This is a genomic window from Sinorhizobium numidicum (assembly GCF_029892045.1).
Lineage (GTDB): Bacteria > Pseudomonadota > Alphaproteobacteria > Rhizobiales > Rhizobiaceae > Sinorhizobium > Sinorhizobium numidicum.
In genome coordinates, this window is sequence record NZ_CP120368.1 from 2,264,814 (window position 1) to 2,375,354 (window position 110,541).

At 61.3% G+C, this 110,541-nt stretch carries 111 protein-coding genes, 1 tRNA gene, 6 pseudogenes and 1 riboswitch (2 of these 119 running past the window's edge); of the genes and pseudogenes, 55 read left to right on the forward strand and 63 right to left on the reverse strand.

The window, feature by feature from the left end; all coding sequences use genetic code 11:
* A protein-coding gene (locus PYH37_RS22055; protein ID WP_425336164.1) for a calcium-binding protein crosses the window boundary here: on the forward strand, nucleotides 1-717 show its end. Its footprint begins 750 nt before the window's first position; only the last 717 of its 1,467 coding nucleotides appear in the window; the start codon falls outside the window, past its left edge; its stop codon occupies nucleotides 715-717.
* Nucleotides 718-809: 92 nt separating this feature from the next.
* Here PYH37_RS22055 and PYH37_RS22060 read toward each other — a convergent pair whose 3' ends face one another.
* A complete protein-coding gene (locus PYH37_RS22060; protein WP_280733539.1) occupies nucleotides 810-1,826 on the reverse strand; it encodes an aldo/keto reductase in 1,017 nt (338 codons plus the stop codon).
* Nucleotides 1,827-2,194: 368 nt separating this feature from the next.
* Between PYH37_RS22060 and PYH37_RS22065 the strand changes: the two genes are divergently transcribed.
* The 4 genes from PYH37_RS22065 (at nucleotide 2,195) to PYH37_RS22080 (ending at nucleotide 5,804) form a co-directional block, all read left to right on the forward strand.
* On the forward strand, nucleotides 2,195-3,067 hold the full coding sequence (locus PYH37_RS22065; RefSeq protein ID WP_280733540.1) for a ferritin-like domain-containing protein: 873 nt from the start codon (nucleotides 2,195-2,197) through the stop codon (nucleotides 3,065-3,067).
* Nucleotides 3,068-3,408: 341 nt separating this feature from the next.
* Nucleotides 3,409-4,818, forward strand: coding sequence for an adenylate/guanylate cyclase domain-containing protein (locus PYH37_RS22070; protein WP_280733542.1), 1,410 nt, complete (start codon nucleotides 3,409-3,411; stop codon nucleotides 4,816-4,818).
* Between the two features lie 210 nt (nucleotides 4,819-5,028).
* Entirely contained in the window at nucleotides 5,029-5,280 is a 252-nt protein-coding gene (locus PYH37_RS22075; protein WP_280733543.1) for a hypothetical protein, read from the forward strand.
* A 116-nt stretch (nucleotides 5,281-5,396) separates the two neighbouring features.
* Nucleotides 5,397-5,804, forward strand: a complete 408-nt coding sequence (locus tag PYH37_RS22080; protein ID WP_280733544.1) for a GFA family protein — start codon at nucleotides 5,397-5,399, stop codon at nucleotides 5,802-5,804.
* A gap of 260 nt (nucleotides 5,805-6,064) precedes the next feature.
* On the opposite strand, the gene PYH37_RS22085 is transcribed toward PYH37_RS22080, so the two are convergent.
* Nucleotides 6,065-7,342, reverse strand: coding sequence for a prolyl oligopeptidase family serine peptidase (locus PYH37_RS22085; protein ID WP_280733545.1), 1,278 nt, complete (start codon nucleotides 7,340-7,342; stop codon nucleotides 6,065-6,067).
* A 226-nt stretch (nucleotides 7,343-7,568) separates the two neighbouring features.
* Between PYH37_RS22085 and PYH37_RS22090 the strand changes: the two genes are divergently transcribed.
* The 7 genes from PYH37_RS22090 (at nucleotide 7,569) to PYH37_RS22120 (ending at nucleotide 14,771) form a co-directional block, all read left to right on the forward strand.
* Complete coding sequence (locus PYH37_RS22090) at nucleotides 7,569-8,228, forward strand: dihydrofolate reductase family protein (protein WP_280733546.1); 660 nt, start codon at nucleotides 7,569-7,571, stop codon at nucleotides 8,226-8,228.
* A 254-nt stretch (nucleotides 8,229-8,482) separates the two neighbouring features.
* Entirely contained in the window at nucleotides 8,483-9,382 is a 900-nt protein-coding gene (locus tag PYH37_RS22095) for an alpha/beta fold hydrolase (protein ID WP_280733547.1), read from the forward strand.
* 154 nt (nucleotides 9,383-9,536) lie between these two features.
* Complete coding sequence (locus PYH37_RS22100) at nucleotides 9,537-10,097, forward strand: putative glycolipid-binding domain-containing protein (protein ID WP_280733549.1); 561 nt, start codon at nucleotides 9,537-9,539, stop codon at nucleotides 10,095-10,097.
* A 90-nt stretch (nucleotides 10,098-10,187) separates the two neighbouring features.
* The gene (locus PYH37_RS22105; protein WP_280736130.1) at nucleotides 10,188-10,718 is read left to right on the forward strand and encodes an ATP-binding protein; all 531 of its coding nucleotides are present in this window, start codon (nucleotides 10,188-10,190) and stop codon (nucleotides 10,716-10,718) included.
* A gap of 160 nt (nucleotides 10,719-10,878) precedes the next feature.
* A complete protein-coding gene (locus tag PYH37_RS22110; protein WP_280733550.1) occupies nucleotides 10,879-11,298 on the forward strand; it encodes a CBS domain-containing protein in 420 nt (139 codons plus the stop codon).
* Between the two features lie 349 nt (nucleotides 11,299-11,647).
* Nucleotides 11,648-14,209, forward strand: a complete 2,562-nt coding sequence (locus PYH37_RS22115; RefSeq protein ID WP_280733551.1) for a GcvT family protein — start codon at nucleotides 11,648-11,650, stop codon at nucleotides 14,207-14,209.
* A 142-nt stretch (nucleotides 14,210-14,351) separates the two neighbouring features.
* On the forward strand, nucleotides 14,352-14,771 hold the full coding sequence (locus PYH37_RS22120; protein WP_280736131.1) for a CBS domain-containing protein: 420 nt from the start codon (nucleotides 14,352-14,354) through the stop codon (nucleotides 14,769-14,771).
* A 163-nt stretch (nucleotides 14,772-14,934) separates the two neighbouring features.
* On the opposite strand, the gene PYH37_RS22125 is transcribed toward PYH37_RS22120, so the two are convergent.
* From PYH37_RS22125 to PYH37_RS22165, 9 genes are all read right to left on the reverse strand, one after another.
* Nucleotides 14,935-15,198: a hypothetical protein gene (locus PYH37_RS22125; RefSeq protein WP_280733552.1), complete on the reverse strand. Its 264-nt coding sequence runs from the start codon at nucleotides 15,196-15,198 to the stop codon at nucleotides 14,935-14,937.
* 317 nt (nucleotides 15,199-15,515) lie between these two features.
* Nucleotides 15,516-18,062 carry a mechanosensitive ion channel family protein gene (locus PYH37_RS22130; RefSeq protein ID WP_280736132.1) on the reverse strand — a complete coding sequence of 849 codons (2,547 nt, stop codon included), beginning with the start codon at nucleotides 18,060-18,062 and terminating at the stop codon, nucleotides 15,516-15,518.
* Between the two features lie 208 nt (nucleotides 18,063-18,270).
* A complete protein-coding gene (locus PYH37_RS22135; RefSeq protein ID WP_280733553.1) occupies nucleotides 18,271-18,726 on the reverse strand; it encodes a GFA family protein in 456 nt (151 codons plus the stop codon).
* 22 nt (nucleotides 18,727-18,748) lie between these two features.
* A complete protein-coding gene (locus PYH37_RS22140; RefSeq protein ID WP_280733554.1) occupies nucleotides 18,749-19,309 on the reverse strand; it encodes a DUF924 family protein in 561 nt (186 codons plus the stop codon).
* A 319-nt stretch (nucleotides 19,310-19,628) separates the two neighbouring features.
* Nucleotides 19,629-20,633, reverse strand: a complete 1,005-nt coding sequence (locus tag PYH37_RS22145) for a FecCD family ABC transporter permease (RefSeq protein ID WP_280733555.1) — start codon at nucleotides 20,631-20,633, stop codon at nucleotides 19,629-19,631.
* Between the two features lie 280 nt (nucleotides 20,634-20,913).
* Nucleotides 20,914-21,861 (reverse strand): ABC transporter substrate-binding protein, encoded by a 948-nt coding sequence (locus PYH37_RS22150; protein WP_280733556.1) that lies wholly within the window; start codon nucleotides 21,859-21,861, stop codon nucleotides 20,914-20,916.
* Nucleotides 21,858-22,703 (reverse strand): ABC transporter ATP-binding protein, encoded by an 846-nt coding sequence (locus tag PYH37_RS22155; protein WP_280733557.1) that lies wholly within the window; start codon nucleotides 22,701-22,703, stop codon nucleotides 21,858-21,860. The genes PYH37_RS22150 and PYH37_RS22155 overlap by 4 nt, the downstream gene beginning before the upstream one ends.
* Nucleotides 22,704-22,721: 18 nt before the next feature.
* Nucleotides 22,722-23,168, reverse strand: coding sequence for a DUF1636 family protein (locus tag PYH37_RS22160; RefSeq protein WP_280733558.1), 447 nt, complete (start codon nucleotides 23,166-23,168; stop codon nucleotides 22,722-22,724).
* A gap of 108 nt (nucleotides 23,169-23,276) precedes the next feature.
* Nucleotides 23,277-23,489, reverse strand: a riboswitch (cobalamin riboswitch).
* Nucleotides 23,490-23,673: 184 nt separating this feature from the next.
* Nucleotides 23,674-25,452: an SLC13 family permease gene (locus PYH37_RS22165; protein ID WP_280733559.1), complete on the reverse strand. Its 1,779-nt coding sequence runs from the start codon at nucleotides 25,450-25,452 to the stop codon at nucleotides 23,674-23,676.
* Between the two features lie 334 nt (nucleotides 25,453-25,786).
* On the opposite strand from PYH37_RS22165, the gene PYH37_RS22170 reads away from it, so the two are divergent.
* Together PYH37_RS22170 and PYH37_RS22175 are read left to right on the forward strand one after the other, a co-directional pair.
* On the forward strand, nucleotides 25,787-26,062 hold the full coding sequence (locus PYH37_RS22170; protein WP_280733560.1) for a hypothetical protein: 276 nt from the start codon (nucleotides 25,787-25,789) through the stop codon (nucleotides 26,060-26,062).
* Between the two features lie 155 nt (nucleotides 26,063-26,217).
* Entirely contained in the window at nucleotides 26,218-26,514 is a 297-nt protein-coding gene (locus tag PYH37_RS22175) for a hypothetical protein (RefSeq protein WP_280733561.1), read from the forward strand.
* 240 nt (nucleotides 26,515-26,754) lie between these two features.
* Here PYH37_RS22175 and PYH37_RS22180 read toward each other — a convergent pair.
* Nucleotides 26,755-27,525: pseudogene (locus PYH37_RS22180) on the reverse strand (siderophore-interacting protein).
* A gap of 417 nt (nucleotides 27,526-27,942) precedes the next feature.
* Here PYH37_RS22180 and PYH37_RS22185 point away from each other — a divergent pair.
* The gene (locus PYH37_RS22185; RefSeq protein WP_280733562.1) at nucleotides 27,943-28,311 is read left to right on the forward strand and encodes a hypothetical protein; all 369 of its coding nucleotides are present in this window, start codon (nucleotides 27,943-27,945) and stop codon (nucleotides 28,309-28,311) included.
* Nucleotides 28,312-28,544: 233 nt separating this feature from the next.
* Here the strand turns inward: PYH37_RS22185 and PYH37_RS22190 are convergent, their stop codons facing one another.
* From PYH37_RS22190 to PYH37_RS22200, 3 genes are all read right to left on the reverse strand, one after another.
* Entirely contained in the window at nucleotides 28,545-28,901 is a 357-nt protein-coding gene (locus PYH37_RS22190; RefSeq protein ID WP_280733563.1) for a response regulator, read from the reverse strand.
* 9 nt (nucleotides 28,902-28,910) lie between these two features.
* Nucleotides 28,911-31,997, reverse strand: coding sequence for a CheR family methyltransferase (locus tag PYH37_RS22195; protein ID WP_280733564.1), 3,087 nt, complete (start codon nucleotides 31,995-31,997; stop codon nucleotides 28,911-28,913).
* Between the two features lie 508 nt (nucleotides 31,998-32,505).
* Nucleotides 32,506-33,084: a LabA-like NYN domain-containing protein gene (locus PYH37_RS22200; RefSeq protein WP_280733565.1), complete on the reverse strand. Its 579-nt coding sequence runs from the start codon at nucleotides 33,082-33,084 to the stop codon at nucleotides 32,506-32,508.
* 402 nt (nucleotides 33,085-33,486) lie between these two features.
* Here PYH37_RS22200 and PYH37_RS22205 point away from each other — a divergent pair, with 402 nt between their 5' ends.
* A complete protein-coding gene (locus PYH37_RS22205; RefSeq protein WP_280733566.1) occupies nucleotides 33,487-33,696 on the forward strand; it encodes a hypothetical protein in 210 nt (69 codons plus the stop codon).
* Between the two features lie 344 nt (nucleotides 33,697-34,040).
* Here PYH37_RS22205 and PYH37_RS22210 read toward each other — a convergent pair whose 3' ends face one another.
* From PYH37_RS22210 to PYH37_RS22220, 3 genes are all read right to left on the reverse strand, one after another.
* Complete coding sequence (locus PYH37_RS22210; RefSeq protein ID WP_280733571.1) at nucleotides 34,041-34,547, reverse strand: ferritin-like domain-containing protein; 507 nt, start codon at nucleotides 34,545-34,547, stop codon at nucleotides 34,041-34,043.
* 141 nt (nucleotides 34,548-34,688) lie between these two features.
* A complete protein-coding gene (gene arsK / locus PYH37_RS22215; RefSeq protein WP_280733572.1) occupies nucleotides 34,689-35,891 on the reverse strand; it encodes an arsenite efflux MFS transporter ArsK in 1,203 nt (400 codons plus the stop codon).
* A gap of 260 nt (nucleotides 35,892-36,151) precedes the next feature.
* Complete coding sequence (locus tag PYH37_RS22220; RefSeq protein ID WP_280733573.1) at nucleotides 36,152-36,508, reverse strand: ArsR/SmtB family transcription factor; 357 nt, start codon at nucleotides 36,506-36,508, stop codon at nucleotides 36,152-36,154.
* Nucleotides 36,509-36,549: 41 nt separating this feature from the next.
* On the opposite strand from PYH37_RS22220, the gene PYH37_RS22225 reads away from it, so the two are divergent.
* Together PYH37_RS22225 and PYH37_RS22230 are read left to right on the forward strand one after the other, a co-directional pair.
* Nucleotides 36,550-37,077, forward strand: a complete 528-nt coding sequence (locus PYH37_RS22225; RefSeq protein ID WP_280736133.1) for a DUF6428 family protein — start codon at nucleotides 36,550-36,552, stop codon at nucleotides 37,075-37,077.
* A 59-nt stretch (nucleotides 37,078-37,136) separates the two neighbouring features.
* Nucleotides 37,137-38,105, forward strand: a complete 969-nt coding sequence (locus PYH37_RS22230) for a hypothetical protein (protein WP_280733574.1) — start codon at nucleotides 37,137-37,139, stop codon at nucleotides 38,103-38,105.
* Nucleotides 38,106-38,283: 178 nt separating this feature from the next.
* Here PYH37_RS22230 and PYH37_RS22235 read toward each other — a convergent pair whose 3' ends face one another.
* From PYH37_RS22235 to PYH37_RS22255, 5 genes are all read right to left on the reverse strand, one after another.
* The gene (locus PYH37_RS22235) at nucleotides 38,284-38,901 is read right to left on the reverse strand and encodes a hypothetical protein (RefSeq protein WP_280733575.1); all 618 of its coding nucleotides are present in this window, start codon (nucleotides 38,899-38,901) and stop codon (nucleotides 38,284-38,286) included.
* Between the two features lie 140 nt (nucleotides 38,902-39,041).
* Nucleotides 39,042-39,839 (reverse strand): hypothetical protein, encoded by a 798-nt coding sequence (locus PYH37_RS22240; protein WP_280733576.1) that lies wholly within the window; start codon nucleotides 39,837-39,839, stop codon nucleotides 39,042-39,044.
* A gap of 3 nt (nucleotides 39,840-39,842) precedes the next feature.
* A complete protein-coding gene (locus PYH37_RS22245) occupies nucleotides 39,843-40,181 on the reverse strand; it encodes a DUF1515 family protein (RefSeq protein ID WP_280733577.1) in 339 nt (112 codons plus the stop codon).
* Nucleotides 40,174-40,425 (reverse strand): hypothetical protein, encoded by a 252-nt coding sequence (locus tag PYH37_RS22250; protein ID WP_280733579.1) that lies wholly within the window; start codon nucleotides 40,423-40,425, stop codon nucleotides 40,174-40,176. Before PYH37_RS22250 ends, PYH37_RS22245 begins: the two co-directional genes overlap by 8 nt.
* A gap of 120 nt (nucleotides 40,426-40,545) precedes the next feature.
* Nucleotides 40,546-41,934, reverse strand: coding sequence for a terminase large subunit domain-containing protein (locus PYH37_RS22255; RefSeq protein WP_280733581.1), 1,389 nt, complete (start codon nucleotides 41,932-41,934; stop codon nucleotides 40,546-40,548).
* 287 nt (nucleotides 41,935-42,221) lie between these two features.
* Here PYH37_RS22255 and PYH37_RS22260 point away from each other — a divergent pair, with 287 nt between their 5' ends.
* Nucleotides 42,222-42,563 carry a GFA family protein gene (locus PYH37_RS22260; RefSeq protein WP_280733582.1) on the forward strand — a complete coding sequence of 114 codons (342 nt, stop codon included), beginning with the start codon at nucleotides 42,222-42,224 and terminating at the stop codon, nucleotides 42,561-42,563.
* A gap of 173 nt (nucleotides 42,564-42,736) precedes the next feature.
* Here PYH37_RS22260 and PYH37_RS22265 read toward each other — a convergent pair whose 3' ends face one another.
* Entirely contained in the window at nucleotides 42,737-42,892 is a 156-nt protein-coding gene (locus tag PYH37_RS22265) for a DUF3309 family protein (RefSeq protein ID WP_280733583.1), read from the reverse strand.
* Between the two features lie 344 nt (nucleotides 42,893-43,236).
* On the opposite strand from PYH37_RS22265, the gene PYH37_RS22270 reads away from it, so the two are divergent.
* The gene (locus tag PYH37_RS22270; protein WP_280733584.1) at nucleotides 43,237-43,641 is read left to right on the forward strand and encodes a hypothetical protein; all 405 of its coding nucleotides are present in this window, start codon (nucleotides 43,237-43,239) and stop codon (nucleotides 43,639-43,641) included.
* A gap of 6 nt (nucleotides 43,642-43,647) precedes the next feature.
* Here PYH37_RS22270 and PYH37_RS22275 read toward each other — a convergent pair whose 3' ends face one another.
* Nucleotides 43,648-44,025 carry a hypothetical protein gene (locus tag PYH37_RS22275; RefSeq protein ID WP_280733585.1) on the reverse strand — a complete coding sequence of 126 codons (378 nt, stop codon included), beginning with the start codon at nucleotides 44,023-44,025 and terminating at the stop codon, nucleotides 43,648-43,650.
* A gap of 529 nt (nucleotides 44,026-44,554) precedes the next feature.
* Between PYH37_RS22275 and PYH37_RS32260 the strand changes: the two genes are divergently transcribed.
* The 3 genes from PYH37_RS32260 to PYH37_RS22290 all read left to right on the forward strand — a co-directional run bounded on the left by PYH37_RS32260 (nucleotide 44,555) and on the right by PYH37_RS22290 (nucleotide 46,339).
* Complete coding sequence (locus PYH37_RS32260) at nucleotides 44,555-44,755, forward strand: hypothetical protein (RefSeq protein ID WP_342394660.1); 201 nt, start codon at nucleotides 44,555-44,557, stop codon at nucleotides 44,753-44,755.
* Nucleotides 44,756-45,745: 990 nt separating this feature from the next.
* Entirely contained in the window at nucleotides 45,746-45,940 is a 195-nt protein-coding gene (locus PYH37_RS22285) for a hypothetical protein (RefSeq protein WP_280733586.1), read from the forward strand.
* Nucleotides 45,941-46,159: 219 nt separating this feature from the next.
* Nucleotides 46,160-46,339 (forward strand): hypothetical protein, encoded by a 180-nt coding sequence (locus PYH37_RS22290; protein ID WP_280736134.1) that lies wholly within the window; start codon nucleotides 46,160-46,162, stop codon nucleotides 46,337-46,339.
* Nucleotides 46,340-46,437: 98 nt separating this feature from the next.
* Here PYH37_RS22290 and PYH37_RS22295 read toward each other — a convergent pair whose 3' ends face one another.
* Nucleotides 46,438-46,839 (reverse strand): BA14K family protein, encoded by a 402-nt coding sequence (locus PYH37_RS22295; protein WP_280733587.1) that lies wholly within the window; start codon nucleotides 46,837-46,839, stop codon nucleotides 46,438-46,440.
* A 317-nt stretch (nucleotides 46,840-47,156) separates the two neighbouring features.
* Nucleotides 47,157-47,678, reverse strand: coding sequence for a BA14K family protein (locus PYH37_RS22300; protein WP_280733588.1), 522 nt, complete (start codon nucleotides 47,676-47,678; stop codon nucleotides 47,157-47,159).
* A gap of 432 nt (nucleotides 47,679-48,110) precedes the next feature.
* On the opposite strand from PYH37_RS22300, the pseudogene PYH37_RS22305 reads away from it, so the two are divergent.
* Nucleotides 48,111-48,530 (forward strand): annotated as a pseudogene (locus PYH37_RS22305) (IS1595 family transposase); the annotation flags it as partial.
* A gap of 578 nt (nucleotides 48,531-49,108) precedes the next feature.
* On the opposite strand, the gene PYH37_RS22310 reads toward PYH37_RS22305, so the two are convergent.
* Nucleotides 49,109-49,255, reverse strand: coding sequence for a hypothetical protein (locus PYH37_RS22310; protein ID WP_280733589.1), 147 nt, complete (start codon nucleotides 49,253-49,255; stop codon nucleotides 49,109-49,111).
* Here PYH37_RS22310 and PYH37_RS22315 point away from each other — a divergent pair.
* Entirely contained in the window at nucleotides 49,254-49,988 is a 735-nt protein-coding gene (locus PYH37_RS22315; protein WP_280733590.1) for a DUF3800 domain-containing protein, read from the forward strand. The two genes, PYH37_RS22310 and PYH37_RS22315, sit on opposite strands and share 2 nt — an antisense overlap.
* Nucleotides 49,989-50,141: 153 nt before the next feature.
* On the opposite strand, the gene PYH37_RS22320 is transcribed toward PYH37_RS22315, so the two are convergent.
* The 5 genes and pseudogenes from PYH37_RS22320 to PYH37_RS22340 all read right to left on the reverse strand — a co-directional run bounded on the left by PYH37_RS22320 (nucleotide 50,142) and on the right by PYH37_RS22340 (nucleotide 52,895).
* Nucleotides 50,142-50,762 (reverse strand): hypothetical protein, encoded by a 621-nt coding sequence (locus PYH37_RS22320; RefSeq protein WP_280733591.1) that lies wholly within the window; start codon nucleotides 50,760-50,762, stop codon nucleotides 50,142-50,144.
* A 181-nt stretch (nucleotides 50,763-50,943) separates the two neighbouring features.
* A pseudogene (locus tag PYH37_RS22325) lies at nucleotides 50,944-51,481 on the reverse strand (helix-turn-helix domain-containing protein).
* Nucleotides 51,482-51,501: 20 nt separating this feature from the next.
* Complete coding sequence (locus tag PYH37_RS22330) at nucleotides 51,502-52,185, reverse strand: hypothetical protein (RefSeq protein ID WP_280733593.1); 684 nt, start codon at nucleotides 52,183-52,185, stop codon at nucleotides 51,502-51,504.
* 46 nt (nucleotides 52,186-52,231) lie between these two features.
* Entirely contained in the window at nucleotides 52,232-52,513 is a 282-nt protein-coding gene (locus tag PYH37_RS22335; protein ID WP_280736175.1) for a hypothetical protein, read from the reverse strand.
* 181 nt (nucleotides 52,514-52,694) lie between these two features.
* Nucleotides 52,695-52,895: a hypothetical protein gene (locus PYH37_RS22340; RefSeq protein WP_280733594.1), complete on the reverse strand. Its 201-nt coding sequence runs from the start codon at nucleotides 52,893-52,895 to the stop codon at nucleotides 52,695-52,697.
* A 656-nt stretch (nucleotides 52,896-53,551) separates the two neighbouring features.
* On the opposite strand from PYH37_RS22340, the gene PYH37_RS22345 reads away from it, so the two are divergent.
* The 5 genes from PYH37_RS22345 (at nucleotide 53,552) to PYH37_RS22365 (ending at nucleotide 56,341) form a co-directional block, all read left to right on the forward strand.
* The gene (locus tag PYH37_RS22345; RefSeq protein WP_280733595.1) at nucleotides 53,552-54,253 is read left to right on the forward strand and encodes a LexA family transcriptional regulator; all 702 of its coding nucleotides are present in this window, start codon (nucleotides 53,552-53,554) and stop codon (nucleotides 54,251-54,253) included.
* A 396-nt stretch (nucleotides 54,254-54,649) separates the two neighbouring features.
* Nucleotides 54,650-54,991, forward strand: a complete 342-nt coding sequence (locus PYH37_RS22350) for a hypothetical protein (protein WP_280733596.1) — start codon at nucleotides 54,650-54,652, stop codon at nucleotides 54,989-54,991.
* Nucleotides 54,991-55,260 (forward strand): hypothetical protein, encoded by a 270-nt coding sequence (locus PYH37_RS22355; RefSeq protein ID WP_425336114.1) that lies wholly within the window; start codon nucleotides 54,991-54,993, stop codon nucleotides 55,258-55,260. The genes PYH37_RS22350 and PYH37_RS22355 overlap by 1 nt, the downstream gene beginning before the upstream one ends.
* 223 nt (nucleotides 55,261-55,483) lie before the next feature.
* Nucleotides 55,484-55,972, forward strand: coding sequence for a hypothetical protein (locus PYH37_RS22360; protein WP_280733597.1), 489 nt, complete (start codon nucleotides 55,484-55,486; stop codon nucleotides 55,970-55,972).
* Nucleotides 55,973-56,113: 141 nt separating this feature from the next.
* Nucleotides 56,114-56,341, forward strand: coding sequence for a hypothetical protein (locus PYH37_RS22365; RefSeq protein WP_280733598.1), 228 nt, complete (start codon nucleotides 56,114-56,116; stop codon nucleotides 56,339-56,341).
* Nucleotides 56,342-56,559: 218 nt separating this feature from the next.
* Here the strand turns inward: PYH37_RS22365 and PYH37_RS22370 are convergent, their stop codons facing one another.
* Entirely contained in the window at nucleotides 56,560-57,306 is a 747-nt protein-coding gene (locus tag PYH37_RS22370; RefSeq protein ID WP_425336115.1) for a pentapeptide repeat-containing protein, read from the reverse strand.
* Nucleotides 57,307-57,788: 482 nt separating this feature from the next.
* On the reverse strand, nucleotides 57,789-58,829 hold the full coding sequence (locus PYH37_RS22375; protein WP_280733600.1) for a Tim44 domain-containing protein: 1,041 nt from the start codon (nucleotides 58,827-58,829) through the stop codon (nucleotides 57,789-57,791).
* Nucleotides 58,830-59,107: 278 nt separating this feature from the next.
* Here PYH37_RS22375 and PYH37_RS22380 point away from each other — a divergent pair, with 278 nt between their 5' ends.
* Nucleotides 59,108-60,169 carry a glycosyltransferase family protein gene (locus PYH37_RS22380; protein ID WP_280733601.1) on the forward strand — a complete coding sequence of 354 codons (1,062 nt, stop codon included), beginning with the start codon at nucleotides 59,108-59,110 and terminating at the stop codon, nucleotides 60,167-60,169.
* 370 nt (nucleotides 60,170-60,539) lie between these two features.
* The gene (locus PYH37_RS22385) at nucleotides 60,540-60,788 is read left to right on the forward strand and encodes a hypothetical protein (protein ID WP_280733602.1); all 249 of its coding nucleotides are present in this window, start codon (nucleotides 60,540-60,542) and stop codon (nucleotides 60,786-60,788) included.
* Between the two features lie 78 nt (nucleotides 60,789-60,866).
* Here the strand turns inward: PYH37_RS22385 and PYH37_RS22390 are convergent, their stop codons facing one another.
* From PYH37_RS22390 to PYH37_RS22405, 5 genes and pseudogenes are all read right to left on the reverse strand, one after another.
* A complete protein-coding gene (locus tag PYH37_RS22390) occupies nucleotides 60,867-61,076 on the reverse strand; it encodes a hypothetical protein (RefSeq protein WP_342394681.1) in 210 nt (69 codons plus the stop codon).
* A pseudogene (locus PYH37_RS32265) lies at nucleotides 61,077-61,178 on the reverse strand (NINE protein); the annotation flags it as partial.
* 166 nt (nucleotides 61,179-61,344) lie between these two features.
* The gene (locus PYH37_RS22395) at nucleotides 61,345-61,551 is read right to left on the reverse strand and encodes a hypothetical protein (protein ID WP_280733603.1); all 207 of its coding nucleotides are present in this window, start codon (nucleotides 61,549-61,551) and stop codon (nucleotides 61,345-61,347) included.
* Between the two features lie 98 nt (nucleotides 61,552-61,649).
* Nucleotides 61,650-61,725 (reverse strand) — tRNA-Lys (locus tag PYH37_RS22400).
* A gap of 110 nt (nucleotides 61,726-61,835) precedes the next feature.
* On the reverse strand, nucleotides 61,836-62,753 hold the full coding sequence (locus PYH37_RS22405) for a PhzF family phenazine biosynthesis protein (protein WP_280736137.1): 918 nt from the start codon (nucleotides 62,751-62,753) through the stop codon (nucleotides 61,836-61,838).
* Between the two features lie 416 nt (nucleotides 62,754-63,169).
* On the opposite strand from PYH37_RS22405, the gene PYH37_RS22410 reads away from it, so the two are divergent.
* The 5 genes from PYH37_RS22410 (at nucleotide 63,170) to PYH37_RS22430 (ending at nucleotide 66,889) form a co-directional block, all read left to right on the forward strand.
* On the forward strand, nucleotides 63,170-63,580 hold the full coding sequence (locus PYH37_RS22410) for a lysozyme inhibitor LprI family protein (RefSeq protein ID WP_280733604.1): 411 nt from the start codon (nucleotides 63,170-63,172) through the stop codon (nucleotides 63,578-63,580).
* 300 nt (nucleotides 63,581-63,880) lie between these two features.
* Nucleotides 63,881-65,092, forward strand: a complete 1,212-nt coding sequence (locus PYH37_RS22415; protein ID WP_280733605.1) for an MFS transporter — start codon at nucleotides 63,881-63,883, stop codon at nucleotides 65,090-65,092.
* 283 nt (nucleotides 65,093-65,375) lie between these two features.
* Nucleotides 65,376-66,062 carry a glutathione S-transferase family protein gene (locus PYH37_RS22420; protein ID WP_280733607.1) on the forward strand — a complete coding sequence of 229 codons (687 nt, stop codon included), beginning with the start codon at nucleotides 65,376-65,378 and terminating at the stop codon, nucleotides 66,060-66,062.
* Nucleotides 66,063-66,074: 12 nt separating this feature from the next.
* Nucleotides 66,075-66,410, forward strand: coding sequence for an ArsR/SmtB family transcription factor (locus PYH37_RS22425; protein WP_280733608.1), 336 nt, complete (start codon nucleotides 66,075-66,077; stop codon nucleotides 66,408-66,410).
* Nucleotides 66,407-66,889, forward strand: coding sequence for an SRPBCC family protein (locus tag PYH37_RS22430; RefSeq protein WP_280733609.1), 483 nt, complete (start codon nucleotides 66,407-66,409; stop codon nucleotides 66,887-66,889). The genes PYH37_RS22425 and PYH37_RS22430 overlap by 4 nt, the downstream gene beginning before the upstream one ends.
* Nucleotides 66,890-67,173: 284 nt before the next feature.
* Here PYH37_RS22430 and PYH37_RS22435 read toward each other — a convergent pair whose 3' ends face one another.
* The 3 genes and pseudogenes from PYH37_RS22435 to PYH37_RS22445 all read right to left on the reverse strand — a co-directional run bounded on the left by PYH37_RS22435 (nucleotide 67,174) and on the right by PYH37_RS22445 (nucleotide 71,697).
* Complete coding sequence (locus tag PYH37_RS22435) at nucleotides 67,174-69,642, reverse strand: adenylate/guanylate cyclase domain-containing protein (protein WP_280733611.1); 2,469 nt, start codon at nucleotides 69,640-69,642, stop codon at nucleotides 67,174-67,176.
* Between the two features lie 83 nt (nucleotides 69,643-69,725).
* Nucleotides 69,726-70,825 (reverse strand): annotated as a pseudogene (locus PYH37_RS22440) (branched-chain amino acid ABC transporter substrate-binding protein).
* Between the two features lie 467 nt (nucleotides 70,826-71,292).
* Nucleotides 71,293-71,697 (reverse strand): GFA family protein, encoded by a 405-nt coding sequence (locus tag PYH37_RS22445; RefSeq protein ID WP_342394661.1) that lies wholly within the window; start codon nucleotides 71,695-71,697, stop codon nucleotides 71,293-71,295.
* Nucleotides 71,698-72,265: 568 nt separating this feature from the next.
* Between PYH37_RS22445 and PYH37_RS22450 the strand changes: the two genes are divergently transcribed.
* A complete protein-coding gene (locus PYH37_RS22450) occupies nucleotides 72,266-74,035 on the forward strand; it encodes an adenylate/guanylate cyclase domain-containing protein (RefSeq protein WP_280733612.1) in 1,770 nt (589 codons plus the stop codon).
* A gap of 122 nt (nucleotides 74,036-74,157) precedes the next feature.
* Here the strand turns inward: PYH37_RS22450 and ftsZ are convergent, their stop codons facing one another.
* Nucleotides 74,158-75,198 carry a cell division protein FtsZ gene (gene ftsZ / locus PYH37_RS22455; RefSeq protein WP_280733613.1) on the reverse strand — a complete coding sequence of 347 codons (1,041 nt, stop codon included), beginning with the start codon at nucleotides 75,196-75,198 and terminating at the stop codon, nucleotides 74,158-74,160.
* Nucleotides 75,199-75,471: 273 nt separating this feature from the next.
* On the opposite strand from ftsZ, the gene PYH37_RS22460 reads away from it, so the two are divergent.
* Nucleotides 75,472-75,666 carry a hypothetical protein gene (locus PYH37_RS22460; RefSeq protein ID WP_280733615.1) on the forward strand — a complete coding sequence of 65 codons (195 nt, stop codon included), beginning with the start codon at nucleotides 75,472-75,474 and terminating at the stop codon, nucleotides 75,664-75,666.
* Nucleotides 75,667-75,776: 110 nt separating this feature from the next.
* Here the strand turns inward: PYH37_RS22460 and PYH37_RS22465 are convergent, their stop codons facing one another.
* From PYH37_RS22465 to PYH37_RS22490, 6 genes are all read right to left on the reverse strand, one after another.
* Nucleotides 75,777-77,489 carry an HAD family hydrolase gene (locus tag PYH37_RS22465; protein ID WP_280733616.1) on the reverse strand — a complete coding sequence of 571 codons (1,713 nt, stop codon included), beginning with the start codon at nucleotides 77,487-77,489 and terminating at the stop codon, nucleotides 75,777-75,779.
* A 403-nt stretch (nucleotides 77,490-77,892) separates the two neighbouring features.
* Nucleotides 77,893-78,501 (reverse strand): glutathione S-transferase family protein, encoded by a 609-nt coding sequence (locus PYH37_RS22470; protein ID WP_280733617.1) that lies wholly within the window; start codon nucleotides 78,499-78,501, stop codon nucleotides 77,893-77,895.
* 132 nt (nucleotides 78,502-78,633) lie between these two features.
* On the reverse strand, nucleotides 78,634-79,680 hold the full coding sequence (locus tag PYH37_RS22475) for an ABC transporter ATP-binding protein (RefSeq protein ID WP_280733618.1): 1,047 nt from the start codon (nucleotides 79,678-79,680) through the stop codon (nucleotides 78,634-78,636).
* Complete coding sequence (locus PYH37_RS22480) at nucleotides 79,668-81,314, reverse strand: ABC transporter permease (RefSeq protein ID WP_280736139.1); 1,647 nt, start codon at nucleotides 81,312-81,314, stop codon at nucleotides 79,668-79,670. Before PYH37_RS22480 ends, PYH37_RS22475 begins: the two co-directional genes overlap by 13 nt.
* A 277-nt stretch (nucleotides 81,315-81,591) precedes the next feature.
* Nucleotides 81,592-82,572: an ABC transporter substrate-binding protein gene (locus PYH37_RS22485; RefSeq protein ID WP_280733619.1), complete on the reverse strand. Its 981-nt coding sequence runs from the start codon at nucleotides 82,570-82,572 to the stop codon at nucleotides 81,592-81,594.
* 126 nt (nucleotides 82,573-82,698) lie between these two features.
* Nucleotides 82,699-82,842, reverse strand: a complete 144-nt coding sequence (locus PYH37_RS22490; RefSeq protein WP_280733620.1) for a hypothetical protein — start codon at nucleotides 82,840-82,842, stop codon at nucleotides 82,699-82,701.
* 328 nt (nucleotides 82,843-83,170) lie between these two features.
* On the opposite strand from PYH37_RS22490, the gene PYH37_RS22495 reads away from it, so the two are divergent.
* The 4 genes and pseudogenes from PYH37_RS22495 (at nucleotide 83,171) to PYH37_RS22510 (ending at nucleotide 84,609) form a co-directional block, all read left to right on the forward strand.
* Nucleotides 83,171-83,380, forward strand: coding sequence for a cold-shock protein (locus PYH37_RS22495; protein ID WP_011970048.1), 210 nt, complete (start codon nucleotides 83,171-83,173; stop codon nucleotides 83,378-83,380).
* A gap of 179 nt (nucleotides 83,381-83,559) precedes the next feature.
* On the forward strand, nucleotides 83,560-83,940 hold the full coding sequence (locus tag PYH37_RS22500) for a DUF6481 family protein (RefSeq protein ID WP_280733621.1): 381 nt from the start codon (nucleotides 83,560-83,562) through the stop codon (nucleotides 83,938-83,940).
* 59 nt (nucleotides 83,941-83,999) lie between these two features.
* Nucleotides 84,000-84,325: pseudogene (locus tag PYH37_RS22505) on the forward strand (fatty acid desaturase); the annotation flags it as partial.
* Nucleotides 84,322-84,609, forward strand: a complete 288-nt coding sequence (locus tag PYH37_RS22510; protein ID WP_280733622.1) for a hypothetical protein — start codon at nucleotides 84,322-84,324, stop codon at nucleotides 84,607-84,609. The pseudogene PYH37_RS22505 and the gene PYH37_RS22510, both read left to right, overlap by 4 nt.
* 476 nt (nucleotides 84,610-85,085) lie before the next feature.
* Here the strand turns inward: PYH37_RS22510 and PYH37_RS22515 are convergent, their stop codons facing one another.
* The gene (locus PYH37_RS22515) at nucleotides 85,086-85,748 is read right to left on the reverse strand and encodes a DUF924 family protein (RefSeq protein WP_280733623.1); all 663 of its coding nucleotides are present in this window, start codon (nucleotides 85,746-85,748) and stop codon (nucleotides 85,086-85,088) included.
* Nucleotides 85,749-85,850: 102 nt separating this feature from the next.
* Between PYH37_RS22515 and PYH37_RS22520 the strand changes: the two genes are divergently transcribed.
* Entirely contained in the window at nucleotides 85,851-86,783 is a 933-nt protein-coding gene (locus PYH37_RS22520) for a LysR family transcriptional regulator (protein WP_280733624.1), read from the forward strand.
* A gap of 90 nt (nucleotides 86,784-86,873) precedes the next feature.
* Here the strand turns inward: PYH37_RS22520 and PYH37_RS22525 are convergent, their stop codons facing one another.
* Nucleotides 86,874-87,686 carry a class I SAM-dependent methyltransferase gene (locus tag PYH37_RS22525; protein ID WP_280733625.1) on the reverse strand — a complete coding sequence of 271 codons (813 nt, stop codon included), beginning with the start codon at nucleotides 87,684-87,686 and terminating at the stop codon, nucleotides 86,874-86,876.
* Nucleotides 87,687-87,998: 312 nt separating this feature from the next.
* Here PYH37_RS22525 and PYH37_RS22530 point away from each other — a divergent pair, with 312 nt between their 5' ends.
* Nucleotides 87,999-89,075, forward strand: coding sequence for a diguanylate cyclase domain-containing protein (locus PYH37_RS22530; protein ID WP_280733626.1), 1,077 nt, complete (start codon nucleotides 87,999-88,001; stop codon nucleotides 89,073-89,075).
* A gap of 145 nt (nucleotides 89,076-89,220) precedes the next feature.
* Here the strand turns inward: PYH37_RS22530 and PYH37_RS22535 are convergent, their stop codons facing one another.
* Nucleotides 89,221-90,129: an SDR family oxidoreductase gene (locus PYH37_RS22535; protein WP_280733628.1), complete on the reverse strand. Its 909-nt coding sequence runs from the start codon at nucleotides 90,127-90,129 to the stop codon at nucleotides 89,221-89,223.
* Between the two features lie 83 nt (nucleotides 90,130-90,212).
* On the opposite strand from PYH37_RS22535, the gene PYH37_RS22540 reads away from it, so the two are divergent.
* The 3 genes from PYH37_RS22540 to PYH37_RS22550 all read left to right on the forward strand — a co-directional run bounded on the left by PYH37_RS22540 (nucleotide 90,213) and on the right by PYH37_RS22550 (nucleotide 92,763).
* Nucleotides 90,213-90,794, forward strand: coding sequence for a TetR family transcriptional regulator (locus PYH37_RS22540; protein ID WP_280733629.1), 582 nt, complete (start codon nucleotides 90,213-90,215; stop codon nucleotides 90,792-90,794).
* Between the two features lie 160 nt (nucleotides 90,795-90,954).
* On the forward strand, nucleotides 90,955-91,629 hold the full coding sequence (locus PYH37_RS22545) for a glutathione S-transferase family protein (protein WP_280733630.1): 675 nt from the start codon (nucleotides 90,955-90,957) through the stop codon (nucleotides 91,627-91,629).
* 84 nt (nucleotides 91,630-91,713) lie between these two features.
* A complete protein-coding gene (locus PYH37_RS22550) occupies nucleotides 91,714-92,763 on the forward strand; it encodes an aldo/keto reductase (protein WP_280733631.1) in 1,050 nt (349 codons plus the stop codon).
* A gap of 398 nt (nucleotides 92,764-93,161) precedes the next feature.
* On the opposite strand, the gene PYH37_RS22555 is transcribed toward PYH37_RS22550, so the two are convergent.
* The 4 genes from PYH37_RS22555 to PYH37_RS22570 form a co-directional block, all read right to left on the reverse strand.
* The gene (locus PYH37_RS22555; protein ID WP_280733632.1) at nucleotides 93,162-95,153 is read right to left on the reverse strand and encodes an acyltransferase family protein; all 1,992 of its coding nucleotides are present in this window, start codon (nucleotides 95,151-95,153) and stop codon (nucleotides 93,162-93,164) included.
* Nucleotides 95,154-95,564: 411 nt separating this feature from the next.
* The gene (locus PYH37_RS22560; RefSeq protein WP_280733633.1) at nucleotides 95,565-96,791 is read right to left on the reverse strand and encodes an aminotransferase-like domain-containing protein; all 1,227 of its coding nucleotides are present in this window, start codon (nucleotides 96,789-96,791) and stop codon (nucleotides 95,565-95,567) included.
* Nucleotides 96,792-97,003: 212 nt separating this feature from the next.
* Nucleotides 97,004-97,645 (reverse strand): TerC family protein, encoded by a 642-nt coding sequence (locus PYH37_RS22565; protein WP_280733634.1) that lies wholly within the window; start codon nucleotides 97,643-97,645, stop codon nucleotides 97,004-97,006.
* A 136-nt stretch (nucleotides 97,646-97,781) separates the two neighbouring features.
* Nucleotides 97,782-98,405: a DUF930 domain-containing protein gene (locus tag PYH37_RS22570; RefSeq protein WP_280733635.1), complete on the reverse strand. Its 624-nt coding sequence runs from the start codon at nucleotides 98,403-98,405 to the stop codon at nucleotides 97,782-97,784.
* 394 nt (nucleotides 98,406-98,799) lie between these two features.
* On the opposite strand from PYH37_RS22570, the gene PYH37_RS22575 reads away from it, so the two are divergent.
* Entirely contained in the window at nucleotides 98,800-99,408 is a 609-nt protein-coding gene (locus tag PYH37_RS22575) for a class I SAM-dependent methyltransferase (RefSeq protein ID WP_280733636.1), read from the forward strand.
* A gap of 363 nt (nucleotides 99,409-99,771) precedes the next feature.
* Here PYH37_RS22575 and PYH37_RS22580 read toward each other — a convergent pair whose 3' ends face one another.
* The gene (locus tag PYH37_RS22580; protein WP_280733637.1) at nucleotides 99,772-100,719 is read right to left on the reverse strand and encodes an adenylate/guanylate cyclase domain-containing protein; all 948 of its coding nucleotides are present in this window, start codon (nucleotides 100,717-100,719) and stop codon (nucleotides 99,772-99,774) included.
* Nucleotides 100,720-101,091: 372 nt separating this feature from the next.
* On the opposite strand from PYH37_RS22580, the gene PYH37_RS22585 reads away from it, so the two are divergent.
* Nucleotides 101,092-102,063, forward strand: a complete 972-nt coding sequence (locus tag PYH37_RS22585) for an aldo/keto reductase (protein WP_280733638.1) — start codon at nucleotides 101,092-101,094, stop codon at nucleotides 102,061-102,063.
* A 23-nt stretch (nucleotides 102,064-102,086) separates the two neighbouring features.
* Here PYH37_RS22585 and PYH37_RS22590 read toward each other — a convergent pair whose 3' ends face one another.
* Nucleotides 102,087-102,323, reverse strand: a complete 237-nt coding sequence (locus PYH37_RS22590; protein WP_280733639.1) for a hypothetical protein — start codon at nucleotides 102,321-102,323, stop codon at nucleotides 102,087-102,089.
* A gap of 83 nt (nucleotides 102,324-102,406) precedes the next feature.
* Between PYH37_RS22590 and PYH37_RS22595 the strand changes: the two genes are divergently transcribed.
* Both PYH37_RS22595 and PYH37_RS22600 read left to right on the forward strand, forming a co-directional pair.
* Nucleotides 102,407-103,063 carry a DUF1062 domain-containing protein gene (locus tag PYH37_RS22595; RefSeq protein ID WP_280733641.1) on the forward strand — a complete coding sequence of 219 codons (657 nt, stop codon included), beginning with the start codon at nucleotides 102,407-102,409 and terminating at the stop codon, nucleotides 103,061-103,063.
* Nucleotides 103,064-103,244: 181 nt separating this feature from the next.
* Entirely contained in the window at nucleotides 103,245-103,499 is a 255-nt protein-coding gene (locus PYH37_RS22600; RefSeq protein ID WP_280733642.1) for a hypothetical protein, read from the forward strand.
* A gap of 394 nt (nucleotides 103,500-103,893) precedes the next feature.
* Here PYH37_RS22600 and ilvC read toward each other — a convergent pair whose 3' ends face one another.
* The 4 genes from ilvC to PYH37_RS22620 form a co-directional block, all read right to left on the reverse strand.
* Nucleotides 103,894-104,913 (reverse strand): ketol-acid reductoisomerase, encoded by a 1,020-nt coding sequence (ilvC, locus tag PYH37_RS22605; protein ID WP_280733643.1) that lies wholly within the window; start codon nucleotides 104,911-104,913, stop codon nucleotides 103,894-103,896.
* Nucleotides 104,914-105,006: 93 nt separating this feature from the next.
* On the reverse strand, nucleotides 105,007-105,696 hold the full coding sequence (locus tag PYH37_RS22610) for a TetR/AcrR family transcriptional regulator C-terminal domain-containing protein (protein WP_425336116.1): 690 nt from the start codon (nucleotides 105,694-105,696) through the stop codon (nucleotides 105,007-105,009).
* 68 nt (nucleotides 105,697-105,764) lie between these two features.
* Entirely contained in the window at nucleotides 105,765-106,775 is a 1,011-nt protein-coding gene (locus tag PYH37_RS22615; RefSeq protein WP_280733646.1) for an alpha/beta hydrolase family protein, read from the reverse strand.
* A 23-nt stretch (nucleotides 106,776-106,798) separates the two neighbouring features.
* A complete protein-coding gene (locus PYH37_RS22620; RefSeq protein ID WP_280733647.1) occupies nucleotides 106,799-107,647 on the reverse strand; it encodes a LysR family transcriptional regulator in 849 nt (282 codons plus the stop codon).
* Between the two features lie 83 nt (nucleotides 107,648-107,730).
* On the opposite strand from PYH37_RS22620, the gene PYH37_RS22625 reads away from it, so the two are divergent.
* The 3 genes from PYH37_RS22625 to PYH37_RS22635 form a co-directional block, all read left to right on the forward strand.
* The gene (locus PYH37_RS22625; RefSeq protein ID WP_280733648.1) at nucleotides 107,731-108,378 is read left to right on the forward strand and encodes an isochorismatase family protein; all 648 of its coding nucleotides are present in this window, start codon (nucleotides 107,731-107,733) and stop codon (nucleotides 108,376-108,378) included.
* Nucleotides 108,379-108,583: 205 nt separating this feature from the next.
* Entirely contained in the window at nucleotides 108,584-109,861 is a 1,278-nt protein-coding gene (locus PYH37_RS22630; RefSeq protein WP_280733649.1) for an efflux RND transporter periplasmic adaptor subunit, read from the forward strand.
* A gap of 8 nt (nucleotides 109,862-109,869) precedes the next feature.
* Nucleotides 109,870-110,541, forward strand: partial view of a MacB family efflux pump subunit gene (locus PYH37_RS22635; RefSeq protein WP_280733650.1) — the 5' portion only. It continues 1,272 nt past the right edge of the window; the window shows 672 of its 1,944 coding nt (coding positions 1-672); its start codon is at nucleotides 109,870-109,872; its stop codon lies beyond the right edge, outside the window.

Sequence of the window (110,541 nt, forward strand, 5' to 3'; positions counted from 1 at the left end):
GGCAATGGTGGCGACGACACGCTCATCGGCCGCGGCGGCGTCGATTTCATTGACGGTGGTGACGGCAATGATCTGATCCGGCTCTTCCGCCCCGAAGGCATAATCGAGGGCGGCGCCGGCGACGACACGCTGCATATCGCGGCAGACCATGTCATGGGCGCCATCGATTTTGACGCGTTGGCCGGCATGATGGGCCCGAGCCTGGTGTTCCGCGGGATCGAGAGCTTCCGGGTGGTCACGAATTTGTACGATCAAAACGACGACACGCTGCGCGGCGGCGGCGGCAACGACGTCCTCGCCAGCAATAACGGCGACGATCTCATCGACGGTCGGGCGGGCGACGACGAAATCTCGGGGGGCGGCGGCGCCGACCGCCTGATCGGCGGCGCGGGTGACGACCAAATCTGGGGTGGGGGCGGCGCCGACCAGTTAATTGGCGGAGCAGGTGCCGATACCTTCATCTGGAGCCGCGGCGCCTTGACCGGCAACGGCATCGACCGCGTCGTCGACTTCGACCCGGCGAGCGGCGATGTGCTGCGGTTCGACCGGAGTGCCCTGCGCGCGATGGGCATCCGCGACTTCGACGGCTTTCTCTCGCTGGCCTCGGACACGGAGGACGGCGTCTTTGTCTCCTACGGCTTCGGGAGCCGCGACGGTATCCTGCTTGAGGGGGTGGCTCTCTCCAGTCTCCGCTCCGACGACGTACTTTTCTTCTGACCCGCCGGGCAGCGGGGTATCTGGTCACGTCCCTTAGCGGGAGCACGATGAGGCGTGGCCAGCTTATCGTGCTGAACTGCCCAGCAGAGCGATCAGCTCTGATTGACCTTGTTACCGAGAAGCTCATCGATTTCCGCCATCGTAGCTCTCGGTAACGGCCCTATTTCCAGCGTGGCTAGATTTTCTCGCACCTGCGCCTCCGTTTTGAAGCCGGGTATAGGAAGGGTGTTGGGTGAACGGGCAAGAATCCATCCCAGTGCGCCTTGAGCCAAAGTCCTGCCGCCGGTCTGGAGCAGTTCCCGCACCTGCGCGAGGCGATCGAGACAATCAGCACGCGGCCGCCCGTCCTCAAAGAATCGCACCCAGCTATGACCAGCCGCGCGCACGTCGTTTGGAGGCAGTCGCGCTTCAGCACTGAACTTGCCGGTCAGGAATCCCATTGCCAATGGAGATCGATTGATGCTCGCGAGATTGTTGCCCTCGCACATCGTCAGCATCTCCGGCCCATCTGTGAAGACGTTCAGCTCCTGCTGGACCGCGACGAAATGTGGAAATTTCACCATGCGCTTCGCCGCGGCGGCGTTGTCCGTGCTCCAGCCCCAGAAACGGATGGCACCTTTCTCCGTCAGCTCTTCGAGCGTCTCGCCAGCCGCATCCGCCTGATCGTCTGAAAGCTCCCCGACGTGGATTTGATAGAGGTCGATATGGTCGGTGCCTAAACGCTGAAGCGATGCCGCGCAGGCCTGTTCGATGTAGGCGGGGCTGACATCCTTGCTGACCAGGGCGCGGGCGGCGCGATCGTAGGTATATCCGAACTTGGTTGCGACGATTGCGTCCCCTCTTCGCCCGCTTAGTGCGCGGCCAATCACCTCTTCGCTGTGGCCGGTTCCATACGCGTCGGCCGTGTCGATCAGCGAAGCACCCATCTCAAGCCCGAGATGAATGGCGCGGATCGACTGTTCGTCGTTGACCTCTCCCCAGCCGTCCGGCTTTCCGTTGAGCGTGAAGTAGCCTCCAATCGCCCAACAGCCTAAGCCGATGGATCCGGCTGACAGGCCGGAGCGCCCCAATGGTCTGCGCCTGATCGCGGAGATGTCGTTGGCAAGCATGGCATTCCCTTTCCTTGTGGCGCGATGCTGACGACGAACTATGTCACCAGGCGAGCGGCGATCAGAAGCTTCGATTCCGCAAGGTGTTTTTCGTTAGTGAAAAACTGATCCTCATAGCGGCTGCGTGAGGCTTGGCATACGCCGTGAGGGGGCGGGTGCAAATTTGCTGGATCCGCGCGGTGGACGTCGGAGGCGCTCTCCGCTGATCTCAGAGGGGGAATACTGCCGCGTCGACTCAAGGCCGACCGTTTAAAGCTTCCCTTGGAACGTTGGGGACCGGAACATTTCGCCTTTGATGATGTTTGGCCTGATTGGCCCGCGTTACCGAGGTGCCAAAACTGCGCCGGGCGGGCTTTAAGGAGGAAGCCATGATCCGTGCAATGCCTTCACTTTTTCTCCCCCGCCGCCGCCTTTTGCAGTTTGGCCTCGGAGCGACGCTCGCGTCGACTGCGGGTTTCACTTCGGTCTCGCACGCGGACGAGCCGGATGACCTGATGGACGAGGACATATTCCAGTTTGCGCTCAACCTGGAGTACATGGAAGCCGAGTACTACCTGCGCGGCACGACCGGGAAAGGGATCGATGATTCTGATGCGGGTGCGGAAGCTGGACCGGTGACCGGAGGCAAGCAGGTTTCCTTCGATACGCCCGCTATCGGTGAGTTCATGCGCGAGGTGGCGGAAAACGAACTTGCCCACGTCAGGTTCTATCGCAAAACGCTTGGAGACGCAGCCGTGCCTCGGCCGGCCATCGATTTTGATGCGGGCTTTGCCGCAGTTGCACAAGCGGCAGGGCTAGGGGAGAACTTTGATCCCTTCGGCAACGAAATGAACTTCGTGCTCGGCGGCATGTTGTTCGAAGACGTGGGCGTCACTGCCTATGCCGGCGCCGCGACAGTTTTGAGGAACGAGGATTTTCTCGCCGCCGCCGCTGGAATTCTGGCGGTCGAGGCCTACCACATGGGAATGGCCCGATCTACGCTCTATAGAATGGGCGAGCAAGCCTGGAAGGCGGCAAACGCGATTTCCGATGCTCGCGACAAGATCGATGGTTCGGAAGACAAGGACCAAGGCATCCAGATGGAGGGCAAGGCCAACATCGTTCCTTCGACGCCGGATGCGATAGCCTTCACCCGGACTCCGCAAGAGGTGTTGCGCATCGTGTATCTCACCGATCAGGAAGGCGCGAGCAAAGGTGGCTTCTACCCCAACGGGATGAACGGCACGATCAAAAGCACCTGAACCGCTCGCGTCGCCTGTAAGGCAAATCCTGCGGCGGCGTAGAGAAAGCAAGGCTGGTTTCCGCTTCGGCACCTCCTGCGCTGGTGGCTTGGCCCCGGCCCTCATGAGTCTACTTCGCGCCTGATCCGATGGTCGGATCATGGGCGGCACCTCAATTAGCGAGAATTGCCGGACGTTCCACCTTCCGCGCAATACGAGCATCCTGAATTACCTCGGTGTGCGGCGGCGTTGGGCCAAATTCCGCGCCCGCCTCCATCGACCCGCCGAAACTGCGCCCGCCCTCGATCAACCACCTCATCAAATCCCCTGACCGCGCCGCAAATTCCGTATAGAATACCCCCATGAGTGAAGCTCAGACTTTATTCGAGGTGCTGCGCCAATCGGTGAAGCCGGAGGTCGTCGATGCCTTCGAGCGGCTCGTTCGGGAGGCGCCGGATCAAAAGCTCTGCCGCGTCAATGCGCTCGCCTTCGCCGCCAGCGAAGGGCTCGACGAGGAGGAGACGATTGCCGGCTTCCTGCATGCGTCGCGTCTTGGTCTCTTCGAACTATCGTGGAACGTGCTCTGTCCCGGCTGCGGCGGGGTGCTCGATGCCAATACGTCGCTAAAAACGGTGCAGAACGAGGAATATACCTGCGCGCTCTGCGCCGCCGGCTATGAGCCGACGCTCGACGAGATGGTCGAGGTGACCTTCACGGTGAGCCCGCGCGTGCGGCATATCGAGGCGCACAATCCGCATGAATTGCCGCCGACGGAATATTTCCGCCAGATCTATTGGGGCTCGGGCGTCGACCTGCCCGATGAGGGCTACGAGGAAAAGGTCGACGAGTTCATGATCGAGACGCTGGAGTTGCCGCCAGGCGACAAGGCAGTGATCTCGCTGCAGCTTCCGGCGGAGTTCGTCATCATCTTCGAGCCGGTGACGCATGCGGCGCAGTTCCTGAACGTCAGCGGCGAGCCGACGAGAGAGCGGAGAAACCTGTCGCTCGTCTTCGACCGCTCGCACCGACATGCCGAGACGCTGAACCTGCAGCCCGGGCCGCTTCGGATTCAGGTGGAGAACCATGCCGAGGTCCGCACCCTGCCCTCCGTGTGCATCGCCAACGATGCGCTGCACGGACTGCTCGGCCAGCGCCGGCCGTTTCTCACCGCCAAGCGCCTCCTGTCCAACCAGACCTTCCGTGACATCTATCGCACCGATACGCTCGACGTGGATCAGCGGCTGAAGATCACCAGCCTCACCTTCCTCTTCACCGACCTGCGCGGCTCGACCGAACTCTACGAGCGCGTCGGCGACCTTGCTGCATTCGATCTGGTGAAGACGCATTTCAGCGTGCTCAACGAGATCGTCGCGGCCGAGGCGGGCGCCGTCGTCAAGACAATCGGCGATGCGGTGATGGCCACCTTCCCGACGCCGGACCGGGCGATCGCCGCGGCGATGCGGATGCGCGACGCGATGCGCGAGCTCAATGAAGAGCGCGGCAGCGACGACCTGCTCTTAAAGATCGGCATCCACGAAGGGCCGTGCATCGCCGTCAACTTGAACGAGCGGCAGGACTATTTCGGCCAGACAGTCAATATTGCCTCGCGCGTGCAGCACCTCGCCACCGCGCGCGAGATCTTCGCGACCGGCTCGGTACTCGAAGACCCGCGCGCCTCGAGCCTGCTTTCGGACCGCGGCCTCAGCCCACTGTCGCACAACGTCACGCTGCGCGGCATCACCAGCGAAATCAGCATCTTTGCGATTCCGTGAGGGACGGGTGGCACGTCCCGGCCCCGCCGTTCATTGCCAGTTCAGGCTACGGCATGTTTCCTTAAATCGGATCCTTAAATCGGACCCGATTTAAGGAATTATGCAGTACAGATAAAAACATGCAGCATTCAAAATGCTACAGCGATCTTGGTGTGCCTGAGAAGGCGCCCGCGCTGCAGATCGCTGAATGTGATGCAGAAGGAGGAAGCCATGCGTATCCTGCTTGTCCTGTTTGCAGCCCTGGCGATGACGACCAGCATGGCCGAGGCTGGGAGCCAATCGTCGAATACGAGCTCGAACAGCTCGTCCAATAACGGCGTCGTGCGCGAGCGGATTGTCGATACATATTGCGAAGACGGTTATTGCGAGCGCCACGTTCTGCGTCGTGTATTTCGCGACGGCTGGCGCAGCCGCTACGAAAGCGACCGATATTATCGTGACCGCTCCTATGACGATGACTGAGGTGGCCTGATCGAAGGCATCCGGCAACCCTATAGCGCCGCGCGTCTAATCGGACGCGCGGCGCTATAGCTCTCTGAATCGCTGCGGATCATCAACAACGTTTCACGAGGTACTCAATGCACTCTCGAACAGCCACTTGTTCCTGCGGCCAGTTGGGCATCGAAGTTCAAGGAGAACCGCTCGGAGTCGGCCTTTGCCACTGCCTTGCCTGCCAGCGCCGGACAGGCAGCGTCTTCGCCGCGCTCGCCGCCTTTGCCGCCCCATACAAGGTCTCGGGCACGGCAACCGAGTACGTCCGCGTCGGCGACCAGGGTGCCCGTTTCAGGTTTCGCTTCTGCCCCGTTTGCGGGACGAACCTGTTCCACACAGAAGAAGGTTACGAACAATCATCCGTGGCTGTCGCCGTCGGCGCGTTTGCCGACCCGGGTTTTCCGCCGCCGCAGGATTCGGTTTATGACTGCCGGCGACATCCCTGGGTTCAATTGCCACCGGGAACGAAGACCTACGAAAAGGATCCGAGCTGATTTACGGCCCGGCGGGGTGACGGACGGGACGGAAAAGTCGCTTAAGGACATGAAACAGGTCCGTGGCGGGGCTCCCACCGAGGGCTCTCCAGTGCCGCAATGTCTGTCAACGGGCTGGTCTCAGCCGTCTGCTCGTCGAAATGGTCGCGGGGCGGTGAGTAGATGTTGCCCTGGTCGAGAGAAAGGATCGTCAAGGTTGGGGGGCGACGCGGGCGGATTGTGTTCTGCGAGGAACGCGTTTTGCCCATCCATCATCCACATCACTTGCGCTGCTTGAAGATCCAGTCGCGGATGCCTTCGATCGTGTAGGCGATCCGCCAGGTGTTGACGTGGTTGCTGCCGCCGTCGTCAGGCTGGCCGGGCGGCACCACCGTTCCCTTCCGAAGTGCCACGTAGTTGACGGGGCTGCCCTCGGCCTCCATCTTTTCGACCGCGGCCTCGAATTCCTCGGGCGTCGAGCGGCCGTTCCAGACGGCGCGGCTGACCTTGGCCCCTTCTTCCTCGAGCACGGCGGTGATCGCGTTCTGGCCGCGATAGGCTTTCAGGTCGCCCTCCGAGACCATGATCCAAAGCTTGTCTTCCGCCAGCGGCTTCACCTTCGCCGGGTCCCACTGGCCGGCAACGAGGAAAGATGCGGCAAACAGATCGGGATATTTGATGTTCATGGCGATCGACATCATGGCGCCGCCCGACTGGCCCGTCGCGTACAGCCGATTCCTGTCGATGCTGTATTCACTCATCAGCTTGTTGATGAGGTTAACGGTGGTGTCGAGATAGCTCGAAGCCTCCGACTTGTCGTTGACGACCGGGGTGGGATATTGGGGCGCGAGCACGAAGGCTTCGCGCTTGGCCTGATCCGCCGGGCTCGCCCAGACCACGGCTCCCAGTCCCTGCACCAGCGTAGTGTCCGTGATCGCGCTGGTCGCGCCGGCATCATGCATGAACAGAACCAGAGGGTAGGACTTGGCCTTATCGTAGTTTTTGGGAACGAACAGATTGTAGTTCAGGATGTCCCTGGTCTCGGGGTCCTTGTATTCGAGCTGCCGAAAGTCGTCGACGACCAGATTCGCGATGCTGTTGGTGGCGATCGCATCGGCGCTTGCAGCGTAAGTATCGCCGCCGGTCGTAGATACGGGTCCGGTCTGTGTGACCGACGCCTTCGCTTCCTTCCGCGCCACGGTTCGCTTGTCCAAAACATAGAGTGCGGCGTCCGGATCATCGGGCGAAAGCTCGATGATGGCGTATTTTCCGTTCGCACCCTCGCCGGCCGGTGCCGCAACCCTGTTTGCATAGACATTGGTGATCGTTCGCCCCTGCACGCTGAAGGTCGAGGTGGAAAGCTTGGAGCTGTCGATGTCCTGGTCATATTCCAAGGCCACAGCCGTGAACTTCTGGCCGTCGCCGAACACCTCGGTGATCGCGATGGCGCTTTGCACGTGCTCGGGCCCGCCTGCCGCATAGGCCGCCAAGATCGACGCGCACAATGCCGCCGCCCCTGCTCCGAGGCCGTTTGCCAAAAAATCTCTCCGGGAGTGCATTCCTCGTTCTCCTCGGCGCATTTCGTTTTCGCAGGCGTGAGCCCTCGTGGCCGCGGTTCAAGCTAAATTCCCCGACTTGGGCTATGTCAACTCGGCTCGACCCTTGCTTGCGCCGGCAGCACGCGTCCCCATTGGCAAACTTCGCAATTTTTCTCCTAGCTGCTGTCGGTATCCGCTGCCGTCGGGCGTCTTAACACAGTAACATGGCGACCAAAGGAGAGCAGAAATGAGGAAGATCATCGTTGGTGCATTTGTAAGCCTCGACGGCGTCATGCAAGCACCAGGCGGGCCGCAGGAGGATCCAACCGGCGGGTTCGAGTACGGTGGCTGGGTGGCACCCTATTTCGACGAAACCATGGGAGAAGCGGTGGGTGAAATGTTTGCCAAGCCGTTTGATCTGCTGCTTGGCCGGAAGACCTATGATATTTTCGCGGCGCACTGGCCCTATGTCGGCGCCGATGATCCGATCGGGCCCTTGTTCGACCGCATCACCAAGTATGTTGCTACGCGCAATCCGGAGTTGAAGCTCGACTGGCAGAACAGCCAGACCCTAGGCTCCGATGTGCTCGCCACGCTTAGGGAGTTGAAAAGCGAGGACGGACCGGACTTGCTGACGCAAGGCTCGACCGACTTCCTGCAGACCCTCCTCAGCAATGACCTAGTTGACGAGATGAATATTTCGCTCTTTCCGCTCGTGCTCGGAAAAGGCAAGAAGCTGTTCGGCAGCGGCACTGTGCCGACAGCGCTGAAACTCGTCAGTTCCAAGGTCTCGACGAGCGGCGTGACGGTCAATAAATACGTCCGGGGCGGTCCAGTCGTCACGGGTAGCTTCGAGTTCGAACAACCGACCGAAGCAGAACTGGAGCGTCGCAGGAAGCTGACCTAACGCCTGTGCATGCACTCCTCTGCTTTGTATCAATTCCAATGGACTTCAAGCACGAAGGGCGGCCCGATAGCTGCCCTTCGCAGACATTGTCGGGAATGGCCTGGAAATCCGTTCCGGGTCCAGCAGCAAAGTTTGGGTGACCGCTCTGTCCGTATCGGCTTCCGACCTCAAGGCGGACAGCCTGATCAAACGATGGAACCATCGCGCCCTGTGCGATGTTCAGCCTCGATCAGTTAACACGAGGTGCGGCAACCATGATCTCAGCAGATTGCGTGAAACACCGGCTCGTCGACTTGGACGGTACCGGCATCTTCTATCGGGAAGCTGGGCCACGGGACGCGCCGGTCGTCCTGCTTCCGCACGGATATCCATGCTCATCTTACGAGTTCCGCAACTTCATGCCCTTGATGGCCGATCGCTGGCGGCTTATTGCGCCGGATTTTCCCGGATCCGGCTACAGCGACACGCCAGACGATTTCGCCTACGGCTTCGATGGCTTTGCAGATTTTCTCGACCGATTCACTCGACGCCTGGGCGTCGACCGTTTCGCGCTCTACCTGCACGACTTCGGATCCCAGATCGGTCTTAGGCTAGCGATCAAGCGGCCGGACCGAATTGTCGCGCTGATCATTCAAAACGGCGACATCTACGAGGATGAGCTGGGTCCAAAATACGCACCGCTGCAAGACTATTTCCGCAATCCCACGCCGGAGGGCCGGGCCAAGCTCGGCGAAGCGGTGAGCGAAGAGGGATACCGGGATGAATTTCTGAATGATGTCCGGCCCGAACTTGCCGAACGGATTTCTCCCGATCTCTGGAAACTCCATTGGGCGTTGACGACGGCGAAACGACGGGAGATTGCCATAGACGTGATTGCTGGTCTCCGAGAGAATCTCGCCTGGTTCCCGCGATATCAGGCCTACTTGCATGAACATCAACCCCCGGCGCTGATCGTCTGGGGCCCGCAAGACGGCTACATGCCCGAAGCGTCGGCGAGAGCTTACCTCCGCGACCTGCCGAAAGCCGAATTGCATCTGCTTGATGGCGGCCATTGGTTGCTGGAGACGAATCTCTCCGAGGTCGTCGCACTCACGCGGGATTTTCTCTCGCGAGTGGGCCGACGGCGAGATGACGCCGGCGGTACTCGGCGCTGATGAGCGACGCCCGAAACGCCGCGGTATTTCCACCAGCGCGGAAAGGATGTTATCCATCACTCGCGCAGGCGTCTTGGGGGTGATGTTCGCTCCCGACTCCTAACCGGAGGATTCCGGGCGGCCCCGATCAGCCGAAGCGGAGGAGCCGAAAGGCATGAGCACATCCGTCCTTTTCTGGCGCCGGATCGATGTGGAAGGTCTCGAGCGCCTGGAGCTTGTGGTCGAGCCCGAGGGCGTCACGGCGACGGCCACGGTCATCTGCCTCGAAGCCGGCGGTTCCCGCGTGGACCATCGCTGGCGGGTTGATTCCAATTGGCGCGCCCAATCCGTCATCGTCGAACGCTGGAACGCGCAAGGCCACGGGGTCCTGCGGCTGGAGCGCGCCGGGACAGGCTGGCGCGTGAACGGCGTGTTGCGGCCGGACCTTGAGGGCGCCGAGGAGCCTGATCTCTCGGTCACGCCCTTCTGCAACACCTTCCCCGTCCGCAGGACACCGGAGCGCGCCGGAGAAAGCCTGCCGCTCGACACCGCCTTCATCGACGGGCCGGCGCTGACCGTCGCGCGCTCAAGCCAGCGCTATGACCGCGAGGGACCGCGGCGGCTGCGCTATGTCGACCTCGGCCTTGCCCGCGGATTCGAAGCGGATCTCGAGGTCGACGATGTTGGGCTGGTGCTCCGTTACGAACACCTGTTCGAGCGGGTGACACCCGCCTGACATGCAGCGGCGAATGAGGTTGGCCATGGTAGCGGTTTCCCGACCCCGGCCGTGGCGCAGATAAGTTTCGTGCGGGATAGGAAAATCATGATCGACTTCGCCGGCGAAGTTCTCATCCTGACCGGCCCGCCAGGTTCGGGGAAAACGACAACGGCACGGGCTCTGGCGCGTAAGCCAGGCGCACCCAAGGTGCACCTGCATACGGACGATTTCTGGCACTTCATCAAACACGGCGGGGTCGCGCCCTACCTGCCGGAATCGCACAGGCAGAACGAAGTCGTCATGGATGTCATCGCCGGGGCAACCGAACGATATGCCCGCGGCGGCTATTTCGTCATTGTCGACGGCATTGTCGGCCCCTGGTTCCTTCAACCCTTCAAAGACCTGGCCTTGCCGCTCCACTACATCGTCCTCCGGCCACCGCTTGAACTCGCGATTGAGCGTTGCCGCAACCGCGCCGGCAATACGCTGACGGATCCTCAACCGATCACGGAGCTCCATCAGCAGTTCTGCTCGCTGGGAGAACTTGAACTCCACGTTCTGCGTACGGCAGGCCATGATCCCGAGGAAATGTTAAATGAGGTTACCCGGTGCATGCATAGCGGAGCGTTTCGGCTGTAGCACACAGATTTCGCACAGGGACCGCGCAATCGCAGTCCGTCGAGCTTCAGGATGCGCTTGAGGTGCGCGCATGCGGATTCGTCACCCGGACGGCAGAAACCGACGATTGGCCACGATTTTTCGCGTATAATGAAGGCGTAGCCAATCATGGGAGGATACCATGAGAACCGAAGAAGCCATGCATCCCGGCGTTCGTTGGATCGGACCGGAAACGGATTTGCGCACGATTGCCCGTATCATGAAAGACGAGGACATCGGCGCACTGCCCGTTGGGGAAAACGATCGTCTGATCGGGATGGTGACGGACCGCGATATCGCCTTGCGGGCCTTTGCTAACGGCAACAATGTCTCTTCGCTCACCGCGCGTGACGTGATGACGAACGAGATCGTCTATTGCCGCACCAGCGAATCCGTCGAGGACGCCATTCACCTGATGGAATCGAAAATGATCCGGCGGCTGCCGGTGATCAACGACGACAAGCGGATGGTCGGCATGCTGTCGCTGGGCGATATTTCCCACTGCACGAGCCAAGAGTTGACAGGCGAATTGTGCAAGGCCGTCACCGCCCATCACGCTTGAGCGGCACGGTCGCAGATATGGCGAAGCGGTAACGGACAGGCGGCGCCGCCGCCGTCTGCCCGCCATGCGGGATTCCGGTGATTGTCGCTGCGACCGAGCGGCCCAGGCGTCGCGTTTGATGGCGCATCCAAGGCCGCTGGACTTCCTGTGTGATATGGAAATTGTCAGGTCGCTCTGCGGCGTTTCCCTAACGATTTTAGTGGTATGCTCATCCGGTGCCGCCCGGGCGATTCATCCACACATCGTGCGGCTCTGGTCGTGCAGTTTGATGATTATGTCGTAGACAGGCTCTAGTCTTGGCGCTGCAAACTTTAGTATCCGGCTTCCAAACTAACTAGGGTCGCAATCAATGGCAGAGTTTCCGCAAAAGGCGAATGTCGTAATCATCGGACTGGGTGGCATCGTTGGAGCATCGATCGCTCATCATCTGATCGAGCGTGGGTGGGACGATATCGTCGGCATCGACAAGTCCGGCATCCCGACCGACATCGGATCGACGGCGCACGCCTCCGACTTTTGCTACACCACCAGCCACGATTTCCTCTCCTGCTGGACGACCCTCTACTCGATCGAATTCTATGAAAAGATGGGCCATTATGCTCGCGTCGGCGGCCTTGAAGTGGCCCGCGTCGGCGACGACGGCCGCATGGACGAGATCAGGCGCAAGGTGGCGTCGGGCAAGGCGTTCGGCACGCGCGTCCGCCTGATCGAACCCGGCGAGATCAAGGAGAAATTCCCGCTGATCGAGGAAAGCATCGTGCAGGGCGGCCTCTGGGATCCGGACGCCGGCCTTGTCATCCCGCGCTCGCAGACCGTCGCAGGCAAGCTCGTCGACCAGGGCGTCGCTGCCGGCAAACTCCAGGCTTTCGCCAATACGCCGGCCCAGTCCCTCGTCATCAAGGACGGCCGCATTAAGGGTGTGGTGACCCACCGCGGCACCATCGAAGCCGATTACGTCATCGTCTGCGCCGGCCTCTGGGGCCGCCTGATTGCGGAAATGGTGGGCGAGGATCTGCCGGTCATGCCCGTCGACCACCCGCTCACCTTCTTCGGCCCGTATAACGAATTCGAGGGCACCGGCAAGGAAATCGGCTGGCCGCTTCTGCGCGACCAGGGCAACTCCGCCTATATGCGCGACACCGGCGATCCCAAGACCGCCGAGGGCGGCCAGATCGAATGGGGCTATTACGAGGAGACGAACCCGCGCCTCTGCCATCCGCGCGACCTTCTCGAAAAGCATGAGGCCCGTCTTTCGCCCTCGCAGCGCGACCTGGACATGGAACAGATTCTGGAGCCGCTGGAGCGGGCGATGGAGCTCACGCCGATTCTCGGCGAACTCGGCTACAATGAAAGCCATTCCTTCAACGGCCTGCTGCAGGTGACGACCGATGGCGGGCCTTCCGTCGGCGAGAGCCAGAAAGTCCGGGGGCTGTGGTACTGCGTCGCCATCTGGGTCAAGGACGGCCCCGGCTTCGGCAAGCTCGTCGCCGACTGGATGACGGATGGGCGCACATCGATCGACCACAACAAGATCGATTATTCCCGCTTCTACCCCCATATGCTTCAGGAGAAGTTCATCGAGGGGCGCTGCGGCGAGGCGGCCCAGAAGATCTACAATCCGGCGGTCCATCCGCGCGAACCCTATGTGACTGGCCGCAGCGTACGCCGCTCTCCGTTCTGGGAGCGCGAGAAGGAACTTGGCGGCTATTTCATGGAGTTGGGCGGCTGGGAACGCGCCCACGGCTATGCCGCAAACGAACACCTGCTGGAGAAATACGGCAACCGCGTGCCGGTGCGTGAGAACGAATGGGACAATCGCCATTTCTGGCGCGTCTCCAATGCCGAGCATCTCGCCATGAGCGAAGATTGCGCCATCGTCAACCTCTCGCATTTCGCCATGTTCGACGTCGAAGGCCCAGATCATGTCGAGCTGATGGAATGGATCTGCGCGGCGAAGATCGGCGGCGATGCCAATGTCGGCAAGGGCATCTATACCCACTTCCTCGACGACGAGGGCATGGTGCGAGCGGACCTGACCGTAATCCGCATGGCCGACCGTTGCCGCGTCGTCGACGGAGCCGACGCAGGGCCGCGCGACTTCCACTACGTGCGCCGTGTTGCTGAGGACAAGGGTTTCGACGTTACCATCACTGATGTGACCGAAAAATATGTGACGATCGGCATCTGGGGACCGAATGCACGCGTAACCCTGCAGAAGGTTGTCGAGGATCCCGAGGGGCTTACGCCAGAAAACTTCCCCTTCGCGGCGATCAAGCCGATCGGGATCGCCGGCAAGGACGTCACCGCCTTCCGCATCTCCTATGTCGGTGAACAGGGTTGGGAACTGCACATGGCCTATGGCGATGCACTCGCAGTCTGGGACGCGCTGCGATCCACGGGCGTGATGGCCATGGGTGTCGAGACCTATGCCAATAGTCGCCGCATGGAAAAGAGCCTGCGCCTGCAGAACGCGGATCTGCTCACCGAATACAATCTCTTGGAAGCCGACCTCGCCCGTCCGAAGGTCAAGGACGCCGAGTTCCGCGGCAAGGCCAAACATCTCGAATATCGAGCCCGCGAGCACCAGCCGGCGATGCTCTGCACGCTCGTCATGACGGACAATGTCGATTCGACGGGCGTTGCCCGCTATCCGGTCGGCACGCTTCCGGTCATGGATCCCGAGACCGGGGAGACGCTTGTCGATGAACTTGGCCGCCGGTCGTTCACGACATCGATCGCCTATGGCCCAACGATCGGCAAGAACATTGCGCTCGCCTATTTGCCTTGGGCCTATGCCCAGGAGGGTCGAAAGCTGAAGGTCGAGTACTTCGGCGAAACTTATCCCGTCGAAGTCGCGGGCGTAGGCTACAAACCGCTATACGACCCGGAAAATCGCAAGCCCAGGACCTGATCTTTGCGCCACGACAGCGCCGCGCGTCTGAAAAGATGCGCGGCGCTGTCGTGTTCGGAAATATTCTCCGAGTGCGCAGATATCCATGATTAGCCATGATTTTCGCGTATGATAACGGCTTAACTGAACATGGGAGGGTATGATGAGAACCGAAGAAGCCATGCATCCCGGCGTTCGTTGGATCGGGCCGGAAACGGATTTGCGCACGATTGCCCGTATCATGAAAGACGAGGACATCGGCGCACTGCCTGTCGGTGAAAATGACCGACTGATCGGCATGGTAACGGACCGCGATATCGCCTTGCGGGCGCTTGCCAATGGCCATGACGTCTCTTCGCTTACGGCGCGTGACGTGATGACGCACGAAATCGTCTATTGCCGCACCAGCGAATCCGTCGAAGACGCCATTCACCTGATGGAATCGAAAATGATCCGGCGGCTGCCGGTGATCAACGATGACAAGCGGATGGTCGGCATGCTGTCGCTGGGCGATATTTCCCATTGCACCAGCCGGGAACTGACCGGTGAGCTGGTCCAGGCCGTCACTGCTCACCACGCTTGAGGCTATTGGCGTGCCGAGGCGGTGAGCGGCGGCAGGAGGCATACGCAGCGCGGGCGGGACCGGTTCGCGCTGTCTCCAAGGCCTCGGCCCGAAGGCCAGCGCTCATTTCTGTGCACAGCATTCAGCACCGCGGGATCGGCGCGGACGCGCCGAGATGGCTGCCTTACTTGACGACGACGGAGCCGTTGACGATCTCGATCGTTTCGTCGCCCTGAAGGCCCATGCGATCGCCGCTCGGCGCAGTGATGAAGCAGCCGCTCGGGCAGATCATTTCCGTTGCGCCGGAATCGATCGCCAGTTCCATCCGGCTTTCGCCCTCAACGATCACCAGCACGGCGGTCTCGCCGTCCCTGTTGGTGACGGTCGCAGCATTGGCCGCCCCGGTCACGAGAATGCCGGAAAGCAAAGCAGCAACAACTCTCTTCATCGCCCATCGGCGCGGCGCGCCGTCCCCTTCGGCCGGTCACCCTTTCGCCCGTGGCGAAAGCACCCGGCCGCCCCTTCAGCCAGCGCCAGCCTACTGCATGGTTCCTTAAATCGGAACCGATTTAAGGATAGAACCATGCAGCAATTTAAAGTGCCACAGCGGCCTTTGTGCGTCTGAAAAGACGCCCGGCGCTGTAAACCGGAGCAGCATGAATTGCATGCTTTTTATCGCCGGACCGCTGAATAGGCGCTGAACGACATGTTGGGCGACCGTTCATCAGGGATAGACCGAGAATTGCAGGAGAAGGCCGCCGTCGCTTACCCGCGGCTGCGGCTGCTGCGTTTGCCTGCCGGGCGGGCGCCGGCATCGCCTTCCTCCGCTTCGTCCGAGGACTTCGTCTCTTCGACGGGCGGCGAAGGTTCCGCCTCCGCGGGCGCCGCTTCCTCGGGCGCCACATCCTCGATCTTCATCGGGAACGGCGCGCCGATCCCCTCGTCGCGGAAGCGCTCGTAGATGGCCACGCGGATATCGTTGCGCACGTTGCCGGCCGTCAGCACGTCGGCGACATAGATACGCAGCTCGAAGGTCATGCGCTCGTCGCCGAAGGCGGTGAAGCCTACGTTAGGCGAAGGATTCTTCAGCACCATGGGATGGGCGGTAGCGATTTCGTGCAGCAAATCGATCACCCGCCGCGGATCGCTGGCATAGGTTAGGGTAACGGCGATTTCCGAACGGCCGAGCTTGTTGCGATGCGTCCAGTTGCCGACGGAAGCATTGATGAGCAGCGAGTTCGGCATCATGATCGACTGGTGCTGGAACGTCTCGATCTCGGTGGCGCGAACCGAAATGCGCCGGACGAAACCTTCCGTCGTGCCGCTGACGATCCAGTCGCCCACCTTGAAGGGCCTCTCGACCAGGAGGATCAGGCCCGAAACGAAGTTTGAAACGATATTCTGCAGGCCGAAACCGACGCCGAGGGAGAGAGCACCGGCGACCAGAGCAAGGCTCGACAGATCGATACCTGCCGCCGAAACAGCGATAAGCCCGGCAATCCCGACACCGGTATAGCCGATGCCGGTGCGGATGGAATTGCGCACGCCCGCGTCGACGCGGCTGCGCGCCATGATATTACCGTCGATCCAGCGCTGCACCCAGCGCGTGACGACATAGCCGAGCGCGAAGAAGAGGACGCCGGCGAGAATGCCGACCAGCGAGATGGTGATGGTGCCGATCCTGATCTCGGTCACCACGCGATAGACCCAGGACTCGATGTCGGCGACCTTGAAGCCCCACTGCAGAAGGACCAGAGGGATGAAGAACAGCACGACCAGCGCGTAGATGCCGAGCCCCGCTATCAGCCCTATCTGGTCGAGCGCGACCTGCTCCAAGCCGCGGCGCTCGAGGTATCGTCCTGCCGCCGTGTCCGCAAAGGCACCCTGCTTGGACACCGATCTGCCGGTGAGGATACCGATATACATCATCACCAGGATCGCGCCGGTCATGATGATCTGCGTAGCAACGAAGCGCGCTAGACCCACATAGCCTGAAAGCGCGATGGCGATTAGCGCCGCGCCGGTCAGAAGGAACGTGAGCCCGATCACCCGCGGCCAGGGGCGGCCCGGGGCATCGAACGGCTCGTCCGGCCTCAGCACTGGCCGGATCCAGGCCATCGACATCAGGATCAGGCCGATGATGACCGCCGCGAGGAAGCTCTTGGCGACGGTCAGGATGACCGGAGAGCCCAAGGATACGCTGATGCCGCCGAGCAGATAGTCAAGACCGTTGACGAGCGTCATGGCGGAGATCGGCACCATCAGCGTTCTTGCGCCGCGATTCGAAACCCGGACGAGGCGCCAGCTCGAGCGCCTCGGCGACAGCACGGAATTGGCGAGCCTGGTGACGAAGAACAGGGCGACGCCCACGCCGAGCGTGAGCGCTAGAATCGGGGCGATATCCGGCCGCAATACATTGAAGCTGCTGAGGAAGAAGTAGCTCGACGCGGCGAAGGCAGTGAGCGCCATGGTCGGGATCAGAGTCGACCAGAATGCCACCGAGAGCTGTCGGAAATAGGTGGGGTCGTCCTCACCGTCGTGACGCAGGATGAACGGCGAGAAGAGCCTGTATCCGCCGACCAGAAAGAGCAGCGCGGCGCAGAGCGATAGAAAGATCGCACTGAGGAAAGGCACGCGCTTGTAGTTCCAGGCAAATGTCACCCAACTGCTGACGCTTCGCCACAGCGCCTGGGCTTCGTCGATCGTTGCCGTCACCGCCTCGCTCAGCATCGCCGCGGAGACGTCCGTGTGCCTCAGAAGCGTGTTGGAGAAGAGCTCACGCCGGGTCGTGGTGATATCGTTGGCGAGCTTCCTTGCCTCTACCGAGAGGCTTTCCGCGCTTCCCGTGAGCGCGTTTATCGCTCCGCGTTCGGCAAGTAGCCGTTCCCTTTCCTCCGTCACGATATTCGCTTCCGGTGGCTGGCCCTCGGCCGGCGGATCGCCGAGTTCAGTCAGCCGGGCCTTGATTTCGTCAAGCCGCGGCCGCGTCGCTACCGATGCGGCGATGATCTGCCTGGAAAGCGCATCGACCTGCACCTTCAACTCGGCAAGCAGGGCATCGTCGTCCTTGGCGGTTTGGACGCGATCGGCCAGCCGCTTCAGTTCCTGCTTGGCGTGGTCAAGCTGCTCTTGTGCCTGTTGCAGGACGGGAGAAGCCGCTGCTGCCCCATCGTCTGGCTCGGCCTGCGGCGCGGGCTGAGCAGGTTGCGCCGATTGGGCTTGCTGCGGCGGCTGCGCCTGTGGTGCCTGTTGACTTTGTTGGACGGGCTGCGCCGCTTCCTGAGCCATCGCCGGTCCGCCGCCGGCAAGCATCAGCGCACCGAACGAGCCAGCAATCAAAAGAGCGGTCAACTTTCCGACGAGTTGCAATTCTCTATCCTTCGAGATCCTTCGAGATCCAGGGGGCGCGACAAACGGAATCGCTCCAAGCGTCGCCACCATCCGATCTGCATACGCAAGACGGCAAAAAGATGCAAAGCGGTTGAGGACTGCAGTTTTTTGCTATGTCATATCGACGCGATCAGGTGGAAAGCGTCGCATATTCCTGCAGCAAGCCTTCATAGGCCTCCAGCGGCGGCAGCGTCTCGTAGCTGTGAACGGCCGGCGTGGTCGCCCAGGGCAGTCCCTCGCTCGTCCAGGTTTCGATGAACGGCGTGAACCAGCGCGGATCATCGAGCATCGTCGCGCGGACGTTGACGAACCAGTCCATGCCTTCCACGCGCGTAAACATCCAGCTCATGCAATACGGGCAGAAATAATGCCGCGTCGCGCCATGCAGCCCGCCGATGACCGGCTCTCCCGTGGTGACGGCGAAGCCCTCGCTCGGGATTGCCACGCTGAGCGAGAAGGCGCTTGCGGTCATTCGCTGACAGCCCGTGCAATGACAGGCCATGGTCAGGAGCGGCGGCGCGCTGACCTTGATCCGCACCTGTCCGCAACGGCATCCTCCTTCCCAGGGCAGGCTTCGTGCGCTCATGGTTTCCTCCCGTTTGTCTTTTCTAAAAGCCCGCGCCCGGCTCGGCGAGATAGGCGTCCTCGGCCGGCGTCGACGTCCGCCCGACAATCGCGTTCCGATGGGGAAAGCGGCCGAAGCGTTCGATCACCTCACGGTGGCGGATCGCGTAGTCGAGATAGTCGGCGTCGCCGAGCGCGGTGAAGAGCTTCACCGCCATCGTCTGATCCGCGAGGTTCTCGGAATGTTCGAAGGGCATGTAGAAGAAGGCGCGCCATTCCTGCGGCACCGCCATATCGGCACTGGCCCCGATGGCAAGTTTCGCCTCGCGCAGCGCCAGTCCGTCGGTCGCGAAAGCCAGCGGCGAGCCGCGGTACATGTTGCGCGGCAACTGGTCGAACAGGATGATGGTGGCGAGCCAGTTCTGAGGAGTCTGGCGCCAGACATCGTCAAGCCTTCTGGAAAGGGCGAGATGCGACGCCTGAAATCGCTGCATGCATTGTTTGTCGAGTTCGGGATTCACTGTGAACCAATGGTCGTAGGAAAGCTCCGCGAACCAGAACTTCAGCACCTCTTCCGGCGTGCAGATCTCGATTTGATCAACCATTCGATGCCTCTTCTCCTCGATTGTCGATGGATGGGCTTGCCGCCCATCAGATAGGAGCCGATCATGCGGTTTCCACCGGTGATCTGCAACGTCGTCATCAGTCGGGAATCTCTCCCAAGCTGTTGAAGCAGCCCGCACCCTCTTCCTGTGCTTCGCCTTACAAGCATCCTTGCGACGGCGCGGCCGCCATTCCACCCTCATCCCTGTGCTCGTCACAGGATTCAGCCACGGTGCGTCCGCGCCGTGCATGACGCTTTAATGAGAATGGAGCGGAAGGAGAGGAACGCAGACGCGAGCCCTGCGCATTCAAGGCCCAGCCTCACCCCCGCCGCCTGAGGATCGCAACGAAGGCAATGCCGCCGGCAAGCCCGGTGATAACGCCGATCGGCATGTCTTCGGGCGCCATAACGACGCGGGCGACGAGATCGGCGAGGATGAGCACCAACGCTCCGGCAAAGGCGGAGAGCGGAATGACGCGCACATTGTCGCTGCCTGCGAAGAGGCGCACGAAATGCGGGATCATCAGGCCAACGAAGCCGATCGCGCCGGAAAAGGCCACCATGACGCCGGTCAAAAGCGCAGTGACGACGAAGAGCGTCAGGCGGAAGCGGCGGACCGGGATACCGAGCGTCATCGCCGTTTCGTCGCCCATGGCGAGCGCGTTGATCTCGCGCGCCCGGACGATAAGCCAGCCGAGGCATGAGGCAAGCGCGAGCGCCGGATAGAGGAGATGCGGCCATTGCGCGAGCCCGAGACCGCCGAGCATCCAGAAGATCACGGTGTGGACGGCGCGCGGATCGCCGAGAAAGATGAGCAGGTTGCCGCCGGCCGTGAGCGTGAAGGCGACGGCGATGCCGGCAAGCACGAGGCGGTCGGCGCCGGTGCCGAGCACGCGGGTGACGAGCGCGACCAGCGTGGTGGCGGCGAGCGCACCGGCAAAGGCAAAGAGCGGCACCGTCGCGAGCCCCAGAACGAGGCCGGTATGGAGCAGCGCGACGATCGCTCCGAGCGCGCCGCCCGCCGAAACGCCGAGGAGATGCGGATCGGCAAGCGGGTTTCGGGTGACCGACTGCAGCACCGCGCCGGTGACCGCAAGCCCTGCACCGACCAACCCCGCCAGCACCACGCGCGGCAGGCGCACATCCCAAACGATGCTTTCCCGGCCAGCCGACCAGAAGGCCTCGACACTGCCCGGCGCGAGCTTGGACGCGATGATCGACCACACCGTCGCGACCGGGATCGGCGCCGATCCGAGCGATACGCCGGCAGTCACGGTCAGGCACAGCAAAAGCAGCGCCGCGAGGAAGAAAAGCGCGGGTCTCACGTTGGTTTCATACTTTCCGCTTCAGACCTACAGCGCCGCGCGTCTTATCAGACGCGCAAAGGACGCTGTAGCGCCTTGAATTGCTGCATGTTTTTATCCTTAAATCGGCTACGATTTAAGGAAACATGCAGTAGAGCAAGCGCCGCACCAGTGATGTGACGACTTGTGATGAAAAATTAGAACTTTATGCCGCCTTCCTAATCTATTGTGTGAGAAGTGGCGTGATGGAAAGTCGGCATGTGGATGTTCGGCGGCGTTGTTCCGCTTGCCGCTGCCGCACTCACATCACTTCTGCATGAAAACTCTTCGCCAGCCGCTCGATGGCGTCGACGTTGCGCGGACCCGGCGTCGCCTCGACGTAGTCGAGTACGACGAAGCGATCGTTCTTCACCGCCTCGATGGTCTTGAAAGCCGGATTGTTCTTCATGAAGGCGATCTTCTGCTCGGCCGTCACTTCGCCGTAGTTGACGATGACGACGACCTCCGGATCGCGGTCGATCACCGGCTCCCAGGAAATCTCCGTCCAGCTCTTCTCGACGTCGTCCATGATATTGTTGCCGCCGGCCGCCTCGATCATCGCTGTTGGAATGCCGTAGCGACCCGAAGTGAACGGCTTTTCCTCACCCGAGTCGTAGACGAAGACCCGGGTCGGGCGCCGAGCGTCCTTGATCTTTCCGGTAATCTCGGCGAGTTGCCGGCGATAGCCCTCGACCAAGTCCTCCGCCCTCTCCTCCACGCCGAAGATGCGGCCGAGGTTCAGCAGATCGACGAACATGTCCTCCATCGTCGGCTTGCCCTTCGACATTATGTGGATGCAGCTCTCCGTAAGCTCATAGACCTTGATGCCGAAAGGCGACAGCGTCTCCGGCGTCACCTCCCCACCGACCTTCATGCCGTAGTTCCAGCCGGCAAAGAGGAAGTCGGCATCGGCGTTCAGGAGCACCTCCTTGGTCGGATATTTTTCCGCAAGCTCCGGCAGTTCCTTGACGCCCTCGCGCAGACGCTCGTCGAGCGTCTTCCAGCCGGAAACGCCGGTATAGCCGACCATGCGGTCCTCGAGCTTGAGCGCCAGCATCATTTCCGTGAGATTGACGTCGTTGGAAACCGCCCGCTGAGGTGCGGCGTCGAAGGTAACGTCGCGGTTGCAGCTCTTGACGGTGACGGGGTAGGCAAACGCCGGCGCGGCGCCAAGGAGAATGGCGCAGCCCGCGAGAAAAATTCTGTTCATCGGATGTCTCCTGTGGAGCGAAAGAGGGAAATTCGAGAGCTGGATGCCTCGGCGGGCGGAAGCGAGAAGGAAAAGCGGGAAGCATAGCCTTCGGCGGCCGCATGTGCCGTCGCGTGAACGCCGAAGGCGGTGGAAAGGGCCGATGGCCGCAGCACCTCTTCGGGGCTCCCGAATGCAGCGAGCCGACCTTCCGTGATGATCGCGACATCGGTCGCGAACTCGGCCGCGAGATTGATGTCGTGGAGCGTCGTGACAATGGTGAGCTTCAGCCTCTTCAGGAGCTCGATAATTTCGAGCTGATGGCGGATGTCGAGATGGTTGGTCGGTTCGTCCAGAACGATGATGCGCGGCTCCTGCGCCAACGCTCGGGCGATCAGCACCCGCTGCTTTTCGCCGCCCGAAAGAGTGGCGAATTGGCGCCTGGCGAGATGCGCGAGATCGAGATGATCGAGCGCGTGCGCCACCTGGTTCCGATCCCGTTCCGTCCAGCCGCGCATGCCCTCGCGCCGTGGGATGCGGCCCATCATCACCACATCGCGTACGCTGAAGGGAAAATCGCCGGGCATCTCCTGCAGGACGACGGCGATGGTCTTTGCCGCCTCGCGCGCCGTCATCGCCCAGAGATCGACGCCATCCACCTCGATCCGACCGGCAATCGGCTGCACCGCGCGATAGAGGCAGCGGAGCAAGGAGGTCTTGCCGGCGCCGTTCGGGCCGATAATCGCAAGCCGGCTGCCCGGCCCGATGGAAAAGCCGATATTGCGGACCAGCCGCAGGCCCGGACGCGGCCCCCATTCCAGTCCCTCGACGCTGAGTGCCGCGCCTTGCTCAACGCAGCTCATGAGACACCCTCCCCGCCGTCACTGGAACCATCCCACGCTCTCCTCGGAAACGAGGAGCGCCGCAGGAGTGCGGGCGAGCGTGTTGCCGGTGAGACCGGCGCAAAAAAACGGGTTAGCAGCCGCATCCCGCTCCAATGTAGAAGGATCTGCTGCATGCATTATGCCGCCGCCGCCTTCGGCGTGGGCGGCGGCAAAGCTGACGAGATCGTCGACATCCTCTTCCGGCGCGATGTCACCGAAGAGGTAGGTCGCCTTGGCGGTTGCCTGGAAGGCGATCGTGCAAGGCCGCGTGCAGCCGGCCATGCACACCGTGCCGGCGATGGAAAAATCCTCGCCGAGCGGCTGGCCGAGTGCCGAAACGCTGCGGTTCAACAGCGCCAGCAGTTCGGCGCCGAGCCGGCAAGGCCCGCCGGTGAAGCGGCAATCGGTCGATACGGTTATCTTGTGCTGTCGGAAATTCGCCATGTCTGTTCTCCGCCGGATTGGGCCGGAGAGAAAATGGCGAAGATGCAGTGAAGCGGTCGCCCGCTGTGCCTGAGCCAGTTCTTTTCCATCGGAACACCCCGTCCGTTGTGGTTGATCGGTTCGATGGCAGGTCTCCTGGCTCGCGGGTCGCTGCGCATCCACGTCTTCCCGGCTTTTCGCCAGTGACATGGTGTGAATGCGCTTTCCGCTCACAGTTGCGGGGGCAGCCACGGTTTCGGCCCCTTCTGGGTCGTCCTCACCGTGTTCCCTTTTCAGCCACTGCCGAGTCACGGCAGCAGCACCATCGCACTCTTGGTGGCACGAATCGCCGCACGAGGCAACGGGTGGAAGGGAGGCGGATGCGGATATCAACACGGTTGGCCCCGGCAACAATTTGCGATGCGTGATCGTTGTTATAAAATAACATTACGTGCGGCAAGAAAAATTTGGCTGGAAGCTCCCGTATTCGCGGTGGGGATGCCTCGCCGCGATACTGCCGCCCGACTCAGCGCACCAATGGCCATACCCACATCAGCATCGGCACGGCGACGAGCACGATCACGATCGAGAGCGGCAGGCCGAGACGTGGATAGTCGCTGAAGCGATAGCCGCCGGGGCCCATTACCAGCGTGTTGCACTGGTGGCCGATCGGGGTGAGGAAATCGGAGCCGGCGCCGATTGCCACCGCCATCAGGAAGGCGTCCGGGCTATAGTTGAGGGCCGTCGCGAAGCTTGCGGCGATCGGCGCCATGACGAGCACCGTGGCCGCATTGTTGAGGAAGGGTGTGACGGCCATGGCGGCAATGAGGATAAGGGCGAGTGCGCCGGCCGGCGGCAGGCCCGAGGCCACACCGCTGAGCCAGCCGGCGATGAGATCCGATCCACCGGTTGTGCGCAGCGTATCGCTGACCGGGATCAGCGCCGCCAGCATCACGAGGATCGGCCCATCGACAGCGCGGTAGACGTCGCGCAGTGGAATGACGCGGAAGACCACCATGGCGAGCGCGGCCGCAAAAAAGGCGACCGGCACCGGCACGACGCCGACGGCCGTCGCGCCCATGGCCGCCGCTAGAACGAGGATCGGCACGGTCGCATAGCGGATGGTGCCTAGCAGGATTTCCCGTTGGGCCAACGGCAGACAGCCGAAATCCTGGAGGAACGACGGCAATTCCCGGCGCGTTCCCTGCAGCACGACGATATCGCCGGCCCGCAGCCTTATGCTGCCGAGGCGCTGCTTCAGCCGCTCGCCCTGGCGGCTGACGGCAAGCAGGTTGACGTTGTGCCTGTTGAAGAGCGCGAGACGCTGCGCCGACATGCCGATGAGCGGCGAGCCGCTGGCGATCACCGCCTCGATCGCCTCGATCTCGACACGCGCCTTGTCGTTCGGCGTTGGCGAACGATCGCCGGAGATCTTCAGCTTCGCCTGGGAAACGATGCGGTCGAGCGCCGCCGGCCCACCTTCGAGCAGCAGGATATCGTCGGCTTCGATCGCTATGTCGGGCAGCGGCGCCAGATGCGTGCCGCGGCGGAATATGGCAATGACGACCGCGCCCCCGTCGCCGAGCTTGACCAGGCTGCCCAGCGGCTTGCCGATTGCCGGAGAACCGGCCGGGACCACCGCCTCGGAGGTGTAGTCGGTGATCTCGATCGCGTCATGCACTGCGGCCTGCTGGCTCTTGCGCTCCGGCACAAGCCGGTAGGCGAAAAGCAGAAACACCGCGCCGACCAGCGCCAGCGACGCGCCGACCGGCGTGAAGTCGAACATGGTGAAGCTCTCGCCGGTCAGATCCGCGCGCATCCGCGACACGACGACGTTCGGCGAGGTGCCGACCTGCGTCATCAGCCCGCCGATGAGCGCGCCGAAGGCCATAGGCATCAGAAACACCGAAGGCTGCACATTCGAGCGCCGGGCGAACTGAAAGGCAACCGGAATCATGATCGCGAGCGCCCCAATATTCTTGATGAACGCGGAAAGCACGGTGACGGTGACGACGAGAAGCGCGAGTTGCGCCCGCACCGATTGCAGGTTCGGCAGGAAACGCTGGATCGCCGCATCGACGACGCCCGAACGCGCAACGCCGGCGCTAACGATGAGCGCGCTGCCAACGATGATGACGATATCGTCGCTGAACCCGTCGAAAGCGCGATCGAAGGGTACGATACCGACGGCCACCGAAAGCATCAGCGCCGAACAGGCGACAACGTCATAGCGGAAGCGGTCCCATATGAAGAAGACCATCATCGTGCCGAGAACAAGAAATGAAAGGGACTGTTCGGCGGTCATAGGCGGTACCCAAAGCACTGACTGGTCGGAACCTTTTACAAACGAACCCGCGCAGCCGCCACCGAACCAAACGCGCACGCAGTCGGACGGTTCGCGCGCCGTTCATAGAGATCGGCGAGCCCAGCTACTACATCCTTCAAAGCACCCCGGGGAATCAACCAAAATATCAGTAAATCGCCGGCCAGCCGGCATGCATCACCAAGAAATTGCACCGGAGCTGGTCGTTCCTATGATCGTTGCCGGATAAAGAATAAGATGATGCGGCAGTTGATGTGCAACGACCGGTCCAGCGCAACGAGATGGGGCGCTGTGCCGATGCTCAGGAACATTCGCCATGAAGATCGCCCTGCTCGCCATTTGTGCAGCCCTTTTAAGCGCCTGCAGCTCGACAGTGGTCGGCTATGGCAGCCAACTGGAACCGATTCCAGGCAGCATCACTTACGGCGGCCAGCCGCGCACGAGACTGACCAAGGCGCCGGTCGGCAGCATTGTGCCCCACCAGTTCTTCGATAATTTCGGCCATCGCGTCTATGAAACCTACATTATCGAGCCGGACCGCTCGCTGCGGCTGACGAGCCGTCGCATCGATTACGAAGTCTTCAACGACTGATCGATTTCGAGTGACGCTCGAAGAAAATCGTAGAGGAGCATTATTGCTCTCCCCCTTTGCGGGGTTCTCAGCGCGGCTGACGAGCCGCCGGATAGACTGTGACGTTTTCAGCGATAGATAGAAGGGAGACGGATCCTGAAATTGCGAGGATTGCCATGAAACATCTTCTTGCCGCCCTCTGCACCGCCGTTCTGCTGAGCGGCTGCGAGGCCACCGCCGTTGGCTACTCGGCAGGCTACTCGCCCTACCTTGAGCCCATTCCCGGCAGCATCACCTATCGTGGCCAACCGCGCACGCGGCTCACCAAGGCGCCGGTCGGCAGCATCGTGCCGCACCAGTTCAACGATCGGTTCGGCCGCCGGGTCTATGAGACCTACGTGATCGAACCGGACCGCTCGCTGCGGCTTGTAAGCCGACGCTATCGCTTCGATTTCTTCGGCGACGACGACTGATCTGTCCGTCACGCGGTTGGCGACCGGCGGACGAAGGCCACTGTTGCCAAAGGTATTCACGGACCGGGCGCGCCGTAGAGTGCGCGGTGCCCGGCCGGGCGGCAATGGCCTATCCTCCTCCTCCTCACGCTCGCTCGAAGCGTCGTCCAGGTCACGGTCGAGCAATAACCGCGAGGCTCGCCGCACGCTCGGTGGCGCCCGGCGATAGAAACGTACCAGACGATCGGCCCGTCGGCCCTCTCAGTCGAACTTCTCGTGCGCGTCCGCCTTTCCCATCACCCAGTAGCCGGATGCTTTCGTCCAGGTGAGCGGATGCCCTCGTTGTTCCACGAGATAGGAGCGGATTGCCCGCGTCACGGCGGCTTCGGCGGCAACCCAGACGAAGGTTTCCGGTTTCAGGTCCGCCTGCTTCACCAAAGAAAGGAGAGCCGAGGGGTTGGCGGCGTCGGAAAGGGGGCGGCAGGCCCAGAGCATGTTCAATTCGGCCCGCGTTTCGAACGCCTGACGCTCCTGCGGGTCCGCTACCGCGACGACACTGGTGATCTCGGTACCCGCGCTCGCTTCTTCGATCCTGCGGCCGATGGCCGGAAGCGCGGTCTCGTCGCCGACGAGAAGCCAGCGTTTGACGTCTGCCGAGACGATCTGAGAACCGCGCGGACCTCCGATTTCGAGCCTGTCGCCGGGCCGGGCATCAAGCGCCCATTGGGTAGCGGGACCGGCGTCGTGAACGGCAAAGTCGATCACGAGCTTCGCGAGTGCGCGTCGTATCGGCGCGGCGTGTAGTCGCGGCGTGCCTCTTCGCTCGAAGACGTGGGAACGATGACCTTCACATGGTCGTCCGGCCCGAGGCTGACGAAATCCGCAAGGTCCTCACCGGTGAGTGTGATCCGCAACATAGCGGGGTCAACCGCTCGACATAGCGACCGTGAGCGACCGCCGCCTCAACTCATGACGCACGCGTTCGATGCGAGGGGCGGCCGTTAGGAGACCTGAATGATCTGAAATATTCATTTGTGTCCTTTCGAGACTTTCAGCCTCGGTTCTGCAGGACACAGTCGCGCAGACCGAAACGGGAAAGGCGTTCGATCATACGCGTTGAGTGACGTTAACGCTTACGTGCATGAGCGTGGCGCTCATGCAGATGACGAGGCTTTGTACGATGTCGCCCCACTAGCGGCAAGCCGGGTTGAGGCTTCGCCGTTCACAATATGTTGAGCGGCGTTGTCAACATTATGCATTCCCGCCAGCCAGTCGGGCAAAAGGCGCGCCGCCGGGATATTAACTTAGTAACCTATCGAAATACTGCTGGACGAGACCCCGTTTCTTCTAGATGCTTTGCGGCGTCGACACGGCTCCAATGCGAGCTTGGACCGATAGGACTGGAGGATAGGCCCCTCATGTCCCGCTCCGAGGAGCGGAGCGCATGTAATGTCTAGCCGGTTTGTCATCGCCATCGTCGCTCTTGCCTGCACCCTGGCCGGAATCGTCATTTCGCCGGTCGTGGCGAGACTGCCGGCATTTGCGCCGTTAAACACCCATGCCGATGCGATCGTTGATCGGTCCGGCGGGAACAACGATGCCTCAGGCAAAGCGCCCCATCGCGGAAATTCCCCAGGTGCCGCAACGGCGGTCGAGATTGCCGAAACGAGGAAGGAAGACTACCCGTCGTCATCAGCACTTTCGCCAACGTGCAAGCGCCGTCCAGCGGTCGTCGATCACGCCTGCGAGAGCAATTCCGTTGATCGAGCCCAGCATCTCGATGTCGGTAAAACCGCGAAAATATCCGCGCGTGCCTGAAGCATCTGAAGAGCCTCGTCGGCATTGGCGGCTTGGAAGACCTTGAATCCGGCTTCCATGAGGAAATCGGCCGCCGTCAAACGCACGAGCGCTCGTCCTCGACGAGAAGCACGACCGGGTTTGCTGACGGGAGCTTATCGATTTCGCGCAGGCGAAGTCTCCAACAATTGCGCGAAACGCCGAACGTGGGTCTTTGTCCCGCTGGAGGATCCGCGTACAGCGCCGTGTCAGATTCAGTCCTTGCAAAGACGGGCGACGGCCGCAGCAAGAAAGGCCGCGTCAACAGGCTTCGGGATGACTTCCCGATCCTTTAGATCCGGAGGTAGCTTTTCGTCGGAATAGCCGGTCAGAAATGCGAATGGCACTCCCTTGGCATTCAGGCGTTCCGCCACCGGAAGACTTGTTTCGTTCCGCAGTTGAATGTCGAGCAGTGCAAGATCGATTTCCTGCTTCTCTATGGCCTGGAGCGCCGTTTTCACCGAAGGGACAGGGCCAACCACCTGGTATCCTGCTTCGCGGAGGCTAGCTGCGTGATCTTCCGCAATGAGCCATTCGTCTTCGACAATCAGGACGCGAGCGCGCCCGCGCATGGAGCTCACCTACCTTTCATACGGAAATGAAATCCGCACCAACAGGCCTTCCGGACGGAACAAAGTCTCCACTTCGCCGTCGAGCCGGTAGCCGATCTCTCCCTTGAGCAGAGAAAGGCCGAAGCCCTCCTTCTCCGGTTTCGTCACAGGCGGGCCATCATTTTCCTGCCAGGCGAGCCGGAAGCGGTCATTCGCCAATTCCCACTCAACGAGAACCTTCCCTTCTGATTTGCTCAGGGCACCATATTTCGACGCGTTGGTCGCGAGTTCATGGATCGCCATGCCTACCGACAGACCCTGCTGCGGGTTGAGGCGGAGGTCTGGCCCACGCAACTCGAAGCGACTGGAGCCGAACGCTTCGAGTTCCTGCCGGACAAGGTCTTCGACAGGAGCCTCGGTCCAGTGCGACTGGGTCAAGAGACCATATGCTCGGGCCATTGCCTGCAAACGACCGTTCAGCGCCGCGTGGAATTCCCTGGGTGACCGCGAGCCCTCCAACGTGTGGTTGGCGATGCTGATCACCACGGCAAGCATGTTCTTGACCCGATGATTGAGCTCCGAGACCAGCGTCTGCTGGTGCGCCTCGGCTTCAGCCATTCTTGTCACGTCGACCACAGTGACGACGACACCTTCGATGCGCGCCGCCTCGTCGCGATAAGGTATCAAGCGTACCAGGTAGTGTTTTCCGTCTCCGTCGCGAGCAACGCGATGTTCCATGACGTCTCCCGTTTTGAAGACCGAGGCGATCTGTTCCTTAAGCTCGGGATAGTCGAGCTTGCTCGAAAGCTCTGTGAGAGGCCGGCCTATGTCGGATAGCCGAATGTTGAAGAACGAGGATGCCGCCGGCGTAAAATTACGGATGACGAGGTTGCGGTCCAGGAAGACCGTCGCGATCTGGGTGCTCTCGAACAGGTTTTTAAGATCGCTGTTCGCGTGATCGAGCTCCTCGATTTTTCCGCTTAATTCCGCGTTAATCGTGCTCAGCTCTTCATTGAGGGACTGCATTTCCTCTTTCGAGGCTTCGAGTTCCTCATTTGTCGATTGCGCCTCCTCGTTGACCGAAACGAGCTCCTCGTTAGAGGCTTTCAGTTCTTCAAGGGCCGTCTCGTATTCCTCGATTGTCGATTGCAGCCGCTCCCGCGTCTCGCGCAACTCACGCTCCAGATCGGTGGTGACATTCGGACCGCGCCCGCGCTGTTGGGCCTCCACACGGCTTTGCGCCGGCCCGGCGGGATCGAACACGATCAGGTAGAGAGGCTCGCCGGCTCCCCTATTCGCCAATGGCTCAACGGTCAAAGTGATCGATTGAACCCGATCATCGTCGTCATCGATGACGACATTTTCGCGCACCACGATATTTTGCGTGGAGACGGCCTCACGCAATGCCGCCCGCAAATCGAGTCGCAGGCCCCGCCTCGCCGTTGTCAGGATTTGGCGGCTCGGGGCGCCTTGCGGAAGCTCGAGATATTTGCCTGTTCGAGCGGAGTAGTAGAACGCCTCTCCATCGCCGTTGACGACCACGTGCGCCGGCGCAAACCGCTCAAGAACGTGCGCCTCGACCGCCTGTCGCAATGGATAGGACGCGACCCTCCCTCCATCGCCATGACGTGCGGCGGTGGTAACCGTCCGCGGCTCTCCTGCGAGGGCCGGAAGCCTGGGCACCACCGAGGCATGTTCCCGCGCCTGAAAAATGCGGTTCTTCTTATCGAGCGTTGAGAAGAGGTCCCCGTGCTGACTGATGCTTTCAGAGGTTCCGAGGAAGAGATAGCCACCTGGCTTAAGCGAATAGTGGAAGGTGGGAATGACCCGGTTCTGCATCTCTTGACTTAAATAGATCAGCAGATTGCGGCAGGACACCATATCCATGCGCGAGAAAGGAGGATCGCGAGTGACGCTATGTGGTGAGAACACGCAGAGTTCACGCACGTCGTTGCTGATGACAAAGCTCGAACCGTCGTTATTGAAGTAGCGTTGTTTGCGCTCGGGCGTAAGCCCTTGCAGCAGCGCTGCTGGATAGCGGCCGGCTCGCGCGACGCTAAGTGCTGGTTCATCAATGTCCGTGGCGAAAATCTGGACGCGTGGCACCTCCGACAGTTTCTCCATATGCTCGCGCATGAGGATCCCCAGCGAATACACTTCTTCGCCCGTCGCACAGCCCGGAACCCACACCCGTACGGTGTCACTTGCCCCTCGCCCCTCGAACAGACGAGGGATCACCAGTTGATCGAGTACGTTGAACGCATCGGGGTCGCGGAAGAAGTTCGTGACATTGATCAAGAGGTCGCGAAAGAGATTCGTCACCTCGGCGGAATCGCTCCTGAGCAAGTTGATGTAATCGGGCAAGGTTTGGAGCTGCAGGATCTGCATGCGTCGCTTCACACGCCGCAGGAATGTTTTCGGTTTATAGCCGGAAAAATCGTGTCCCGAGTGGCTGCGAAGAAGCGCATAGATCTCGGCCCGAGCTTGCTGAAGATCAGCCGCCTCCTGGCCCGCCAGATCTTGAAGGGTGTTGAAGCTATGCGCGAAGGCGACGAGTTTCTCGCCCATTTGATCGGCCGGCACTGCAATATCGATCACGCCGCTGGAAATCGCACTTTGCGGCATGTCCGGGTTGCGCGGGCCCGTACTGTCGCTTGCCTGCGCGATCGTCAGGCCGCCGCGCTCCTTGATAGCCTTCGCTCCCAGCGTTCCGTCACCATCCGCGCCGGAAAGGATGATACCGACAGCATGTTCTCCTTTATCTTCGGCCAGCGTGCTCAGAAAGATATCGATCGGCTTGCGCTCCCGATTTGTGGCGTTGGGCCGGCGCACCCGCAATCGCCCGTCGTCGATGGAAAGGATCGTGTTCTGCGGCATGACGTAGACATGGCCGGGTTCCGTCGTCATCCCGTCCTCGGCCACGAACACCGGCATATCGGTGTAGCGGCCCACCACCTCGTGAAGTAAGCTTACCCGTTCGGGGCTCAAATGTGTGACTATGACGAAGGCCATGTTCGTGCCGGCCGGAAGGCCTCGGAAGAAGCCTTCCATCGCAGGAATGCCACCGGCTGACGCGCCGATGCCAACAATCGGAAATTTGTTGTATGCGGATGTCATGCGACGACCTCGATTGTCACAATATCAACGAATGACATTGAAGATTGATCCCCGACAGTAAGCCCAAGCGCAATCTGCCGCCAGCAAGCTCCACCCGAAATTGCGCCTGGCATTACCCGACGAGGTGAATCGATGGACAGGTAGCCAAGGGCAAGGTTGCTGCCGCGATCGTCTCTTTTTCTTGCGAAGCACAAGTTGCGAAATGGCATACCGAACTGTTCGTGGCATCATTATTTACTGCCGCAAGTTCGAGGCGCAAACCAGAATCCGTCGCGGGCGGGTCCTTTCGGATGGGCGGCGGCGAGTGCTGCTTATTGGCTACTGCATGTTTCCATAAATCGGAGCCGATTTAAGGATAAAACATGCAGCAATTCAAAGTGCTACAGCGACCTTTGTGCGTCTGAAAAGACGCACGGCGCTGTAGCAGGGAAGGCTTCTGGCGGCCGAGACGAAGCTCGGCTACCAAGCGCGCGTTTGAATGGCGGGTGGCGGCGCTGTAGGGCCCGTATTACCCTTCGACATCCTGGGGCGCGGTTTCGACCCCGTGTGGCGCCCGTTCGGGATGCTCTCGGCTTATCTCGCCGCGGAGTGCGACGAGATCAATGAAGTGATCGGCCTGGCGGCGCAGGTCGTCGGCAATCATCGGCGGCTGCGTCGACATGGTCGAGACCACCGAGACCTTGCGGCCCTTGCGCTGCAGCGCCTCGACCAGCGTCGTGAAATCGCCGTCACCTGAGAAGATCACCAGATGATCGACGGTGTTGGACATCTCGAGGGCGTCGATTGCCAGCTCTACGTCCATGCTGCCCTTGATCTTGCGCCGCCCGAGGGCGTCGGTGAATTCCCTCGCTGGCTTGGTGACGACCTGATAGCCGTTATAGTCGAGCCAATCAATCAGCGGGCGGATTGAGGAAAATTCCAGCCCCTCGATGAGCGTCGTGTAGTAGTAGGCCCGCAGCAGATACCCGCGTTTCTGAAACGCCTTGAGCAGCTTGCGGTAATCGATATCGAAACCGAGGCTCTTCGATGCGGCGTAGAGATTGGCGCCGTCGATGAAAAGAACGATTTTCTCGCGAGGATCGAACATTGTGGCTTCTCTTTCTTCCCCACGCACTGACCAGGTTCCGAACTTAAGCTCATCCGCTACTTGGCGGAATAGAACTCTCGTTGAATATCCTACGCCAAAACGGAATAGCCGGGAGCCCCATTATACCAAACCTGCAACTGTGGTTAATCGCATTGGGCATGGACCGACCCACGCTGAGCGGCGAAACCCTCCCAAAAGAGGAGTGCTCGCGATCATCGGCACTGTTCTGCGTGGCAAGTAAGTTTCGTGGCTCAGCCGCTGCTTGTATGCCGGCCATGGGCCACTACTTTTTGGGACTCGTAAACCCCTTAGCTAGAGGTACAATCCTAAACGTACGGCAGATTTACCCGGGCGCTCGCGGGAAACGTTCCCGCCTTTCGCCCCTAGAGAGGAGATCGAGCCATGCGTTCTCTGAGTGGTTTGCGCGACTATCCTATTCTGATGCCTGACGATATCGAGTTGCTGCAGAGCGTCTTCGATCGCGAGTTGCGGGTACGGAACCTCAAATGCAACAGTGAAGAGGCCGAACTTCTCGCCATGAGACTTATCGAGCTCTACCAAGCTGGAGTTAAGCAGCCGGAGGCCCTGCGCAATAGAATTGACGGGAGTTGAAACAAAAAAGCCCGTAATTCGACCAACGGGCTGCAACGAGGCGATGTGCATGTTTGTGCGCCTATTCTGACCGAAGGGGCGCCGCGCATCATCTACAGTGCCGCGCGTCTTTTAAGACGCACAAAGGTCGCTGTAGCACTTTGAATTACTGCATGTTTCCTAAAATCGGCTCCGATTTAAGGAAACATGCAGTAGTCCGCGGCCCTCATTTCCGCGGCAATCCCGGTTGGGTCCACCGCGGCCCAATCAGCAGCAGCAACAAAGCCGCTGCCAGCGGCAATGACAGAACTACGACGAACAGTGCGGCTTCCATGGCGCTTCTTCCTGGAGCCGGCTTAGCTCCGTCAATGTTTGGCGGTCAGGTCCTGCTGATCGCGTTCGAGAAACTTGCGGGTGATGGCAGCGGCGTGTTCATCGAGCCATTGCGCCATTGCCAACTCCTGCTGCAGGATGGTTTCGCAGACACGCTTGGTCTCCTGATCGCCGGCATAGTCAGCGGCGGCAATGAGGATCTTATAGCTGGCGATCTCCATCTGTTCGAAGGTGTAGCTGGCAAGCGAGCCTTTGACGACCTCGTCATCGACGAACAGACCGCTCAAGCCTTGGCCGAAGGCGACAATCTTGCCGGTAATGTCCTTGAGGGTGGAGGTTCCACCGCCGACCCGTTCCAGGCATCGTTCCAGCATGGCGGCCTGATCGCGGGTTTCCTGCAGATGCTTGTCGATCCGGGCTTTGAGCTCCGGGTAGTTTTCCAGTCGCGATGACTGGCTGGTCAGCATGGTTATCGCCTGCTCTTCCATTGCGTGCGCATCCCTCAGCCACGCATGCAGGTGATCTCTCGGATTAGCCATTAACGTGTTCCTTTCCTGCCTCTTGGCTTCACAACCGAAGATCTCCTTGAAAGTTCCACAGATTGCTTTCACGCGCCGCCTCCGTTGAGCAGATGTGCCAACATGGCGGGGCAAAGCACGAGCTCGAAACGAGTGCCGCCGTCACGATCGATGTATATCCGATTGGACGAGGCGGCCGATGACGACGAAAATCACAACGGCGACGCCCCCCGTACCTGCAGTGATCGCCAAAGACGACGTCACTCCGATCCCCGCCATCGCCAATGCCAGCACGAACGGGGCCGTAGCCGAAATGATCAGACGTGCGGCCATCATTTTCCCCTGAAGCTTGCCATAGCCTTCGCTGCCGAACAGCATCAGCGGCAGCGTCCCCGTTACGATGCTGAGAAGCCCGTTTCCAAGGCCGAAAACGACGGCAAAGGCCATCGCGCCCGAAATTGACGGCGCTGTGAGGATCAGAATAACCACGCCACCCGGCATCAGAGCGGCAGCAATCATCGCCAGAATGGTCGGCGGGAGATTGCGGCCGAGCAGCATGTTCGTCAGTCGGCTGAGGACTTGGGACGGACCGAACAAAGTTCCGACCAGGGACGCCAAGGCACCAAGTCCGAGGCCCGAGAGCAGCGGCACCATGTGAACCAGCACTGCCGAACTTACCAGGGATTGCAGGGAAAAACCTGTGATCATCAGTAGCAGGCCAAGCGGGCGCGCGGCGGGGGCAAGCACGCCATTGATGGGCGGCGGGAGAGCGGTCGATGACACCGCTTGTCGATCCTTGCCGACGCCGCGTGCAAGCCACGCGTGCAGCGGCAGGCAAACGAAGAGGTTTAGCGCAGCGAACACGAGGTAGACATTCTGCCACGAGAGCTCGGCGTGAAGAGCCGTGGTGATCGGCCAGAAAATGGTCGACGCAAAACCGGCAATCAGCGTTAGATAGGTAATGCTGCGTTGGGCCGCCTCCGGCCGGATCTGCACCAGCAGCGCAAAGGCGGCACCATATTGAACCAGGTTCGCGGCGGTCTCGATCGCGATCAACGCAGCGATAAAGGCCGCCTTCCCGGGCGCCATGGCACAACCAGTCAGCGCGGCGGCCGCCAGAGCCGAACCGATCGTCATCACTCGTCCCGCACCGATCCGATCGAGCAGCGCTCCCATCCAAGGCGCCGTCAAGCCACCGATCAGGAGCGCAGCCGAAAGAACGCCGAAAATCCACTCGCTTGGCCAGCCAAGATCTGCGGCCATATCCGGCGCCAGAATGCTGAAGCTGTAGTAAAGCGTTCCGTAACCGATGATCTGCGTCACGCCGAGGGCGAGAATTGCGGCAATCGGCGGACGTTTGCTCATTTGGATTTCAGGCTCGCACGCTGTTTCAGGTTCCCTGTCTTTGCTCGCTACAGCGATCGGTCAGGTGGGGCGAAGAGGATCAGGGGTAAATCCCGGTTCCTAATGGAGAACGCATGCGCCGGCGTTCAGGCGCGTCAAGCATCCCCCGCGCCCACGGATGCATTTTGCTTTTCGGACTGCTCCCGTCAGGGAGGCGCGGAACCGGCCCTCTCCTGCGCCTCGATTGCCGGTGCAAAGCACGTCGTAGGCCTGATCGGCGCTCATTGCCGTTTCTCCTCCAGTTCCGGTCCGCAGCAGGCGTCGCCAGCCGCCTCACGTGCGCGGATCAGCGGATGGTCCGCGCAGCAATCTTCCATCAGGAAACGGATAAGGCCGCCCAATGCATCGTAATTCGCCGAGTAGATTATCGATCTGGATTCGCGCTGCTGGGCGACGAGCCCGGCCCGCTCCAGCTCCTTCAGGTGAAAAGAGACATTGGAAGGGGAAACCTCCGCCTTCTCGGCAATAGCCCCTGCCGACATGCCGCTCTGGCCCGCGATCACCAACATACGGACGATCCGGAGGCGGGTCTCCTGCGAGAGGCCGCCAAAGGCTGCCAGGGCTTGACGCTCATTCATATTTCAATAATCCTTGAACATTGAAATTAGGAGTAACGCAAATAAGTGCGACCGACAAGCCCCTGCTTCAGGACACTGACATCAGCCTCGGCCAACTGCTGGATTCGCTCACGGAAAACAAGCACTTGCCGCTGGTGTTTCACTACAACGGCAAGCCGGTGAAGCCAGGCTATCACATCACAGAGGTGAAGGCCGGCCAATTTTCCGCGCTCGATTGCGGCGCCAACCCCGAGACCTGGTCCGAAATCTTCGTGCAACTCTGGGATATCGACGAAGACGATCGCGCTCACATGTTCGCCGGGAAATTTTCCGCGATTATCCGCAAGGTCTCGGAGCATGTGCAGCTTGACAGCGCAGCGAGACTGACGTTCGAGGTAAGTGACGGCGTGCAGCCGATGCAAATTTATTGCGCGGCGCCGCCCATGCTCCACAACGGAGCCCTGCATGTGACGTTGGTGCCGCGTCCCGCAAGCTGCAAGCCGCGTGACCGCTGGCTCGCCGATGAGAAACGGGAGGCAGCCGTCTGCTGCGGCACGTCATCGGTCACCGAGAACGCCTGTTGTTCTTGAAGGCGCATGGCGCTGTGGCTCGACCAGTGCGACACCAACAAGATCAGAATGACAGGCAAATGCGCAACCGGACGAGCAAGCGAGAATTTGGCCCTTACCGAGACACAACTATAGTTAGCATTTCTTTCGCGCGTTCCCGGTGCCAGGCGATAGACCGCGCTGAAACACAACGTGATTGGACGGAGTGTGATCGCCGGCTATTTCTGCGTCTGACGATCTTAATGAGGAGGTGCTTTGTCGTGCAAAAAATGACCCAACTGGCCTGCCTGGCCTGTCTTTCGGTGGCTTTTGCCTCCGCGCCGATCGGCCTCGGGTTTCAGGATCAATCGGGAGGATGGTCGCCTGCCGCTTACGCAAAGAACGGAAATGGCGGCGGCAACGGCGGTGGCAACGGCGGTGGCAATGGCGGCGGAAACGGCCATGGCGGCAAAAGCACCGGAAAGTCTTCGGCGAACAACGGCAAATCGGCAACCACATCTAAACGCTACGCCAACCCCGCAAAGGACCCTGTCGCCAAGGCGCTGGACAGCCTTTTTGGCAAAAAGAAAAGCAGTGCTGTGAAAACCGCAGCCCGACCGGTGCAGAAGCCGGCCAGGAAAACATCTGTCGCGGTGCCGGAAACGGCTGTCGTGAAGCCGGAAAAACCCAATCTCTCGGCGAAGCTTGCGGGACTCAAGTCACTGAAGCGCAATTATCATGCCTACATGAACTCGAACGACCCACGTATGGCTGCGATTTCCGCCTATGCGATGGCCTATGCGCAATATGAGCTAACGAACGGCAGCGACGTGCCGCCGACAGATCCTGCGCTCGGTGACGAGGCTCTGCGTGAGGCGCTGCTGGCGGCCGCAAACAAGAACCGCGTGGAGCAATATGGCGACGCCTACGTGGACGAAGACGTCATGGCCTGGGCGAAGGATGTGCTCGGCGTCGGCCCGTCAGTCGGAAAGATCGACGAGATCCGCGACGCCCTGGCCGCGGAACAGACGCAGGATCGCGAAGCGGAACAGGCGGCGGTCGCCCAATAAACCTTGCAAGCCTCAGAACCACAACGATGCGCCGCCTGGAAAACGCCAGCGCGGCGCTCGCCCTCCGCAGCAGCAATCACAGTGCTACAGCGACCTTTGTGCGTCTGAAAAGACGCACGGCCCTGATGATCGCGCGCCGGGACCGGCGACGCGCGAATTCCAGTCGAAGAGCGAGGTACTACAGACTGAAGGGGTCCTTCGACGATCCCCGGCCGCCGGTCGCGGTGAACGGATCCGTTTCCTCCGCCTTGCCGCCAAAGGGATCTCGCTTCTCGTCCTCTTCGGCGATCAGCTTGTCCACCGCCTTCTGGCAGTTCAGCATTTCCTCCGCCGCGCGGCCCGAATCGCGCAGGCTCAGATTGGCGACGACACGATCTTCGAACGTGATTTTCAGGCCGCGCTTCCGCACGAAGCCCGAGAGAAAGTCCGGTTCCGCCAGGTTGATGAAGAGAAACTTGCCACTCTCGTCGCCAGCGACTCTGGCGGATGCCGTCCAAGGCTCGCTTCGATCAAACTGGAAGGACAAATCGTAGTCCTTTCCTATTTCGATGGATTTCCAGTCATCGTTGCCGAACATCATGTAAAAGGGAAACTCGGAGCCCTTGGGGTGAAAGCCGAGCCGGAGGGTGACGCCGCCCTCGTATTCGGAGATGATGAAGCAAGAGCCCTCCATGGTGACATCAGAGGCTACCGTCCAGCCGTTGACGTCCTTCCATTTGATGATCTCGGACGGCTCCGCCGAAACCGTGCAGACGGATATGAGAAGGCTGGCTATCCCCAATGACAATCTACGCATGTAATGCCCCTGTTGTGCGCGCATCCTGTTGGTTTTTCACATCTCGGCGAGAGCGCTAATCGATTCACCCACGAGCTGCGAACCATGTGGATCGCCGCTCACTGTCGAGGAAGGCGGCATCCTTCCTCCTTCCGTAAAGATCACATGGCAAAGGGGTCCTTCGATGTTTCCTTTGCCCCACCCGCTGCAAACGGATCCTTGTCCGCAGCATTGCCGTCTGCTCCGGCAAAGGGATCGTTTTCCGCTTTCGCTGCCTCGCCAAAGGAATCGCGATCGGGCACGGGCAACAGGGCGTTCACCGCCTCTTGGCATTTGAACATCTCGCTTGCGGCCCTTCGCGAATCTTTCAGGCTGAGATTGGCAATCGCCCGGCCTCCGAACGAGACCTTTAGAAAATTCCTGCGGACGAAGTCGTCGATGAAATCGACATTGGAGAAATTGACGACAAGGTGTTTCAGGCCATCCGTCTGAAATCCGATCGCGGCGGCCGGCCAACGACGGCCCTGATCCAGTTGCATGGTGATATCATAGGATTTGTCGGCCTCGATCGATCGCCAGTCCGGGCTGCCAAAGGACACGAAAGCCATGTTCTCCGAGCCCCTCGGATAGAAGCCCATGCGCAGGATGATGTCGCCGTCATAACTGGTCGCGATGTAGCAGGAATCACCCATGGAAGGATCGGAAGCCACAAGCCAATTATTGACCTGCTTCCATGTCTTCGTGTTGGTTTCGACAGCTCCGGCAGTGTTTGCCGCGATCAGAAAACCTGCCAGCATCAATGACAGTTTATGCATGTAGAGCCCCCGTTTCCACCAGCCATACTGGTATGATTTGGGGCGGCTGTCGAGCCGTCGGCAGTGCATTCCAAACAACAATTCGGGCTTGCTGTTTTCCCCCGGAAGCGCCGGCTCTTGGACCGCTGCAACGATCGGAATCATCGCTCACCCTCCCCGCAATAACACCAGCAGTCGCTTCGCGGCGTCGGCGAAGGTTACGCCCAGCGCCGCTCCGCCGATGCCGATGACGCCGAGGGCGCCCATTCCCATCAGCTTCCATTTGCGAACGTCATCCGTCACCGGTTTCATCTCCGCCAGGTCCTCCTTGACCAGCGTCATCGCCCCCTCGAGCGTGCCCACCCGCTCGACAAGCTCATCCATGCGCCGGTGCATCGAGGTGCGGCTCGTATCGGACCGGTCTTCTGAGCGGCGGAAGTCCTCGCGCAGGTTCTTCACTTCGGCAATCAACGTCCCGAGCTGCTGGTGAACGCTCGCGTCAATCATTCTCGGTGCTCCCATGCCGGCCGCACTCGGCCCGCGTCCAGACAGCCGCGGCACAGAGACCGACAACTGTCCGGTCGATCTTGCGTTGGTCCGCGGGCGTGGCGCCGCGCGCACCCGCGAGATCAAGGCCGACGACGTTGCGAAGGCCCGTCACACTCGCCGGCTGCGAAATTCCACAGCCCGCCAGCACCAAGACAAGCATCGTAATCAATGCGCTTCCCGTGAGCGCGGTCCGCCGCTTCATTATTTTGCCTTTCGATTGATTGTCTCGCCGCTTCTGCGCCTTCCTTGCGAATTTCGAGGGCAGCCCACGCGATGGCGGCGAGCGCGAGCGCGCCGGCGAGGATCTTGATCCAGGGGACCATCAGCGCCTAAGCCCCAGCGCGTCGCGCACGGTTGGCATGGAGGAGATGGCGTAAACCGCAAAGCCGATGATCGCGGCCAAGATCGCGAGCTGTACCCGCCAGTCGAGCGCCACGAGATTGAGCTCCTTCAGAGCCGTGATGATCGTGCCTCCGGCGGTGAGCAACCACGTCCAAAACCGGGCGGATCGAGCGACCGCTTTGCGCCGCGGCACAGGCCGCGCCGCCGAAGCCTCGGCCGGCTGGTCTCTTCCTGTATCCCGGGAGCGAGCAGCGGTGAGCACCGCGCGAAGGACCGCCTCCACCTTTTCCGGCTCCACCAGTGCCTTGTTGAGGCCATCACCGGCGTAATAAGACTGTCCGCGCTTGACCGGCCGCCGCTCGCCGTCCGCGTCGGCGAGAACAGGCAGCGACGCCCATTCCATCGCCAGCCGCTTGCCAAACTCGGCGAGCCCAATCTCGCCGGTGATGAAAGCGGCGAAGCCGCGACGCTTCAGGAGGTGAAAGGCGAGCGGGTCCTGGAGATCGGGAGCGAAGAGATCCCTGCCGCTGATCGACGGGATTTCGTTGGCGAGACCGATCAGCGTTGCCCGCATAAACTGATAGCTGTCGATGATCCGCTGCCGCTCCTCCGGCGTATAGTGCTCCGCATCCTCGATCGTCATGGTGATGACCTCGCGATCCGGCGATTTTTCCATGAGGTACCGCGCCACCACCGCGCTTAGGCCTTTGAGCGGCGTGAAGGTGACGGCGACGGAGCCCCGCGTCGCATTGGTGCGGGTAATCCCCTCGAAATAGACGTCCTCGGGCGGCTCCTCGTCGAACCAGACATAGTCGACCGTGTTCGCCTGCCACTTGCCGCGCCCCTGCTCATAGGCCTTGAAGAGCAGCGTCGAAGCCCCGCCCGAGAGGTGCCGTACTGTCACGCTATCGAGCGCGCCGGAGGCACCGGAGCGCCGGGTTGTCGCGATGATCGCAGCTTTGGGAATGAAGCCCGTGCCCCAATCCTCTTCATTGAGCGGCGGACCTACGAGCAGCCGCTGCACGCCGTCGCGCGTCAGCTCGTAGGATTCCGAGCCCGCCAGCATTACGACCGGCTTTCCAAACCGCTTGCCCTGCCACCAGTCGGGATAGCGCCCCGTCAGATGCATCGCCGCTTCCGCCGCCCCCGCCAGCGTTTTGCCCAACTGATTGCCAGCCATGAACAGGCGCTCGCGAAAGGCCGCGCCCGCCAAATGAAACTCTCGCTGTTTGGCATAGGGCCGGTAGCGGTCGAGGATATTGGTCCGCTGCCGGCGGTCCAGTTCCTCCAGGAGCACCGCCTGTTCCCTCAGCAAAGCGGAAAGGCCGGGCGCAGGAGAGCGGCCGGATGAGCTGGGTAAACTGGTCATCCCGCGATCCGTCTTCCCATTTTCTGGAACCTTGGCGTAGCTGAAAGGGAGTGCGCCGCTTGTCCGTCTCCCCGCTCGCGGGGAGACGGTGGCCGGCAGGCCGGATGAGGGGCCGACCCTGGCGCCGATGCATTATCGCGGCCTTCGCGCGCCTGAAGAGACGCAGCACTTTAGGATAGCAATCGTCTTTACTGGACTGTGATCGGATAAGATCAATAATAGTCTCGCGATTTACCGCCGCGAACAGCTCACCGTCGCGGCGGCGCACCAGCGGGAGGCGCAAAACCATGATCGAAGGTCATTGCCACTGCAGGGCGGTACACATCACCGTCCCCGTCCGCCCCGAAACGCTCGGCGATTGCAACTGCTCGCTCTGCAGCCGGCTCGGCGCGCTCTGGGCCTACTATCCTTCCGACGAGGTCGCTGTCAGCGATCCGGAAAAAAAGCTGGTCGGCTATGTCCAAGGCGGCAAGACCCTGACCATGCATCACTGCGGCGTATGCGGCTGCACGACCCACTGGTCGCCGATTGGACGAAACTCTACGCGGATGGGCGTGAACATGCGCGTCTTCGACCGGGCTGTCTGGGAGGACATTCCGCACCGTCTGATCGATGGGGCGAGCTGGTGATTTCTACAGCGCCGTGCGTCTTTTCAGACGCACAAAGGTCGCTGTAGCACTTTGAATTGCTGCATGTTTTTATCCTTAAATCGGCTCCGATTTAAGGAAACATGCAGTAGGCCCGCCCGGAGCAGCGAAGAATTGCTCGTCGCCGCACACCACGCGTGCTCAGATGCAATGCGCTAGATTCTGCCCATCAGCAGCAGGACTAGCAGCACGATGACTAAGACGCCCAGAATGCCCGAGGGGCCGTAGCCCCAACTGGCTGAATACGGCCAGGCCGGAACGGCGCCGATCAGGAGCAGGATCAGAATAATCAGAAGAACGGTACCAAGCATATTACGATCCTCCACTGCACAATTCCTGCTTAAAGACAAAATCATGCAGCAATTCAAATTACTGCAGCGATTTTTGCGCGTCCTGAAAGAGGTGCTACGCTGCAGCGGATGTGGTTCATCCTCTACCGAATGCGAAAAGTCCGGATTGGTTCCGTTCCCATGCAACCCGCGCGTTCACGGCTCGACGGCGCTCGACCGTGAGGCACGCCTGAATCACGGGTCGGCGGCCGTCTTTCAAATTGTAACGTCGGGAACAGCCCGAAAGGGCAAGAGGCTGTTGTATGAGCATGTTCTCAGGCGTTTGAGAACATGCTAAATCTCTTGTTTTCAAAGGGGGAAAACCGATGCCGCGCATTGCAAATCTTTATTTCAAGACAGCCATTGTCTTTCTCATATTGGGCATATCCATCGGACTTCACATGTCGATCTCAGGGGATCACGGCGCCACCGGCGCCCACGCCCACGCCAACCTGCTCGGCTGGGTGACGATGGCAATCTTCGGCGGCTATCATGCGCTTAATCCGCGCAAGGCCGAGAGACGCTTGGCGATGATCCAATATGCCGTCTACACCTTCGGTGTCGCGGTGCTCATTCCGTCGCTCTATCTGATGCTGACGGGCAACGCGGCGATGGAGCCGATCGTCGCCCTCTCGTCGCTCATCGCCTTCGCCGGCGTTCTTCTGTTCGCCGTCATCATCTTCTCGAGCGGCGAGCGCGTCGTCTCAGCCAGCGTGGCACCGAGCCGCTGACGGCGACTACCGTTTCGCGCGCGGCGCTCGTTCTCGCCGCGCGCCTTTGCCTACGTTTTTCGCGTTGAGCAGCGGCCGTATCGCCGCGTCCAGCGTTCGGATCCGCTCGAGCAGCTGCTCGTCCGACAGTTCGTCCATGCCGCCGGCATTGACGTTGATGTCCTTTGGCAGGATCGAAGCAACAAGCTTCAGGTAGGTTTCCGGCTTCTCCTCGCGAATGCGGGCGACCACGCCCACCCCATGCGCCTCGAAATCCGCCTGCACCGCTTGGAGGAACGCGCGACCCAACCGGCTCCGCCCGCCCTTGCGTCCGCCGACGTCGTCGGATGGTGCGGCTTGCTCGGTCAACGCGGGTGATTGCGCCGGGCTTTCATCGTCCAGCATCAAGCCCTCCTCTCCGTCGCTATCGCCTGCTGCTGCACGGTTTCTTAAATCGGAACCGACTTAAAAATCATGCAGCAATTCAAGGCGTTGCAGCGAGCTTTATGCGTCTGAAACGCGGCACGGCGCTGTAGCGAAAACTTGCGCTGCTCGCGTGCACATAGGCATTATCGCCACCCATAATTGCGCCAGAATCCCGACTCAGATTGAATCGCAAACCGCAGTATCGAAGCCACAACGGCCGGATGCCTCATGAGGGAACGCGAACATGCTCAATCTTATCGCCGCGGCCTGCTTGATCGCCGCGTCGGCGCTTCCTGCCCTCGCTCAGGGGCAAAGCGGTGAGCCACGCTTTTCGTCAAGGCGTGGCTCCAAAAAGCCGACAACAGCTTTGAGCACACAACTGGCTGGTGCGATACCAGCTTCTCTGCTTACTTCCGATCGCCGAGCATATGATCGAACTGCGCGAGGTATCGAGGAGCAGCTATCGACTTTCCTTCAAAACCGCTCCTCCCGAGCCTGAACCCTGCTGGTGTTTGCCGACGCTTCCTTCGAAGTATGGCTCAGAACCGGAGGCCCTCGCGCTGCCACGCTCTACCACACACCCGCCGAACTGGGTGAAGTAGGCGTCACCGAATTCGGCACGCTCATCATTGTCGTCGAGGACCTGAACAAGCCAAAGCCGGAGACGTGGGGCTTTGTGCCGGTTAGCGCTTCGGGAGGCGAGCGATAACGTGCTCCGGCCGTAGGCGTCACAAGCGAGCAGTGCTATCTCACAGTACATGGCGGTGCAGTCAGTCATAGATCTGCTCCTGATTTACCTTCGCTTTGTCGGAGCCGCACAACCTATCGTACCGTTGCTTTGCGTCGCGTCGCGCTGCTCATCGAAGGCTTGAGATACGGGGCGGCCGGCGATGCTGCCATGGCTCGCGCGCAGCGCTAACTGGAGGCGCACACATCGCGGAGGCGTTCGACGCAAAGGCGCATCGCCGGCCGCATACGGCGCTGCGCATCCTTGGACGCGCACGGTCGCCGTAAGCTCGAATGAGAAAAAAAGAGGAAGAATGCCGCTGTCACTGAAGCCTGCAGCGCCACGGCTGAGAGGTAGCCTCCACCGATGATGAGGAAGACCGAAGCAGCCGCCGTATGAGGATAAAATTCCTATCCTTGATTTATGGAATAACGCAACCACCCCGATGGCGCAAGTGCCGCGCAAGGGTTAGAGGTTCGATTTCCGCTTTAGCCACAGAATTGTACCTCCATCCTGCTTTCCCTCCGATCGCGCCTCAGAGCGCGATTGGCGAACGTGTCGCCTGGCATGCCGTGGCGTCCCGTTTTGCAGCGGAACGCGCGGCTGGAGCAGCCGTCTTTGCGCCCTCCAGTCCTGTTGTACAAGCGTATATTATTAATCGCTTGCATAAGACATTGGCCTCTGCTTCAATCCGACAAGGTTGATGCTCAAAGGGCTGGGCGTAATTCGATTAAAAGATATCCCATGCAAAAAAGGCAATGGGCTGTTCTGGCATCACAGGGCCTACCGATGCCGGACCGCAGGCCGTGTCATGAGGGGAAAGAAGTTATTTTGAACAGCGGTAAAGGCCGCCATGCAAGGCGCGGCCCGCACTATTTTAGAACTGAAAACATAAGCTCATAGTCCGGCCCGAGCGCCGGGAACCCGAGAAGCCCTCGATGCATTGCCTTCGCGTGAGAAGGAGTTTTTGTCATGCGCAATCATTGGATTTATATCATCATCGGATTCATTGCCGGCGCCGGATTGTTCCTGACCACTGCTTGGCAGCGCACGCCGCCGGCCGAGCAGGTATCCGTAAAGCTCGAAAAGACCGATCGCCTGCCGGCCCCTGCCGTTCAGACGTCCTTCGCAATGGAGCGTTTCGGCCCAGCGCGCACGGTTGAATAGATCGCCGCACCGAAAGTTGCCGTAGGGCTCCTTGAATCGGAAAGGGGCCATACGGCCGTCCAAAGCAGTCACTGGGCCGTGCGTCTCAAAACCCACGGCCCGCAGCCTCCAGATCGTTAAAGAGTGAACCACGGCCGCTTGCGTCTTGCCTTTCGCCAGCGGATGCGCAAGTTACAGGCGCCGGCTCTCAACGCCGGCGCGACGATCGAGGAAGCTGCTTTGAACTCCGACAACAAGCCCGCCGCCACCATCACCGTCGAGAAGCGACTGAATGGACGCTGGGGCTTCGTGCTCACCAACCGCGGCGTGACGTATCCGGCGCAGGGTCAGTTCAGCACCCAGCTTGAGGCCCAAGCCGCCGCCCACGCCGCCATGAAGCTCTTGCAAAAGCGCTCCTGAAGCGGGGCAAGGAAAAGTGTAAAGCAGTTTTTCTCCAACGTATCCTCTCACTTATGCCCTATTCCGCGGTCGAATAACCGCGGTCCAAAGTGCAGGGCTCAGTCGTAGGGCGAATTGCACGCGCGCCGCGGGCCGTCAAAGGGCTGGAAGGTGTCATCGCTGGAGCGATACGATCTATAGCGATCGCGGCACCAGCGCGCATGCGCATTTCCGCCGGATAGGACCGTTTGCCGCTGACGCACGCGCACTCCGTCGATCGTGCCGGGCGCCGGCCCAAAAGTTGGGCCTGCGTCTATGCTGATGTCGGGGTTCAAGAAACGCGAGCCGTAGTTCGAGTTCCGCTGCAAGAACTGTTGATACTGTCGCTCGACAAAAAGCTCGTGCCTGTAGGTGCTTCCGCATTGACCGATGTTGCAGTTCTGGGCTTGAGCATGCGATGCGCTCGTAACCGCAGCCACAACGGCCAGGACGATGGTAGTTGGAATCTTCACTGACTTCACTTCCTTCTTTCAACGAAAGAATGACCCGTGCTCCACTATACACCATGCCATGCCCCATGCGGTGTCGCGCACGTTTTTGTGAGCGCGCGGATTGACCGGTGCACCAGAAAAACCTGACGCCGGCCTGAAGACGATTCATTGAGCGGCTGGGTGGCTTTAGGAAGCTCATGCACTGGAGCGCTACAGCGCCGTGCATCTTTCAGACGCACAAAGATCGCCATAGCGCTTTGAATTGCTGCATGTTTTTATCCTTAAATCGGTTCCGGCTTAAGGAAACATGCAGTGGTCAGAGCGCTCCAGCGTTCCTGTGCCCGTAATCACAGATATGGCGAGATGCACGGACGCCGCGGACCGTAATAGGGCTGGAACGTGTTGTCGTAAGCCCGATACGACCGGTAGCGGGAATAGCACCAGCTCGTATGCGAATTGCCGCCGTAACGGACCCTCGGCGGACCGTAGTAGGCCGGCGGGCCGTAGTACCTCGGCTGGCTCAGCAAGCCGCCGATGATCGCGCCGGCCGCAAATCCGCCGAGCGCTGCACCAAAGTCGTCATCGTCATCATCGCGGTGATATCTGTATCGGTTGTACCTATGGCGATTGTATGCGCGCCGGTTATAGCCCCGGTTAAATTCCCGGTTGTACCGATGACGACGGTTGAACCAGATCCACCGATCCCGCTCGCTGTCACCACTCCAACTGCGCGGATTGCCTCTGTATTGGACCTCCAAAACATCGGAAACCTGCGCTGTCGGAGCCGGAACAATCGGAAACGCCTGAGCCGGGGGAACGCCTGTCAGCGCCGTCGCCAGCGACAGGGCCATGATTGCTAGCCTCTTCATTTGGCTTCACCTTTTCCTTTCAAAAGGAACTCCTTCCCTTCAAAAACAGAATGGCTGAATCAGGCTTTTGTGCCAAGGCTTAAGCAGCAATCACGATTTGTTGATCGCTCTGCTGCGCCTTCCTTCCTGCCGCGAACTTCGTGCTTTACAGAGGATCCGAGCATCGCCGAGGCGCGGTACGCATTCCGCAGATATCACGAACAACTCGGCTGGAATCCGGCAGACACTCCATCGCTCCGATCTGGTCCTGACGACCGAGCACATCAAGCCAGACCCGGAAGATCGGAAAAAGTGCCTAACCGGCGCAAGGGGAGTTTCTTTTCCTCCTTCGGCTAGTTCGGCTCCAGTGCCCATTCATAAATCTGGCCCCAATGGCCAGATTTTCCATGAAGCACTCAAGAGCTGGCGGTCGAGGCGCCTGCCGAAGCGTACCGCATGTCCCACCTGAACGATGCCACCAAGGAAACTGCGCGCGAAGTCGTCGTTCGCAACGTTTCCCGAGATAGCAGCCTCTATACCGATGAAAGCCGCCTCTATGCGGTGGTCGGCAAGGAATATGCCGCCCGCAAGATGACGAAGCAATCCGCGAAAGAATACGCTCGTCGCGAGGGCGATGTTGTCATTCACTCCAATACGATCGAAAGCGTCTTCTCTGTCTTCAAGCGCGGGATGGTCGGCATCTATCAGCATTGCGGCGAGGCCCACCTTCACCGCTACCTCGCTGAATTTGATTTCAGGTATAACCGCCGCGCGGCTCTGAAAGTCTCAGACACAGAACGTGCCGAGGACCTGCTTCGCGGCGCTCGCGACAAGCGCCTTACCTATCGGCGGTTTAGCGAAGGCTCTTACGCCTCAGCAAAAGGCGCTGAAAATCCTGCGCAAAAGAAAGAAAAACCCCCGCCAGTAATATACTGCTCGGGGGTTTCAGGTCGCTTTTAACGGATGATTAATACATCTGGACCCGCCAGAACGAATCAGACACGCTCAGCCATTCTTTCTTGTGTTACCAGCACTTGAAGACTTGTATTAACCGCCGCTTGGGCGACCACAGTGACTCGGTTTGATAAGGGTAATAATGCACTATCAGGCGAATGGTTCAAGTCCCAATCGGCACAGCATAAAGGAGCCCTTAGATGGGAAACTTTCTCGTGTCGGTATGATCTCAACGGGCCTCGCCCCACTCACAACCAGATGGACCTTCATCTGAAGGCTTTGGGTCAAGCTTTCGTGCGTGGGAGGATTCTTGAAACTGTTTGGTATGTTGCGGGTCCAACAACGTCAGTTCAACTGCGCGCATACGTCCAACGAATCCTGAGTGACAATGATCTTCTGATCGTTGCCGAGGTATCAAACGCAGCATGGACGCAGCTCCTTGTTGATCAAGGCCAATTCAAAGCGAGCTTTGAGGCCAACCAGCGACGAGCCGTTGCTTAACTCTTAGGCGTTGTGCGGGGCTTGCCGCCGTCCTTCCCAGGCTTCGGCTTGGGAGGGGTTTTCGGTTCGGGCGGCGTCTTGAGCATCCGCTTCAAGACCTCGTCGCCCTTCTTCCCGTCTACCTTCTTATCGGTGTCTGACATGGCAGTTCTTTATGTTGATGAAGCCGGGGAAGAGGGCTTCAAGGATAGCAGTTCCGAATGGTTCATTTTAGGCGGGGCGCTACACTCCAACAACCAACTTAAGGAGTGCGTGGACTGCTACGACGCCTTTAAAGGCAAACGAAGGCAGGCCGAATGGCATTTCCACTTTCAAACCCGGTCACACGACGAGAGGCTAGGCTTCATTGAGGCTATTACAAAAGCCCCATACCAAGCGATGGCCGTTATGTTCCATAAGCCCTCAATAACGAAGCCAGAGAACTTCAAGAAGAAATACTACCTCTATTTCTATGCACTAAAATTCCTGCTCGAACGAGCTACGAAGTGGGCAGACCAGACGGCGAAGGAACCAATCCACCTGATGCTTTCATCGCGGAAGGGCCTGGACGAGGACAATCTGAAAAGCTACTTCAATCGAATCCGCACGAGCCCTTTTGTCCCAAAAGACGACATACTTTGGGATATCCTGCGTCATGAAGAAATCCACATAAAGCCAAACAAGGAATATCGAGGGCTTCAGGTGGCGGACTTAGTAGCCAGTTCCATCTTTAAAGCCGTTGAGAAATCCGAGTACGGAACACTGGAACCTCGTTACATTAAAGAGCTTAGACCCCTGTTTGAACGGGACCCGTACAAGGGCTTTCAAGCCACAACATTTTGGCCCGCGATTCCCTTTTTCCTCTCGACCGAGAGGATGCAGTGGCGGGAGATATGAGAAGGGCCGGAGTAAGACGCTCAGTGAAATCACTCTGCGTGACCCTCGCGGCCAGTCCCGCCCTTCTCCAAGATTCACAACAATGCCGGCCTGTCGCGAATCATTCTGCATTTCCCGCCTTGGTACATCAAGTATATAATTAGGATAAAATTCCTATGGTGGGTTAAAGGAATAATCCCCCTCCCCGTATTCGCGCAAGCCCTTGTCGAAAAGTAGGGCATTCAGTCCCCGTTTTAGCCACAGCAATTGTGCATCGGGCATCATTCGCAATCCCTCATAGTCCATGAAGCAGACGTTGAAGATCGTGGTCTTGACCTGCCGCCCCTCCTCGCATCCGAGCAGGACGCCTTCGAGCCGCATCATTGTGTTGGCGGCTTTCTTCGCCAGTCGGGCGCGCTCCTCGCTCGTCTCGCCGGCGTGCCCATTCACCCGGTCGAGCGTCTGGGCGCGCACGCTTGGGAAAGGAATGCCGGTCAGATGGTAGTAGCGCGCCATCGCCGCGGCGTAATCGTCGCCGGCTTCGCGCTGCTGCTCGGTGATCCGCCCATCGAGAAACAGGCGCCCAAGCGTATAGCCGGCAAAGGCGCTTTTGCTCTCCAGCCCGTGCATGCGCTTGCGCGCCGCAAGCGCAACTTCCATGGCCTCCTTCTCGCTTTCCTGCTTCGACCATTCCGGCTTGATTTTGCCGCAGGCGAAGCGCTCGGCGTTGACCTTGCGCGGGCGTCCAAGCTGCGCCTTGCGCTTGGCGCGCAATTTCTGGGCTTTGCTCATCATTTGGGAGATCCTTTTCAAGCGGGATGGGGAAAAGTGTGAAGCGGTTTTCCGTTCCCATCCCGCGTCAATCAAAGATCGGGATGAGGAAAAGTATGAAGCGGGTTTCGATGTGCGGCAGGACGACTGCACCAGATGAAATCAATCTCTCCGGCAAGCTCGCCAACCGATCGAAACGATTGGACTATCCGGCGACACGTCCGCCGTCGTCAGCCTCTCGGATGCCGCCGCTCTTTACTACCGCCAGCACCGTCGTGTGGTCGCGGCGAAAAGATGCGGCCGATGCGCGGCAGGGAGAGATCCCGGCGGCTTTCGTAGACCGCGCGCATGCAGGCGTGCCGGGGTTCTACCAGCCGGCGCTCGCGGCGCACGCTGATGATGTCCTCCCAACTCACCCCCGGAAAGTCCGCGAGCACGGTGGCAATGATCTCTTCGATCGGCGGTCTGTCGCCCTCCTGCTCGTCTTCGGCTTCATCGGCCCCACGCCCCGAAAGCAGCGCCTGTGCCTGCGCGAGCAGCCGCGCCTCAGCATCGGCAAGATCGATTTCCAGCGCCACGATCCGCCGCGTCTTCGCCGCATTGTCCGAAGCAAGCCCAGCCACCTGGCTCTCAAGTTCGGCGATTGCGGCCGATCGGCTTGCCGCAGCAGCGGCATGAACCAGCCGCTCGCGTACGGCCAGGTAGTGCCGGTGCTGTCTGTTCAGTTGCGAATGCTCCGTCATGATTGTCTCCCGCCTTCTCTTTAGCCCCGATCATCGTCGTGTGCGTTCCGCCTCGGCTCGCGATCTGCGTCGTTAGCCTGTTCGCCTTGTCGCCGGCCCGCTTTGTCGCCGTCTTCTCCCGGTGCGGCCGTCCGCCCGCGAACCGCTATCCGCTCGGCCGCCGGCCCATCGCTGACGACCGACTCCGTGAGTGGGACTGCATGCTTCGGCGACGGCTTCGCAGCGGCGACGTCCGCCCTCGCGGCGTCCGTCTGCCTGCGAAAACGAGCGAGAAGCGCTAGTACGCGAGCTTTGGCTTCCGGCGACACCGGCGCCCGCGTCATGGCAAGCAAGGTGCTCGCCTTCGCCCTCTCCCGCACCAGGTCTTCGCTCGCGCTCCTCGCTTCCAGCCGGGCGAGCGCTGCAAGTTCGGCGGGCACCGGCATCAAGCCGGGTTTCACGCCGGGTCTCACGCCGGCATATTCGCCACGCTTCAGCTTGACGATCGCCGCCGTCAGGCCGCAGGGCGGCACGTTCGAAAGCGCCAGCATGTACTCGCGCAGGAAATCGGCGGGTGCGATGCCGGCCGGCGCTGCCATGCCTCCGCGCTTCAGCGCCTCCAGGCATTCGGCCACGCGCTCCGCCCCTACCGGCGCCAGCCGTTCGGTAAGGCGCGCAATCTCGGCCGCATGAGCGGGAACCGCTTTTTCCTCCGCGTCCCTCATATCGGGCCTCGCCGAATCTCTGCCCGCTTGCCGCGCCGGTTCATGGTCAAAACTCAAGGGTCGTGCCGGTAAATTCGTCATCTCGTGATCGTCCCAATGCTCTATCCAGTTGCCGCTGCACGTCGTCCTGATGCTCCCTGAACCCGCCTCTCGGCACCGGCGGCGCGCGCCCGGCGTTGCGGATCCAGTTGCGCCAGGTCGCAGGCCAATCGAGCTTGACCGCATCGCGGCCCGCCTTCGCCGTCCAGTAATCGCGGAACTTCTCGAATTCCGCCTGCGCCTGGGCTCGATTGAAGCCCCTGTCGGCAGCGAAGCCCCAATCGGGCACGAAACCGTCCGGCAGCCGCGTCGCCCGCCGCTTACCCTCCCCTGGCCTATCCTCCCGTGATCGGGCCCCCAAATCGTTCGACCCGACCCCAGCGCCTTCGCCGCCCCTAGAGTCGTTTGGAGGGGTGGGATTAATTTCTTTAGGGGGTGCGGGGGACCTTTCCTTATACGGGAGGGGAGCGTCACAGTCTGTCACGACCTCCTCGCGCGCTGTCCCGTGACGGCGGCTGCTGGCGCACACGGTCGGAGGCCCGCCGCCGCTCGAGCGCGTCGATCGCCTGCTCCTCCGCCGCACGAACGGCGGAAAGAATCATCTCCGGCGTGGCACCTGCCGTCACCAGCGCTTCGACGATCGCCGAGATCCTCATGCCGCTGTTTCGCATTCTCTTCCTGCCTTCCTATAGGGCGTGACGCTTCGTCGCCGCGGCGCCGAAGCCGGCGGGCGATAATCACGTCGAATGTTCGAAAATTCGGAGCGGGTGACGGAGAACCGATGCGGCTCTCTAGCCGTACCCCCGCGTCTCAACTCTCTGAAACCGATCGCTTACGATTTGCAGCGATCGGGTCGGAAATCAGTCATCTGCCCCGCGCCAACGCGCGCCCGGGGCGCCAAGCCCTGCCGGCAGAGAGCGGCCAGCAGGGCTTCGCGCTGACCGCCGGGGAGGAGAACGGCGGTCAGTCTCATCCGGGTGGCGAAGGTGCAAAGCGTTTCCGCATCCCAAAGTTTGCGAACGAAGCGCCCTTCTCGCCTGCATCCGCGTCGGACGTCGATCGATTGATCTACCGGCCGCCGCCCTTTCCCTCCCGCACGCCAGGCAAGCCCTGGCGCACAGTTCCGCAATGCGAAGCAGAGCCCTTTGGCACGCGCTGTCGCCATAACCACAGGCAGGCGCCCGCGCGTCAACTCGCAACGCCCGCGCGGCGGCGCCGCCAAAAACATTGACAATGTCATCAACAGTCTTCATGTTATTATCCATGACACCATGAGTGTCGTGTTGTCAACATGATTTGTGTTGGATCCGCTGCTATGTTGCATGTCATGAGCGAGAAAGCTGAGAGATTGCGCCAGGCGCGCGTCAGGGCGGGTTACCGCTTTGCTTCCGATGCGGCGAACGCCCTTGGCGTTGTCGCCTCGACCTATCGTGCCCATGAGAACGGACAGAACGACTTTGAGCTTGACGAGGCCGAACTCTACGGTCGTAAGTTCGATGTCGACTCGGTATGGCTGATGAAGGGTACGGAACGCCACCCGGAGTCCCGCGTCAACGGCAGCGCGGCGCCCGGCTCCGGAACGAAGGAAATCATCCCGCCAAACGCCGAGGTTCGCGCCAACATTATCGGGGAAGGCGAGAAGATCCCCGTCTTCGGCCAGGCCGTCGGCGGGGTTGACGGTGAATTCCTTATGAATGGCAATGTGTTGTACGAAGTCATGGCGCCGCCGATCCTGTCGGATAAATCAGGTGCCTATGCGGTCTCTGTCTCCGGCGATTCCATGTACCCGCGCTACGAAGACGGCGAAGTCTGCTTCGTCGACCCAAGCCGCCGCGTCAAAAAGGGCGACTACGTAATCGCCCAGATCCGCCTCGAAGAAGGCGGGGCACCGCTGGCCTATGTGAAAAAATTCGTCCGCCACAACAGCGCCGAGCTGGTTCTCGAACAGTTCAATCCGCCGAAGGAGTTGCGCTTCGAAGCCCAGACGGTAGACAGCGTTCATTACATCGCCCTCGCCGGCAACGCCTGAGAGAGAAGCACGCGGCGTCCTGGAAGTCCCAAGATCTGGCTAGCGACTCGTCGCCCACCCTCATGGATCCAGCCGCGGTGCATCCGCACCGCGACCAACGCTTCGATGAGAATGAAGCCGAGAGCGAGGCGTCTCCCCCCGCGCCGCCGCACGGCGCTGGATTCCTGTGACAAACACCCAGGAATGACGGCGTTATAAGAAGACGCTGAGCTCAGCACCGACTCACGTGATGCTCTCTTAAAAAAACACGATGAGTGTCATCTCAACATTTAACATAGATCATGTTGACATCATTGCTGTTGAATGCGATGTTGCTTCCAACACAGACAACACGGAAGCACGTAACGCGGGCAAGCAGAACGCGCGGCTCAAAGGCAAAAGAAAGAACAGCGGCAGATGTCCATATCCCGCATCCAAATCAACCTCCACAGTCATGTCGACGAGCTTTTCTCCGCCAACTTCCTGCAATCGCGCGACCGGGAAAATCAGGAAGCGCTCAAGAGCTTTCTCTCCTCCACCTACTCCAGCCTCGCTTCGCTCGCCTGGCATCTTGGCGCCGACGGCGACGTCTTCCAGCGCGAAGCGGTGCCGGCGTCCGAACTGACCGACGACGCTTTTTTCGAGCTCAACCGCGAGCGTGAATTTTCCGGCCGAGGCGGCACCGATCGAAATCAGCGCCTGCTCGGCACTCTCGATCATCGCCAGCAGTTCGGTCAACAATCCGGAGAGGCGATCTGATGCGCGCCGAAACCTACGCCGTCGTCAACCTCGCTGCCTTGAATCTTATCGAGGCCGCCAGCGCCGCCTATTACGTGACCGAGAAGGAGGCGGCGGCTCGCCATGAGTTTCGCGCCCGCGAAATGCTGAAGAAGATTGCCTCGGCATTAGGCTATGAGGTCGCCGAAGTGGGGTGGCGGAATGGAGAGACCGGCGAACTGCCCGCAGCCGCACACGGGCAGGCGCCCTCCTCCGGGCTGAGACTCGTGTTCGGCCGATCCGTCGAATAGACGCTGCAACGAAACGTCGGCACGGGAACTGCACCGGCGCAGGGCGAAACGATGTTGCGCCACGTGCGCGGTGCTGTCAGGTTTACGCCACTACAGCGCCGTGCGTCTTTTCAGACGCACAAAGGTCGCTTTGAATTGCTGCATGGTTTTATCCTTAGATCGAAGGAACCATGCAAAAGCGCGACACAAGAGCAAACTGCCGCCCGGAACGGGATGCACGACGATGGAAGTCGCCGCCAGATCATACGAGAGGCTCACGCCGGCGGACCTCGAACGGATCGCATCTGTCGCGCTCGCGACGCTCGACGGGATCTTCGACCGCGCGCCCATCGCCGGTCTTTACCGCGACCGCCTGCTGCTGCTGACGCTCGCTCAAGGAAGTGCGCTCCATTATCTCGACGGCACGAACGGCCTCAAGGACATCGACGTCTGGGCATTCTTCGAAGGCGGTCTCACAAAACCGTTTCCGCACAGGAAGCGCTGGTGCGTCGACTTCGGCCCGTCCCGCTTCGGTCGACATCCGGACGATCCCGGCTATTCCGGCCGCCGGCTGGACCTGATGGGCCGTTCGATCGCCGTTGTGGGCGGCGAGACTTCTCAGGATGCGGTGCGCCGGTGGCTCGCCTCCCGCGCCACATCGGCAATCGAACTGCGAAAGAAGCCGATGTTCTGCCTGTTCCCGGCGGGAATTTTCGGCGAGCGGCTTAATTAGTCAACCAACTTCGCCTCCCCTGCCAAGCCGATTGACTCCCGCACAAAAGAGAACATAATAAGAACATTCATCGGTGACGTGCCGCCCATCGGACAATCGAACTGCAGTTTGGCTGTGGTAGAAAACACAGGAGAATTCGCCATGCGCTTGCCATGCGCGCTTCCGGAACCCCTTTCCCCGGAAGATCAGACCCTGGAAGAAGGGGACGAATTCGCTGCTGTCATGGCCTATCACAACGGCGACGCCGAGGCCGCCGTGCGCACGCTGCTCAAGGACTGCAAGCATCTGCGTGAGCAATTGGCGCTCGCCCAGATCTCCATGAGCCTCGGCTTCACCCGAGGCTGGTTACCGAGCTTTAATCGGCGATGACACGACCGCAATGGTTCCTCACTGCATGTTTCCTTAAATCGGAACCGGTTTAAGGACAAAAACCTGCAGCAATTCAAAGTGCTACAGCGACCTTTGTGCGTCTGAAAAGACGCACGGCGCTGTAGATCGGCACCAAATCAAAGTGCTGTAGCTTGTGTGTCTGAAAAGGCGCACTGCCCGCGGCGCAGTTACTCTTATGCAGCGGGCACGTTTCGCCTTCAGTCGTCGTCCGGCGGGCACGGCCATTTGGCGGGTGCCGATAGGCCTGCCGGCAGCTTCGTCGCGGCGTCGCCGCAGGCGAGATCGATCTGCTCCTGCTGAAGGCCCTTCGCGGCCGAGAGGTCCAGGCTCTCTATCCTCGTCAGGAACATGAAGGCACGGCTGAAGTCGATCGATCCCTCGAAGACCGCACCGCTCAGGTCGGCGCGCGCAAGATTTGCCATGGGAAACTGGGTTCCAGTCAGCACTGCCTTGTCGAAATTGGCGCGGCCGAGTTCCGCCTTCTCGAAATCGGCACCCATCAGGCGTGCGCCGGCGAACTCTGTGCGCTGCAATTCGGCACTGACGAAGGAGGCGTTTTCGGCGGAGATGCCGGAAAAATTGCCGCGATAGGCCTCGACCCTGGTGAAATTCGCCTTGTCCGCCTTGGCGCCGGCGAGCGAGGCACGGACCAGAGTCGCCTTTTCGAGATTGGCAGAAGCGAGGTTGGCGCCGCGCAGATCGGTGAGAGTGAAATCGGTATTGACCAGATTGGCCCCCTCGAGATCGCTGCCACCGAGCATGAGCTGCCGCTTGTTGCAATCATGCCAGTCGGTGCCAGCGGCAGACGAACTCTTGCAGTCGGCCGACTCGGCGGCGCTGCTGGTGAAGACCGAAGTCGCGAATACCAGGAGAAATGCCGCGGCACTGAGCGCAAGAGAATCCATTCCGCTCGAATCATTCCGCGTCTTGGAAGGCATCGTCATCTCGTCGCTGCCGGCACCTGAGCCGGCCCTCCCCATCTATGATCCTTCAGGCCGAACCGATGCGAAGAACTGTTCGGAATTCAACGCGTTATGGCGGCTCTGCTCATCTGAAAAGACGCGCAAAGATCGTCGCCGTCAATAGCCGATTTTTGAAATCCGGTCGTTAAAATCGCGGCACCGAGCAGGAGGAGAAAGGCTTCGCGGTTTGGGTTCCGCGTCCCGCCCTTCGACCTGCCAGAATCGATCGCGTTCGGAATTTGCACCGCTTCAGCGCAAGCCTTCCTGCATGGTTCCTTAAATCGAAACTACAGCGCCGTGCGTCTTTTCAGACGGACGAAGGTCGCCGTAGCACTTTGAATTGCTGCATGTTTTTATCCTTAAATCGGTTCCGATTTAAGAAACATGCAGCAGGGGAACCATGCAGGGATTCAAACCATTACAGCGACCTTTGTACGTCTGAAAGACGCACGCCGCTATAGTGACTAAGCCTCGACACCTTGAATGGCCGAAACCTGCCAATCGGCGCCGGGCCGGCGAAGGAAGGTCCAGAGCTCGACCGCTTCGGTCTGGCGGTCGGGATCGCCGCTAACGACGCGGCTGGTGGCGCGGTCGCGCATGACGTCGATGCTCTCGTAGCGCATGGCGACGGTCGCATAGTCGGTGCCGTCCTCGCGCCAAGCCTCGGCGACGTCGCCCTGGACGAGGTGCACGTCCCGGACATCGTTCTTAAGGCCCTTCGTCGCGTTTTCGCTGAGTTCCTCGGCGAGATAGGACATGGCTTCCGGCGTCGTCAGCCGGCGCAAGGTCGCGTAGTCCTCGGCGCCGTAGGCCGCCTGCACCTCCTTCAGCATCGCTTCGAAACGGTCGAGGTCGTGCTGGCCAATGCCGATTTCGTCGGTCTTGCCCGAGGCCGGGCCCGAGGCAGGGGCGGATGCGGACGAACGCGCGGAGGCCGAAGCCGCGGCGGCGGCACGGTCACCCTGCCCGCTCATTCCTTCGCCGATGCGTGGAATACGGAAGGAGGGCGAATCCGCAGCCATGGCGGAAGAGCGCGCCGATGCGGACGGCGCCGAATAGGCCGGGCGCTGACCGCGCCCGAAGAACCGCATCGCCAGCGAGATGACGAGGACGATTAGACCGAGTTGCAGCAGGAGACCGAGAAAGCCGATGCCGCCGCCGAGACCATGGCCGAGAAGCATGCCGATCAGGCCACCCATCATGAGACCGCCCAGCATCGAGCCCCCGAACCCGTTGAAGAAGCCCGGACGCGGATTCGTCGTCCGGTTCTGCGCCGCCGGGTTGGTCGCCGTCGAAGGCTCGGCATTCTGCCGCGGCGTCATCGTCCGGTCGATCGGCGCGGCATTCGTCGGCGCCGTGCGCGTCACCGGCGGCGCGAAAAACGTCCGGCTGCCGCGCGAGCCGAACCCACCGCCCGCCCGCCGCGCCTCGGCGACGTCCACCACAGTCAACATGACCATGAGGCCGACCGCCACCATTGCCAGAACTCGTCCAAAACGCTGCATTTTATCGGATCCCGTTGTCACTCCCGGCCGCGTAGGCCACCGAAGCCCATATAGAGCCTGACGCCGGGAAGTTTAAGAGCGCGGCGGTGGATTTTCGGCATAGACGACCGGCGAGGTCGACGGCGGCAAAAGCGTACAGCACGCATGCCGCCTTGACTCTCGCGCAAAATAACCTCGCTTACAGCCTGCGGAGAATGAAATAACCGACCGGTCGGCGAGCAAGATTTGGCATTTTCGGAAGAGATTCTCGACCGCAGCCGTCTTTCGGTTCCGCCCTCGTGTCTGAAGAGATAAAAAGCACTCGGCCGAAGCGCCCAGGATCAGAAGCCTTCAGCCCTGCAGAACAATACCAGAAGCTAAGCCCCTGTGAAATTACGGTTTTCTTCGCGAAATGCCACTTGCGAGCGGTTGTGAAACCGAATAACCAGCAGGCGCATTTCTTTGGGGCAATCATGCAAAATCAAAAAATTCGCCGGAAGCACTCCGGCTTTTCTCGCTTGCGCATTTGGTTGAGCACGGCGCGAGCAGTCATTGACAGCAGCTATGGTGAGGAGCGTCTGACCAACTTTCAGGCTCGCCTCGGTGGCAGGATGCCAACTGGAGAGGAAGCTAAGGATCTCATCCTTGCCGCTTGCGACAACAACTACTTTGAAAAGTTCGCGGTGAGCCTGCTTTCTTCAATAAGTGCTGTGCCGGGAACCCACGCTATACATCTCCACCTGCTGGATCCCTCGGAAGAAACGATCACGAGAGCAGAAGCGCTGCGCAAGAGCTACGCAAATGTGCGGCTCAGCTATACGATTGATTCATGCACAGACATCCACAGTTCAAACCCGACCGGTATCTACTACACCGCCGCGCGCTTCATTCTTGCGCCGCTGCTCCTTGAGAGAGGCGTAAAGCGGCTTTTCATCATTGATGTGGATTCGGTCATGAATAAATCGCCATGGCCGATCATCGACAACATGCCAGAGGACACCTCGGCGGGTTTCGTTTTTCGCCCAGAGAAGAGGCGACTCTGGCAAAAAATATTGGCGAACGCCGTGCTATTCGAAGCCGACGCCGTCTCTCAGCTCTTCACGAAGCGCCTCGCCAGAGCATTGCTGATGAATGTGTCTCGCCCGCAGGAATACTATGTAGATCAGATCATTCCGCATTATTTGATTGAACGTAGCGGTGCAGATACGCAATCGCGCATCAAGAGCCTGCCGACATCGTTGATGTCTCTTGAGTATGCCGAAGATGCTGCCTTTTGGACAGCGAAGGGAGCAGACAAGCACTCAGAGCAGTTCGCAATTGTTCAACGTGCTCAGTTGGTGGTTGCTCAAGCCGTCGCATGATCGATCAGCGCCGCAGTTGATTGCCGTCGCGCTGGCTTGCGTCAATGCGCTGCAGGATTTCTCTTGTCACCCGCATTTCGGCGGCATCGCTTGCCGCGTTTTTATGACGGAGCGGCCGTGCGCGTCCAATATCGTTTCCGATCCAGGTTTGATGACTGGTTGCCACGCATCGCCGACACCAATTCCATGGTGACACCGGAGACGCCAGGGCTCGGCAGGCGATGGCAGACGAATTCCGCCGTGCGGTTCAACAGGCAGTGAGGAATTGACCATGCCCAAAGCGCTCCATCTGTGCGGAGTTTAATGTCGCGTCGAGATCATCCGCGCGAATGAGTTTCCGAAGCCGGGGCAAACTCGGGCTGTGGCGACGATGTGCCGAATCCTCGAGAAGCATGGCGAGGGCCATTTGAGGCTCGTCGTCTCCACGCTGGCGGAGACCAAGGGCAATCAGGGCTTCATCAACGAGTACACTGCCTGGGCAACGTCGGATCTCCTCCTGGCTTGCTCAGAGTGGATCGAGGAAGACGCCTCCGATTGGTACCGAGCATGGGACAGCATCCCGCTCGGTGGGCTAATGTGGACCTGTCAGGAGCCTTACGGGATCGTCAAGCAGCGGTAGGCGCTTGCCGGCGCCATGTACGTTTTTGCTCGTGCATTACAGCAATGGCAGGCAGGCGAGTAAGGACAAAGCGCCCCGTCATCGTTCCGATCGCTCCGGAGCGAGAACGCGTTCGGTATACATCTGCTTGCTGAAGCTGTTCCGCACCTCCTCCTTCTGCTGCCGAATCATGCCAGGGATGAGAAACAGGTCGACCAGCAGCCATATAGCCGACGCGACAATGACTAGGCTCCCGATCCCGACGCCAGCCGTGGCGACACCAATCACGAGCAGGGCAAGGATGGCCACGCCGCTTCCGGTGCGCCCGATATAGAACCTGTGCGCTCCTAGACCGCCCAAGAATAACCATAGCAGGTAAGCAACGACGGTTGACTTCGCCTCGTTCGTCACCCACTGCTCGACGAGGATCTGTTCAGCAGTAGAAAGATTCGTGCTTGCCCCCAACGCACTATAACCGAGAGGCGGTAGCGTCGCACAGCGTTAGGTTGCGGTCAAGGTTAGGGGCCCCACCCAAACGGGTTACTGTGGGCCGATGGCTCCGGAGCGGGTCGCCGCCTCAGTAATAATGGCAGCTCCAGCGGCCGCACCAGTAGCGCGGATAGCGCGGCGCGGTTGCAACTGCCGCCGCCGCCAGCCCCACGGCCGCCGCGCCGACCAGCACCGCCGCCGCTGCCTGATTGTTGGCGGCCGTCCGCCGCTCGCGCTCGCCGTAAGTATAGAACATGCACCGCCGATGGTCATCGGAGCCTGCTTTGCCGAACATCTGGCACTTCTGATCGTCCGCGGTCACCCCAACGTTACCCGAACGCAAAAAGCATCAATGTTTTAGGTGAAGGTATCGCGGTAAGTCTTTGAAAAGATTGGTGGGTGATCACGGGCTCGAACCGTGGACCCGCTGATTAAGAGTCAGCTGCTCTACCAACTGAGCTAATCACCCGTCCAAAACCGCGTTGCTGCGGTCTGGAGGGGCGTATAATGGCGTTCGCTCGGCTTGTCCAGCACCCTTTTCAAAATTCTCGGGAAAAAATCAGACCGTCCTGCCGGCAGTCAGACGGCCAATTCCCCCTCGGCAATCTTCACCGCATGGCCGCCTATGCGGGCGGTGGCGATCTTGCTGCCGGCGATGTCGAGATGCAGGTGGATGAAGGAAGGGCGGCCCATCTCCACCCCTTGCTCGATCAGGATCGGGTGATGTCCGTCGACCAGTTCGTCGAAAAGGTTGATCGCACCGGAAAGTGCCGCTGCCGCCGCGCCGGTCGCGGGGTCTTCGGCAAGGCCCATCTCGGAAGAAAACATGCGGGCGTGGAAGCGGGCCATATGGTTGATGCCGCCGCGGCAATAGAGATAGGCGGCGGCGAGCCGGCCTTCCGCCAGCGGCGCCAGTTGCTCCCAGCGCTGCGGATCGAATTCCACGGCAGCCGCTGCGCCGACGTCGTGCAGCGGCACCATCACGAAGGGAACGCCCGCGCTCCAGAACGAGATCACATGGTTCTCGAAGCCGATCTGCGTCGTCTTGAGGCTCAGCGCGTCGGCGATCGCCTGCTTGTCGAAGCGCGCCTCCAGCCGGCTCGGCTTGCGTGGCAGGTCGAATTCGGCAAAGGTCGCCTCCCCCGGCTTCAGCCGCACCGCCGAGCGCACCGGGCCCACTTTCTCTTCCAGCACCTGCATCAGATCGAGCGCCTTGCCGGAATCACCGTAGAGCGCCTCGGCAATGGCCACGGCCGCCCCAACCGTCGGATGCCCGGCGAACGGCAGTTCAAATACCGGCGTGAAGATCCTGAGGCGGGCGGAATGCGCGGCACTCCCCGGCCGCTGCACGAAGACCGTCTCGGACAGGTTGAATTCCTGGGCGATCGCCTGCATGGCCCTGTCGCTTAAGCCCTCGCCGTCGAAAATCACCGCGAGAGGATTCCCCTCCAGACGCTTCTCGGTGAAGACGTCGTAGATCGCGTAGCGTCGTGGCATGCATGTCCCCTTGCCGGTCCAGCCCACCCTCGAAAGCGGAATAGAATTCCGAGAGATCAGGCGCATTTCAATGTCGGAGTCCCTCGCAATGGCGATGCGACACTCCGTTAGAAACCTTGCAATGCCATCGTGCGGGCGGCAAGGCAAAAAGCACAAAGCAGATTGAAGACAGCATTTCCGACTTCCCTCCCCCGCGCGTCCGGCAATCCCGAATGACCGATCCAATCCGTTGCAATCGCTTGAGATTAAATGCAATCTCCTGTTGCGATCAGAGCACTGCATGGTTCCTTAGATCCTAATCGATTTAAGGAAGACCACGCGGCGAGTGAAAAGCGCCGCAGCGATCTTGTGCGTCGGCAAAGACCCACGGCGCTGGAGTTCTGGTGCAACAAAGGGCATGAGGTTGGAGCTGGCTAATGAAGAAAACTGAGCGATTTTCGGTCATGCTGGCCATTTTTCTGGCTTCGGTCGCGGCAATGATGGTTCCCGCATTCTCCGACGACCTCTACGATAAATGCATCGCCAAAGTCTCTGACAACGCGAGCTTCGCGCAATGCGGAAGCCAGTGGGTGAAGCGCGAGGACGACAAGCTGAACGCCACCTGGAAGACCGTGTTTGCGGAGACGAGCGGCCAGACCAGAACCGACATGCTCGCCGAGCAGCGCCTCTGGAATGCCTACAAGGAAAGCGCCTGCGCCTTCTATGCAAACGGTGACTGGGGCCGCGAGGGACAGGTGCTGGATTTCCTCGCCTGCCGCGCCGGCGTGATCGCCGCGCGGACGAAGAACCTCGATGACTACGGCGCGTTCTTCAAGGGCGACAATTAGCACCGGATGGCAAGCCCGGAGGCCGTGCGCGGCCCATGCAATCTCCCGCTCATCCAGCCTGCTGCCCCGCCGATTGCAGACAGCAACAGCAGATGCGCCCACTGCATGTTTCCTTAAATCGGAGCCGATTCAAGGATAAAAACATGCAGCAATTCAAAGTGCTACAGCGACCTTTGTGCGTCTGAAAAGACGCACGGCGCTGTAGCATATTCTTGCGACTCATCGCAGAAGCCACGTCGCAACCCGTCGGCAGCTGCGGAAGAATGGGAAGCAGAGGATGGCGAGACAACGCAGGGTGACATGACGATCGAGACGATTTCGCGCCGTGGCATTCCCGCCGGGGTCTGGGCCCTCGGCTTCGTTTCGATGCTGATGGATATCTCCTCCGAGATGATCCACGCGCTGTTGCCCGTCTATATGGTCGCGGTGCTCGGCACCTCCACATTCGCCGTCGGCCTCATCGAGGGGATCGCCGAGGCGACCGCCTCGATCACCAAGGTCTTTTCCGGCGCGCTCAGCGACTGGCTCGGCAAGCGCAAATTGCTCGCCGCCCTCGGCTATGGTCTTGCGGCCCTCACCAAGCCGATCTTTCCGCTCGCCTCCTCCATCGAATGGCTGGTGGCGGCCCGTTTCGTCGACCGCGTCGGAAAGGGCATACGCGGCGCGCCGCGCGACGCGCTCGTCGCCGATCTCGCTCCGCCGCACCTGCGCGGGGCGAGCTTCGGCCTGCGCCAGTCGCTCGATACGATCGGCGCCTTCCTCGGTCCGCTCCTCGCCATCGGGCTGATGTGGCTGACTGCGGATCACTTTCAGACCGTGTTCTGGTTCGCCGTCATTCCGGCATTCCTCTCGGTCGGCGTGATCCTCCTTGCCGTTCGGGAGCCGGAGCGGCCGAAGGAGCTTCGCCGCGTCCGAATGCCGCTCCATCGCGATGAACTGCGGCGGCTCGGACCGGCCTATTGGTGGGTCGTCGCCGTCGCCGCCATCTTCACGCTCGCGCGCTTCAGCGAAGCCTTCCTTATCCTTCGCGCGCAATCGATCGGTCTCGCTCCGTCGCTCGTCCCGATCGTCCTGGTGGTCATGAGCCTCGCCTATTCGCTGTCCGCCTATCCGGCCGGCGTCCTCTCCGACCGCGTCGACCGCCTGACCCTGCTCGTGCTCGGCCTCGCCCTCCTGCTCCTCGCCGATATCGTTCTCGCGCTTGCGAGCGGCATCGCCGCCCTCGGCACAGGCGTCGTACTTTGGGGGCTCCACATGGGCTTCACGCAGGGCCTGCTCGCAACCTTGATCGCCGAGACCGCGCCGGCGGAACTGCGCGGAACCGCCTTCGGCATGTTCAACCTAGTCGGCGGCGTCGCACTGCTGCTTGCGAGCGTCCTCGCCGGCGCGCTCTGGGACATCGCCGGCCCTGAGGCAACCTTCCTCGCCGGCGCCACCTTTACAGCGCTGACCATCGCCGGGCTCTTTGCCATCCGGTCCCGATTGACGGGCGCGGGACGAGGAAAAGTGTAAAGCGGTTTTCCGCCCGCGTTCTGCGCCGTCAAAAATACTGTATCAGCGGCAAATGCCACACGGGGCAGTTCATGGGCGCGAAGCAGACTTCGAAGGCCCTTTCGGGCAACATCTCCGAAGGGTGGAGAGAGCGGAAGTCCAACGCAAACGCGCGGAATAGCCGCCTATGCAGCGGTCATCAGTGCCCAATCAGGCTCAGTTTCCATGTAAGGAAACTAATGTTGACTCCGTCGCCTCGCCCAAATAGTTTCCGTCGTGAGAAACTTTCATGAAAGGCTCTGCGATGGCTTTGACCCTTTATCTCCACCCGCTGGCGTCGTTCTGTCACAAGGTGCTGATCGCCCTTTACGAGAACGAAATCGATTTTCGCGCCGAGACCGTCGATCTGGGCGATCCTGGCTCCGCTGCGATGCTTTTGGAGAAATGGCCGATTGGCAAAATCCCTGTGCTGCACGACCATACCCGCGATCAAACGGTCCCGGAGACGAGCATCATCATCGAGTATTTGCAGCAACACTATCCCGGTCCTGTGGCGCTGCTTCCAGAAGGCGAGAATGCGAGGCTTGAGGCGCGGCTGTGGGACCGCTTCTTCGATCTTTATGTCAGTGCACCCGTGCAGAAGATCGTGACGGACCGGATACGCCCTGAGGACGGCAGAGACCCGATCGGAGTCGCAGACGCCCGTAAGACGCTGGATACCGCTTACGCGATGACCGACGCCCAAGTCGCGGCCACTCACTGGGCCACTGGCGACCAATTCACCATTGCCGATTGCGCCGCCGCGCCGGGCCTGTTTTTTGCCTCCATCGTTCATCCGTTCGGCAAGGGTCAGGTGCATCTAAGCCGCTATGTCGAGCGTCTTCTGGAGCGCCCGTCGGTGCGGCGGACGCTAACGGAGGCGCGACCCTACTTTTCGATATTCCCCTACCGCGACGCCATGCCGGAGCGGTTCCTTGAGCTTCAATCGTAAGGGAGACCTGCTTTGGAAGCCGCACCGCTTGATCGCATATTCACCGCTCTCGCCGACCCCGGCCGCCGGGCAATGGTGGAGCGCCTGTGCGCTCGCCCGGCATCGGTCAAGGAGCTGGCCGAACCCGTCGGAATGCGGCTGCCCTCTGCTCTGAAACATCTCAGGGTGCTCGAAGATGGGGGGATCGTCGTGTCGCGCAAGGCCGGCCGGGTACGAACATACGAGATCAGCCCAACCGCCTTCAGTATTATCAATGAATGGCTTGCTGAACGGCGGGCGGCCATCAATGCGGCCTTCGACCGTCTCGAGCGGGCCATTGCCGAATTTCCCGAGGAGAATGAAGAATGACAACGAGCCAACGCATCGAACATACCAGCTTTGTCGTTGAACGGGAGCTTTCGGCGAGCCCGAGGCATGCATTTCGTTTCTGGTCAGAGGCAGAACTGAAGGCCCGCTGGAGTGGCTGTCATCCCGATTGGCTCGTGCTGGAAGACAGGTTCGATTTTTCGGTGGGCGGTACGGAGGTGAAGCGGTGGCGCACGCCCGCGGGCGACGAGCAGACCTTCCACGCTCACTATCTCGACATCGTGCCTGAGCAGCGGATCATATACGCCTATGAAATGAGCTTCGCCGGCGCGCGGCTCTCCGCCTCGCTTGTGACGATCACTTTCAAGACGGTCGGACGCAAGACCAAAATGACCTTTACCGAGCAGGTCGCAATCCTCGCAGGAGGCAGGGCCGCAAGAGACCAACGGCTTGTGGGGACGGAGGAAGGCTTGGACCGGCTGGTCGAAGCGGTGGAAAGCGAGAGGGCAATCGTAAACTGACTGGGCCGTATCAGAGCGACAAGGATCAAGACCAGCAACATCTGCTTTGGGGCTCAATCGACTCGTTCACCACGATCGTTTCTGGCGGCTGCGATGGGTGGTTTTCTGCCCTACCTTGCCTCGCGAGCAACGCGAAAGAAGCGCCAATTCCGGACCTTGTCAGCGCCGTCGGGAAGGCCGAGTCTCGATCCCAAAGGCGACGCTGGCCGAGGCGCATGCCTAGCTGTGATTGATCGACGAGGTGAGCTGTAGAAGGCGACCATCCGCGCCCCGGGCGAGCCCTCCTACCCAGGCTTGTGACAAAGTCGATCGAGCACGTCTCGAAGCGCAGTGGCGGCTTGGTCACGCTCGTCAGCAGACATCAACTCGGGCTCAGCTTCTAGTCTGAGATGCGGCAGTTCGGTTCGAACGGGGCGCCGGGCAGCGACAAGATTGCCCTTCAGATCGATGACGCGATAGGTGGCGACCGGATAGGCGATCCCCTTGACGTGGATGTGCCCCAGTACGTCGCAGTCGATCATGTCCTTCACTTGCGCAAACGTCTCATAGGAAATGAGCACGGTCCCTGGCTGCGCCTCCTGCTCAAGACGTGAGGCGAGATTCACAGCGCCGCCGATTATCGTGTAGTCCATCCGGTCCTCGCTGCCGAAGTTGCCGACAGTGCAGTAGTCGGTGTGAATGCCGATGCGGCATTGCAGCGGTGTTTCAATTCCAATGTCGCGCCAGATTTCGGCAAGTTCGCTCATCCGCTTCTGCATGGTGAGAGCCATCCGAACACAGGCGAGCGCGTCCTCCTTGACGCCGCGAGTCTCCGGATCGCCGAAAAACATCACGATCGCATCGCCGACATACTTATCGATCGTCGCGCCGTGATCGGAAGCAATTTTCGACATTTCCGTCAGATAGTGGTTGAGGAGCTGGGTGAGAACCTCGGACTCCATTTTGTCACTGGCCTCGGTAAACCCGGCGATATCCGAGAAGCATATTGTCAGCTTCTTCCGCTGGCTGGCGATCCTGACGTCCTGACGTCCAGTGAATATCGAGTTGTACACCTGGGGCGCCAGGTATTTCGCCAGCTTGCTGGAAAGCGCCTCGAGAGCCGCGGATTTCTCGGCGAGGTTCTCCTCCCGTTGCTTCAGCTCGGTAATATCCGAGTAGACTGCGACGGTGCCGCCGCCGGTGATCCGCCGCTCGCTTATCATGATCCATCGCCCGTCGCCTCGCCGCTGCACCCAGGGTTCGCCAGGGTTGCGGTGCCGGGCGAGCCGCTCGGCGACCCATTCCTCGAACCGCCCCTCAGCATCCCTGATGTAGCCGCGCTCAGCGGATCGGCGAATGATGTGCTCGAATATCGTGCCGGGCGTCAGTTCGATCGCAAGGTCGCTGTAGAGCAGTTCGCGGTAGCGGCTATTGCTAAGGACAAGCCGGTCCTCCGCGTCGTAGAGAGCGAATCCCTCGGAGATGCTCTCGATGGCATCTATGAGGCGCTGGCGCGCTTCGGCGACCTCGCGCAGGTTCTTTTCCTCGATCTCGACTGCGGTGTCCCGAAAGAGCCTGAGCGCCTCGGCCATGCGGCCGATTTCGTCATGGCCCGCGGCAGGCAATGGCACATGAAGATTGCCGCCGGCGATCGCAAGCATGCTTTGGCTCACCCCTCCCAGACGGGCGAGGAGGCTACGGTCGACATAGAGCCAAACAACAAGAACGGAACTCAAGAGGCTGAGAAAGGCGGAGCCAAGGACAACTCCGGTCCCGTAGCGCTGGACGACCGCGGCTTCGAGACCGGACGCGGTGATCTCGCGGTCTGCCGCGGCGACCAGGCGATCGACGGCGGCGGTAAGACTACGCGACAGCTGATTGTTTTCAGCCAGAAGCTCCTCGCCCTGCGCCACGACGGCGAACTCGTCCTGTCGCGCCTTCGGAATGCTGTTTCCACCGTCGATCAGTGCCTTGAACTCGTTGACCCGCTGCTGGAAACGGCTTTGCAGCCTTTCGTCGATCTCGTTGGAGATCGTGTCGAGAACGGCGAGTGACCGGCGCAGCGGAAACAGAGTCAAGGCCAGATCGCCGGGCGTTGGCGCTTCCGCCGTGTTGACCAGCGCGTCGTCGACGGCCGAGATCTCCTGCTGCGCCTTCTGCTGCGGGATATAGGCCGCTATCGACTGGACCAGGTCGGCCGTCGCCTCCGCGCCTCGATCCGACGCGAGCGACGTGTCGGCTGTGACCGCCCGCCATTGCTGGAGTTTGGAATTCATCACGAGCATACCGGGCGCCAGAAGGCGCTGGCTTGCATTTGTCGTAGCCGACAGGCGGCGTAACAGTTCCTCTTTGCGCGCCACCACGGTGAGGCGGGCGGCGACAACATCGTTTAGGGCGTCGAGATTGCGCCGCAGACCAAGCACCGCAGCCTCGATCTCAGCCACCACCGCCGTGTTAGTCTTGGCGCCTTTGAGAGCGGCAAGCAGTTCCTCGAGGCGCGTCATCTCGGCCGCGATCGCAGCCGAGACCTCGTTGTGCTGAGCCTTGCTGGTCGAAGCAAGTACGGCGGGCGCACTGGCGGCGACCCGCTCGGCCTGGCGCGACAGCTGGAGAGACGCGAGCGCCGACGGCACACGCTCCTTGGTGATGCGCTCGACGACCTCCCCCACCTCGAGGAAGGCATAGAGAGCGGCGGCTGTCGCGAGCACCGCGAAGGTGCTGATACCAAAAAAAGCGAGCAACAGGCGGCCGCGTATGCCGAGACGCTTAACCATCGCGGCGACGCATTGATTCAGCTGGCGCGGCCAATAGGGTCTGCACAGATTGGCTCAAAGCGAACCGCCGGATCGGTGGTCCGTTACTCCAACGGCACGTATTCGCCACCCTTCCAGACATACCATACCCAACTCTGAACAGTGAGGTCGCCCTTGTTATCAAAGTCCACACGGCCCAACACAGTATCAAATTGATTGCCGCGCAGCGACGCAATCACGGCTTGGAGGTCTAGTGAGCCTGCCTTCTCGACCGCCTGCGACCAAGTCTGGGCGGCGCCGTAACTGTGCAGCGTCCAGGAATCGGGTTCGAAGTTCTCGGCTCGGAATCGTTCGACGACTTTGGCCGCTTCGGCGTTTCGACGCGGGTCGGGGACAAAGGTGAAGAGCGTGCCCTCGGCGGCCGGGCCGGCAATCAGGCCAAATGCCTCGGTCGCCTATCGTCACCCGAGATCAGTTGAACCGAGTAGCCCCGATCGCGCGCCGCGCGGACCATAAGCGCAGCCTCGGTATGATACCCGCCCATGTACAGCACGGCGATATCCGCCCCCTGTAACGTGCTGATCTCGGCCGAGTAGTCGTCTTTCCCGGGAGTGTAGCCTTCATAGATCGATTCGGTCACGCCCCGCTTGTTCAGCTGCTTTCTTGTCTCATCGGCGAGACCCTTCCCATACGTCGTGTTGTCGTGAAGGATCGCGATCTTCTTGTCGCTCCAATGATCGGCCAAGTAGTTGCCGGCCTCGAAGCCCTGCGCATCGTCGCGACTGCAGACGCGGAAAACGTTGGCGCGGCCTTGCTCGGTCAACATCGGATTGGTCGAGGATGGCGAAATCTGCAGAACTCCTGCTGCCTCGTACACCTTCGATGCCGGGATCGAGGCTCCAGAGCAGTAGTGCCCGACGACGAACACTACACCGTCAGCCACCAGTTTTTGGGCAGCAGCCACCGCTTGCTCGGGATCGCAGAAGTCGTCGACCGTGATGAGCCGCACCTGCTGGCCGAGGACGCCGCCCGCCGAATTGATGTCGGCCACAGCCACCTCTGCGCCGCGCTTCAATTGCGTGCCAGTCCATTCGAGCTTTCCGGTCATCGGGCCTGCGACCCCGATCAGCACCTCCGCCCGTGCAGGACAGCTAAGCGCGGCGGCCGCGAGCGCGACAACAGCAATCGTGACAATACGGTGCATGGATGCAACCCCAAGGGCCGTAGCTTACGCCAATCCCGTCAGCGCCGACAGTCCTTTTCCGCCAGCCTGGATATCTTGGCTGTTCCTACAGCGCACACGGTTCGTCGTTGATTAGCGTTCTACCTGGGTTTGGCATTTTCCTGCACGGGCTAGTTGGGAATCAGGATTCGCGATCTGGCCCTTTGCGGAGCGAAACTCTCGATGACGGGCTAAAGCCCTCGCTTGCTGAGTTTCTCAGCAAATCGGATTCTAAGCGGTTGTTCCCACCGCATGCTACGGGATGGATCGTCCCCTTTGCAGACGTCCCGGTCCCGACCAATGAAGGTCGCTTTCGGGTGCAAAGTTCGCGTTGGCGCACTTGTATCTGAACCGGCACGAAGCGCCATGAGCGGTCTTTCACCGGAGGCATTGAACGACCGGAGGCGGCCGATTTCGGCCATCACCCACTCAGAAAAAGCGCGCGGTCACTAGCTGTCGCTCTGCGGTAGACCGTCTGTGATTTCGTAGTAGTCGCCCTTGTCCCCGACGAATGTGTGTTTGGAGAGACGCAATCCGGTCGGGCCATCGAATAGACCCATCGAGACAGCCGTGAGCTGATAGCCATCAATCATGGGCTTCCAGAACAACGTCGAGCCGCACTCAGAACAGAATCCACGTTCGACCTTGTCGGACGATCGGTACCAACGGACGTGTTGCTCACCGCCGACTGAGAGCGCGTCGCGCCGAACATTCACAGCAGCGAGGACGTGGCCAGACTGTTTCCGACACATCCTGCAATGGCAAGCTTCAGGCTGATGTTCAATTGGGCCGGTGACCTCGACGCTCACACTGCCGCACAGGCACGTGCCCCTCAACATGGCATCTCTCCACATTTGACATCGCCGTCCTCGCTATTCGGCGGTACTCGTGATGGCAGTCAAATGTACGACTGGAATTGGCCAACCACGTGACGTTCGTGCTGTGTTTGGCGAAGGGCGAGCAACCCCGAACCGGACATTGGTGCCTTTCGTGACGAAGGTCCGCACGGGGTCGATTCCGGTCGTCGGCAAGGCGGTGAGAGGGAAAGAAAGGCCTTTGCCCCTCTCACGCCGACAGCGGCTTTATGCACCTGAAAAGACGCGCGGCGGCGTAATGGACACGGGCACTTGCCGTTGCTACTCTTCTCGGGCGGGATCAGGAAACATGGGAAGCGGTTTTCGGCGGTATCCCGCGGTTCACTTCTTGGATCGGGACGAGGAAAGTGCGAGCGGTTTCCGCCCGCATCCCGCGCCAACTGGACTTGGCGGCGCGGCGAGCGGATGGCGGCATCCAGTTCATCGCGCCCACAGCAGCGTGGGTCTTTCAAGACGCGCAAAGGTGGCTGCAACACTTTGGATAGGCGCATGGCTTTGAATCGGCTGCGATTTGAGGAGCCATGCAGCAGGATCGGGAGATTGGCGCATGAGGCGGCTGGCAGCGATCCTCGACGCGGATGTCGTCGGTTATAGCCGGCTGATGGGGCTTGACGAGGCCGGCACGTTCCGGGCGTGGAAGGCATGCCGGGGCGCTTTGATCACGCCTGCCGTCGCCAACCACGGCGGACGTATCGTCAAGCAGACTGGTGACGGCCTGCTTGCGGAATTCGCGAGCGTTACCGATGCGGTCGCCTGCGCAATGGCGATCCAGCATATGATGTCGCAACACAATGAGGGCGCGGAAACCGGGCGCATCGAGCTTCGCATCGGCATCCACCTCGGCGACATCATCGTCGATGAGGGCGACCTCCACGGAGACGGCGTCACGCTTGCTGCGCGCCTCCAGGAGATCGCGCCGCCGGGCGGTATCTGCGTTTCCCAGCAGGTCTACGACCTGATCGGGTCGAAACTCGATTTTCCCGCGCTCGACGTCGGCCGCCGCACGCTTGATGGTATTCACGGGCCGGTCCGCGTCTGGCGATGGCAGCCGGGCGAGACCGGTGAGCAGGTGGCCGCGGCCGCCCCCGATGATCGGCCTTTGCCGGATCACAAGCGTCCCTCGATCGCCGTGCTGCCCTTCATCAACATGTCGAGCGTCGACGAGCAGGAACATTTTTCCGACGGCTTCACGGAGGAGCTGATCGCCACGCTCGCCCGCTGCCGATGGCTGCGCGTTGTCGCCCGCAACTCATCCTTCACCTACAAGGGCAAGCCCGTGGACGTCCGCAAGGTCGCGGAGGACCTTGGCGTAAAATACGTGATCGAAGGCAGCATTCGCCGGGCGGGAAACCGCATCCGCATCACGGCGCAATTATTGAGCGGCGAGACCGGCATGCTCCTCTGGGCAGAACGATATGATCGGACGCTCGACGACGTCTTCGTGCTTCAGGACGAGATTGCCGGCCAGATCACCGGCACCGTCGGACCGGAGCTCGGCATCATCGAGTTTGCCGCCCTTCGCGGCCATACCGCCGCAGATATGGACGCCTGGAATATCTATCTGCAGGGGCTCTGGCACCTCTACAAGTTCAATCTCGACGACCTGAAGATCGCGAAGGGGCTCTTCGAGCGGGCAATCGGCCTCGAGCCGTCTTTCGCCCAGGCCCATGCGCGCCTTGCCTATGTCCACATCCAGCTCGGCTGGTATGGCCCGCTGGACGAGCGCGCCGAGCGCATCCGCGACGCCATCGACCTCGCCGGGCGGGCGATCGCCCTCGACGACCGCGAGCCCGCCGCGCATGTGGCGCTCGGCCGGGCCTTAGCGCTGAGCGGTGCGCCGGAGCGCGGCATCGAGCATCTGCGCAATGCGCTCAGGCTCGATCCGAGCTTTGCGCAGGGCCATTTCGCCCTCGGGCAGGCGCTCTGCTACGTCGAGCGTCCGGAAGAAGGCATTGCCGAAATCAACGAAGCGTTCCGGCTGAGCCCGCGCGATCCGCATCGCTGGACCTTCCACAACATGCTCGCGCTCGCCCATTACCAGTCGGGCCGGGTCGCGGAAGCCGCCGAAGCAGCGCGCACGTCGCTGCGCCAGGAAAACGTCACCTTCTGGCCGGCAATGGTGCTGGCGGCCGCACTTGGCGCCGAAGGCCGCACCGCCGAAGCGCGCGAAGCGGTCGAGGCCCTTCGCCGTTGGCGCCCCGATATGACCGCCGCGAAAGCACGGGCCGAATTCTATTTCGGCAGCGTGCCGGCCATGTCAGAAGATTTCGTCGACCGGTTCGTGGCCGATTTGCGCCGCGCCGGTCTCCCGGAATAGGCGCCGTTTCTAAGGCCGCACGGGAGCACCCCCTCCCCGCCTGCGGGGACAGGGCTGGGGCGAGGGGCGGACTACAATCCGGAACTACCGTTCGCGGCCCACACCACGTCCCCACCCTTCGATTATTGCAGCGTACGGCTCGACGCCGGCGCCGGCTGGCCGTTCATGACCTCGGGCTTTGTCGCGTCGCTGCTTGCACGCGCGCCATCGAGGCCCGTCGCCACGACGGACACGCGGAAGGTGCCGTCGAGATTGCGGTCGAAGATTGCGCCGACGACGATGTCGGCCTCGTCGTAGACTTCCTCGCGGATGCGGGTTGCCGCCTCGTCCACCTCGAACAGCGTCATGTCCATGCCGCCCGAGATCGAGACCAGCACGCCCTTGGCGCCGCGCATCGAGACCTCGTCGAGCAGCGGGTTGGCGATCGCCGCTTCCGCCGCCATCATCGCGCGGCTGTCGCCGGTCGCCTCGCCCGTCCCCATCATCGCCCGGCCCATGCCCTTCATCACCGTCTTCACGTCGGCGAAGTCGAGGTTCATCAGGCCTTCCTTGACGATAAGGTCGGTGATGCAGCTTACGCCGGAATAAAGCACCCGGTCGGCGATCATGAAGGCGTCGGCAAAGGTGGTCTTGGCATCGGCGATGCGGAAGAGGTTCTGGTTGGGGATGACGATCACCGTATCGGCACTTTCGCGCAGCCGCTCGATGCCCTGCTCCGCCGTCTGCATCCGCCGCTTGCCTTCGAAGCTGAAGGGCTTGGTGACGACAGCGACGGTCAGAATGCCGGCGCGCCGCGCGGCTTCCGCAATCACCGGTGCTGCCCCCGTGCCGGTGCCGCCGCCCATACCGGCGGTGACGAAGCACATATGCGTGCCGCCAAGGTGATCCATGATCTCGTCGATCGACTCTTGTGCGGCAGCGTGACCGATGTCCGGCAGCGAGCCCGCGCCGAGGCCTTCGGTGACGGCGGTGCCCAACTGTATCCGCCGCGCCGCGTTCGACATCGCAAGCGCCTGCGCATCCGTATTGGCTGCGATGAAATCCACCCCCTGCAGATTTTCGGCGATCATGTTGTTGATCGCGTTGCCGCCGCCGCCACCGACGCCGATGACAGTGATTTTCGGGCGCATCTCCGTGATGATCGGCTTCTTGTATTCTGTCATGGCTCTTCTCCTTGGGCAGTTCCCGTCAAAGCTTGTCCGTCCCCCGGAAACTGCGCTCGAAAGCGGGCGGGCGCGAATCAGGCACTCTCATTTTAGGAATTCAAAAAAGCCAGAGAGAAGGCAAGAGGGGCAAAAACAAGGCAAGTCCACAGCTACGTGCGTGAGCCGAAGAACGCTGCAGCATGGTAGGTACCGAAGACCGCCCCCTGTAAAGGAACAAGGATCATCGCTGTACGTTCAAGCCGCATATTCATCAGCGGAGGAGTAACTGCAATGGGTGTCGAACAAGCCCCGACGCCAAAGGGCAAGCGAGCCGCGCGCGACCTGCACAAGAGCGCCGCGAAAGAAGAGAAAAAGGTGGAAGCGCAGAAGGGATCTGATCTCGCCAAAGGCGCCAAACGCTTTGAAGAGCGTTCTAAAAGCTCGGACGGCAGGAGTGCAGGAGCGAAGCAGAAGCCAAAGCGGTAGCGTCCTGTTTCACCGCTCATCGGCCGTAGAGCAGAAATCGCTGCCATGCGGGCGATCTTCATGCGTCTGAAAAGACGCACGGCGCTGATGCAGCGGCAACGCCCTCGCTATCAGTCCTTCTCGGATGCGGGTGCGGTGTAGCGCCGGCGCACGGCTTCGGCCAGCCTTTGGCGGCTCTCGGCGGGCGAGAGCGAACGATCCTCTTCGATCCCTGCGGCTTCCTGCGCCAGGTCCGGGTCACCGATGCGCTCTTCGAACCACTTCGAGTAGTCGCCGGCCCGCAGATGGTACTCCCAGGTCTCGTCATCGATCCCTTCGGCGATCTGCAGGAAGATGATCAAATTGTGGGCGCGCAACTTCATTTTGTTCTCCGGACCGCGGAAATAGAAGCTGGCCTCCTCACCGAGATGCCCTTCGGCATATTTCCGCGTGTGCCGCTTGTGAACCTGCCGGGGTTTTTCGACCCGGATGCGCCGCACGCGCGCATCGCTCGAGCGCCGCCACAAAAGAACCTCGTCGTCTTCCAGCGGCTCATCCAGGCCGTCTGGTGTCACTTCGCCGACCGCCCCGCAAACCGTCTCGATCACTTCGCGCGCCCTGGGCCCGAGCGCTGCAACTGCGGTCACGGCCGCGAGCGCATTGGGCGAGACGGAATCCGGATGAACGGTGATCATGATCGTTCCCGAGATATCGTTCGAAAGCGCCAGCGAGGCACTGTCGCGCGATGCGGGCATGAGGTGGTGGGCCTCATCGATAATCAGCCAGTGCGGTCTGCCCTTTCTGGCGCGAAGTGCCGACAGGCCCGACATCAGTTCGGCAAAAAACGCGGGCCGCTCCTTGAGTTCGAAGCCGAGCGCACTGACCACGACGTTGTCGTCCGGATTGGCGAGGAGTTCCAGCACCTCTCTGTCCGTCGGCGTAACCGAGCTGCTGCCCACGGTTACGGCGCCTTCGAGACCTTCATAGTCGCCTTCCGGATCGAAGACGCAGAACTGGCAACGCCGCTCGCGAAATCGCTCCGAAAGGGCGGTTGCGAGCGTCGATTTGCCGATGCCGGAGCTTCCGGCGATCAACAGCACATCGGAAGGTCCGATTTCGACGGGCCCTTCGTCATCCTCGCCGATCGGCACCAGGTGACGTGCATTGGCGCAGAACGCATAGTCGCGCTCGATAACCTGCGAGATCAGTTCCTCGACGCCAGCGCCCCGCGCGCCTTCAAGCACGAAGTCGGCCGTATCTTTCAGCGCCGGCAAAGCGTTCGCGACCGCAGCGCCGCAACCACACATCCTCAAGAGCGCGTGGTCGTTCTCCGCGTCGCCGACAGCGACCACGTTCAGAAAGGAAAGCTGCATCTCCTTGAGCGCTGATTTCAGACCGGTTGCCTTGTTGACGCCGCTTGGAAGCACCATGACCGCGCCCTTGTTGAAAATGATCTCGAGTTCGAGGCCGAGTTCGTTGATCGCCTCGAGGGCCGCCGTTTGATGAGGCTCCCAGGTGGCCACGATGGAGCGGCCGACCGATATCCTGTCGACGCCCTTCTGCCTGAGGCGCTCGACGAAAGCCGGCGGCGGCGACGGCGCGAGCGGCCGCTCCTCCTCGCTATCGGGCGAATAGAGCAAGGCGCCATTCTCGGCGACAACCTTGTCGAACAGGGCAGTGTGGGGAAAGACGCGCTTGAGATCGGGCAACTCGCGTCCGGTAACGAGCAGCAGCTTGCGGCCGGTCTCCTTCAGTCTTTTCAACGCTTCCAGACTTTCCGGGCTGACGGCGCCGTGATCGGCCAGAGTGCCATCATAGTCTGTCGCAAGGGCCATGAAATACATGAGCTGCCGCCTCCGGTGCAGGCTGTTCCCGTCCTGGACAGGGGAACGTGCGAGCCTAAGGCTGGTTCCCGCAGGACGCGCGGGACATCACATTTGATCGGGTATCGGGAGCCGAAGCGGTGGAGGTCTTGCACTACTGCATGTTTCCTTAAATCGGAGCCGATTTAAGGATAAAAACATGCAGCAGGTCAAAGTGCTACAGCGACCTTTGCGCGTCTGATAAGACGCGCGGCGCTGTAGATCACGATGATTTTAGGTCGAATCGACCTAAAATCATAAAGCGTGATCGATTCTAACGAGTTAGCGCGGGATGCGGGCGGAAAACCGCGCACACTTTTCCTCATCCCGCGCTAAACTCGCGGTGCGGACCGACCCACATGGCCGGCCCGGTGGCCTCCCGCACTCACGCATTCCAGCTCGGCCGGCTCCTGACCCGCTCGTTCCAGCGGTGGACATTTTCAAGCGATGCCGGGATCTCCATGCCGAAGACTTCGCCGAGCCAGCCGCAGACCGCGGCGGTGATGTCGGCGACCGAGAAGTCGTCGCCCGCGAGATAGGGCCGGCCGTCGGCAAGTTCGCGGTCGAGCCAGGCCCATTTCTTCGGTACGGCCTGACGCTCGGTCTCGGCAAAGGCCGGGAACTGCACGAGCCGGTCCTTGAAGAAGGCATCGGAATGCAGGGCGACATTGCCGATCGTGCCGAGGAGTTCGAACTCGGCGCGGCGGTTCCACATCTCGACCTTGGCGCGGCCGACGGCATCGGCTCCGAAGAGCGGCGGCTCGGGATGCGTCTCCTCGAGGTAGCGGCAGATCGCGACGCTTTCGGTGATGATCGTGCCGTCGTCGAGCTCCAGCACCGGAATCTGCCCGAGCGAGTTGAGCTTCAGAAATTCCGGCGTCTTGTGCTCGCCTTTGGCGAAATCGATCTCCACCATCGGCAGTTCGACCCCCTTCTCCGCCATGAAGATGCGCACCCGATAGGAACTGGGACCCATGCCCTGATAGAGTTTCATGATCTCCTCCTTGTTTTGCATGACAGTGTCTCGGCACGCATAGTGGCAGGAGTGATTGCGATAAACAACCGGTTTCTTTTCGGGTGCATTTTCGGATGAACGTGTCCCGCCGCCACCCGGTCTTCACTCCCCTCAAAGCCGCCAGCCACCGCTGATGATGAAGGGCACCTCTGCCCCGGCGCCGATCGCCACGCTGCTATAGGCCTTCAGCCGCTGCCCACCCGGAAACGAGAGGTCCAGTGCGAAGCGCTCACCCTCGAAGACGCAAGAAGAGACCCGCATCGTGATGCCGTCGGCGCCGCGGTGCACCTGTTCCGGGCGGATGAGCACGTCTGCAAGCACCCGTCCTTCGATCGACGCGCCCTTCCTGCGGGCGAGGTCGAGCGCCTGGCGCAAGGCCGGCCAGCCGAGCTGGCGTTCCGCGCCCTCCGGCAGCGGCAGCCCCAGGATGCTGCCGCGGCCGATCAAGCCGCCGACCACGCAGCCCGCCGGCCGTGCATAGATCTCCGCCGGCGACGCCACTTGCAGCAGTCGTCCTTCCGACATCACCGCCACGTCCGTTGCGAGCGCCATCGCCTCCGCCTGGTCATGCGTCACATAGATCATCGTCGCGCCAGAGCGCTCGTGAAAGGCGCGGAAGGTCTCCTCCATCGCCTTGCGCAAATGCTGGTCGAGATTGGCGAGCGGCTCGTCGAGCAGCACAACGTCCGGCGACGTCACAAGGCAGCGCGCCAGCGCCACGCGCTGCCGCTGCCCGCCGGAAAGTGCGGCCGGCCGCCGCTCGGCAAAGTCAGTGAGCTTGACCAGCGCCAGCGCCTCGCCGACGCGGGTCCGCCAGGCTTCGCCGGAAATGCCGCGCACCTTCAAGGGATAGCCGACATTTTCCGCGACCGTCATATGCGGCCAGAGCGCATAGGACTGGAACACCATCGCCATGTTGCGTTTTTCCGGCGGCAGCGCCCGGCCGGCATCCGCAAGCCGCCGCTCGCCGAAATGGATCGAGCCATCCGTCGGCTGCTCGAAGCCGGCGATCATCCGGAGCACCGTCGTCTTGCCGCAGCCGGAGGGGCCGAGGAGCGCCAGGAAACCCTGCTTGCGCACGGCGAGCGAGACGTCGGAAACGGCCGCCCGCCCGCTGCCGAAATCCTTGGTCAAATGATTGAGGATCAGTTGCGCCACGGCAGCACGCCCTCCGGCAGGTATTTGGCGAAATATTCGAGCGCCGCCATCAGCGCGATCACCAGGATGACGACGAGCACGGAGAGTGCCGAGGCGAGATCGGACGAACCGCTGTCGTCGAGATTGAAGATCGCGACGCCGAGCGTCTGCGTGCCCGCCGACCAGAGCAGCGCCGAGACCGTCAGTTCGTTCGCCGCAATCAGGAACACGAGGATGACGGAAGCTCCCGCGGCGGGCGCGACAAGCGGCAGCAGCACGTCGCGCATGCGGTGGAAAAAGCCCGCGCCTGCAAGCCTTGCTGCCTCTTCGAGCGAGGGGTCCATCTGCAGAAAGGCGCTCATCACCGGCTTCAGGCTGACGGCGAGGAAAGACGAGAAATAAGCGACGAGAATGATCCAGATCGTGCCGTAGAGCGAAAGGCCGATCAGCGGCAGCGGCGCGGCGAAGGTGAGAATGAAAGCGACGGCAAGCACGATGCCGGGCAGCGCATAGGGGATCTCGATCAGGATCGCGAGGAAATTGGCGAGCGCGCCGCGCCGACGGGTGAGCAGATAGCCCGCCGGCACCGTGATAGCGAGCAGCCCGATCGCCGCGGCCGAGGCGAGGAAGAGCGAATTGCCGAGCGCGGTCAGCGTCACCGACTGGCGGAAGAGGATTTCGCCATAGGCCTTGAGCGAGATGGTCTCAAAATTCAGCGGCACGCCATAGGCCGGCACCAGCGAGCTCGCGACGAGCGCCAGAAGCGGCGCCGCAAGCACCAGCGCAAGGATCACCCAGAGCAGCGCCTCGGCGACGATCCGCAAGCGCCCGAGCGAGAAGGCGGCACTCGCGCCGGAAAGGATGAGGCGATAATCCCGCCCGGCAAGCGCCCGCTGCTGCAGGAGAAGGCCGGAGGCGGAGATCAGCGCGATCAGCGTCGAGAGCATGGCGATCTCGCCGAAGGTGGCGGCGCCGAAGCTCGCGAGCCGGCTGAAGATCAAGGTCGGCAGCGTCTCGATCGAGGCGGGAATGCCGAGGATTGCCGGAATGCCGAAATTGCCGATGCCGGAGACGAAAGCGATCGCAGCACCCGCGACGAGTCCGGGCACCCCAAGCGGCAGCACGATATCGCGAAAGACGCGGAAAGGTGACGCGCCCGAAAGCCGCGCCGCCTCGACGCCATCGCGCGGTATCGCCGCCAGTCCGGCTTTCACCGCCAGGAAGACGAGCGGCGCATGCTGCACTCCAAGGAGAAGCGCAATGCCGGAAAGCGAATAGAGCGGCTGCGGGCTACCGAGCGGCGGCGCCAGCCCGAGCGTCTTCAAGAGCGGGCTCGCCGGGCCGGACATCTCCACCCAGGCAAGCGCCGTCACCTGCGGCGGGATCATCATCGGCAGCATGAAGGCGAAGCTCAGGATGAGCTTGCCGCGAATATCGGTGAGCGCGACGGCGAAGGCGAAGAGCGCGCCGAGGACCAGCGACACCCCCGTCCCGCCCGCCGCCGTCAGCAATGTGTTGCGGAGCGCCGCGAAGGTGGCGGGCTCGAAGAGCACTTGAGCCCCCTCGCCCTCGGTAAGCCCACTAAAACCGGCCCAGCCAAGGCGGATGAGTGGCAGCACCGAGAGCAGGAAGACGGCGCCGAGCACGAACGGCATGAGCCAGCCGGGCTCGCCGCCGGTCGGCGAAGACCGCCTTCCCCCGCGCTTGAACTTCCACCAGCGGGACTTGCCTTCCCTTGCGGAAGCCTGCGCCGGCGGCTCCAGGCCGCGCAATGTCCGTGTCAGTGCCGCCGGCAGCCTGTCGTCTTCGGACGAATGCGGCTGAAGCGGCCGGGCCTCCCGCCCCGCGCCGCCTGCTCCATTGCCACCGCGATGCCCCGGCCGGTCAGAATGCCGGCTGCGGGCGATCTCATCCGCGCGTGTCATGCGGCGGTCAATTGGTGCCGAAGATGCCGGAGAATGTCTTCAGATCCGCCTCGGAATTCTTCACCGCCGCGGCCGCATCGACCGGCAGCACCTTGATCGTCTCGCGGGCGGGATAGCCTTCCGGCAGCGCCACGCCTTCGCGGGCCGGGATATAGCCCATCTTCACCGCCAGCTTCTGGCCTTCCTCGGACAGGAGAAAATCGACGAATTGCTTCGCCGCTTCGGCGTTCTTCGCGGTCTTCAGAATGCCGACCGGCTCGGTGACGGCGGAAACGCCCTCGGCCGGGAAGACGAATTCCACCGGCGCACCCCTCGCCTTCTCGCGGATCGCCATGAAATCGACCACCATGCCATAGGCCTTCTCGCCGGTCGCGACCGCCTTCAACACGCCGCCATTGCCGCCGGCGGCCGTCGCGCCGTTTTCGGCAAGCGCCTTGTAAAAGTCCCAGCCGAGGCCGGAAATGCCGGCAAGCGTCTGCGCATGGATCAGCGCCGCCCCGGAGGTGAGCGGGCTCGGCATGGTCACGAGCCCCTTCGCTTGCGGTTTCGCGAGATCCTGCCAGCCGGTGGCCTTCATCGGAGCCGACGTGTTGTAGATGATGCCGGTGGTGATCATCTTGGTCGAATAATAGGCGCCGTCGGCATCATGAAGCGCGGCGTCGTAAGCGGCCGCCTCTGGCGACTTATAGGCGAGAAGCTCCCCCGCCTCCTTCAGCCGCTGCATCGTCACCGTATCGGCAATCAGCAGCACATCCGCCACCGGATTGCCCGCCTCGATCTCGGCCATTAACTTGGCCATGATCTTCGTCGTCCCCTCCCGCACCCACTCGACCTCGACCCCCGGATGCGCCGCCTCAAACCCATCCACCGTCGCCTGCGCATCCTCATTCGGCTGGCTGGTGTAAAGGATGAGGTTTTCGGCGTAAGCGGCGGTGGAGAGGAGACCGGCAACGAGCGCGGCGGTGATGGCGGAGAGAAGCGGTTTCATGGGGTGGCCCTCGGTGGGAGAAAGATGGCGCCGAGGGATAGAGGGGGTGTTTTACAGGGGTGTGACAGGGGGAGGCGCGGAGTCAGCTTTGCGGCAGTTGCGGTCATTGCTAACGGCTCTTATCGCTTAGCCGAACCGAACTGAGCAGATCGTCGACACCATTTTCTCAGCATTTGCCAACACCAGGTTATCCGCGATATTGGCTATCGCGACCAGTGCCTCTTCTTCTGTCCATCCGTAAGCGACGGCGGCCGCAACGAAATGCTGCACGGCAAGCTCCCATGCATGCTCGCAGAACAAGAACTGGCCCTCATCATCGCATTCAGACGGTGGTGGTGCTGATTAGCGCTGGACGGTTTCCAGTGGAGGGGAGGCGACGTTTATGTTCCGCAATTATAGATTGCATTCGACCCCTCTCGGGAAACAAGAAGTTGACGTGGCCGCCGCTCTGGTCTATGAGAGAGCATCGATACTTTGTTTGCCGATATTTGTTTTTGCTGCGCCTTGCGCGTCTCTTGACGAACTTCCTTCTCTCAAAAGTCGAAACCCCGCTGCGCGTCGCCCAGCGGTGATCAATGTTGCTAAGAAAGGGTTCGTTATGACCACTGGCACAGTTAAATGGTTCAATTCCACCAAGGGCTTCGGCTTCATTCAGCCTGACGACGGCAGCGCCGATGTGTTCGTTCACATCTCTGCTGTTGAACGCGCAGGCATGAATTCGATTGTCGAAGGTCAGAAACTCGGCTTCGAGCTCGAGCGCGACAACAAGTCGGGCAAGATGTCCGCAGGCCAGCTCCGCGCTGCCTGACGCTTTTCGCCGCTGATGACCACGGATGTACTGGCATGGCGGCAAGACGTTCGAAAGGGTCAGGCGCATGTCTGGCCTTTTTCGGTTCAAGGCGTCGAGAGCTGGCGTGAGGTAAACCTCTCGCTGCTTGGAAGGCGAGCACGACCTTCCCGACCAAACCATATCAAAGGGAACAACGATTGAGACACCCGAGCGACAACGGCTTTGCCGAACGACGCAATGCCGCGGCAGATGCAAAGCGCCAGCTTCTGGCAAAATTTGCATCCGCTCCGAAGGCGACCGACCCTGAAATCCAGGAAAAACGGGCTGCTCGTGAAGCGGTTAGCCGTGCCAGGGATGCCCGTCGCGCCGAGCGCGAAGCGCTGAAGGTAGCCGAGAATGAGCGGGTCTTGGCAGAAGCCGCTGCGTTGGCGGCGGCTGCCGACGCCGAGGAAAGGGCGGAAGCGGAAGCCCGCCAGGTAGAAATTGCCAATCGGGTCTCGCGCGTCGTGGCGGACGAGGCGGCCCGCAAGGCCGAACGCGACCGCCGCTATGCGGCCCGCAAGGCCCGTCAGGCGTAATACTTCAACACCTGCGCCCAATCCCACGGGCGCAGGTGTTGCCCTAGCAGATGATCGTGGGCGGGGGCCATTACGATCTTCTGCCGGTGCTGCGGTGGCTCACCGGCAACACCGGCATCCATCACGTGCATCATCTGTTCAGCACGGATTCCTTACTACCGCCTACGGGAAGTGCTGCGCGACCACCCGCAACTCGCCGGCATCGGCCGTATCACCCTCTGGGACAGCCTCAAGTGCGTCAGGCTCGTGCTTTGGGACGACCGGCGCCGGAGCCTGGTTTCATTCCACGACGCCGCTGGCGGGGGCGCTTGCTCCTGAACGGCGTTCCTTTCCGGGATCGCTGTGCCGCTCCCGTACTGAAGATCGACGAAAGACGAAGACATGATTGAATTGACGCCAACCCAGATCCGGGGTCTGAAGCTCGCCAAGGACGGTGATGTCTATCCCCAGGACGGGAAGAGGTGGACGCACCTGAATGCCCAGGTCACCTATGCAAAACACGACCGGTTCAAGGAGCGGCCGCAGAAGATCAAGTTCCTGAGTGCCGCAACTCTCAACGACCTGCGCGAGCACAGCCTTGTGAAAGCGCTGAATACGAATGTTCCGCCCGAGGCGTCGGCTCACGGCATCACCATGGCCGGCAAGATCCTACTTCTGAAGATCAAGTAATCCGGCCAGCCTTTCGCTGGACAGAGCTCCACGCCGGGACCGCTTCTACCGTTTCGGCCTAGCATCTGGGACGTTCGACTATCCTGCGAGGCTTCCGACTTCATCGCCTATACTCCTCTCGGGCATCGCTAGCTGAATTGAGACCTAACGGCAGTTGGCATGCCAAGGAACTACTCGACCCGGGCGCTGACATTGGGAGCATTCCAGCGTCACCGCCTGCTTCCAAATAGTACCTGGATTTGGAGTTGCTCGGAAATTTGGCCTCGCCGAAGGCGACGGCCCTCGTTGCGTAATGTGCGAGGCGGAGAAGTGGGATTCGTCCCAGCCGAGAAATTGACCGAGCCAAGCGCTGCACTCAACGGACGCTGCGGGTAGACCGTCAGGTCGTCGGCAGTGACAATCGCAGTCGCAGCGCTATCGGCAGCTTTGGGCCAGCAGCGGACTAGCTTGCCCTCAACCTCTCTTGCCGCCCCCATTCACCCCGCAAACCCGCCCCCATCCAAAAACCGCTGCTCCTCCTCCGTCATCGTCCGCCCCAAAATTCCGTTCCGGTGCGGGAAGCGGCCGAAGCGGTGGATGATGGCGTGATGGCCTTTGGCGTGGGAAAGGCTCGGCTCGCCGAGGCGTCGGGCGAGTTCGACCGATCGCTCCTGGTCTGCGAGGTTTTCCGAATGGCCGAAGGGGAGATAGAAGAAGAGCTGCAGGTCGGCCGGTCCTTTGAGATCGTAGCCGGCATCGATCGCGGCGCGCGCGATGCCGAGCGCCAGGGCGTCGGTCTCGTACATGCGCGGCGTGCCGCGAAAGGCGTTGCGCGGAAATTGATCGAGGAGAAGAAGCAGCGCCAGCATCTTTTCCGGCGAAGCGGTCCAATTCAAAAGCTCGCCGCGCGCCGCCGCCTCGTGGGCAGCGAGGAAGCGCTCGCGAAAGGCACAGTCGAATTCGGGCTCCTTGGCAAACCAGCGCATAGGTCCCGCCTCGCGCCAGAAGCCGACGACGGCCGCCGCTTCGTCCGGCGCGGCAAGCGCTTCGCGGAGCCGCATGTTGAAGGCCGGATCGGCCGGCGCCGGCGCGTGGCTTTGCTCGGCTGCTTGCAGGCTGCGGATCGCCAGGGATTCGATGTACCAGGTGAGATCGCTCATGTGTTCCTCCACTTGGTTGCGGGGAGACCGCGCGGCCTCGCCCGTCGCAGAGAGAACCTACGTTTTTGCTGATGCTGAATGAAGTGATATGATTTCAGCATTATGCTGAATGAAATCGATCTCTCCCGCGCCGATCTCAACCTGCTGGTGCTGTTCGAAACGGTGCTGGACGAGAGGAATGTCGGCCGCGCCGCCGAAAGGCTGAACCTCTCCGCTTCCGCCGTCAGCCACGGTCTCGGCCGCTTGCGGCGGCTGCTCAACGATCCGCTTTTCCTGAAGACGCCGAAGGGCGTGGTGCCGACCGAGCGCGCCAAGGAGCTGGCGGCGCCGATCGGCGATATTCTGGCGCGGGTGAGAAGCGCCATCTCCACCGCCGAGCCCTTCGATCCGGCGCGTTCCCGCCGCCGCTTCACCATCGGCACGGCCGACGGTTTCTCGGTGTTCCTGCCGCCGCTGCTCGACGAAATCGCCCGCAACGCGCCAGGCATCGATCTCGTCGTGCGGCACATGCAGATGGAGACGTCGCTTTCCGATCTCGACGAGCGGCTGATCGATGTGGCGATCGCCCCGTTCTACGAGCTGCCGGCCCGCTTCGCCGCGCAAACGCTTTACGACGAGGAATTCGTGGCGGCGGCGCGGATCGGCCACGCTTTCCTGAAAAATCCGACGCTCGAGAATTATTGCCGCATGCAGCACCTGCTCGTCGCGCCCAGAGGCGATCCCTCGGGCATCGTCGATCAACTGCTCGAAAGCCGCGGCCTTTCCCGTCGGGTGGCCTTGGCCGTGCCGAATTTCATGCTGGCGCTCGATCTCGTCGCCAAGACGGAGCTCGTCTGCGTGCTGCCAAAACGCTTCGTCGAGATGCATGCCGAGCGCTACGCCGTCGCCACGGTAAGGCTGCCGGTCGGCCTCGGCGTCAGCACCATCCAGCTGGTGGCGCCGAAGGCGGCGCTGATGGACGCCGGCCTCGTCTGGCTCTTCGAGGTGCTCGGGCGGACTGCATGTTTCCTTAAATCGGGACCGATCCAAGGGTAAAGACATGCAGCAATTCAAAGTGCTACAGCGACCTTTGTGCGTCTGAAAAGATGAACGGCGCTGTAGGAAACAGGTCCTTGCCAAAGCCAGTCAGCGCACCGCGCTCACCACATGCGCCCGGATCCGCTCCTCGATCATCCCGCTCCCGAACCGCCGCGTGAGCGCCTCGGCCGCGGCCTCCGTCACCGCTGCCAGTGCTGAGGCATCGCGCTCCTCGATCTCGTTTCGGATCGGCGTTCCCTGGCAAAAGGCGGTGGCCGCATCGGAAGCGCTGGCGGGGCCGGTTTTCTTCTCCAGCGTTTCGAGTGTGATGTCGCTAAAGCCGGCGGCCTCGAGGTCGGCACGGATCGTCTCCGGGTCGGCATAGCCGTGCGGCACGCGACGGATGAAACGCGGCGGGTTTTCCGGAAAGCGCGCCTCCAGCACCTCGGCCACCGTCTCGGGCACCTCGTTCGCCTCGATCCGGTCCCAGACGTTGATGAGGAAATGCCCGCCCGGCTTCAAGACACGGTGGGCCTCGCGGTAGCCCTTCACCCGGTCGGGGAAAAACATCACGCCGAACTGGCAGAGGACGACATCGAAGCTTTCATCGTCGAAGGGCAGTGCCAGCGCATCGGCCTGCTGCCAAACGATCCGCTCCTCGCCGCCCTGCTTTGCGGCGGCGATGTCCAGCATCGGCTGATTGAGGTCGGTGACGACGAACTGCGCCTCAGGATCGAGCAGCGGTGCCAGCGCGCGGGTGACGACGCCCGTGCCGGCGGCGATTTCGAGCACGTCGAGGGGGTTGAGCCGAGCCACCCGCTCGGCAAGATCACGGGCAAAACCCTCGAAGATCAGCGGCACCAGCAGCCGCTCGTAGATCTCCGGTATCGCACCGGCAAAGAGCTTGTCCTTTTCCGCCATGGCGTTCCCCTCCCGTTAAAACAACTGCCCGCAGCGTCAGCCAACAAGCTACGCTGGAGACGAGCTTCACCATACACCCATTTTTGGTTGCACGCGCACGATACCGCATTCACCGGTCTTTAATGAGATTTCTCTTACTCTGGGGCGTTCGAACAGATGCAGTTGGCATCACTTCAGCCGCATGAGCGCGGGTCGAACGAAACAAACCTCTGCCGTCCGCTATCTTGATCTGAGCTCCCTACTGACGCGTTCCTGTCCGATTACCGTCTTGGCCGCAATGGCTGTGACGCTTCCTGTGAAAGGCGCTGCACCATGGCAATAGCAAGCCCATCCCCGAAACAAGTTGCGCAGCAGATCCGCAGGGATCTCTATTACAATGCGTTTGCCACGCTGGAGCGAATGCAGATTGATGCTTCTCCGATCAACTATGAGTTGATGTGCGAAATCATCAGCGGCAACAATCCGGAGCTTCGGGAGAAATTTGCCCGCCTTGGCAAGGACATCACGGAGGAGGACCTCGACGTCCTCGCGCGCATCTATCTGCCGCATCACTTCGGCAAGTCGATCCACGACGAGTCGGCAGACCGCATCCAGAGCGAATTGACGACATTGAAGGCGTCGCTGCAATCGGGTCAAACTTCGCTCTCCAGCTATACCAGCATGCTGGGTCAGGCGACCGGCAGTTTCTCGTCGATTGATCCAACAGACATGAAGAAGATCCAATCCCAGCTCCAGGCCATCCGGCAGGCGACCGAGATCCAGCAGTCGAAGAGCACCGAGATATTGGAAAGCGTTTCGACGCAAATGTCGGCATTCGCCGCCATTGCGAGCGACCTCGATGAATTCGAGCGGATGAAGTTCACGCATATTGCCACGAAGCTCGCCAATCGGCGGGGCTTCAACAAGAAGCTCGCCGACCTTTATGGCGGAGAGCGTTATCCCGACGGCGCATCGCTCATCCTGTGCAATCTCCTGGTGCTTGAGCCCTTCGAGAGAAAGGAGCTCCTCAAGGTCAAGGAAGCGATCCTGCAGCGCCTCGGACCTCTGGTATCGCAGACTGTTCAGGCTACGGATTGCGCAGCGTGGCTTGACCGGCCACAGGTCGGCATCATCGTCTCGACCAGCGCCGAGGCGGAAATCCGGCGGATTGCGGAGCAAGTTCGAAACAGTTGCCTGCGTGTATTCAACAGTCAGCGACAGGGAATGCCGGTGGTCGCGGCCCGTTTCGGATGCAGCACCACCTATGAAGCCGATACCGCATTCGACCTTGTCAACAATGCCGAGAAGGCCCTGGAAATAGCCACGGAGACAGCGGACGACAAAGTTGTCTTCTTCGCCAACAGCGAAGCGGGCGGCGCGCGCAAGGACTGGATGCTCTACAGGAGATGAACGTCCGGAAATATACAAGCACCTCAAAGTGCTACGGCAACCTCCGCCTTGGCTGGTAGGGGACACGCCCTGGCAGCGGGATGAGGAGTTCCGCCCGCGCCCCGCGTCTCACCTATGAGGAACGATCACATTTATGATCTAGCCCTCACCGGTAGCCCGTCGCGTCCGCTTGCCTGCCCGCATCCATCACCTCGTCCATGTAGCGCCAGCAGTCCGGCCGGGAGCCGTCGAGGTCGGTAAAGCCGTAGACTTGGGCAAGCCCGCCGCTCGAAAGCGACTGGCCGTTCCAGCGGGCCTTTTCCGGATCGGCGGCAAGTGCCGCCACGGCGCGGCCGATGAAGCGCGGGCTTTCGGAGATGACGAAATGCGGCTGATGCGCGGTGGCGTCGCGCCAGTTTTCCTCGGTCACGCCAAAGGCTTCCAGCATCATTTCCGAGCGCAACCAGCCGGGCGTGAGCGACACGGCGGTGGCGCCGTGGGGTGCGAGGTCCTTCGCATGCGCCCAGCCCATGCGGTTTGCCGAGACCTTGGCGAGATCGTAGAAGGGCGAAAGCCGGTAGTGTTCAGCATTGTATTCGGCCGTCCCGTCCGTCACCTCGATCATCAATCCGCCTCGCCGCTCGATCAGCAGCGGCAGCGCGTGATGCGCGGTGATCAGATGCGTGTCGATCGCGAGCCTCAGGATCTTGAGGCCGTTTTCGAGATTGTGGTCCCAGACCGGCTTGTTCCACTCGAAGAGCTTCTCTCCGCCCCAGATGTCGTTGACGAGAATATCGAGCCGGCCCTCCTCGCGGCGGATACGCTCGACGAGCGCCCTCACCTCCTCCGGCTTCAGGTGATCCACCTGCACGGCGATCCCCTTACCGCCCGCCGCGGTCACCAGCTCCGCCGTCTCCTCGATCGTCTCCGGCCGCTGATAGTCCGATTGCTGAGTGCGCGTGGTGCGGCCGGTGACATAGACCGTCGCGCCCGCCGCGCCGAGCTCCACCGCGATCCCGCGGCCAGCGCCGCGCGTTGCCCCGGCGACCAGCGCCACTTTGCCTTCAAGCGACATGGTTCTTCTCCCTGAAAAATACTCTGGCCTTATTTCCGTCCGCTATATATAAACGCTTATTCGGTTATAAATAAAGGTGGAAAATGCCCCGGCCAAAAACTCTCGCCGATGAAGAGGTGCTCGACGCGGCGCTCGCGATCATGCGCAAGAGCGGTCCGGAAGGCTTGACCTTCGCGGCGCTCTCCGCCGGCTGCGGCCTTTCCGCCTCCACATTGGTGCAGCGCTTCGAGACCAAGGCCCGGCTGATCCAGGCAGCGCAGCTGCAGGCCTGGGACCGGCTCGACCGGCTGACGGCGGAGCTTGCCGCCACCGCGCCCAAGACGCCACAAGGCGCCATCGCCCTGCTCGTCGGCCTTTCCGGCGATTATGGCGGCATCGAATCCTATGCGGATGATCTCCTGATCCTGCGCGAAGATCTGCGCGATCCCGCCTTGCGTGCCCGCGGCGCCGCCTGGCGTGATGTGCTCTCGGCGGCGATCGAGCGGCGCTTTGCGCGAGTGCCGGGGGCTCCTTCCGGCATCGGCCTGCTGATGGCCGCGCAGTGGCAGGGCGCGCTGCTCTGGTGGAGCTTCGACCCGCGCGTGCCGGTCACGGAGTTCGTCAAGCAAAGCCTCGAACGCTTCGTCGCCGCCCTGGTGCCGGGAGCTGCTGCCGTTGCTGGCTGACGATGATGTTGGTGGAGCGAGATGCGGGCGGAAATGCTCGCCGTCGGTCCCCTTCGCAGCATTCTCGCCGAAAAGAATTCCCCTTCTTCCTCGCCGATCGCGCCCTATAGTCATAGCCTAACTGCAACGACTGCTTCGGGCCAGAAGCCGGGAATGCCATATGGCGCTTACGCTTTATCTCCATCCGCTTGCCTCCTTCTGCCACAAGGTGCTGATCGCGCTTTACGAGAACGGCACGCCTTTCGAGGCAAAGCTCGTGGATCTGGCGGACGCGGATGAACATGCCCGCTTCCTCGATGTCTGGCCGGTCGGCAAGATCCCGGTGCTGCGCGACAGCGACCGCGACAGGACGGTGCCGGAGACCTCAATCATCATCGAATATCTCGACCGATACTATCCGGGCCCAACGCCGCTGATCCCACGCGATGAGATCTTGGCGCTCGAAGCGCGGCTCTGGGACCGGTTCTTCGACCTCTATGTCCAGGTGCCGATGCAGAAGATCGTCACCGATACGCTGCGTGCCTCCGGCGAGAACGACCGGCGCGGCGTCACCGATGCGCATGCGGCGCTCGCCACGGCCTACGATCTCGCCGAACGGCAGCTCAAGGACAAGCGCTTTGCGATCGGCGAGAGCTTGACCATCGCCGATTGTTCCACCGCCCCCGCCCTCTTCTATGCCGGCATCGTCCTGCCTTTCGATGGCACGCATCCGCACCTCGCCGCCTATTTCGAGCGGCTTCTCGAGCGCCCTTCCTTCCAGCGCACGCTCTCCGAGGCGCGGCCTTATTTCCCGCTGTTTCCCTATAAGGATGCGATTCCCGCGCGGTTTCTTTGAGAGCCGGTCGCACCCGCTTGCCGCTTGCTTTCGTCCCTTCACCCGCTACCCTTTGTGCCGACCAATCAGGGAAGGATCGAGACAATGGAATATCGCCTGCTCGGCCGCTCCGGCCTCAAAATCTCGACGCTCACCATGGGAACGATGACGATCGGCGGCGGCGGCAAGTTCGCAGAGGTCGGCAATGTCGGGCTTGAGGACGCCCGCCGTTATGTCGATCTCTGCCTCGATGCCGGCGTCAACCTGATCGACACCGCCAATATCTATTCGACCGGCGCCTCGGAGGAGATCATCGGCGAAGTCCTCGGCGGCAAGCGCAAGAACGGCGTCCTCGTCGCCACCAAGGCGCGCTTCTCCATGGGCCCGGGCCCAAACGAAGGCGGACTTTCGCGCCATCACCTGATCAGCGAATGCGAGGCGAGTCTTCGCCGGCTGAAGACCGACGTGATCGATCTCTACCAGGTGCATGAATGGGACGGCCAGACGCCGCTCGAGGAAACGATGGAAACGCTCGACACACTCGTGCGGCAAGGCAAGGTGCGTTATATCGGCTGCTCCAACTATTCGGGCTGGCACATCATGAAGGCGCTCGGTATCAGCGCGCTCGAACACCGCCAGCGCTTCGTCAGCCAGCAGATCCACTATACGCTGGAGGCCCGCGAGGCCGAATACGAGCTGATCCCGATCTCGATCGACCAGGGCCTCGGCATTCTCGTCTGGAGCCCGCTCGCCGGCGGTCTGCTCTCCGGCAAGCACCGGAAAAATCAGACGCCGGAAGGCAGCCGCCAGCTCGCCGGCTGGAACGAGCCGCCGATCCGCGACGAGGAGCGGCTGTGGAAGATCGTCGACATGCTGGTGGCAATCGCGAGCGAGCGCAACGTTTCCGCCGCGCAGGTGGCGATCGCCTGGCTGATCGGCCGCAAGGCGGTCACCTCCGTCATCATCGGCGGGCGCACGGAGGCGCAGTTCCGCGACAACCTCGCCGCAGCACACCTCAAGCTTACCGACGAGGAACGGGAACTGCTCGACGCCGTGAGCTTGCCGCCGGTCATCTACCCCTATTGGCACCAGCTCTGGACCGCCAAGGACCGGCTCGGCGAAGCCGACCTCTCGCTGCTCGGACCGCATGTTTGAGCTGAGTGGCCGTTTATTCACCCGGTGGACTGCCGTCAGTTCGAGTGAGTCGTTCCTGGCTGACGCTGCTGCCCTGCCGGGCATCTCCCTACAAGGGGAGATTGGGCCAGAAGCACCGATCTGGCGCGGGATGAGGAAAAGTGTGCGCGGTTTTCCGCCCGCATCCCGCGCTAACTTATTAGAATCGATCACGTTCATGATTTTAGGTCGATCCGACCTAAAATCATCGTGATATGGCTGTTCCGAAGATCATACGCCGAAACCACCACACCCATCGATCGGAGCGAACATAGCCGATTGAGCGAGACGTCGCCGCTCGCCAATCTCCCCCTTTGTGGGGGAGATGCCCGGCAGGGCAGAGGGGGGTTTTAGCGAGAACCGGCTTTTGGCGAGGTGCTTTACTGCCGTACCGCGCCGACTACCGTCTCGCCGAAGATCGCGCGTTGAAGGGGTGCCGCGAGCGTTTCCGCATAGGGCGTGGCGATATGGTGGCGATCGCGGAAGGTCAGTTTTCCGTCGATCACCGCAGGGCAAGTCGTCTTGTTGCAGAAGAGATCGAGGGCATCGACGTAGGAGGCATTCGCCACCTCGGAAACGACCTTTCTCTCCGCCGCCGGGATCGTCTCCTCCACCGCTTCGCCGCGCGGCGTGTCGCAAACGCTGGTGCTTCTCTCCTGCCACAGGGCGCGCGCCACACATTTGTCGAGGTAGGATTTGTGTAACGGCACATCGCGAAGCAGAACGACATCGCTGCCGGCGCTTTCCAGTGTCTCGATCGACCGCTTGATACCCGCCGCCCAGTCCCGCACATCGATCTGGTGGCTGGATATGTAGTTGATGTCATTTCTGACATAGCTGGACGAATATTGTGAAAGGATCACGACATCCGGCTTCAGCGATGCGATCTCGCGGAACACCAGGCTCCTCCACTGGTCGCACTCGGCATAGTTTCTCATCAGCACCGAGTTCCAGGTCGAGACGCTTGCCGCCGAGCATGACGACTTGAGATAGGTAACGAGCCGCCATCCGTTGTTTTCGACGATTTTCTTGAGCGGCGTCGACCAGTGATCGGCATGGGAATCGCCGAAGAGGACGATGGTCTTTTTCGGATTGGCGGCGCCGAATTCACAGGCTTTCGGCTGGACCTCCTCCTTTTCGAGCACGCAGGTCGAATCGAACTCCCGCGCCGCCGATTTACGTTCAGCGCTTTGGAGGATGACGCGTTGTGACGAATCGAGGCTGTAAGTCGCCAAGGCGGCGCTGCCGGAGGCGAGCGTCGCGCCTGTCGCCGTGAGCAGCGCTGCCAGCCCCAGCGACCGGCTTGTCTTCGCCGCCAGCCAGCCGTTGTGGCGTATCGGGTTCTCAATGAAGTGATAGCTGAAGAGCGACAGGGCGAGTGTGACTGCGAGACAAAGAAGCCGATCCGTGATGGTCAGCTCCGGGTTTAGGATCCCGGCATAAACGATGACCGGCCAGTGCCAGAGATAGAGGGAATAGGAGAGCTTCCCGATCTGTTGCAACGGCTGCAAGGCGAGCACGGACCTCGGCCCGGCGCGGCCCTCATGCGCACCGCTGAGAAGCACCATCACCGTTCCTAGAACCGGCACCAACGCAATGGTCCCGGGGAACGGTATTTCTTCCGTCACGGTCAGGTAACCGGCTGCAATCGCGCCGAGCCCCAGCCAGCCCATGGCGGGCGAAAAGCGAAAGCGCCTTGCCCATTCCTGTGGAAAGGCCATCGAGGCGAGGCCTCCGAAGGCGAATTCCCATGCTCTGAATGGCGAGAAATAGAAGGCCCAGGGCTGGGATATGGCAGTCATTCGCCAAGAAGCAGCGAAGGAAATCGCGGCAACAACGGCGAGAAGAACGAAAAAACCGCGCTTGCCCGGACGAAACCGCGCAAAGAGCAGAAGAAGTGCTGGCCAGACCAGATAGAATTGCTCCTCGACCGATAGAGACCAGAAATGGATGAAAGGGTTGTTCGACGCGTCCGAGGCAAAATAGTCGACGGCCCAGCGGATGAGCCACAGATTGATGATGTAAGCGGAGGCGAAAAGCGATCCCTTGGAATAAAACTGCTGTTCGGACGGCGAAAGAATGAAGTAGCCAAAAAGCAGCGTCGTCAGGATGACGAAGAGCGAGGCCGGAAGCAGGCGGCGAGCGCGCCGGGCGTAAAAGCGCCAGAGATTGACGGTGCCGCTCTTCGCAATTTCCTGCTGCAGGTGGCGGGTAATCAGATAGCCCGATATGACGAAGAATATATCGACGCCGACGAAGCCGCCGGGCAATCCGGTCATTCCGAAGTGGAAGGCGACGACACCGGAAACTGCCAGGGCGCGCAGCCCTTCGATGTCCGGACGGAAGGTTCCTGGGGCTGCTTGTATACTCATACCGCTGATTGCATGTCTCTCAGGCGCCCCAGTTATTCATCGCACGAACAATCTCGAAGGCAAAGCTTTTTTTAACGTGATGCAGCATTCTTTGCTGCAACGCAGCACATTTTGGAAAGGTGATCCTGGCCGAGAATATGGCGGTAATAAGGGTCTTTTCTCGATTTCTTCCCCATCAGTGCAGGCTCTGTCGCCCGTTTCCGGCCGCTAACCTCTTTCGCGCAGATCGACAATGGCCGTCGAGCACCGCCGGCGCTGGCCGACGGAAGTACAATCCAGAATTGAACATAAACAATACCGCCCCTCCGGAAATTAAGGGGCTGGCGCGCGCGGCGTGGGCATTGCCAAAAAAGAAAAAAGGCGCGTCCATGGGCATGGCGCGCCTTTTTTATCGCGATTGACAGCGACGGCTTACGCCGCCAGTGCCGCCTGGTCGCGGATCAGGTCCCCGAGCCGGCGGATGCCCTCGTCGATCATTTCGTCGTTGGCGCAGGAGAAACTCAAACGCAGCGTGTTTTCGCCGGAACCGTCCGCGAAGAAGGCGCGGCCCGGCACAAAGGCGACCTTGGCGGTCTGGATCGACTTCGCCAGCAATTCGGCGCCGTCCGTGCCCTTCGGCAGCGTCACCCAGACGAACATCCCGCCTTCCGGCTTGGTCCAGCTCACACCTGCCGGCATGTATTTTTCGAGCGCCGCCAGCATGGCGCTGCGGCGGTGCTTGTAGACCCTCTGGATCTTCGCCACCTGCTGGTCGAAACCGCGCTTGGCGACGGTGCAGATTGCCATCTGGTTGATCGTCGAGGAATGCAGATCCGCCGCCTGCTTCATCAGCACCAGTTTGCGGATTACCGGTGCGGCGGCGCAGACCCAGCCGACGCGAAGGCCCGGCGCCAGCGTCTTGGAGAAGCTGCCGCAATAGATCGTGCGCGTATTTTCGATGTCGCCCTTGCGGGCAATCTCCAGCGCCAGGATCGGCGGGATCGCCTCCCCGTCATAACGCAGCGACTGGTATGCCGCGTCCTCGATGACGGCGATGTCGAGCTCTTCGGCAAGCGCAAGCACGCGCTCGCGGCCGGCGCGGTCCACCGTCTCGCCCGTGGGGTTGGCGAAATCGGCCGAAAGATAGGCGAACTTGACCCGGCCGCCTGCCTCGGCCGCCGTCTGGACGTAGGCTTCCGGCGTGCGGTTGCCGGAGGGGTTCAACTGATCGTAGGTCGGCTCATAGGCGTTGAAGGCCTGCAGTGCACCGAGGTAGGTCGGCCAGGTGACGAGCGCCGTATCATTCGGCGACAGGAACAGCTTGCCGAGATAGTCGAGCCCCTGCTGCGAACCGGAGGTGATGAAGATATTGTCGATTGTCGCCGGAATGCCGAGATCTGCCATCTGTTTGGCGAGCCATTCGCGAAGCGGGCGATAGCCTTCGCTGACTGAATATTGCAGCGCGGCGCTGACGGATGGTCCGCCGAAGATTTCGGCATAGGCCTCTTTGAACTCGACATCCGGGAAAAGCGCGGGATCGGGAATGCCGCCGGCAAAGGAGATGATGTCCGGACGGTCGAGCAGTTTCAGAAGTTCACGGATTTCCGAGGCCTTCATCCGGCTCGAACGCGTCGCAAAAATGCTTTCCCAATCCAGCATGGCGGTTTCCTCGAGATTATTGGCGCGGGATCAGTGAAAGCCGTTTCCGCTCTATCCCGCCTTTCATTTTCAATTTTGAGGGACAGGATCACGCCGGCGAATTTATGTCAATATTATTGACCTATACCGCGCCGTTTTTGCCGCGTCGATAGCGGTATGGCGACAGGAACAGGCCCTCGCCCGCTCCTGGCTCCGAATGCGGGAAGCTGCGATCAGTTGCTGACAAATGCTGCGGCAACCGGCGCAACATGCGGCCAAACCTCGACGGCGCCGCGATAGATCATGTCGAGCGAGACGTAGAGGATGATCGCCAGACCGACATAGGCGATCCAATGGTAGCGACCGAGCAGCCGGGCAATGAAGCTCGCTGCGACGCCCATCATCGCGATCGAAAGAACGAGGCCGAAGACAAGAATCGACGGATGCTCGCGGGCGGCACCGGCAACCGCAAGCACGTTGTCGAGCGACATCGAGACGTCGGCGACGACGATCTGAGTTGCCGCCTGGGAAAACGTCTTTCTCGGGGCATTCGCTGCCTCGGCGCCTGCGATGGCGAGTTCATCGTGCCCGCCGGCGCGTAGCTCGCGCCACATCTTCCAGCAGACCCAGAGCAGGAGGAGCCCGCCGGCAAGCAAAAGCCCGATAATCGCGAGAAGCTGGACCGTAAAGATCGCAAGCACGATGCGAAGGACGGTGGCGGCAAGAATGCCGACCAGGATCGCCTTCTTTCTCTGCTCGATGGGCAGGCCGGCTGCGGCAAGACCGATAACGATGGCGTTGTCGCCGGCAAGCACGAGGTCGATGACAATGACCTGCATAAGCGCCAGCAACCCGGCGTAGCTAAAGATGTCCATATGCGATAGTCCCCTTGAATGCCCGGGCGCGGGCGACGGTTAACGCATAGTCATCCCCGGCCGTCGGATCAAGATCGCATGTGAGATCGTCAACGGTTCAGTCTCTTGCACATGCTGCAGGGCTCTCATCCAGGCGCTAATCCCCCGCCCCGTCTTCCGCGGTCAGCACGTGCGCTTCCCACTCGTCCCTCGGAATTTCAGTCCCAACCGAAAATTCAAACATGGCGACGCTCTTAATATCAGGTGCAACCTCGCATCTATATCTGATGTTGTACCAGTTTCCTTTGCTGCGAAGCGCGCCGCCAACGGCTTCGAGCACACGCCCGGCCAGGATCGTATCCGCCATGGCGTAGGCCACCAGAAAATCGGGCTCGAACTCGGCCTTCCAGTGATGAACCTGTTCCATTGCCTCGACATTGCAGAGCTGCACAATGCGCTCGCCGGTCGCCAGTTGCCACAATCCCTCGCGCGCTTTCTTGCTCCGGGGATCGGCCAATACCTTTGCGGAAAAGAACTGCGTCGCCCGGACCATCGCCGCCGGTTGGCGCGTCGTTTCGCTTCCTGACGATTGTGGCTGCGGCTCAGGTTCCTTCTTGATCGGTTCGGCTGGCTGAGAGGTGGCAGGCGGCTCGCTCGGCCTTTCGGCGATTGGAGGTGTCGCCGGCGTCTCGATTTGCTGAGGAGCAAGAAGCTCGACGGAAATCGCCTCTTCCTGCGGAGGGGGCAAACGACGCACGATCGGAAGGAGCGCCAACGACATGCCGGCGATCACATGCAGAGCGAGCGCTATTGCATGGTTCCTTAAATCGGAACGATTTAAGGATAAAACCATGCAGCAACTTAAAGCCTTACAGCGACCTTTGTGCGTCTGAAAAGACGCACGGCGCTGTAGTGCAATGCTCCACCAAGTCGTCCTCGGGTCCCGCCTATTCGTCTTCGTCCGCATTATGAAGCGACTATGCCGGCCGCCTTCCGGTCGACCGGGAAGATCTCGCAATGCACATGGCCAGGAACGAGCACGGCACGACATTGCCAGCGAACTGTTTTCATGGAAGCTTTCGGTAAAGGGAACACCCACATCTGATGTCGCGAAAGTTGCACAACCATGCGTTCGCAACAAGACTCCAGAGGAGAGCCGCAGGGAGGAACGACCTATGCCGGAAGCCGAGGGCGATGAGACCGCCCTCTTCTACCGCGACAATGCCGCAACCTATGCGAACCGTGGCCGAAACGCGCCGACGGTGCGGCTCGATAAATTCCTCGCACGGCTGAAACCCGGCGCCTCCGTGCTAGAGCTCGGCTGCGGCGGAGGGCAGGACAGCGCCTACATGCTCACCAAGGGCTTCGAGGTGACGCCGACCGATGGCTCGCCGGAACTGGCAGCGGAAGCCACGCGCCTGCTCAACCGAAAGGTCGAGGTCGTCCGATTTGAAGACCTTTGCTGGCGCGAGGCATTTGACGGCGTCTGGGCCGAGGCCTGCCTGCTGCATGTGCCGCGCGCCGATCTGCCGGGCGTGCTCGCCCGCATCCGCGACGCTCTCAAAGGCGGCGGCGTATTTCATGCCAGCTTCAAGGCAGGCGAAGCGGAAGGCCGCGACGGTCTCGGACGTTACTACAACTATCCCTCGCGCGACTGGCTGATGCGGCTGTTCGAAGATGCAGGCTGGATGGAGATCGCAATGAACGAAGCGGATGGTGGCGGCTATGACGGCAAGCCAACCCGCTGGCTGCATGTGGCGGCTGTCAAGCCGAGTTCACGCTGAGCGAAGTCATGATAAGGCCGGATGCCGATCCGGTCCGTTATGCCGCCAACCCTTTAAACCTCTCAGGCCTCACCCTCGTCAAAATAGGCGCAGACCAGCAAGAAGCAGATCGCGGCCAGGATCAGGAAATCGAAGAGAGCGAAGTGCTGCAGAATTGTCGTCATTAACGCTTCCTCCTGCCACCAAATACATCTCAGCACGATTTGGTTTCATTCGGAAGAAAAATCGCAAAGTATTCTTTGGAATCACATAAGCCTGGAGCCCAGAATGCTTTGCGATGCACAATTTTACTGTTGCGCTGCAATACACTGGTGCGACAACTCACGGTCACCTACCCTGCAGACACGCCGATCCATCCCGCCATCAATGCCGCGCGCTGCGGCGGCCTAGAGTGATCCAACGAAGCCCAGCGGCGATCGCCAAACCGAGCAGCGGCCAGGCCGCCCAGAACTCGCCATGCCAGGAAAGAAGATTGACGGCGACAACGATCAATCCAGCAACGCCAAGTGCAGCAAGGCCGCGATCGATCCGCGTGGTCGTCCGTATCCAGCGGAGCGCCGCCAGCACTGCAAGGGCGAGCAGAGGCCAGACGGCCCAGAACTCGCCGCTCCAAGAAAGAACGTTTATGGCGACAATACCCGCCGCGATCACGACAAGAACGGCGAGCGGGCGGCCGTTTGCGCCCGACGATCGCGCGCGTGTCTCGGCGACCGCGTCAGCGCGTTCACCAGAAGAACCCTGTCGGCCCCAGGCGGCGGCGCGATCTGTCGGCATGGCCGCGTTTTCGGCAGCGCCGATCCGAACCGCATAGCTCGGAACGCCCTCTTCGATGTTCTTCACTTGGAGTTGCCCCAGAAATTCGAAACCGACAGCCACCTTGTTCCGGACCTGGTCGTAGACCGTGCTGGAGATCACGATTCCGCCCGCAGGCGCCGAGCTTTGCAGCCGGGCGGCGATATTGACGCCGTCGCCGTAGATATCGTCGCCGTCGGCGATGACGTCGCCGAGATTGATACCGATGCGAAAGAGCATCCGCGCCTCGCTCGGGCGCTCGGCGTTCAAGCCGGCGAGTTCGTTCTGGACGTCGACCGCCGCCCTCACCGCCTCGACAACACTCGGAAACTCGGCGATCAGCCCATCGCCCCAGGTGTTGACGACGCGACCGCCATGCGCCTCGATCAGCCGTCCCATGGCATCCCGGTAGAGCCTTAAGGTCGCAAGCGTACCCTCTTCGTCCGCTCCCATGAGACGCGAATAGTCCTGGACGTCAGCACAGAATATCGTCGTCAGCTTACGATGCAGTTCCGACATCGCTTATCCTCGCTGCTTTGACGTGCCGTGCAGAGGGTACTGCAGCGCCGTGCGTCTTTCAGACGCACAAAGGGTCGCTGCAGCACTTTGAACTGCGGCAGGTTTTATCCTTAAATCGGAACCGATTTAAGGAACCATGCAGTGGGCCCAGAACATACAGGCTCCTGCACAGTTCTCAAGGCATGACACAACCGGAATGCGCTGCTCTATTGCGCTTCCCACGACCTCACCCCCAGGCGGCACGACGCAAGCCCTTCCGTCCTTCGTAATGCCGTTTGCTCGGAGAAACCCGCCGGTTGACTTCGATCGGTTCGGGCCTAGGTAGCGCTCGGTCATCGCGCAGTCCCAATCGATCCCAGGAGAGAATAAGCCATGCACTACAGAACACTTGGTCGCACCGGTCTGCAGATCTCCGAAATCGGCTACGGCGCCTGGGGCATCGGCAATAGCGGCTGGCGAGGCGCAAACGATGACGAATCGGTGCGCGCGCTGAACCGGGCCATCGATCTCGGCCTGAATTTCATCGATACAGCGCTCGGCTACGGAGATGGCCACAGCGAACGGCTCGTCGGCAAACTGCTCCGCGAGCGTTCCGAGACGATCTACGTCGCGACGAAGATCCCGCCGAAGAACAGGCTGTGGCCGGCGCGGCGCGGCACGCCCGTCGAGGAGGGGTTCCCCGCCGATCACGTCATCGCCTCTACCGAAACCAGCCTGCGCAACCTCGGCGTCGAGACCATCGACGTACAGCAGTTCCATGTCTGGTCGGACGAATGGGTCGGTGTCGGCGATTGGCAGCCGGCGATCGAGCGGCTGAAGCGCGACGGCAAGATCCGGTTTTTCGGCGTGTCGATCAACGACTACGAGCCGGACAACGCCCTTCAGCTGATCGAAACCGGCGTGGTCGACAGCGTTCAGGTGATCTACAATATCTTCGAGCAAAGCCCCGAAGAGCGCCTGTTTCCAGCCTGCTTGCACCACAACATCGGAGTCATCGCCCGGGTGCCGCTCGACGAAGGCGGTCTTACCGGGCAGATCCGCGCCGACTCCGTGTTCCCCGAGGGGGATTTCCGCGCCAATTACTTTCGCGGCGAGCGCAAGCGGGAGGTCGAGGAGCGCGTGCGAGCCATCGTCGCGGACCTGGACATTGCTCCGGAGGCCCTGGCCGAAACGGCGCTTCGCTTCGTTCTCAGCCACCCGGCCGTGTCGACGGTCATTCCCGGGATGCGGTCCGTCCGCAACGTCGAGCGCAATTGCACCATCGGCGGCGGGCGCGGCTTGGGCGACCAGAAGCTCGCGGCGCTGCGTGCCCACAGATGGCCGCGCAACTTCTACCGCGACTAAAAGGTGTCATTCACATCACGCGCTTAACGCGAGGGCTTTAATTCCTCGCCTTTATCTGGTATCGCTTCGACGCGAAGAGCGTTGCTGCGTCGGGGTTCTATTTTGCCGTCGTAAATTCCGGTCTCATCCATTTTCACCCGTGCGTCGGACAGCAATTGCTGTCCGCGCATGATCATGTTCGTTGGGTGGTGGTCTGAGACCGGTTTGGCATTGTCAGAATGTGCCATGCGCAGCCCATCGCGTCTCAGCTCTTCAGCCACCCGAAACAACGCCACACCGTGTCCCCTGAGGGGATTCTCCGACCGCCGCCTCGGCGAACTTCCGAACGGAAGACCGAGACGGCATGTGCACTCTTCTTCGGGTCCGATGGACCATCATCCCTCGAACTGCCCCCGAGCCGCGGCTCCCTTGCAGCGGTTGCGGAGGCCCAAGGCCCTTCCAATCGAGCGGTAAAATCAGGCTCAATGCCAATGGCAGAAAGCTCGACGCCTGGCTCATCTACAAATGCGCGACCTGCGACCGGACCTGGAACCGGCCGATTTTCGAGCGCCAGAATGTTCGCGACCTCGACCAGGCGACATTGCAAGCGCTGCAATCGAATGATCCCGACTGGATACGCGCCCAGGCGTTCGATCTCGGCGCTCTCCGGTGGAAAACGCAAACTGTTGACGAAACCACCGATGTCGAACTTCGCAAAAGGCTGTTGAGCGAAGAGGACGGCTGGACCGCACTGCGGATCGAACTCGCGGTGCCGCTGACGACCAGCCTGCGCCTCGACCGCCTGCTCGCGCGCGAACTCGGCGTCTCACGCTCGAAGCTTCAAGAGGCCTATGAAGAGAGAAAGCTGCGAACCGATCCACCGCATCGGGGCATCCTGCGCAGGCGGATCAAGGACGGCACGCATGTGACGATCGATCTTTCCACCGAACTCGAAGACCGCTCGAAATGGAGAGCCGCAGTAACCGAAGGAAGCGATCGGGGATGGCTTTTTCGGAAGTGACGGTCAGACTTTTGATGAGCCGGTAGTTGGCCGGCCGGCGTTTGCCGGCCAGCGCTCCTGCCGCACACGTTACACGCGTCTTCTTCAAACCCAACTTACCTTTACGGAACGGAAGCGCTTTTCGGCGGTTTGGACGCCGTACGTGCCAAGGAAAATCTGTCTGAAACTTTGGAGGTTCTCGATGTTGAAAAAGGTGTTGATCGCGGCTGCCATGTCCGGAGCCTTTGCAAGCCCTCTGTTCGCCCAGGCCGATATCGTCTGCGATCAGGCGGCGATGACAAAATTGGAAACCGACGTCGGCCAGATCACGGACGCAATGAAGAAGGACTATGCCGAGAAGGAACTCGCTGCGGCCAAACAGGCCCTGGCGGCGAATGACACGGACACGTGCAAGACGCACATGTCGAACGCCATGAAGGGCAACGACCCGATGTAAATGGCCGGACCGACGGGCTGCGGGGCGATCATTTGGCTTCACCTTCACCGCCTGCCGCAGCCTTCGACGGACGTCCGTCGCCCCCGAGCTACAGCGTAGTGCGTCTTTTCAGACGCACAAAGGTCGCTGTAGAACTTTGAATTGCTGCATGTTTCCTTAAATCGGAACCGATTTAAGGAAACATGCAGCAGGTGCGGCGGGCGCCTCGCGACGACTTGGGAATCGGCCTCCCGCCTCCCGCGAGAACAAGAAAGCCGAGGCAAAGCCCCGGCTCTCTTCATGCGTCGCTACAGCGCCGCGCGTCTTTTTCAGACGCGCAAAAGTCGCTGTAACCCTTTGACTAAATGCCTGATTTTATCCCTAAATCGGCTACGGTTTAAGGAATTATGCAGGCTTAGTTCTTCGCCTTGTCGACCAGCTTGTTCTTGCCGATCCAGGGCATCATGCCGCGGAGCTTGGCGCCCACTTCCTCGATCTGGTGAGCGTCGTTTACGCGGCGGATGCCCTTGAAGCGGGCAGCACCCGAGCGGTACTCCTGCATCCATTCCGAGGTGAACTTGCCGGTCTGGATGTCTTTCAGCACGCGCTTCATCTCGGCCTTGGTTTCTTCGGTGATGATGCGCGGACCGGTGACGTATTCGCCCCACTCGGCCGTGTTCGAGATCGAGTAGTTCATGTTGGCGATGCCGCCTTCATAGATCAGGTCGACGATCAGCTTCACTTCGTGGAGGCACTCGAAATAGGCCATTTCCGGTGCATAACCGGCTTCGACCAGCGTTTCGAAACCGGCGCGGATCAGCTCGACCAGACCGCCGCAGAGAACGACCTGCTCGCCGAAGAGGTCGGTTTCGCACTCTTCCTTGAAGTTGGTTTCGATGATGCCCGAGCGGCCGCCGCCGACGCCGCAGGCGTAGGAGAGCGCGAGATCGAGAGCGTTTCCGGAAGCGTCCTGGTGAACGGCAACGAGGCAGGGAACGCCGCCCCCCTTCTGGTATTCGCCGCGTACCGTATGGCCTGGGCCCTTCGGCGCGATCATCACGACGTCGACCGAAGCCTTCGGCTCGATCAGGCCGAAGTGGACGTTGAGGCCGTGGGCGAAGGCGATCGCCGCGCCATCGCGGATGTTGCCGGCGATCTCTGCCTTGTAGATGTCGGCCTGTAGCTCGTCCGGGGTCGCCATCATCATCAGGTCGGCCCAGGCCGCAGCTTCGGCAACCGTCATCACCTTGAAGCCGTCGGCTTCGGCTTTCTTCGCCGTGGCGGAGCCCGACTTCAGCGCGATGGCGACGTTCTGCGCGCCGGAATCCTTGAGATTCAGCGCATGGGCGCGGCCCTGTGAGCCGTAGCCGATGATGGCGACTTTCTTCGCCTTGATGAGGTTGAGATCGGCATCACGATCGTAATAGACGCGCATTGAATTTTCCTTCCCTTGGCTCGTCTGTTGTTCCCTTGGAAGACCCTAAGCCGCATACCCGGAAGGATTATGCGTCGCTGACAAGGTCCACCGCTACTCTTTCGTGCCGTAGAGCGTAAGAAAGGCATCGACTGCCCGCTCTGCCCTGCGGCTGAATTCCTTCTTCATTCCGCTCGCCTCTTCGCCGAGCAGCATCCGCAAATGCCAGTCGGAGACGACGAGCCCGTAGAGCGCGCCATAGGCCTCCTCCGCATCCTCGAAGGCGAGCAGCCCCGCCTTGCGCCCCGCTTCGAGCAGGGCTGCGGCTCTGCGGCCGATCTGCCGGCGTCCGCGCTCCTGCAACATATGGCCGAGCTTCGAACCCTCGCGGCTCGCCTGGCCGATCGCCAGCCGGTTGAGCGCCAGCGACACGTCGCCCGCAAGCACATCGAGCAGCTCCTTGGCGAAGGCGACCAGATGCCGGCGCAGGCTCGCAGCATTCAGCGCCTCGGCCGAAACGTCGAGCGTCCTGACCTTGCTCGCCTGGAAGCCGATCATCGCCGAAAGCAGCCCGTCGCGATCGCCGAACCACTTGTAGAGACTTTCCTTGGAGCAATTCGCAGCGCGCGCGACGCCCGCCGTCGTCAGCGCCTTCTCGCCGCCGTCGACGAGCAGCCTGAGCGCCTGCTCGAGCACGACTCCCTGACGCTCCGTCAGGCCGCTCTCGGCACTTGCCTCTCTGCTCTCCAAGACGCTCTGCACTCGCTCCGCCGCTCCATCAGTACCGTACGGTACGGTTCGCATGTTCTAGTGCGAAGGCGGAGCAGCGTCAAGTGCGGCCACGAGAATTTTCGGAAGCTGAGAGGATGCTGTTATGACGTGGAGAAAGCACCGAGAGCCAACGCCGCAGTCCGATCATGAATCGAGCGACGATCGACGCCGGGCGCATCAATGCATATCTCAGCCTCATGCTTGCGCCCTGAGTCAGAGCACTCGCACAAAAAGACGTAGTGCCCAACCGTAGGTCCGAGCGGCTCGAAGGCACATCTCGGCAGGTATTCAGTCAGCCATTCGGAACATGGTTCGGACGGTGCTTCGAGGTCCGCTCCCCCGACAGTGATGACGACGGGCACGCGTATCTCTCTGAGACTCTCGGGCGTTAGGCCGCGTACGGTTGGTGCCGGTGCGCAAAGGAGCGCGGCTTTAATCCTGGCGTCCTTGTAGGATAACGACTGCCGCGCCCAGGAGGCGCGGAAGACGGCGCTTGTCTCAAGCAAAGGGCCGATTTTTGTTGCAAGGTCCGGAAATTCCCGCGGGCCGCTGCCCCAAGGCTGATCTCCCGCCCAGTCGAGAAACAGCGAAGTATCCGTGATCGCGCCCAGCAGCGAGAGAACGGTGTAGCCACCGAGCGAAAAGCCTGCCGCAAAGATATGGTCGAGATCGAGCCTTTCCGCAAAAGGCCCCTCGAGGACAATGCGATCCATCAAAACCGTGAGGTCACGCGAACGCTCCCACCAGCACAGGAAGCCTTCCGGGCGGTAGGGTTCCGTAGCCGTGTTGCCGTGGTGATCGACGCCGACTGCCACGAAGCCTTGCCTCGCCAGGCGCTGGCCGAGCCAGCCGAGCCCGGCGGCGGTTCCTCCCGTACCATGCGACAGCGGCACAACCGGATACAGGTCGCGGCGCCCTCCTAGGCGCGCATTGTCTATCACCTCGCCCGCGATGAACGAGGAGCCCGCTTGCGAGTTGGAACGAAAGTCTTTTTCAGCGTCATCGTCAGTTGGATACCATGCCGACCAAGCAATGGGCCGAGAGCCATTGCCGGTCCAGTTCGGCCGGCTGCCGTCCTCTATTTTGCCCTTCGTGAAACCAACTCTAAGCATGGTCTGCCCTCATTGAAGAGACACTACCGCCAGTCGCGCACCGCGGCCTCTATGAACGTCGCCACCGCCGCGACGCTCGGCACGCGTGCCCTTTCGGGATGGATCATCAGATAGACCGGACGATCCGCTACGCCTGCCGGTTCGTCTACGACCTCATACCGGGGATCTCGCCTTGCGGACAACTCGGGCAACATGACCTCGGCGCCGAGCGCGAGCGCTGCCTCGATCAGGATTTCCAGCTTGTCGGCGGTCAACGCTGCCCGCGCGTTCGGCCTTGCCCGGTCGAGCGCCAGCATTTCGGGGAGATGCGCAAGGGCGGCACCGTAGCGCACGACGGGATGTTCGCCCGACGGCAGTCCCGCCGGCCGGCAGAGGCGAAAGCGGATATCTCCCAGTCTCTTGATCCGCGTCGAATCCTCAGCCGTTCGGCCCAGACGAACCGCGATGTCGGTCTCCCGCCGCTCAAAGCTCAGTGGCTGATCGTCCGCCACCAGATCGAGCGTGATACCGGGATGGCTGCGTTCGAGTCCGCCGAGCGCCGGCGCAAGAATGCGGGCGAGCACGAAGCCGACGCTGGTCACGCGCACATGGCCCTTCAGTTCCGCCGTTGCCCGCCTCAACGCCGCCATCGACAGCGCCGCCTCCTCCGATATCGTTCGCAGCCGGTCGAGCACCCTCGCGAGGATCGGCGTCGGCGCAAGCCGCCCGCCGATCCGGTCGAACAGAGCCGCGCCGATCCGCCGCTCCAATGCCGCAAGGCGGCGGGCGGCCGTCGTCTGGTCGACCCCGAGCGAGCGTGCGGCCGCGCTCAGCGTCCTACCGCGAACGATATGGTCGAGCAATTCAAGATCGCCCCAGCTCTCTGCATTCATGCAGGCTCATCTCCGAAAAATTCGGATTAATCTGCGCCGGCGCAATGCATAAGGTCAAGGCTCCTGTCACCTATGGAGTTCCCATGACGACCACCACCCTCTCCGCGACCACTGCTGCGACATACCCGGCCACCCTCTTTTCCCTCGCCGGCCGCGAACCGGTACCGCCGGCACTTTCCGAGGCGACGCTGATCCTTATCGACTACCAGAACGAATATCTCGCGGGGCCGCTCGCGCTCGTCGGCGCGGAGGCTGCCGTCGAGCGTGCCCGCGCCCTGCTCGCCGCCGCCCGGCGGGCCGGAACGAGGATCGTCCACGTCGCCCATAAGGGCGCCCCCGGTAGCTTCTTCGACCGCGCCGCCGAAAGGGGCGCCTTCATCGATACGCTCGCGCCGCTTCCAACCGAAGCGATCGTCGAAAAGCCGCGCCCGAATGCCTTCTCCGGCACCGCACTTGCCGATCTCGTCGGCCCCCCTGGCGCAAAGATCGCCGGCGCGAAGATCATCATCGCCGGTTTCATGACACACAATTGCGTATCCTCGACGGCGCGTGCAGCACTCGATCTCGGCTATGAGATCACCATCGCCGGCGACGCCTGCGCCACCCGCGACCTGCCGTTTGCGACGGGCATCGTCAGCGCGCGCGACCTGCACGTGGCGGAACTCGCAGCACTCGCCGATCGCCATGCCTGTGTCACCGATGTCGCGGCGCTCATCGAGCCGCGCCGCTGATTTCGATCGTGCGCTCCGGGGGCGGGACCTAAGCTGCTGGCCGAAATAGGCTTTCCGCCTCGGGCGGAGCCCGCCACACCGTCCTGCCGTGCCCTCCCCGGCGCACATTACAAAAATATAATGATCTCAATGCTTTTCGCCGGTCGCGTTCACCTTTATTTTAATGACACGCATCGCCCGATCGGGGAGCAAGCTGAGCACGCGCATGGGAAAAACGGCCCAGACGAGGGAAGACGTGACGGCGCGCAGTTTGGCGCCGCCCAATGTGACCGTCATTCCTGCGCCGGCGCCGCCTCGAAAGAGGCGCCGCTCGCGCCTTTGGGTCGCCGCCCCCGTCATCCTCGCCGTCCTCGGCGGAGGCTATTACGCCTGGAGCCAATACGGCTCGCAGCCGGCCGCGACGATGATCACGGAGGTCGTCACGCGCGCCGATATCGAAAGCAGCGTGACTGCCGTCGGCACTCTCCACGCGATCAAATCCGTCGACGCCGGCGCTCAGGTGTCTGGTCAGTTAAAGTCGCTGCATGTCCAGATCGGCGAGAAGGTCGAGCAGAATCAGCTTGTCGCCGAGATCGATCCGGCCACCATCGAGAACAGGATCGAGATCGACCAGGCCGAACTCGCCAATCTCGAGGCGCAGCTCGTGTCGAAAAAGGCGCAGCTCGTTCTGAAACAGGCGAATATCGAGCGTCAGCGCAATCTGGTCGCCAGCAACAGCGTCTCGCAATCGACGCTTGAGCAGGCCGTGGCCGACCATGTGGCGGCGAGCGCCGACGTGCACGCGATCGAGGCGCAGATCCGCAAGCAGCAGGCGGCGCTTGCCGGCGACAAGGTCGATCTCGGCTACACCAAGATCTATGCGCCGATGGCCGGCACGATCGTCGCCAACCCTGCCAAGGAAGGCCAGACGCTCAACGCCAATCAGACCGCGCCGACGATCGTCACCATTGCCGATCTTTCGACGATGACGGTCAAGGCCCAGGTCTCCGAGGCCGATGTCGGCAAGCTGAAGATCGGCATGGACGCCTATTTCTCCCTCCTCGGTCAGCCGGGCAGACGCTTCACCGGCAAGTTGCGCCAGATCGAGCCGATGCCGGACACGGCAAACAACGTCGTCCTCTATTACGCCCTCTTCGATGTTCCGAACCCGACCGGCGAACTGATGATGTCGATGAGCGCGCAGGTCTTCTTCGTTCAAGCCGCCGCCAAGAACGTGCTCGTCGTCCCGAGCGCAGCGATCAAAACCAGTGGCGAGCGCGCGCCGGGCACACCGGCGAAAACGGAAGTGACGGTCGTGACGCCTTCGGGCGCGACGGAAACCCGTGAGGTCGAGGTCGGTATCCGCAACCGCGTCAGCGCCGAAATCGTCAACGGCCTCGAGGAAGGCGAGCGCGTCGTCGTCGATACGGCCTCGGCTTCCACCGGCAACAGCGTGCGAAACACCCGCTCACTCCGCGGCCTGCGCATGCCGCGGATGTTCTGAGCACGCCGATGGCCGCCCTCATCTCGCTCAAGGATCTCAGCAAGACATTTTTCAACGGCGATCTTGCGGTCGAGGTCTTGCACAATATCTCGCTCGACATAGAGGCCGGCGAATTCGTCGCGATCATCGGCCAGTCCGGCTCGGGCAAATCGACGCTGATGAACATTCTCGGCTGCCTCGATCAGCCGACCTCGGGCGACTACCTGATCGACGGCGAAAACGTCGCCGGTTTTAATGGCAACGAGCTCGCGGCGCTGCGCCGCCGCACCTTCGGCTTCGTCTTCCAGGCCTACAATCTGATCCCGACCGCGAGCGCGCAGGAGAACGTCGAAGTGCCCGCGGTCTATGCCGGCGTGTCCGCACAGGACCGGCATGAGCGCGCGCAGGCGCTTCTCGAATCCCTGAAGCTCGGCGACCGGCTCGATCATCGGCCAAGCCAGCTTTCCGGCGGCCAGCAGCAGCGCGTCTCGATTGCACGCGCCCTGATGAACGGCGGCCGCGTCATCCTTGCCGACGAGCCGACCGGCGCGCTCGACAGCCAGAGCGGCGAGGAGGTGTTGGCGCTCCTGCGCGAAATGAACGAGGACGGCCACACGGTGATCGTGATCACCCACTCGCGGGAGGTCGCCGAACAGGCTGACCGGCTGATCGAGATCCGCGACGGGCGCATCATTGCCGAC

Bases quoted from the DNA above. Each gene is read 5' to 3' on its own strand.
- PYH37_RS22110 (WP_280733550.1), top strand. From the start codon at position 10,879: ATGAGAACCGAAGAAGCCATGCATCCCGGCGTTCGTTGGATCGGACCG.
- PYH37_RS22465 (WP_280733616.1), bottom strand. From the start codon at position 77,489: ATGTATTTCATGGCCCTTGCGACAGACTATGATGGCACTCTGGCCGAT.
- PYH37_RS22260 (WP_280733582.1), top strand. From the start codon at position 42,222: ATGATCGAAGGTCATTGCCACTGCAGGGCGGTACACATCACCGTCCCC.
- PYH37_RS22085 (WP_280733545.1), bottom strand. From the start codon at position 7,342: ATGCACTCCCGGAGAGATTTTTTGGCAAACGGCCTCGGAGCAGGGGCG.
- PYH37_RS22360 (WP_280733597.1), top strand. From the start codon at position 55,484: ATGGAAGTCGCCGCCAGATCATACGAGAGGCTCACGCCGGCGGACCTC.
- PYH37_RS22185 (WP_280733562.1), top strand. From the start codon at position 27,943: ATGTCTAGCCGGTTTGTCATCGCCATCGTCGCTCTTGCCTGCACCCTG.
- PYH37_RS22515 (WP_280733623.1), bottom strand. From the start codon at position 85,748: ATGAGCGATCTCACCTGGTACATCGAATCCCTGGCGATCCGCAGCCTG.
- PYH37_RS22125 (WP_280733552.1), bottom strand. From the start codon at position 15,198: ATGAAGAGAGTTGTTGCTGCTTTGCTTTCCGGCATTCTCGTGACCGGG.
- PYH37_RS22550 (WP_280733631.1), top strand. From the start codon at position 91,714: ATGGAATATCGCCTGCTCGGCCGCTCCGGCCTCAAAATCTCGACGCTC.
- PYH37_RS22630 (WP_280733649.1), top strand. From the start codon at position 108,584: ATGGGAAAAACGGCCCAGACGAGGGAAGACGTGACGGCGCGCAGTTTG.
- PYH37_RS22275 (WP_280733585.1), bottom strand. From the start codon at position 44,025: ATGCTGGACGATGAAAGCCCGGCGCAATCACCCGCGTTGACCGAGCAA.
- PYH37_RS22115 (WP_280733551.1), top strand. From the start codon at position 11,648: ATGGCAGAGTTTCCGCAAAAGGCGAATGTCGTAATCATCGGACTGGGT.
- PYH37_RS22555 (WP_280733632.1), bottom strand. From the start codon at position 95,153: ATGAGTATACAAGCAGCCCCAGGAACCTTCCGTCCGGACATCGAAGGG.
- PYH37_RS22240 (WP_280733576.1), bottom strand. From the start codon at position 39,839: ATGATTCCGATCGTTGCAGCGGTCCAAGAGCCGGCGCTTCCGGGGGAA.
- PYH37_RS22315 (WP_280733590.1), top strand. From the start codon at position 49,254: ATGGCAGTTCTTTATGTTGATGAAGCCGGGGAAGAGGGCTTCAAGGAT.
- PYH37_RS22355 (WP_425336114.1), top strand. From the start codon at position 54,991: ATGCGCGCCGAAACCTACGCCGTCGTCAACCTCGCTGCCTTGAATCTT.
- PYH37_RS22230 (WP_280733574.1), top strand. From the start codon at position 37,137: ATGCGCAACCGGACGAGCAAGCGAGAATTTGGCCCTTACCGAGACACA.
- PYH37_RS22480 (WP_280736139.1), bottom strand. From the start codon at position 81,314: ATGCCGTTCGTGCTCGGCGCCGTCTTCCTGCTCTCGGTGCTGCCACTC.
- PYH37_RS22250 (WP_280733579.1), bottom strand. From the start codon at position 40,425: ATGAAGCGGCGGACCGCGCTCACGGGAAGCGCATTGATTACGATGCTT.
- PYH37_RS22235 (WP_280733575.1), bottom strand. From the start codon at position 38,901: ATGCGTAGATTGTCATTGGGGATAGCCAGCCTTCTCATATCCGTCTGC.
- PYH37_RS22350 (WP_280733596.1), top strand. From the start codon at position 54,650: ATGTCCATATCCCGCATCCAAATCAACCTCCACAGTCATGTCGACGAG.
- PYH37_RS22130 (WP_280736132.1), bottom strand. From the start codon at position 18,062: ATGCTTGCCGGCGGCGGACCGGCGATGGCTCAGGAAGCGGCGCAGCCC.
- PYH37_RS22600 (WP_280733642.1), top strand. From the start codon at position 103,245: ATGTTGAAAAAGGTGTTGATCGCGGCTGCCATGTCCGGAGCCTTTGCA.
- PYH37_RS22075 (WP_280733543.1), top strand. From the start codon at position 5,029: ATGCGTATCCTGCTTGTCCTGTTTGCAGCCCTGGCGATGACGACCAGC.
- PYH37_RS22220 (WP_280733573.1), bottom strand. From the start codon at position 36,508: ATGAATGAGCGTCAAGCCCTGGCAGCCTTTGGCGGCCTCTCGCAGGAG.
- PYH37_RS22270 (WP_280733584.1), top strand. From the start codon at position 43,237: ATGCCGCGCATTGCAAATCTTTATTTCAAGACAGCCATTGTCTTTCTC.
- PYH37_RS22150 (WP_280733556.1), bottom strand. From the start codon at position 21,861: ATGAACAGAATTTTTCTCGCGGGCTGCGCCATTCTCCTTGGCGCCGCG.
- PYH37_RS22405 (WP_280736137.1), bottom strand. From the start codon at position 62,753: ATGCCACGACGCTACGCGATCTACGACGTCTTCACCGAGAAGCGTCTG.
- PYH37_RS22410 (WP_280733604.1), top strand. From the start codon at position 63,170: ATGAAGAAAACTGAGCGATTTTCGGTCATGCTGGCCATTTTTCTGGCT.
- PYH37_RS22205 (WP_280733566.1), top strand. From the start codon at position 33,487: ATGCGTTCTCTGAGTGGTTTGCGCGACTATCCTATTCTGATGCCTGAC.
- PYH37_RS22525 (WP_280733625.1), bottom strand. From the start codon at position 87,686: ATGGCGGAAAAGGACAAGCTCTTTGCCGGTGCGATACCGGAGATCTAC.
- PYH37_RS22560 (WP_280733633.1), bottom strand. From the start codon at position 96,791: ATGCTGGATTGGGAAAGCATTTTTGCGACGCGTTCGAGCCGGATGAAG.
- PYH37_RS22385 (WP_280733602.1), top strand. From the start codon at position 60,540: ATGTGCCGAATCCTCGAGAAGCATGGCGAGGGCCATTTGAGGCTCGTC.
- PYH37_RS22510 (WP_280733622.1), top strand. From the start codon at position 84,322: ATGATTGAATTGACGCCAACCCAGATCCGGGGTCTGAAGCTCGCCAAG.
- PYH37_RS22535 (WP_280733628.1), bottom strand. From the start codon at position 90,129: ATGTCGCTTGAAGGCAAAGTGGCGCTGGTCGCCGGGGCAACGCGCGGC.
- PYH37_RS22395 (WP_280733603.1), bottom strand. From the start codon at position 61,551: ATGTTCGGCAAAGCAGGCTCCGATGACCATCGGCGGTGCATGTTCTAT.
- PYH37_RS22170 (WP_280733560.1), top strand. From the start codon at position 25,787: ATGAAGATCGCCCTGCTCGCCATTTGTGCAGCCCTTTTAAGCGCCTGC.
- PYH37_RS22140 (WP_280733554.1), bottom strand. From the start codon at position 19,309: ATGGTTGATCAAATCGAGATCTGCACGCCGGAAGAGGTGCTGAAGTTC.
- PYH37_RS22135 (WP_280733553.1), bottom strand. From the start codon at position 18,726: ATGAGCGCACGAAGCCTGCCCTGGGAAGGAGGATGCCGTTGCGGACAG.
- PYH37_RS22095 (WP_280733547.1), top strand. From the start codon at position 8,483: ATGATCTCAGCAGATTGCGTGAAACACCGGCTCGTCGACTTGGACGGT.
- PYH37_RS22090 (WP_280733546.1), top strand. From the start codon at position 7,569: ATGAGGAAGATCATCGTTGGTGCATTTGTAAGCCTCGACGGCGTCATG.
- PYH37_RS22430 (WP_280733609.1), top strand. From the start codon at position 66,407: ATGACAACGAGCCAACGCATCGAACATACCAGCTTTGTCGTTGAACGG.
- PYH37_RS22530 (WP_280733626.1), top strand. From the start codon at position 87,999: ATGGCAATAGCAAGCCCATCCCCGAAACAAGTTGCGCAGCAGATCCGC.
- PYH37_RS22610 (WP_425336116.1), bottom strand. From the start codon at position 105,696: ATGCGAACCGTACCGTACGGTACTGATGGAGCGGCGGAGCGAGTGCAG.
- PYH37_RS22165 (WP_280733559.1), bottom strand. From the start codon at position 25,452: ATGACCGCCGAACAGTCCCTTTCATTTCTTGTTCTCGGCACGATGATG.
- PYH37_RS22190 (WP_280733563.1), bottom strand. From the start codon at position 28,901: ATGCGCGGGCGCGCTCGCGTCCTGATTGTCGAAGACGAATGGCTCATT.
- PYH37_RS22320 (WP_280733591.1), bottom strand. From the start codon at position 50,762: ATGATGAGCAAAGCCCAGAAATTGCGCGCCAAGCGCAAGGCGCAGCTT.
- PYH37_RS22545 (WP_280733630.1), top strand. From the start codon at position 90,955: ATGGCGCTTACGCTTTATCTCCATCCGCTTGCCTCCTTCTGCCACAAG.
- PYH37_RS22540 (WP_280733629.1), top strand. From the start codon at position 90,213: ATGCCCCGGCCAAAAACTCTCGCCGATGAAGAGGTGCTCGACGCGGCG.
- PYH37_RS22330 (WP_280733593.1), bottom strand. From the start codon at position 52,185: ATGAGGGACGCGGAGGAAAAAGCGGTTCCCGCTCATGCGGCCGAGATT.
- PYH37_RS22615 (WP_280733646.1), bottom strand. From the start codon at position 106,775: ATGCTTAGAGTTGGTTTCACGAAGGGCAAAATAGAGGACGGCAGCCGG.
- PYH37_RS22060 (WP_280733539.1), bottom strand. From the start codon at position 1,826: ATGCTTGCCAACGACATCTCCGCGATCAGGCGCAGACCATTGGGGCGC.
- ftsZ (WP_280733613.1), bottom strand. From the start codon at position 75,198: ATGACAGAATACAAGAAGCCGATCATCACGGAGATGCGCCCGAAAATC.
- PYH37_RS22575 (WP_280733636.1), top strand. From the start codon at position 98,800: ATGCCGGAAGCCGAGGGCGATGAGACCGCCCTCTTCTACCGCGACAAT.
- PYH37_RS22420 (WP_280733607.1), top strand. From the start codon at position 65,376: ATGGCTTTGACCCTTTATCTCCACCCGCTGGCGTCGTTCTGTCACAAG.
- PYH37_RS22460 (WP_280733615.1), top strand. From the start codon at position 75,472: ATGGGTGTCGAACAAGCCCCGACGCCAAAGGGCAAGCGAGCCGCGCGC.
- PYH37_RS22435 (WP_280733611.1), bottom strand. From the start codon at position 69,642: ATGGTTAAGCGTCTCGGCATACGCGGCCGCCTGTTGCTCGCTTTTTTT.
- PYH37_RS22470 (WP_280733617.1), bottom strand. From the start codon at position 78,501: ATGAAACTCTATCAGGGCATGGGTCCCAGTTCCTATCGGGTGCGCATC.
- PYH37_RS22300 (WP_280733588.1), bottom strand. From the start codon at position 47,678: ATGAAGAGGCTAGCAATCATGGCCCTGTCGCTGGCGACGGCGCTGACA.
- arsK (WP_280733572.1), bottom strand. From the start codon at position 35,891: ATGAGCAAACGTCCGCCGATTGCCGCAATTCTCGCCCTCGGCGTGACG.
- PYH37_RS22580 (WP_280733637.1), bottom strand. From the start codon at position 100,719: ATGTCGGAACTGCATCGTAAGCTGACGACGATATTCTGTGCTGACGTC.
- PYH37_RS22210 (WP_280733571.1), bottom strand. From the start codon at position 34,547: ATGGCTAATCCGAGAGATCACCTGCATGCGTGGCTGAGGGATGCGCAC.
- PYH37_RS22265 (WP_280733583.1), bottom strand. From the start codon at position 42,892: ATGCTTGGTACCGTTCTTCTGATTATTCTGATCCTGCTCCTGATCGGC.
- PYH37_RS22195 (WP_280733564.1), bottom strand. From the start codon at position 31,997: ATGACATCCGCATACAACAAATTTCCGATTGTTGGCATCGGCGCGTCA.
- PYH37_RS22450 (WP_280733612.1), top strand. From the start codon at position 72,266: ATGAGGCGGCTGGCAGCGATCCTCGACGCGGATGTCGTCGGTTATAGC.
- PYH37_RS22070 (WP_280733542.1), top strand. From the start codon at position 3,409: ATGAGTGAAGCTCAGACTTTATTCGAGGTGCTGCGCCAATCGGTGAAG.
- PYH37_RS22625 (WP_280733648.1), top strand. From the start codon at position 107,731: ATGACGACCACCACCCTCTCCGCGACCACTGCTGCGACATACCCGGCC.
- PYH37_RS22370 (WP_425336115.1), bottom strand. From the start codon at position 57,306: ATGACGATGCCTTCCAAGACGCGGAATGATTCGAGCGGAATGGATTCT.
- PYH37_RS22160 (WP_280733558.1), bottom strand. From the start codon at position 23,168: ATGGCGAATTTCCGACAGCACAAGATAACCGTATCGACCGATTGCCGC.
- PYH37_RS22345 (WP_280733595.1), top strand. From the start codon at position 53,552: ATGAGCGAGAAAGCTGAGAGATTGCGCCAGGCGCGCGTCAGGGCGGGT.
- PYH37_RS22565 (WP_280733634.1), bottom strand. From the start codon at position 97,645: ATGGACATCTTTAGCTACGCCGGGTTGCTGGCGCTTATGCAGGTCATT.
- PYH37_RS22175 (WP_280733561.1), top strand. From the start codon at position 26,218: ATGAAACATCTTCTTGCCGCCCTCTGCACCGCCGTTCTGCTGAGCGGC.
- PYH37_RS22245 (WP_280733577.1), bottom strand. From the start codon at position 40,181: ATGATTGACGCGAGCGTTCACCAGCAGCTCGGGACGTTGATTGCCGAA.
- PYH37_RS22285 (WP_280733586.1), top strand. From the start codon at position 45,746: ATGCGCAATCATTGGATTTATATCATCATCGGATTCATTGCCGGCGCC.
- PYH37_RS22365 (WP_280733598.1), top strand. From the start codon at position 56,114: ATGCGCTTGCCATGCGCGCTTCCGGAACCCCTTTCCCCGGAAGATCAG.
- PYH37_RS22120 (WP_280736131.1), top strand. From the start codon at position 14,352: ATGAGAACCGAAGAAGCCATGCATCCCGGCGTTCGTTGGATCGGGCCG.
- PYH37_RS22100 (WP_280733549.1), top strand. From the start codon at position 9,537: ATGAGCACATCCGTCCTTTTCTGGCGCCGGATCGATGTGGAAGGTCTC.
- PYH37_RS22445 (WP_342394661.1), bottom strand. From the start codon at position 71,697: ATGTGGAGAGATGCCATGTTGAGGGGCACGTGCCTGTGCGGCAGTGTG.
- PYH37_RS22595 (WP_280733641.1), top strand. From the start codon at position 102,407: ATGTGCACTCTTCTTCGGGTCCGATGGACCATCATCCCTCGAACTGCC.
- PYH37_RS22080 (WP_280733544.1), top strand. From the start codon at position 5,397: ATGCACTCTCGAACAGCCACTTGTTCCTGCGGCCAGTTGGGCATCGAA.
- PYH37_RS22620 (WP_280733647.1), bottom strand. From the start codon at position 107,647: ATGAATGCAGAGAGCTGGGGCGATCTTGAATTGCTCGACCATATCGTT.
- PYH37_RS22310 (WP_280733589.1), bottom strand. From the start codon at position 49,255: ATGTCAGACACCGATAAGAAGGTAGACGGGAAGAAGGGCGACGAGGTC.
- PYH37_RS22065 (WP_280733540.1), top strand. From the start codon at position 2,195: ATGATCCGTGCAATGCCTTCACTTTTTCTCCCCCGCCGCCGCCTTTTG.
- PYH37_RS22485 (WP_280733619.1), bottom strand. From the start codon at position 82,572: ATGAAACCGCTTCTCTCCGCCATCACCGCCGCGCTCGTTGCCGGTCTC.
- PYH37_RS22585 (WP_280733638.1), top strand. From the start codon at position 101,092: ATGCACTACAGAACACTTGGTCGCACCGGTCTGCAGATCTCCGAAATC.
- ilvC (WP_280733643.1), bottom strand. From the start codon at position 104,913: ATGCGCGTCTATTACGATCGTGATGCCGATCTCAACCTCATCAAGGCG.
- PYH37_RS22375 (WP_280733600.1), bottom strand. From the start codon at position 58,829: ATGCAGCGTTTTGGACGAGTTCTGGCAATGGTGGCGGTCGGCCTCATG.
- PYH37_RS22200 (WP_280733565.1), bottom strand. From the start codon at position 33,084: ATGTTCGATCCTCGCGAGAAAATCGTTCTTTTCATCGACGGCGCCAAT.
- PYH37_RS22570 (WP_280733635.1), bottom strand. From the start codon at position 98,405: ATGTCGTTGGCGCTCCTTCCGATCGTGCGTCGTTTGCCCCCTCCGCAG.
- PYH37_RS22495 (WP_011970048.1), top strand. From the start codon at position 83,171: ATGACCACTGGCACAGTTAAATGGTTCAATTCCACCAAGGGCTTCGGC.
- PYH37_RS22415 (WP_280733605.1), top strand. From the start codon at position 63,881: ATGACGATCGAGACGATTTCGCGCCGTGGCATTCCCGCCGGGGTCTGG.
- PYH37_RS22155 (WP_280733557.1), bottom strand. From the start codon at position 22,703: ATGAGCTGCGTTGAGCAAGGCGCGGCACTCAGCGTCGAGGGACTGGAA.
- PYH37_RS22255 (WP_280733581.1), bottom strand. From the start codon at position 41,934: ATGACCAGTTTACCCAGCTCATCCGGCCGCTCTCCTGCGCCCGGCCTT.
- PYH37_RS22340 (WP_280733594.1), bottom strand. From the start codon at position 52,895: ATGCGAAACAGCGGCATGAGGATCTCGGCGATCGTCGAAGCGCTGGTG.
- PYH37_RS22520 (WP_280733624.1), top strand. From the start codon at position 85,851: ATGCTGAATGAAATCGATCTCTCCCGCGCCGATCTCAACCTGCTGGTG.